This window comes from Alcaligenes faecalis (genome assembly GCF_002443155.1).
GTDB classification, from domain to species: domain Bacteria; phylum Pseudomonadota; class Gammaproteobacteria; order Burkholderiales; family Burkholderiaceae_B; genus Alcaligenes; species Alcaligenes faecalis.
The window spans coordinates 1264554-1379896 of the sequence record NZ_CP023667.1 but is presented as its reverse complement, the minus strand read 5'-3'; the positions used below and the strand labels follow the sequence as shown (position 1 = coordinate 1379896).

At 56.6% G+C, this 115343-nt stretch carries 103 protein-coding genes and 1 tRNA gene (2 of these 104 cut by a window edge); 48 read left to right on the top strand and 56 right to left on the bottom strand.

Going from position 1 to position 115343, the window contains the following annotated elements; all coding sequences use genetic code 11:
* From prfB to lysS, 3 genes are all read left to right on the top strand, one after another.
* Positions 1-448 (top strand): peptide chain release factor 2 gene (gene prfB, locus CPY64_RS06340; protein ID WP_096917380.1); it begins 657 nt to the left of the window's first position. Within the gene, positions 1-448 belong to an annotated coding region that runs on past the window's edge; the region does not span the whole gene.
* A 1-nt stretch (position 449) separates the two neighbouring features.
* A complete protein-coding gene (locus CPY64_RS06335; RefSeq protein WP_042479810.1) occupies positions 450-1187 on the top strand; it encodes an SDR family NAD(P)-dependent oxidoreductase in 738 nt (245 codons plus the stop codon).
* Between the two features lie 11 nt (positions 1188-1198).
* Positions 1199-2722 carry a lysine--tRNA ligase gene (gene lysS / locus CPY64_RS06330; protein ID WP_042479808.1) on the top strand — a complete coding sequence of 508 codons (1524 nt, stop codon included), beginning with the start codon at positions 1199-1201 and terminating at the stop codon, positions 2720-2722.
* 160 nt (positions 2723-2882) lie between these two features.
* On the opposite strand, the gene CPY64_RS06325 is transcribed toward lysS, so the two are convergent.
* The 8 genes from CPY64_RS06325 to uvrB all read right to left on the bottom strand — a co-directional run bounded on the left by CPY64_RS06325 (position 2883) and on the right by uvrB (position 10643).
* A complete protein-coding gene (locus CPY64_RS06325; protein WP_226791339.1) occupies positions 2883-3899 on the bottom strand; it encodes a Bug family tripartite tricarboxylate transporter substrate binding protein in 1017 nt (338 codons plus the stop codon).
* Between the two features lie 282 nt (positions 3900-4181).
* Positions 4182-5060 carry a methylglyoxal synthase gene (locus tag CPY64_RS06320; RefSeq protein ID WP_042479804.1) on the bottom strand — a complete coding sequence of 293 codons (879 nt, stop codon included), beginning with the start codon at positions 5058-5060 and terminating at the stop codon, positions 4182-4184.
* Between the two features lie 6 nt (positions 5061-5066).
* Positions 5067-5390 (bottom strand): HesB/IscA family protein, encoded by a 324-nt coding sequence (locus CPY64_RS06315; RefSeq protein ID WP_003801383.1) that lies wholly within the window; start codon positions 5388-5390, stop codon positions 5067-5069.
* A gap of 53 nt (positions 5391-5443) precedes the next feature.
* The gene (locus tag CPY64_RS06310) at positions 5444-5827 is read right to left on the bottom strand and encodes an iron-sulfur cluster scaffold-like protein (protein ID WP_042479800.1); all 384 of its coding nucleotides are present in this window, start codon (positions 5825-5827) and stop codon (positions 5444-5446) included.
* Positions 5824-7017, bottom strand: a complete 1194-nt coding sequence (locus CPY64_RS06305; protein ID WP_042479797.1) for an IscS subfamily cysteine desulfurase — start codon at positions 7015-7017, stop codon at positions 5824-5826. The genes CPY64_RS06310 and CPY64_RS06305 overlap by 4 nt, the downstream gene beginning before the upstream one ends.
* Positions 7018-7051: 34 nt before the next feature.
* A complete protein-coding gene (gene iscR, locus CPY64_RS06300) occupies positions 7052-7528 on the bottom strand; it encodes a Fe-S cluster assembly transcriptional regulator IscR (protein ID WP_021446710.1) in 477 nt (158 codons plus the stop codon).
* A gap of 141 nt (positions 7529-7669) precedes the next feature.
* The gene (locus CPY64_RS06295; protein ID WP_026482840.1) at positions 7670-8161 is read right to left on the bottom strand and encodes a low molecular weight protein-tyrosine-phosphatase; all 492 of its coding nucleotides are present in this window, start codon (positions 8159-8161) and stop codon (positions 7670-7672) included.
* A 460-nt stretch (positions 8162-8621) separates the two neighbouring features.
* A complete protein-coding gene (gene uvrB / locus CPY64_RS06290; RefSeq protein WP_042479789.1) occupies positions 8622-10643 on the bottom strand; it encodes an excinuclease ABC subunit UvrB in 2022 nt (673 codons plus the stop codon).
* An 84-nt stretch (positions 10644-10727) separates the two neighbouring features.
* On the opposite strand from uvrB, the gene CPY64_RS06285 reads away from it, so the two are divergent.
* From CPY64_RS06285 to lexA, 3 genes are all read left to right on the top strand, one after another.
* Positions 10728-11930: an amino acid aminotransferase gene (locus tag CPY64_RS06285; protein WP_042479787.1), complete on the top strand. Its 1203-nt coding sequence runs from the start codon at positions 10728-10730 to the stop codon at positions 11928-11930.
* Between the two features lie 72 nt (positions 11931-12002).
* Positions 12003-12563, top strand: a complete 561-nt coding sequence (locus tag CPY64_RS06280; RefSeq protein WP_042479785.1) for a GNAT family N-acetyltransferase — start codon at positions 12003-12005, stop codon at positions 12561-12563.
* Between the two features lie 105 nt (positions 12564-12668).
* A complete protein-coding gene (gene lexA / locus CPY64_RS06275; protein WP_042479782.1) occupies positions 12669-13328 on the top strand; it encodes a transcriptional repressor LexA in 660 nt (219 codons plus the stop codon).
* A 398-nt stretch (positions 13329-13726) separates the two neighbouring features.
* Here lexA and lon read toward each other — a convergent pair whose 3' ends face one another.
* The 4 genes from lon to tig all read right to left on the bottom strand — a co-directional run bounded on the left by lon (position 13727) and on the right by tig (position 19833).
* The gene (lon, locus tag CPY64_RS06270; RefSeq protein WP_042479780.1) at positions 13727-16192 is read right to left on the bottom strand and encodes an endopeptidase La; all 2466 of its coding nucleotides are present in this window, start codon (positions 16190-16192) and stop codon (positions 13727-13729) included.
* Positions 16193-16467: 275 nt separating this feature from the next.
* Complete coding sequence (gene clpX, locus CPY64_RS06265) at positions 16468-17769, bottom strand: ATP-dependent Clp protease ATP-binding subunit ClpX (protein ID WP_042482027.1); 1302 nt, start codon at positions 17767-17769, stop codon at positions 16468-16470.
* Between the two features lie 100 nt (positions 17770-17869).
* Positions 17870-18523 (bottom strand): ATP-dependent Clp endopeptidase proteolytic subunit ClpP, encoded by a 654-nt coding sequence (clpP, locus tag CPY64_RS06260; protein ID WP_021446711.1) that lies wholly within the window; start codon positions 18521-18523, stop codon positions 17870-17872.
* On the bottom strand, positions 18523-19833 hold the full coding sequence (gene tig, locus CPY64_RS06255) for a trigger factor (protein WP_042479776.1): 1311 nt from the start codon (positions 19831-19833) through the stop codon (positions 18523-18525). Before tig ends, clpP begins: the two co-directional genes overlap by 1 nt.
* 173 nt (positions 19834-20006) lie before the next feature.
* On the opposite strand from tig, the gene CPY64_RS06250 reads away from it, so the two are divergent.
* A complete protein-coding gene (locus tag CPY64_RS06250) occupies positions 20007-21218 on the top strand; it encodes a CaiB/BaiF CoA transferase family protein (RefSeq protein WP_042482025.1) in 1212 nt (403 codons plus the stop codon).
* Between the two features lie 123 nt (positions 21219-21341).
* Positions 21342-21426, top strand: a tRNA-Leu gene (locus tag CPY64_RS06245).
* A 117-nt stretch (positions 21427-21543) separates the two neighbouring features.
* Here the strand turns inward: CPY64_RS06245 and CPY64_RS06240 are convergent.
* On the bottom strand, positions 21544-22734 hold the full coding sequence (locus tag CPY64_RS06240) for an ISL3 family transposase (protein ID WP_042489565.1): 1191 nt from the start codon (positions 22732-22734) through the stop codon (positions 21544-21546).
* A gap of 643 nt (positions 22735-23377) precedes the next feature.
* Positions 23378-24763: an MFS transporter gene (locus tag CPY64_RS06230; protein ID WP_373862642.1), complete on the bottom strand. Its 1386-nt coding sequence runs from the start codon at positions 24761-24763 to the stop codon at positions 23378-23380.
* Positions 24764-24979: 216 nt separating this feature from the next.
* Between CPY64_RS06230 and soxR the strand changes: the two genes are divergently transcribed.
* Entirely contained in the window at positions 24980-25438 is a 459-nt protein-coding gene (gene soxR, locus CPY64_RS06225) for a redox-sensitive transcriptional activator SoxR (RefSeq protein ID WP_042487785.1), read from the top strand.
* A 121-nt stretch (positions 25439-25559) separates the two neighbouring features.
* Here soxR and CPY64_RS06220 read toward each other — a convergent pair whose 3' ends face one another.
* The 3 genes from CPY64_RS06220 to CPY64_RS06210 form a co-directional block, all read right to left on the bottom strand.
* A complete protein-coding gene (locus tag CPY64_RS06220) occupies positions 25560-26096 on the bottom strand; it encodes an AmiS/UreI family transporter (protein ID WP_042487788.1) in 537 nt (178 codons plus the stop codon).
* Between the two features lie 365 nt (positions 26097-26461).
* Positions 26462-27370: an arsenic resistance protein gene (locus CPY64_RS06215; protein ID WP_042488005.1), complete on the bottom strand. Its 909-nt coding sequence runs from the start codon at positions 27368-27370 to the stop codon at positions 26462-26464.
* Between the two features lie 102 nt (positions 27371-27472).
* The gene (locus CPY64_RS06210; protein WP_042487791.1) at positions 27473-27715 is read right to left on the bottom strand and encodes a hypothetical protein; all 243 of its coding nucleotides are present in this window, start codon (positions 27713-27715) and stop codon (positions 27473-27475) included.
* A 126-nt stretch (positions 27716-27841) separates the two neighbouring features.
* Between CPY64_RS06210 and CPY64_RS06205 the strand changes: the two genes are divergently transcribed.
* Complete coding sequence (locus tag CPY64_RS06205; RefSeq protein WP_042487795.1) at positions 27842-28276, top strand: hypothetical protein; 435 nt, start codon at positions 27842-27844, stop codon at positions 28274-28276.
* Between the two features lie 24 nt (positions 28277-28300).
* Here CPY64_RS06205 and CPY64_RS06200 read toward each other — a convergent pair whose 3' ends face one another.
* Together CPY64_RS06200 and CPY64_RS06195 are read right to left on the bottom strand one after the other, a co-directional pair.
* Complete coding sequence (locus CPY64_RS06200) at positions 28301-29224, bottom strand: DNA/RNA non-specific endonuclease (RefSeq protein ID WP_080723831.1); 924 nt, start codon at positions 29222-29224, stop codon at positions 28301-28303.
* Between the two features lie 186 nt (positions 29225-29410).
* Positions 29411-29809: a DUF1090 domain-containing protein gene (locus CPY64_RS06195; RefSeq protein ID WP_042487802.1), complete on the bottom strand. Its 399-nt coding sequence runs from the start codon at positions 29807-29809 to the stop codon at positions 29411-29413.
* A gap of 350 nt (positions 29810-30159) precedes the next feature.
* On the opposite strand from CPY64_RS06195, the gene CPY64_RS06190 reads away from it, so the two are divergent.
* Positions 30160-30480: a DUF202 domain-containing protein gene (locus CPY64_RS06190; protein ID WP_226791338.1), complete on the top strand. Its 321-nt coding sequence runs from the start codon at positions 30160-30162 to the stop codon at positions 30478-30480.
* A gap of 19 nt (positions 30481-30499) precedes the next feature.
* On the opposite strand, the gene CPY64_RS06185 is transcribed toward CPY64_RS06190, so the two are convergent.
* The 3 genes from CPY64_RS06185 to CPY64_RS06175 all read right to left on the bottom strand — a co-directional run bounded on the left by CPY64_RS06185 (position 30500) and on the right by CPY64_RS06175 (position 33757).
* Entirely contained in the window at positions 30500-30967 is a 468-nt protein-coding gene (locus CPY64_RS06185) for a PaaI family thioesterase (RefSeq protein WP_198501046.1), read from the bottom strand.
* A 42-nt stretch (positions 30968-31009) separates the two neighbouring features.
* The gene (locus CPY64_RS06180) at positions 31010-32878 is read right to left on the bottom strand and encodes an SLC13 family permease (RefSeq protein ID WP_226791337.1); all 1869 of its coding nucleotides are present in this window, start codon (positions 32876-32878) and stop codon (positions 31010-31012) included.
* 72 nt (positions 32879-32950) lie between these two features.
* Positions 32951-33757, bottom strand: a complete 807-nt coding sequence (locus CPY64_RS06175) for a sulfite exporter TauE/SafE family protein (protein ID WP_042487811.1) — start codon at positions 33755-33757, stop codon at positions 32951-32953.
* 106 nt (positions 33758-33863) lie between these two features.
* Here CPY64_RS06175 and CPY64_RS06170 point away from each other — a divergent pair, with 106 nt between their 5' ends.
* Complete coding sequence (locus CPY64_RS06170) at positions 33864-34631, top strand: AraC family transcriptional regulator (protein WP_042487814.1); 768 nt, start codon at positions 33864-33866, stop codon at positions 34629-34631.
* A 197-nt stretch (positions 34632-34828) separates the two neighbouring features.
* Here CPY64_RS06170 and CPY64_RS06165 read toward each other — a convergent pair whose 3' ends face one another.
* On the bottom strand, positions 34829-35734 hold the full coding sequence (locus tag CPY64_RS06165) for a membrane protein (protein WP_042487817.1): 906 nt from the start codon (positions 35732-35734) through the stop codon (positions 34829-34831).
* A gap of 864 nt (positions 35735-36598) precedes the next feature.
* On the opposite strand from CPY64_RS06165, the gene dapD reads away from it, so the two are divergent.
* The 4 genes from dapD to CPY64_RS06145 are packed head-to-tail and all read left to right on the top strand — an operon-like array spanning position 36599 to position 41395.
* A complete protein-coding gene (dapD, locus tag CPY64_RS06160) occupies positions 36599-37417 on the top strand; it encodes a 2,3,4,5-tetrahydropyridine-2,6-dicarboxylate N-succinyltransferase (RefSeq protein ID WP_042487820.1) in 819 nt (272 codons plus the stop codon).
* A 2-nt stretch (positions 37418-37419) separates the two neighbouring features.
* Positions 37420-38556: a succinyl-diaminopimelate desuccinylase gene (dapE, locus tag CPY64_RS06155; protein WP_042487823.1), complete on the top strand. Its 1137-nt coding sequence runs from the start codon at positions 37420-37422 to the stop codon at positions 38554-38556.
* Entirely contained in the window at positions 38550-39473 is a 924-nt protein-coding gene (prmB, locus tag CPY64_RS06150; RefSeq protein WP_042487826.1) for a 50S ribosomal protein L3 N(5)-glutamine methyltransferase, read from the top strand. The genes dapE and prmB overlap by 7 nt, the downstream gene beginning before the upstream one ends.
* Positions 39470-41395: an ABC-F family ATP-binding cassette domain-containing protein gene (locus CPY64_RS06145; RefSeq protein WP_096917379.1), complete on the top strand. Its 1926-nt coding sequence runs from the start codon at positions 39470-39472 to the stop codon at positions 41393-41395. Before prmB ends, CPY64_RS06145 begins: the two co-directional genes overlap by 4 nt.
* Positions 41396-41737: 342 nt before the next feature.
* Here the strand turns inward: CPY64_RS06145 and CPY64_RS06140 are convergent, their stop codons facing one another.
* Positions 41738-42373, bottom strand: a complete 636-nt coding sequence (locus CPY64_RS06140) for a TetR/AcrR family transcriptional regulator (RefSeq protein WP_042487829.1) — start codon at positions 42371-42373, stop codon at positions 41738-41740.
* Between the two features lie 85 nt (positions 42374-42458).
* Here CPY64_RS06140 and CPY64_RS06135 point away from each other — a divergent pair, with 85 nt between their 5' ends.
* Positions 42459-43673: an MFS transporter gene (locus CPY64_RS06135; protein WP_042487832.1), complete on the top strand. Its 1215-nt coding sequence runs from the start codon at positions 42459-42461 to the stop codon at positions 43671-43673.
* A 117-nt stretch (positions 43674-43790) separates the two neighbouring features.
* On the opposite strand, the gene CPY64_RS06130 is transcribed toward CPY64_RS06135, so the two are convergent.
* Genes CPY64_RS06130 through CPY64_RS06120 form a run of 3 tightly spaced genes read right to left on the bottom strand, consistent with a single transcriptional unit; the run spans position 43791 to position 46887 of the window.
* Positions 43791-44174 (bottom strand): DUF4148 domain-containing protein, encoded by a 384-nt coding sequence (locus CPY64_RS06130; RefSeq protein ID WP_052363013.1) that lies wholly within the window; start codon positions 44172-44174, stop codon positions 43791-43793.
* Positions 44175-44215: 41 nt separating this feature from the next.
* Entirely contained in the window at positions 44216-45742 is a 1527-nt protein-coding gene (locus CPY64_RS06125) for an MFS transporter (protein ID WP_042487835.1), read from the bottom strand.
* 2 nt (positions 45743-45744) lie between these two features.
* Positions 45745-46887 (bottom strand): HlyD family secretion protein, encoded by a 1143-nt coding sequence (locus CPY64_RS06120; RefSeq protein ID WP_052363014.1) that lies wholly within the window; start codon positions 46885-46887, stop codon positions 45745-45747.
* 98 nt (positions 46888-46985) lie between these two features.
* Between CPY64_RS06120 and CPY64_RS06115 the strand changes: the two genes are divergently transcribed.
* The 3 genes from CPY64_RS06115 (at position 46986) to CPY64_RS06105 (ending at position 50172) form a co-directional block, all read left to right on the top strand.
* Positions 46986-47633 carry a TetR/AcrR family transcriptional regulator C-terminal domain-containing protein gene (locus CPY64_RS06115; RefSeq protein WP_042487838.1) on the top strand — a complete coding sequence of 216 codons (648 nt, stop codon included), beginning with the start codon at positions 46986-46988 and terminating at the stop codon, positions 47631-47633.
* 23 nt (positions 47634-47656) lie between these two features.
* Positions 47657-48034 (top strand): hypothetical protein, encoded by a 378-nt coding sequence (locus tag CPY64_RS06110; RefSeq protein ID WP_042487840.1) that lies wholly within the window; start codon positions 47657-47659, stop codon positions 48032-48034.
* Between the two features lie 191 nt (positions 48035-48225).
* Entirely contained in the window at positions 48226-50172 is a 1947-nt protein-coding gene (locus tag CPY64_RS06105) for a metallophosphoesterase family protein (RefSeq protein WP_042488021.1), read from the top strand.
* Positions 50173-50209: 37 nt separating this feature from the next.
* Here CPY64_RS06105 and sorU read toward each other — a convergent pair whose 3' ends face one another.
* The 6 genes from sorU to purN all read right to left on the bottom strand — a co-directional run bounded on the left by sorU (position 50210) and on the right by purN (position 57899).
* On the bottom strand, positions 50210-50518 hold the full coding sequence (sorU, locus tag CPY64_RS06100) for a SorU family sulfite dehydrogenase c-type cytochrome subunit (RefSeq protein WP_052159170.1): 309 nt from the start codon (positions 50516-50518) through the stop codon (positions 50210-50212).
* A gap of 53 nt (positions 50519-50571) precedes the next feature.
* A complete protein-coding gene (gene sorT / locus CPY64_RS06095) occupies positions 50572-51792 on the bottom strand; it encodes a SorT family sulfite dehydrogenase catalytic subunit (RefSeq protein ID WP_171902921.1) in 1221 nt (406 codons plus the stop codon).
* A gap of 392 nt (positions 51793-52184) precedes the next feature.
* Positions 52185-54479 (bottom strand): UvrD-helicase domain-containing protein, encoded by a 2295-nt coding sequence (locus tag CPY64_RS06090; protein WP_026482876.1) that lies wholly within the window; start codon positions 54477-54479, stop codon positions 52185-52187.
* A complete protein-coding gene (locus CPY64_RS06085; RefSeq protein WP_021446741.1) occupies positions 54476-55702 on the bottom strand; it encodes a DesA family fatty acid desaturase in 1227 nt (408 codons plus the stop codon). Before CPY64_RS06085 ends, CPY64_RS06090 begins: the two co-directional genes overlap by 4 nt.
* Before the next feature lie 101 nt (positions 55703-55803).
* Entirely contained in the window at positions 55804-57069 is a 1266-nt protein-coding gene (locus CPY64_RS06080) for an RsmB/NOP family class I SAM-dependent RNA methyltransferase (protein ID WP_042488026.1), read from the bottom strand.
* 173 nt (positions 57070-57242) lie between these two features.
* A complete protein-coding gene (gene purN, locus CPY64_RS06075; protein ID WP_042487843.1) occupies positions 57243-57899 on the bottom strand; it encodes a phosphoribosylglycinamide formyltransferase in 657 nt (218 codons plus the stop codon).
* Between the two features lie 49 nt (positions 57900-57948).
* Here purN and CPY64_RS06070 point away from each other — a divergent pair, with 49 nt between their 5' ends.
* From CPY64_RS06070 to rlmF, 6 genes are all read left to right on the top strand, one after another.
* Positions 57949-58914, top strand: a complete 966-nt coding sequence (locus CPY64_RS06070; RefSeq protein ID WP_042487846.1) for a bifunctional riboflavin kinase/FAD synthetase — start codon at positions 57949-57951, stop codon at positions 58912-58914.
* Positions 58904-61744: an isoleucine--tRNA ligase gene (gene ileS, locus CPY64_RS06065; protein ID WP_042487849.1), complete on the top strand. Its 2841-nt coding sequence runs from the start codon at positions 58904-58906 to the stop codon at positions 61742-61744. The genes CPY64_RS06070 and ileS overlap by 11 nt, the downstream gene beginning before the upstream one ends.
* Positions 61737-62270: a signal peptidase II gene (gene lspA / locus CPY64_RS06060; protein WP_042487852.1), complete on the top strand. Its 534-nt coding sequence runs from the start codon at positions 61737-61739 to the stop codon at positions 62268-62270. Before ileS ends, lspA begins: the two co-directional genes overlap by 8 nt.
* Before the next feature lie 20 nt (positions 62271-62290).
* Positions 62291-63475, top strand: a complete 1185-nt coding sequence (gene coaBC / locus CPY64_RS06055) for a bifunctional phosphopantothenoylcysteine decarboxylase/phosphopantothenate--cysteine ligase CoaBC (RefSeq protein ID WP_026482881.1) — start codon at positions 62291-62293, stop codon at positions 63473-63475.
* 74 nt (positions 63476-63549) lie between these two features.
* Positions 63550-64011: a dUTP diphosphatase gene (gene dut / locus CPY64_RS06050; RefSeq protein WP_042487854.1), complete on the top strand. Its 462-nt coding sequence runs from the start codon at positions 63550-63552 to the stop codon at positions 64009-64011.
* Positions 64012-64147: 136 nt separating this feature from the next.
* Positions 64148-65185, top strand: coding sequence for a 23S rRNA (adenine(1618)-N(6))-methyltransferase RlmF (gene rlmF, locus CPY64_RS06045; protein ID WP_042487856.1), 1038 nt, complete (start codon positions 64148-64150; stop codon positions 65183-65185).
* A gap of 600 nt (positions 65186-65785) precedes the next feature.
* On the opposite strand, the gene CPY64_RS06040 is transcribed toward rlmF, so the two are convergent.
* A complete protein-coding gene (locus CPY64_RS06040) occupies positions 65786-66463 on the bottom strand; it encodes a type 1 glutamine amidotransferase domain-containing protein (protein WP_042487858.1) in 678 nt (225 codons plus the stop codon).
* A gap of 413 nt (positions 66464-66876) precedes the next feature.
* On the opposite strand from CPY64_RS06040, the gene CPY64_RS06035 reads away from it, so the two are divergent.
* On the top strand, positions 66877-67566 hold the full coding sequence (locus tag CPY64_RS06035; protein WP_042487860.1) for a VIT1/CCC1 transporter family protein: 690 nt from the start codon (positions 66877-66879) through the stop codon (positions 67564-67566).
* An 839-nt stretch (positions 67567-68405) separates the two neighbouring features.
* Complete coding sequence (locus CPY64_RS06030) at positions 68406-70295, top strand: ATP-dependent nuclease (protein WP_052363015.1); 1890 nt, start codon at positions 68406-68408, stop codon at positions 70293-70295.
* A gap of 155 nt (positions 70296-70450) precedes the next feature.
* Here CPY64_RS06030 and CPY64_RS06025 read toward each other — a convergent pair whose 3' ends face one another.
* The 11 genes from CPY64_RS06025 to clpS all read right to left on the bottom strand — a co-directional run bounded on the left by CPY64_RS06025 (position 70451) and on the right by clpS (position 85661).
* Positions 70451-71188 (bottom strand): ABC transporter ATP-binding protein, encoded by a 738-nt coding sequence (locus CPY64_RS06025; RefSeq protein WP_021446747.1) that lies wholly within the window; start codon positions 71186-71188, stop codon positions 70451-70453.
* Positions 71185-72021 (bottom strand): ABC transporter ATP-binding protein, encoded by an 837-nt coding sequence (locus CPY64_RS06020; protein WP_042487862.1) that lies wholly within the window; start codon positions 72019-72021, stop codon positions 71185-71187. The genes CPY64_RS06025 and CPY64_RS06020 overlap by 4 nt, the downstream gene beginning before the upstream one ends.
* A complete protein-coding gene (locus CPY64_RS06015) occupies positions 72018-73124 on the bottom strand; it encodes an ABC transporter permease subunit (protein WP_021446748.1) in 1107 nt (368 codons plus the stop codon). The genes CPY64_RS06020 and CPY64_RS06015 overlap by 4 nt, the downstream gene beginning before the upstream one ends.
* A complete protein-coding gene (locus tag CPY64_RS06010; protein ID WP_042487864.1) occupies positions 73121-74053 on the bottom strand; it encodes a branched-chain amino acid ABC transporter permease in 933 nt (310 codons plus the stop codon). The genes CPY64_RS06015 and CPY64_RS06010 overlap by 4 nt, the downstream gene beginning before the upstream one ends.
* Positions 74054-74182: 129 nt before the next feature.
* Entirely contained in the window at positions 74183-75340 is a 1158-nt protein-coding gene (locus CPY64_RS06005; RefSeq protein ID WP_042487868.1) for a branched-chain amino acid ABC transporter substrate-binding protein, read from the bottom strand.
* A 129-nt stretch (positions 75341-75469) separates the two neighbouring features.
* Positions 75470-79243 (bottom strand): trifunctional transcriptional regulator/proline dehydrogenase/L-glutamate gamma-semialdehyde dehydrogenase, encoded by a 3774-nt coding sequence (gene putA / locus CPY64_RS06000; protein ID WP_042487871.1) that lies wholly within the window; start codon positions 79241-79243, stop codon positions 75470-75472.
* A gap of 112 nt (positions 79244-79355) precedes the next feature.
* Entirely contained in the window at positions 79356-79970 is a 615-nt protein-coding gene (locus tag CPY64_RS05995) for a PqiC family protein (RefSeq protein ID WP_042487873.1), read from the bottom strand.
* Complete coding sequence (locus tag CPY64_RS05990; RefSeq protein WP_042487877.1) at positions 79967-81619, bottom strand: PqiB family protein; 1653 nt, start codon at positions 81617-81619, stop codon at positions 79967-79969. Before CPY64_RS05990 ends, CPY64_RS05995 begins: the two co-directional genes overlap by 4 nt.
* A 10-nt stretch (positions 81620-81629) precedes the next feature.
* Positions 81630-82919 (bottom strand): paraquat-inducible protein A, encoded by a 1290-nt coding sequence (locus tag CPY64_RS05985; protein WP_042487880.1) that lies wholly within the window; start codon positions 82917-82919, stop codon positions 81630-81632.
* Between the two features lie 3 nt (positions 82920-82922).
* Positions 82923-85244, bottom strand: a complete 2322-nt coding sequence (clpA, locus tag CPY64_RS05980; RefSeq protein WP_042487883.1) for an ATP-dependent Clp protease ATP-binding subunit ClpA — start codon at positions 85242-85244, stop codon at positions 82923-82925.
* A 93-nt stretch (positions 85245-85337) separates the two neighbouring features.
* A complete protein-coding gene (gene clpS, locus CPY64_RS05975) occupies positions 85338-85661 on the bottom strand; it encodes an ATP-dependent Clp protease adapter ClpS (protein ID WP_026482895.1) in 324 nt (107 codons plus the stop codon).
* A 165-nt stretch (positions 85662-85826) separates the two neighbouring features.
* On the opposite strand from clpS, the gene CPY64_RS05970 reads away from it, so the two are divergent.
* On the top strand, positions 85827-86072 hold the full coding sequence (locus CPY64_RS05970) for a cold-shock protein (RefSeq protein ID WP_003801483.1): 246 nt from the start codon (positions 85827-85829) through the stop codon (positions 86070-86072).
* A gap of 46 nt (positions 86073-86118) precedes the next feature.
* A complete protein-coding gene (locus CPY64_RS05965; RefSeq protein WP_052363017.1) occupies positions 86119-86589 on the top strand; it encodes a DUF192 domain-containing protein in 471 nt (156 codons plus the stop codon).
* Here the strand turns inward: CPY64_RS05965 and pcaF are convergent, their stop codons facing one another.
* On the bottom strand, positions 86590-87795 hold the full coding sequence (pcaF, locus tag CPY64_RS05960; RefSeq protein ID WP_042487885.1) for a 3-oxoadipyl-CoA thiolase: 1206 nt from the start codon (positions 87793-87795) through the stop codon (positions 86590-86592).
* Positions 87796-88125: 330 nt separating this feature from the next.
* On the opposite strand from pcaF, the gene bfr reads away from it, so the two are divergent.
* Positions 88126-88590: a bacterioferritin gene (bfr, locus tag CPY64_RS05955; protein WP_042487888.1), complete on the top strand. Its 465-nt coding sequence runs from the start codon at positions 88126-88128 to the stop codon at positions 88588-88590.
* Positions 88591-88727: 137 nt separating this feature from the next.
* On the opposite strand, the gene sodB is transcribed toward bfr, so the two are convergent.
* Entirely contained in the window at positions 88728-89306 is a 579-nt protein-coding gene (sodB, locus tag CPY64_RS05950; protein ID WP_009455685.1) for a superoxide dismutase [Fe], read from the bottom strand.
* A 54-nt stretch (positions 89307-89360) separates the two neighbouring features.
* On the bottom strand, positions 89361-90707 hold the full coding sequence (xseA, locus tag CPY64_RS05945; RefSeq protein WP_042487891.1) for an exodeoxyribonuclease VII large subunit: 1347 nt from the start codon (positions 90705-90707) through the stop codon (positions 89361-89363).
* A gap of 426 nt (positions 90708-91133) precedes the next feature.
* Here xseA and CPY64_RS05940 point away from each other — a divergent pair, with 426 nt between their 5' ends.
* From CPY64_RS05940 to CPY64_RS05895, 10 genes are all read left to right on the top strand, one after another.
* Positions 91134-91739 carry a MotA/TolQ/ExbB proton channel family protein gene (locus CPY64_RS05940; protein WP_042487894.1) on the top strand — a complete coding sequence of 202 codons (606 nt, stop codon included), beginning with the start codon at positions 91134-91136 and terminating at the stop codon, positions 91737-91739.
* The gene (locus CPY64_RS05935) at positions 91739-92143 is read left to right on the top strand and encodes an ExbD/TolR family protein (RefSeq protein ID WP_042487898.1); all 405 of its coding nucleotides are present in this window, start codon (positions 91739-91741) and stop codon (positions 92141-92143) included. Before CPY64_RS05940 ends, CPY64_RS05935 begins: the two co-directional genes overlap by 1 nt.
* On the top strand, positions 92140-93219 hold the full coding sequence (gene lpxK / locus CPY64_RS05930; RefSeq protein ID WP_042487900.1) for a tetraacyldisaccharide 4'-kinase: 1080 nt from the start codon (positions 92140-92142) through the stop codon (positions 93217-93219). Before CPY64_RS05935 ends, lpxK begins: the two co-directional genes overlap by 4 nt.
* Complete coding sequence (locus CPY64_RS05925) at positions 93219-93404, top strand: Trm112 family protein (protein WP_042487903.1); 186 nt, start codon at positions 93219-93221, stop codon at positions 93402-93404. Before lpxK ends, CPY64_RS05925 begins: the two co-directional genes overlap by 1 nt.
* Position 93405: 1 nt before the next feature.
* A complete protein-coding gene (gene kdsB, locus CPY64_RS05920) occupies positions 93406-94170 on the top strand; it encodes a 3-deoxy-manno-octulosonate cytidylyltransferase (RefSeq protein WP_042487906.1) in 765 nt (254 codons plus the stop codon).
* Between the two features lie 102 nt (positions 94171-94272).
* Positions 94273-94929, top strand: coding sequence for an adenylate kinase (gene adk / locus CPY64_RS05915; protein WP_026482905.1), 657 nt, complete (start codon positions 94273-94275; stop codon positions 94927-94929).
* 63 nt (positions 94930-94992) lie between these two features.
* Positions 94993-95757: a 3-hydroxyacyl-CoA dehydrogenase gene (locus tag CPY64_RS05910; protein ID WP_042487909.1), complete on the top strand. Its 765-nt coding sequence runs from the start codon at positions 94993-94995 to the stop codon at positions 95755-95757.
* Positions 95758-95775: 18 nt separating this feature from the next.
* Positions 95776-97329, top strand: a complete 1554-nt coding sequence (murJ, locus tag CPY64_RS05905; protein ID WP_042487912.1) for a murein biosynthesis integral membrane protein MurJ — start codon at positions 95776-95778, stop codon at positions 97327-97329.
* A gap of 56 nt (positions 97330-97385) precedes the next feature.
* Complete coding sequence (gene rpsT, locus CPY64_RS05900) at positions 97386-97649, top strand: 30S ribosomal protein S20 (protein WP_003801510.1); 264 nt, start codon at positions 97386-97388, stop codon at positions 97647-97649.
* A 157-nt stretch (positions 97650-97806) separates the two neighbouring features.
* Positions 97807-98748: a 2-hydroxyacid dehydrogenase gene (locus CPY64_RS05895; RefSeq protein ID WP_042487918.1), complete on the top strand. Its 942-nt coding sequence runs from the start codon at positions 97807-97809 to the stop codon at positions 98746-98748.
* A 56-nt stretch (positions 98749-98804) separates the two neighbouring features.
* On the opposite strand, the gene CPY64_RS05890 is transcribed toward CPY64_RS05895, so the two are convergent.
* The gene (locus CPY64_RS05890; RefSeq protein ID WP_042487921.1) at positions 98805-99119 is read right to left on the bottom strand and encodes a DUF3579 domain-containing protein; all 315 of its coding nucleotides are present in this window, start codon (positions 99117-99119) and stop codon (positions 98805-98807) included.
* Positions 99120-99371: 252 nt separating this feature from the next.
* Here CPY64_RS05890 and argF point away from each other — a divergent pair, with 252 nt between their 5' ends.
* Positions 99372-100313, top strand: a complete 942-nt coding sequence (gene argF, locus CPY64_RS05885) for an ornithine carbamoyltransferase (protein WP_042487924.1) — start codon at positions 99372-99374, stop codon at positions 100311-100313.
* Positions 100314-100463: 150 nt separating this feature from the next.
* Here argF and CPY64_RS05880 read toward each other — a convergent pair whose 3' ends face one another.
* The 6 genes from CPY64_RS05880 to kdpF form a co-directional block, all read right to left on the bottom strand.
* Positions 100464-101171 (bottom strand): response regulator, encoded by a 708-nt coding sequence (locus tag CPY64_RS05880; RefSeq protein ID WP_042487927.1) that lies wholly within the window; start codon positions 101169-101171, stop codon positions 100464-100466.
* On the bottom strand, positions 101168-103837 hold the full coding sequence (locus CPY64_RS05875) for a sensor histidine kinase (RefSeq protein WP_042487930.1): 2670 nt from the start codon (positions 103835-103837) through the stop codon (positions 101168-101170). Before CPY64_RS05875 ends, CPY64_RS05880 begins: the two co-directional genes overlap by 4 nt.
* A gap of 45 nt (positions 103838-103882) precedes the next feature.
* Positions 103883-105967 (bottom strand): potassium-transporting ATPase subunit KdpB, encoded by a 2085-nt coding sequence (gene kdpB / locus CPY64_RS05870; protein ID WP_042487935.1) that lies wholly within the window; start codon positions 105965-105967, stop codon positions 103883-103885.
* Positions 105968-105981: 14 nt separating this feature from the next.
* On the bottom strand, positions 105982-106656 hold the full coding sequence (gene kdpC, locus CPY64_RS05865; RefSeq protein ID WP_042487938.1) for a potassium-transporting ATPase subunit KdpC: 675 nt from the start codon (positions 106654-106656) through the stop codon (positions 105982-105984).
* 12 nt (positions 106657-106668) lie between these two features.
* Positions 106669-108372 carry a potassium-transporting ATPase subunit KdpA gene (gene kdpA / locus CPY64_RS05860; RefSeq protein ID WP_042487941.1) on the bottom strand — a complete coding sequence of 568 codons (1704 nt, stop codon included), beginning with the start codon at positions 108370-108372 and terminating at the stop codon, positions 106669-106671.
* A 137-nt stretch (positions 108373-108509) separates the two neighbouring features.
* Positions 108510-108605 (bottom strand): K(+)-transporting ATPase subunit F, encoded by a 96-nt coding sequence (kdpF, locus tag CPY64_RS18945; RefSeq protein WP_022983188.1) that lies wholly within the window; start codon positions 108603-108605, stop codon positions 108510-108512.
* 242 nt (positions 108606-108847) lie between these two features.
* On the opposite strand from kdpF, the gene CPY64_RS05850 reads away from it, so the two are divergent.
* The 6 genes from CPY64_RS05850 (at position 108848) to CPY64_RS05825 (ending at position 114678) form a co-directional block, all read left to right on the top strand.
* Positions 108848-109915, top strand: coding sequence for a LacI family DNA-binding transcriptional regulator (locus CPY64_RS05850; RefSeq protein ID WP_042487947.1), 1068 nt, complete (start codon positions 108848-108850; stop codon positions 109913-109915).
* Positions 109916-110017: 102 nt separating this feature from the next.
* Positions 110018-111034, top strand: a complete 1017-nt coding sequence (locus tag CPY64_RS05845; protein WP_096917378.1) for an ABC transporter substrate-binding protein — start codon at positions 110018-110020, stop codon at positions 111032-111034.
* Positions 111035-111062: 28 nt separating this feature from the next.
* The gene (locus tag CPY64_RS05840) at positions 111063-111869 is read left to right on the top strand and encodes an ABC transporter permease (RefSeq protein WP_042487951.1); all 807 of its coding nucleotides are present in this window, start codon (positions 111063-111065) and stop codon (positions 111867-111869) included.
* 7 nt (positions 111870-111876) lie between these two features.
* Entirely contained in the window at positions 111877-112689 is an 813-nt protein-coding gene (locus CPY64_RS05835; RefSeq protein ID WP_372405837.1) for an ABC transporter permease, read from the top strand.
* Positions 112679-113758, top strand: coding sequence for an ABC transporter ATP-binding protein (locus CPY64_RS05830; protein WP_042487957.1), 1080 nt, complete (start codon positions 112679-112681; stop codon positions 113756-113758). Before CPY64_RS05835 ends, CPY64_RS05830 begins: the two co-directional genes overlap by 11 nt.
* An 86-nt stretch (positions 113759-113844) precedes the next feature.
* Complete coding sequence (locus CPY64_RS05825) at positions 113845-114678, top strand: phosphodiesterase (RefSeq protein ID WP_042487959.1); 834 nt, start codon at positions 113845-113847, stop codon at positions 114676-114678.
* Positions 114679-114894: 216 nt separating this feature from the next.
* Here CPY64_RS05825 and argG read toward each other — a convergent pair whose 3' ends face one another.
* Positions 114895-115343, bottom strand: partial view of an argininosuccinate synthase gene (gene argG / locus CPY64_RS05820; RefSeq protein ID WP_035268236.1) — the 3' portion only. 886 nt of this gene lie beyond the right edge of the window; 449 of the gene's 1335 nt are visible here — the last part of the coding sequence; its start codon lies beyond the right edge, outside the window; it ends in the stop codon at positions 114895-114897.

The window sequence follows — 115343 nt, the reverse complement described above, 5'->3', positions numbered from 1 at the left end:
TACCAGCGTGTTTGTCTATCCGGAAATTGACGACTCCTTCGAGGTCGAAATCAATCCGGCCGACCTGCGTATCGACACCTACCGCGCCAGTGGTGCCGGTGGTCAGCACATTAACAAAACCGACTCGGCCGTTCGTATCACGCACGAGCCCAGCGGCATTGTGGTGCAGTGTCAGAACGACCGCTCGCAGCACCGTAACCGTGCCGAAGCCATGCAGATGCTGAAATCCCGCCTGTACGAGCTGGAAATGCGCAACCGCATGGCCGAGCAGCAGAAACTGGAAGACTCCAAGAGCGATGTGGGCTGGGGTCACCAGATTCGTTCCTACGTACTGGATCAAAGTCGTATCAAGGATTTGCGTACGAACTACGAAAGCTCCAATACGCAAAAGATTCTGGATGGCGACCTGGATCCCTTTATTCAGGCCAGCCTGAAACAAGGTATTTAATATGCACACTTCCACGCTGACTGTTCTAAGCGGTGCCTCGCGCGGTCTGGGCTTGTCCCTGGCGCGTCAGGCGCTGGCCGCTGGCCATCAGTTGATCACTTTGGCCCGCAGCGAACTGCAACTGGATGCGCCCCAAGGGGCTCATCAACATCTGCAAGTGGATCTGGCCAGCGCGGAAGGCGCACAAGAGGCTGCCAAGGCCCTGCAAGCCTTGATCAGCCAGACACAGGCTCAACGCTACGTCCTCATCAATAATGCGGGCACGGTTGATCCCGTTGGGCAGGCCAGCCACCTGCTCGATGCCCAGGCCATTACACAGGCGCTGCAATTGAATGTCGCCAGTGTCATGAGCCTGACCGCCGCCTTTTTGCAAGGCGCCCCCAAGGATGCCCAGCGCCAGGTGCTCAATATCTCCTCGGGTGCCGGCCGCAAACCCGTCTCGGGCTGGGCTGTGTATGGCTGCAGCAAAGCAGCGCTGGATTTCTATACGCAAACCCTGAAGCTGGAAAATCCCGAGCTGGCCGTTTGCTCTCTGGCCCCCGGCGTGGTCGATACCGATATGCAAGGCCATATCCGTAGCCAGTCCCGCGACCAGTTTCCGAACCTGAGCCGCTTTATCGACCTGCATCAGCAAGGTCAGCTAAGCAGCCCGGACGATACGGCCGAGCGCATTTTTCGCCACCTGAACAGCCCGGCTTTTGGCCAGCACGTCCTGGATGACATCCGCCACTACGAATAAGTACTGACACAATGACTGAACCGCTAGACACTTCCGCACCCGTCGTAGACGAAAACCGACTGATCGCCGAGCGTCGTTCCAAACTGGACCGCCTGCGCGAAAACGGTATCGCCTACCCCAACGATTTCCGCCCAGACGCCCACGCTGCCGAGCTGCACAGCCAGTACGGCGAGCAGGACAAGGATGCCCTGGCCGCCACCAATAAAGTCGTGAAAGTAGCTGGCCGCATGATGCTCAAACGTGTCATGGGCAAAGCCAGTTTTGCCACGCTGCAAGATGCCTCCGGCCGTATCCAGATCTACCTGGACAAAGCCGCACTGGGCGAAGAGAACTACGCGGAATTCAAGGGCTGGGATATCGGCGACATCCTGGCCGTGGAAGGCACAGTCTTCAAAACCAATAAGGGCGAGCTGTCCGTACACGCCTCCAGCGTACGCATACTGGCCAAGTCCCTGCGCCCTCTGCCCGACAAATTCCACGGTCTGGCTGACCAGGAACTGAAGTACCGTCAGCGCTACGTCGACCTGATCATGGGTGAAGACACCCGTCAAACCTTCCTGGCCCGCAGCAAGGTCATGAGCAGCCTGCGCCAGCACATGGCCCAGGCCGATTTCCTGGAAGTGGAAACCCCCATGCTGCACCCCATTCCGGGTGGCGCATCGGCCAAACCCTTTGTGACCCACCACAATGCGCTGGACATGGAAATGTACCTGCGTATTGCTCCCGAGCTGTACCTGAAGCGTTTGATCGTGGGCGGTTTCGAGCGCGTGTTCGAGATCAACCGCAACTTCCGTAACGAAGGCGTCAGCCCTCGTCACAACCCCGAATTCACCATGATGGAGTTCTACGCAGCCTACACGGATTACCAGTGGCTGATGGACTTCACCGAAAACCTGATACGCGAGGCCGCGATCAGCGCCCGTGGTACCGCTACCCTGCAATACCAGGAACGCGAACTGGATCTGAGCCTACCTTTTGATCGCCTGACCATTACCGGCGCCATCATGAAGTACGCTCCTTCCTACCAGATCGAGCAACTGGAAGACATCCAGTTCCTGCGTACCGAACTGGCTCGCCTGAAAGTGGACGTGAACTCGCCCCCACTGCGTGATGCCGGTCTGGGTGCCTTGCAACTGGCTCTGTTTGAAGAAACAGCAGAATCCAAGCTGTGGCACCCCACCTTCATCGTGGACTACCCCGTGGAAGTGTCGCCACTGGCACGCGCGTCGGACACCCAGGAAGGCATTACCGAGCGCTTTGAGCTGTTCATCACTGGTCGCGAGATTGCCAATGGCTTCTCGGAGCTGAACGACCCTGAAGACCAGGCCGCTCGCTTTCAGGCTCAGGTTCAGGCCAAGGATGCTGGCGACGAAGAAGCCATGTTCTACGATGCGGACTACATCCGTGCTCTGGAATACGGCATGCCTCCTACAGGCGGCTGCGGTATCGGTATCGACCGACTGGTCATGTTGCTGACCGATAGCCCTGCTATCCGTGACGTGATCCTGTTCCCGCATCTGCGTCGCGAGGACTAATCAGTCTCAAAACAAAAAAACGCACGGTCTCGACCGTGCGTTTTTTATGCATCCTCGCCCCGCTTACACATACGCAGATACGCAGCTATTCTGCCCAGTCCCGGAACAAACTCCCACTCCAATCCCATCATTAGTCAGCCCTACACCGGTACACCAGACCTCACTCAGGCTTGATACCAGCAACTGCCGCCACTTCACGAAACAGGGCAATATCACGTGCCACGATCTGATCCAGCGACTCAGCCGAACCAGGCGCGATCACAAAGCCCTGCTCCTCCAATGGCTCAGCAAATTCGCGCGAACGCAGTACAGCCGTGATATCGCGATTCAACACCTCAACTACCTCGTCGGGCGTGGCACGTGGCACAAAGATGCCCTGCCAGCTTTCGATCACGAAATCAGAAACACCCAACTCATGAAAAGTGGGAACATCCGGTAAAACCTTCGAGCGCTCCGGCGAGGTCACCGCCAGAGGAATGAGCTCACGCTTCTGAATGTTCTGGATTGTCCCAGAGATATCAATAAGCGCAGCATCTACATGCCCGCCTAATATGTCCAGAACAGCCGGAGCCCCACCCGCGTAAGGGATGTTATTGGTTTGCGTACCCAAACGCTGATTAAGCATCTCAACCGCAAGATGATAGATACTGCCATAGCCAATCGGCAGCGCGGCGGATACTTCGCCAGGTCGCCGCTTGAGCAGCGCCACATATTCATCAAAGTGCCTGCCCCCCAAGCCTGGGCGAACCACCAGCACCTGCGTATTCACAATAGTGCGAGTCACTCCGCGAACATCAGTCTCGCTATAAGGCAGCTTGCGCCCCAGAGCCGCGTTGATCGCAAGCTGATCCCCGCTGGACAGCAGCGTGTGGCCGGTCGGTGCTGCGCGAACGACCCGGTTGACACCAAGACTGGTGTGCGCGCCTGGCACATTGTCCACAATCACTGTTTGTTGCCACAATTCGGCAAGGCTTTGCGCCAGCATTCGCGCAATGCGATCGGCGTTGCCACCCGGATTCACCGGAACAACAATGCGTACGGGCCCCGAAGGGAAGTTCTCCAGCTGCCGCGCACGTGCTGGCGCCGTAACAAATGCAGTACCTAGCGAGGACACAACGCCCCCAAGCCGGGCAAGCATACCCGCGCCAATAGCATTCAAGATCATGCGACGATTCAAGCCTGCCTCCGGTATCTTCACACTGCCCTATTGACTGGACGACATTGTGTTGCGGTGCTTGCAAGGCACCATCGTAGTCTAGAGAAGCCCCACCCACGAATCAAGCAGACCTTTCCCGGGTCATTTGATCAAGACCCTGCCAGGGATGTTCGTACAGTCAGGGAAACTGGCCCAGCCAACAACGTGCTGAAACAAAAAGGACGCTTAAAAGCGTCCTTTTTTACTGCCACCACAAGGTTTTTAAATACACCTTGCAAGGCCTGTACGTCCATCCCTGCGCAATCAATCCACCGGCAAGCGCATCACCGCCTGCGCCCATTTATGGGCCACCTCAGGCGAGGAGAAGCACGAGGCCTTGTCGGCTACCACACGCACCGCGCGTTCCAGCAACTGGATGTCGGCCTCGTGCTGACGTGCGACATGCGGGTCCTCGAAGAAGATCACACGCTGGCAACGGTTTTCAAGCACCAGCTCGGCAATTTGCGCATCGCCGCCCAAAGGTCCGCTTAGATAAGACTGAATCCAGGGGGTTTCCTTGGGCCAGCCTTTGGACCAGGCCAGCTCGTTCAACAAACGGCTGGTCGTACCTGTTCCTACGCGTTGGCCAAAACGGGACAGCAAGTCGAAATGCTTGTCAGCGAACTCAACCATCTTGTCCTTGAGCGCATCGTGCGCAATCAAGGCCAGAGTTTGGTTGGGGAAGTCGAAAATACGTTTGCAGCTGGAGTCGGGCCACAGGCCGCGACTGACACGTTCCACTTCAATCCACTCAATCGCGCCCATCAGGGTCGAGATGAAAGGACGGCCATGCGTGATGCATTGGCGCTTGAGTGCCAGTGCTTCCGGGAAAATGGAGGAAGGGTCTACCGGGTCAATCAGGTAAATGGCACCATCAAAAGGCGGAGTGCCGTCCGGGCTTTGGGTGACCCGGGCCACCAGCTTCATCAAGCCGCCATCACGACCATAAGGATAGCGAACCAGCCCGCCATAGCCTTCCAGCAGGCCCGAACGCTCGATGGCATTACAGGTACGACCCACCGTATAAAGCTCAACTTCCAATTCGCGAATACCGCTGGCTGAGCGCCGCAACCACTGAAACAAAGCCGCATCTGCCGAATCATGGTGCAATTGATTGGCCGCCAAACCGAAACGTAATGACATGAGTTCCTACACGGTAAACGATTCGCCACACCCGCAGGAGGCTTTCTCGTTTGGATTGATGAACTTGAAACCTTCATTGAGGCCATCACGGCCATAATCCAGACGCGTGCCATCAATAAAGGGCAGGCTCTTTGGATCAACAAACAGCTTAACGCCGTGCTCTTCAAACAGTTGATCGCCTTCAACCGGCTCATCAACAAAATCCAGCTTGTAGGCCAGACCCGAGCAACCGGTCAGGCGTACACCCAAACGTAGCCCCAAACCGCCTCCGCGTTTTTTCAAATGACGCTGGATATGTTCTGCGGCGGGCTGAGTAAGAGAAATAGACATAATCTTTTCCTTTCTATAAACCTGAAGAGTAGTCAGCCTTCAGGCTTGGACAACTAAAACGCGCCTTTGTTCTGTACCGAGGCAATGGCAGCCTGAACCGCCTCCTGGGCCAACAAAGCACAATGCACTTTGACCGGCGGCAATTCCAGCGCTTGCTGTACATCCGTGGACGAGAACCGGGCCGCTTGCTCCAGACTGCGATCCTGCAACCATTGCGCCGCATAAGAAGCGGCAGCGATGGTACAGCCACAACCATAAGCCTTGAAACAGCTATCCTGAATCTGGCCCTGCTCCGATACTTTGAGCTGGATCCGAATCAATGCCCCGGTTTCGTGACTTCCTGCTTCCCCCGTGCCTACGTCAGCATCACTGCTGTTCATGACACCCGCATGACGCGGGTGCAGGAAATGCTCCATGACAGCGTCACTATATCTCATTGCGCGAACTGCTCCGAAGCGGGCTCGCTCCATAAAGGAGAGACGGCCCGCAATTGTTCAACCACACGACGGATGGCGGCAATCGTGTCATCAATGTCCTGCTCGGTCGTGAAACGGCCGAGGCTCAAGCGCAAGGAGCTGTGCGCCAACTGATCGCTGCGACCCAAGGCCGTCAATACGTAGGACGGTTCCAGGCTGGCCGAGGTACAGGCCGAGCCGCTGGACACAGCCAGATCCGTCAGGGCCATCATCAGGGCTTCGCCCTCGATGTGATCCACACTGATATTCAGGTTATGCGGCACACGCTGGTCCAGGGTACCGTTCAGAAACAGATCCGGAATTGGCTGCAAACCGGCCCACAGACGATCCCGCAAGGCCGTGATGCGCTGATTGTCCTGGTCCATTTCCTGAGCAGCCAGCTCGAAAGCGCGGCCCATGCCCACGATCTGATGCGTAGCCAGCGTACCGGAACGAAAACCGCGCTCGTGACCACCACCATGAATCTGTGCTTTCAGACGCACCGCCGGTTTACGACGGATATACAAGGCACCAATCCCTTTAGGACCGTAGGTCTTGTGGGCAGACATGGACATCAAATCCACTGGCCATTCCTGCAGATTGATCGCCACCTTGCCGGTAGCCTGGGCGGCGTCCACATGGAACAGCACCTTGTGCTCACGGCAAATTGCCCCCAAAGCCTGCACATCCTGAATCACGCCAATTTCGTTATTCACCAGCATGACCGAGGCCAGGATGGTATCGGGACGAATGGCTTGTTCAAACGCCTGCGGATCAATCAGACCACTGGGCAGGACATCCAGAAAGGTGACTTCAAACCCTTCGTCCTGCAAGGCCAGACAGGTGTCGAGCACGGCCTTGTGTTCCGTACGGACGGTAATAATATGGCGGCCCTTGGACTGATAAAACTGTGCGGCACCCTTCAGGGCCAGATTGATGGCTTCGGTAGCACCGGAAGTCCAGACGATTTCTCGCGGCTCTGCCCCAACCAGGGAGGCAACCTGACGACGCGCCTGATCCACGGCTTCTTCCGCATCCCATCCATAAGGATGGCTGCTGGAGGCGGGATTGCCAAATCGTTCCGTCAACCAGGGAATCATGCTGTCGGCAACACGCGGGTCTACCGGTGTGGTGGCGGCATAATCCATATAAATACGCTGAGCGCGACTCATACAAAACTCCGGAGTCAGTAGCGGCGACTGCCCACTACAAAGTACATTCTTCTGGCTGACCAGCTTCCTGAGCGGCCAACTTGAGCTGACGCAGACGCTGCTGATCAACCAAGTCCTGTAGCGAGACAGAGTCCAGATAATCGACCATTTTACGACTAAGCGTCGCCCAAAGCTCGTGAGTCATGCACTCGCCTTTCTGCCCATTTGTGCCCTGCTTGCAATTACCCTTGCCACCGCATTGGGTGGCATCAACGGGCTCATCGACCGCAAACACAATGTCAGCAACAGTGATATGGCGAGCCAGACGCGCAAGCGTATAGCCACCACCTGGACCACGCACGCTATCGACCAGTTCATGGCGGCGCAACTTGCCAAACAACTGCTCAAGATAGGAGAGCGAGATACCCTGTCGCTGGCTGATGCCTGCGAGCGTCACCGGTCCACTTTGCTGGCGCAGCGCAAGATCGATCATCGCGGTTACGGCGAAACGCCCTTTTGTCGTCAAACGCATGATAGTTTCCTTGCCAAAGGCGAAAGCGGCCGGATTGCCAAGGGCAAATCCGACCAATTTGGTCCAGTATAGCAAATACAGGGGAAACTACCGTGCTTGAGCGTGTGTTTTTACACTTATACTGAAGTGTTATTTAGCCGCTCAGGCAGCACGGTAATTGGGGACGCGCTTGCGAACCAGCTCGAACACGCCCTGACAGGCATCCTCGATATAGTCCATGACCTTATTAAAGCCATCCTGGCCGCCATAATAAGGATCGGGCACGGTAGCCGCTTCATAGTCAGTGGCAAAGCGCATCAGCAGCATGAGCTTGTGGCGGTAAATGGGAGGACACATTTGCTGCAAGGCAGCGTGGTTTTCCCAGTCCATGCTCAAGATAAGGTCGAAGTTGCGAAAGTCCTCGCGCTGGACCTGTCGGGCCTGATAGGTAGAGATGTCATAACCGCGTTTACGAGCGGCTATCTGTGCGCGTGTGTCAGGATGCTCGCCAACATGAAAGCCATGCGTGGCGGCTGAATCCACCAAAATAGCCTCCGACAAACTGGCTTGGTCGACCAGTTGGCGCAAGACACCTTCGGCGCTGGGGGAGCGGCAAATATTCCCTGTACAGACAAACAGAACCTTACTCATAATGCGTCAAAGTCTGCGGGAAAACCCCAAATAAGGCAAGACAGAACCGGGCCGGAACAGGCTCCGAAAACGGCCTCGAAAACTGCAAATCCGTATCGTTTGGGGGCTGCCAATAAGAACAGTACGCAGCTGCTTGAAGTTTGGAATAAACCAAAGGCGCGGCACCCTTTGCTTAGCGGATACACCGCTTTCTCGGGATGAGATAAATCAAGCAATACACCCGAGTGATGAAAGCCGGTAGCGGAACCGTGTTTTTTCTGTACTTTCGTCCAGGCTTAGTTGCAATTATGCAACAAGCATCATCAAAGATGAAATTGCCCCGCTTTTGCTGGAGGGGCTCAAGCGCGAGTGGAACCGAACACGCAATCCGGTTTCAGGCGAAGGTCACCACTTCAGTCCAAGACGGACTCCAACGAAGTCGCCTGCGCCCTTCCCCGACACCAGAAGCACCAAGCCCAAGCCCTCAGGCCATCAACAGCTTGGCCTTGAGCCTTTGCAACTTGTCGCGCGCAGCTGCGGCTTGCTCGAACTCCAGGTTGCGAGCGTGATCCATCATTTCCTTTTCCAGACGCTTGATCTCGCGTGCCGCAGCCTTCTCGTCGCGAATCAGCTCTTCTGGCACATCCTCGCGCAAGCTGGCGGTTGGATCCGAAGCAACAACACCATCAATCAACTCACGGACGGCCTTGTTCACGCCGCGCGGCGTAATGCCGTGCTCTTCGTTAAAGGCGATCTGCTTGGCACGACGGCGCTCGGTTTCTTCGATGGCGCGTTGCATGGAGTCCGTCATTCTGTCGGCATACAGAATGGCTTTACCATTCAGGTTACGTGCGGCCCGACCTATGGTTTGAATCAGGCTGCGTTCGGAACGCAGAAAACCTTCCTTGTCCGCATCCAGAATCGCCACCAGAGACACTTCGGGCAAATCCAGACCCTCGCGCAGCAAGTTAATCCCGACCAGCACATCGAACACGCCCAAACGCAGATCCCGGATAATCTCGGCCCGTTCCACCGTATCAATGTCCGAGTGCAAGTAACGCACGCGGATACTGTTCTCTGACAAGTATTCGGTCAGATCTTCGGACATGCGCTTGGTGAGCGTCGTCACCAATACACGGTCTTCCTGTGCGGTACGCAGCTTGATTTCACCCAGCAAATCATCGACCTGCGTAGTGGCAGGACGAACCTCGATTTCCGGGTCCACCAGGCCAGTAGGTCGCACCACCTGTTCAACCACATTGTCTGCATGCTCTTGCTCGTAGGCAGCCGGCGTGGCCGATACGAACACGGTTTGCGGCATACGGCGCTCGAACTCTTCCAGCTTCAGGGGCCGGTTATCCATGGCCGACGGCAGACGAAAACCGAACTGCACCAGAGTCTCTTTACGCGAGCGGTCACCGCGATACATGGCGCTCAACTGTCCGATGGTGACGTGGCTTTCATCAATAAACATCAGGGAGTTACGCGGCAGGTAGTCAATCAGCGTCGGCGGCGGATCGCCAGGCGCTGCTCCTGACAAGTGGCGGGAGTAGTTCTCGATGCCTTTGCAAAAGCCCAGCTCCTGCAACATCTCCAGATCAAAGCGGGTGCGCTGCTCCAGGCGTTGGGCCTCGACCAAATGCCCTTCCCGAGTCAGAAACTCCAGGCGCTCGCGCAGTTCCAGCTTGATGGTTTCAATCGCCCGCAACACAGTTTCTCGTGGTGTCACATAGTGCGAACTGGGGAACACGGTAAAGCGGTTCAGCTTTTGCACGACCTTGCCTGTCAGCGGATCGAACAACTCCAGCTCTTCAATCTCGTCATCAAACAGGCTGACCCGCAAGGCCAGCTCCGCGTTTTCTGCCGGGAAGATATCAACCACTTCACCACGAGCGCGGAACACACCGCGCTGGAAATCCAGGTCGTTGCGCTCGTACTGCATGGCGACCAGACGCGCCAGCAGCTCCTGGCGGGCGATACGATCCCCCTTGCGCAAGGTCAGCACCATAGCATGGTAATCACCGGGGTTACCAATACCGTAGATGCAGGACACGGTGCCCACAATAATGGTGTCTGGCCGTTCCAGCAGACTTTTGGTGGCCGACAAGCGCATCTGCTCGATGTGTTCATTGATGGACGAGTCCTTTTCAATAAACAGATCACGCGATGGCACATAGGCCTCGGGCTGGTAGTAATCGTAGTAAGACACGAAGTACTCCACGGCGTTGCGTGGAAAAAACTCGCGCATCTCGGCGTACAACTGCGCAGCCAGGGTTTTATTGGGTGCCAGAACAATGGCCGGACGCCCGGTGCGAGCAATAATATTCGCCATCGTATAGGTCTTGCCTGAGCCCGTTACCCCCAAAAGGGTCTGGTACATCAAGCCGTCATCAATCCCCTCAACCAACTGCTCAATTGCCGCGGGCTGGTCGCCGGCGGGCAAATAAGGTTGGAAAAGTTTGAAGGAACTCCCCGGAAATTCTTGAAAGGCAGGCTCAAATTTCATGCTAGACACACTTTAGGGTAAGCCCGTATTATCACATTAATGCTTTGTTTTTCTACCTTTCCGCACTAACGCCCCCATATCATCATGACATCGCTCTTCGAAACCGTCGAACTGGCTCCACGCGACCCCATTTTGGGTTTGAACGAACAATACAATGCCGACGAACGCAGCGGCAAAGTTAATCTGGGGGTCGGTGTTTACTACGACGATCAAGGGCGTATCCCCATTTTGCAGGCTGTTCAAAAGGCTGAAGAAGCCATGATGAGCAAGGCCGCCGCGCGCAGCTACCTGCCTATCGAAGGTATCAATACCTACAATCTGGGTGCTCAAACTCTGTTGCTAGGTGCCGACTCCCCCATCATTGCCGAAGGCCGAGCCTTGACCGTGCAATCCCTGGGCGGCACAGGCGCACTGAAAATCGGTGCCGACTTCCTGCAGCAACTGCTGCCCCAGTCCGAGGTTTACATCAGCGATCCCAGCTGGGAAAACCACCGTGCTCTGTTCGAGCGCGCCGGCTTCAAGGTCAACACCTACGCTTACTACGATGCCGCAACTCATGGCCTGAACTTTGACGGCATGATCGCCTCGCTGCGCACGATGCCTGCCCAGTCCATCGTGATCCTGCACGCTTGCTGCCACAACCCTACCGGCGTGGATCCCAGCATGGAACAATGGACCCAGATCGCTGAGCTGATCAAAGAGCGTCAACTGGTTCCTTTCCTGGACATCGCTTACCAAGGCTTTGGTGCCGGTCTGGAAGAAGACGCCAGCGTGGTGCGCCTGTTTGCCAAGCTGGGCCTGTCCATGTTCATCAGTTCCTCGTTCTCCAAGTCTTTCTCGCTGTACGGCGAGCGCGTTGGCGCCCTGACTCTGGTTACTTCCAGCAAGGACGAAACTTCCCGCGTGCTGAGCCAGGTCAAGCGCGTGATTCGCACCAACTACTCCAACCCGCCCACACACGGTGGCAAGGTTGTGGCCACCGTGCTGAATTCGCCTGAACTGTTTCAAACCTGGGCTACCGAACTGGCCGGCATGCGTGATCGTATCCGCGAAATGCGCGCCCAACTGGTTGCCAAGCTGAAAGAGCACGGTGCTACTCAGAACTTTGACTTCGTGCTGGAACAGCGCGGCATGTTCTCCTACTCCGGTCTGACAGCCGAACAAGTAGAACGCCTGCGCCAGGAACACGGTATTTACGCTGTCAGCAGCGGCCGTATCTGCGTGGCTGCGCTGAACAGCCAGAACATTGACGTCGTGGCCAAGGCCATCGCTCAAGTCCTGAAATAAGCAGGCTGTCCTTACCGCCCCCAACGCCCTTCTTCGGAAGGGCGTTGTCGTTCCAGCCCTTGGAGTACTACCATGACAGACGCCATTTCCCTGAACACCGAACGCCTGCTCCTGCGCCCCTGGAAAGCGACGGACCTGGAACCCTTCTTCCGCTTGAATAGCGATCCCCACGCGCTGCGCTTTTATCCAGCCACCCTGGACCGCACACAAAGTGATGCCATCGCTCACCGTAGCCAAAGCTTGATCGAAGAACATGGCTGGGGCCCGTGGGCAGTAGAACTGAAGGAAAGCGGGGCCTTCATCGGCATGGTGGGTCTGAACCGCCCGACCGCCGATCTGTACTTTCAGCCTTGCGTGGAAGTGCTTTGGCGTCTGCTGCCTGAATACTGGGGCAAAGGCTACGCCACCGAAGCAGCTCGCGCCTGCATGGACTTTGGCTTTGACGAGCTGGGCCTGGCGCAAATTGTGGCGTATACCGCCCGGTTGAACCTGCCTTCGCAAACCGTCATGCAACGCCTGGGCATGACAGAGCAAGCTGGCACCTTTGATCACCCCGGTGTAGCGGCAGGCCACAAGCTGGTACCTCATGTGCTGTACACCATGGACCGCAAGGATTGGCCCCAATCCGCCTGAGCAGCCGAAAGGGTCAAAAATTAAGCCTTTAAGGTCCTCACCGCTTGCAAAAACGCCAACTGTAACGCACAATCTTTACTGTATATATATTCAGCAGACAATACTATGACCGCCAAGCTCACTGCACGCCAACAACAAGTGCTGGACATCATCCGTTCTGAAATCGAACGGACGGGTTTCCCTCCTACTCGAGCTGAGATTGCTCAGGTGTTGGGTTTCAAATCCGCCAATGCGGCAGAGGATCATTTGAAAGCTCTGGCCCGCAAAGGCGCTATCGAATTGACTGCCGGTGCCTCGCGCGGCATACGCCTGCTCGGCACGGATACCCGCGAAAACGCAGCGCCCAGCAGCAGCGCCCTGGCCAATCTGGCTGATGCCCTCTTGCTGCCCATTATTGGTCGCGTGGCTGCCGGTAGCCCTATTCTGGCTACCGAGCATATCGAACGCGAGATTGGCGTCGCCCCTACCCTGTTCACCCAAACGCCGGATTACCTGCTGCGCGTGCGTGGCCTGAGCATGAAAGACGCCGGCATTTTTGATGGCGACCTGCTGGCCGTCAAGAAAGCCAGCGAAGCACGTAATGGGCAGATCGTGGTGGTCCGTATTGGCGACGATGTCACCGTCAAGCGCCTGTCGCGCTCCAGCAATCAGGTAGTCCTCTTGCCCGAGAATCCGGACTTTGAGCCTATCGTCGTCACCGATCCGGATTCCCTGTCTTTGGAAGGCATTGCTGTTGGTCTGATTCGTACCAGCCCACTGCATTAAGCCCTGCCTCTCTTGGTCACCCAGCCTGTTTTATAGGCTGGGTGGACCTGATAAGGAAAAACCCCATATACCGTTTGGTGCATGGGGTTTTTTATTAGTCAGGATACATGCCGCTCTGCAGATTGAAGTAGACGCAGAGCAGCGGCAGCGACGATTATAGTTACCGCTATATCTACGGCGAAGATCACTGCTGCAGTGTGTATGGGCAGTGGCCTATGCTTCTGGAACGAGTTGAACAGGCTTGCCCCCGCACAATACTGTGAGCACCACCAACAAGATCTGACTCTCTGCTTGTAATCAATATGACTGACTGCAAACACACGATCAGTCCAGCTAAAAAGCAAACAGGCCACCTTGAAATCAAGGTGGCCTGTTTTGCGTCTTACTGAAGCTAAAGCTTAGTGCTTGAAGGACTCAGAGCCAGCGCCAGCGGCACGCGTTGCTGCCAAGGCCTCAGCGGCCAGGCGAGCAACTTCTTCGTCACTCAGAGGCGTTACAGCGTCTTGCAGAGCCACTTCCAGTACGCGATCAATCCAACGCACGGGAATGATCTCCAGCGTGTTTTTCACGTTATCTGGAATATCGGCCAGGTCTTTGACGTTTTCCTCCGGAATCATCACGGTTTTGATACCGCCGCGTTGCGCTGCCAACAGCTTCTCTTTCAAGCCACCGATAGGCAGAACTTCGCCGCGCAAGGTGATTTCACCCGTCATGGCCACGTCGGCACGAACCGGAATACCCGTCAGGCTGGACACGATAGCAGTCGTGATGGCGATACCGGCCGATGGACCATCCTTGGGCGTGGCGCCTTCAGGAAAGTGCACGTGCAGGTCACGCTTTTCAAACACGCTATTGGCAATGCCCCACTTCTGGGCACGCGAACGTACGACTGTGCGAGCCGCTTCAACCGACTCTTTCATCACGTCGCCAATCGAGCCGGTGCGCAGCACATTGCCTTTACCGGGCATATCGGCCACTTCGATGGTCAGCAACTCACCGCCCACCTCAGTCCAGGCCAGACCGGTAACCAGGCCAACCTTGTTCTCTTTTTCGGCCAGGCCGAAGGAGAAACGACGTACGCCCAGATAATCGTTCAGATTCGCCGCATTCACGACCAAGGTTTCCTGAGTCAGTGTCTTGTTGCGAGCCGCACGCGTACCGGCTTGTGGATTAGCCACCAGCAGCTTGCGAACCACCTTGCGGCAGATCTTGCTGATTTCACGTTCCAGCGAACGCACACCCGCTTCACGTGTGTAGTAACGCACGATGTCGCGTACCGCGTCTTCTGTCACTTCCAGTTCACCCTCGCGCACGCCGTTGTTCTTCATCAGCTTGGGCAAGAGGTAATCGAACGCAATGCGTACCTTCTCGTCTTCGGTATAGCCGGACAGACGAATCACTTCCATACGGTCCAGCAGGGCCGGTGGAATGTTCAAGGTATTGCTGGTTGCCACGAACATCACATCGGACAAGTCGTAGTCCACTTCCAGGTAGTGATCCTGGAAGGTGTGGTTTTGTTCGGGGTCCAGAACCTCCAGCAATGCCGAGGATGGATCGCCACGGAAATCCGCGCCCATCTTGTCGATCTCGTCCAGCAGGAACAGCGGGTTACGTACACCCACCTTGCTCATGTTCTGAACAACCTTGCCGGGCATGGAGCCGATGTAGGTACGACGGTGACCGCGAATCTCGGCCTCGTCACGCACGCCACCCAAAGCCATGCGAATGAACTTGCGGTTCGTTGCCTTGGCGATGGACTGACCCAGCGAGGTTTTACCCACGCCTGGAGGGCCAACCAGACACAGAATCGGAGCCTTCAGCTTGTCGACGCGTTGCTGCACAGCCAGGTACTCGACAATGCGCTCTTTGACCTTTTCCAGACCAAAGTGATCCGCATCCAATACTTCCTCGGCGTTGCTCAAGGAGTTGTTGATACGGCTCTTTTTGCGCCAAGGCAGGCCTACCAGCGTTTCGATGTAGTTGCGCACGACCGTGGCTTCGGCTGACATCGGCGACATCAGCTTGAGCTTTTTCATTTCGGATTCGGCTTTCTTGAGCGCTTCTTTGCTCAGTTGAGCCTGTTCGATGCGTTTTTCCAGCTCTTCGACATCCGCACCGTCCTCGCCTTCGCCCAGCTCTTTCTGAATCGCCTTGACCTGCTCGTTCAGGTAGTAGTCGCGCTGGCTCTTTTCCATCTGCTTTTTCACACGGCCGCGAATACGCTTCTCGACCTGCAAGATGTCAATTTCGCCTTCCAGTTGCGACAGCAGGCCTTCCAGACGCTCCAAGGCCTTGGGCGTTTCCAGCATGCCCTGCTTTTGTTCCAGCTTCAGCGGCAAATGCGCAGCGATGGTGTCAGCCAGGCGGCCGGCATCATCAATCCCGGTCAGGGAAGTCAGAATTTCCTGAGGGATTTTTTTATTCAGTTTGACGTACTGTTCGAACTGGCCCAGCACCGCACGGCGCAAGGCTTCGGTTTCAGCCGCATCCCCAGCGTCGCCGGGCACTTCGACCACCGAGGCCATGAAGTGGGTTTCGGCATCCTGTACCTGGGTGATTCGAGCACGCTGCAAGCCTTCCACCAGCACTTTTACGGTGCCGTCGGGCAGCTTGAGCATTTGCAAAATACTGGCCGCACACGCAATTTCGTAGAGATCCTCGGGAGCGGGATCATCCTTGCCTGCGGACTTTTGCGCCACCAACATAATGTTGTTGCCGGACTCCATTGCCAGCTCAAGAGCTTTAATCGAGCGAGGCCGACCAACAAAAAGCGGAATCACCATGTGAGGGAACACCACTACATCGCGCAAGGGAAGCAGCGGCAGCTCAATAGGTTCCGTAGAAAGAATCTGGCTCGCAGACATAGTCATTTCCTATAAATGTCCTTAGACGCAAAAGGGAAGCCTGGGCTTCCCTTTCACGGTTTAACCTGTTGTAGCTCAGATTGTGGCGAATTTGGATATTTCAAGTAGTCCGAATGAACATTAGAACAGAACTTTACAGAGTTAAAGAAAGACGTATTGTTACGTGTGGTGGTCATCATGGATACCCACTCCTTTCTCTTTGCCTTCGCCTGCCGCCCTGTCTTGCCTGTGCCCTTCTGGCCAAAGCCAGACAGAGCACAAACAAGGAGATATCTCTAAGCTACTGCGTTTTTCAAGGGCGACTCAGAGTCACTGGCTTCACTATCGGACAAAGGGCGACCCAAAATCAATTCGGGTTTACTCTTTCCAACAACCGCATCCTCGGTCAGCACCACTTTGCTGACGTCCTTGCGCGAGGGCAGTTCGTACATGGTGTCCAGCAAGGCTTGCTCGACAATGCTGCGCAGACCACGGGCGCCGGTACGACGCTTGATGGCACGTTGGGCCACGGCACGCAGGGCTTCGGGCTGAACTTCCAGCTCTACGCCTTCCATGCTCAGCAGCTTCTGGAACTGCTTGACCAAGGCATTGCGCGGCTCGGTCAAAATGCGGATCAGTGCGTCTTCGTGCAGCTCTTCCAGAGTGGCAACCACAGGCAAACGACCTACCAGCTCGGGGATCAGGCCGAACTTGATCAGATCCTCGGGCTCGGCCTCAGAGAACAGCTCGCCTACACCACGCTCGGACTTGGCTTTCACCGAGGCAGAAAAACCGATACCGGATTTTTCTGTACGGTCACGAATCACCTTTTCCAGGCCATCAAAGGCACCACCGACGATGAACAGAATGCTGGTGGTATCAACCTGCACAAAGTCCTGGTTGGGGTGCTTGCGGCCGCCTTGTGGGGGCACCGAAGCTACTGTTCCTTCGATCAGCTTGAGCAGTGCCTGTTGCACGCCCTCGCCCGACACGTCGCGGGTGATCGAAGGGTTATCCGATTTGCGGGAAATCTTGTCGATTTCGTCGATGTAGATAATGGCGCGTTGCGCTTTTTCCACATCGTAATCGCAATTTTGCAGCAGTTTTTGAACGATGTTCTCGACGTCCTCACCCACGTAACCAGCTTCGGTCAGCGTGGTAGCGTCAGCCATCACAAAAGGCACATCCAGCATGCGGGCCAGTGTTTGGGCCAGCAGCGTTTTGCCCGAACCCGTAGGGCCGATCAGCAAGATATTACTTTTGGACAGTTCCACATCGTCACGGCCTGGCTTGCCGTTACGAATTCGCTTGTAGTGGTTGTACACCGCTACGGCCAAGGTGCGCTTGGGCATTTCCTGGCCAATAACATACCCATCCAGAAACTCTTTGATTTCCTGGGGGGTGGGCAATTCCTTACGTTCACCATCAGGAGTGGCGCCCGCAGCTTCGTCACGAATGATATCGGTACACAGATCAATACATTCGTCGCAGATGAACACGGACGAAGGTCCAGCGATCAGTTTCTTGACCTCATGCTGGCTTTTATTGCAAAACGAGCAATGCAGAACTTTCTCGTCGGCCGATTTCTTTTCGGACATAAATTTAAATTTCACTTCAGGATGGTAAAAGGACGGGAACAAGTCCCGCCCCCGAACAGCCATAGTACTGCTTCAGATCGATCCCCGTGGGGACAGATGATTACTCGTCACGAGTGTTCATCACCTTGTCGATCAGGCCGTAGGCCACAGCGTCTTCAGCTGCCATGAAGTTGTCACGCTCGGTATCCAGCTCGATACGCTCGACAGGCTGACCGCAGTTTTCGGCCAGGATCTTGTTCAAGCGTTCACGCAGGCTCAGGATTTCCTTGGCCTGAATCTGGATGTCGGAAGCCTGGCCTCGCGCACCGCCCGAAGGCTGGTGAATCATGATGCGCGAGTTAGGCAAGGCGAGACGCTTGCCCTTGACGCCCGAAGACAGCAAGAAAGCGCCCATGCTGGCAGCCATGCCGGTACACAATGTCGAGACTTCCGGCTTGACGAACTGCATCGTGTCGTAGATGGCCAGGCCTGCATAGACCGAACCACCGGGCGAGTTGATGTAGAGCGAAATATCCTTCTCAGGATTTTCCGACTCCAGAAACAGCAGCTGGGCCACAATCAGGTTGGCCGAGTTGTCGTGAACCGGGCCCACCAGAAAGATGATGCGCTCGCGCAGCAGGCGGGAGTAGATGTCGTAAGACCGCTCTCCACGACCGGACTGCTCGATCACGATAGGCACGTAGCCCAAACCCGTAGGGGCAACGGATTGCCCCCCATGCATTGAGGCGTAGAAGTCGACAAAGGTTGACGACATTAGTTGGTTCCCATGATTTGGTCGAACGCCACCTCCTCGTCGGACACCTTGGCCTGGGACAGTACGTGCTCGACGACGTTGTCTTCGAGTACCACTGCCTCAATCTCGGCGCGACGCTGGCGATCGGACAAGTAGTAGGCCACCACTTGGGCGGGCTGTTCGTAGTTCTGGGCAAATTCTTCGATGCGGGCACGAACCTGCTCGGGCTTGGCTTGCAGTTCAGCAGCCTTGACCAACTCGGAGACCAGCAGACCCAGACGCACGCGGCGGGTGGATTCTTCCTGGAACGCCTCGGCAGGGATAGGCATCTTGTCTGCGTCTGGCACGCCACGGTCTTTCAGTTCAGCGCGAGCCGAAGCGATGCGACCTTGCACGTCGTTGTCCACCAGAGCCTTGGGCACGTCAAATTCGCTGGCAGACAGCAAAGCGTCCATCACGGCGGATTTGTTGCGAGCGTGCACACGAGCCTTGATTTCGCGTTCGATGTTGGCACGGATGTCGGCCAGCAAAGCGTCCACATCACCTTCAGCCTGACCCAGGGACTTGGCAAACTCAGCATCCATTTCGGGCAGAACAGGCTGGGCCACGTCTGTCACGGTGATCTTGAATTCGGCCGTTTTGCCAGCCACTTCCTTGCCGGTGTAGTCGGCAGGAAATTCCAGGGGGAATGTTTTGGTTTCGCCTGCTTTCATGCCGGCAACGGCAGTTTCAAACTCGGGCAGCATGCGGCCACGACCTTGCAGGTACTGGAAACCCTCAGCGCTACCGCCTTCAAAGGCGACGCCGTCGATGGTGCCCACAAAGTCCAGAGTGATGCGGTCATCTTCCTGGGCTTCGCGATCAGCGCTGGATTCGTAGTTGGCGCGTTGCTTGCGCAGCACGTCTACGGTGCGCTGGATGTCTTCGTCAGTCACTGGCGTGGTAGCACGCTTGATTTCCAGTTTGGACAGATCAGGCAGAGCCACTTCTGGGTAAACTTCGAAAGTTGCGGTAAAGGCCATGGTGCCTTCAGCAGGCTCGCCTTCTTTGGCTTCCAGATTAGGAGTGCCGGCAACGCGCAATTTGGAGTCCTGGATCACTTTGTCCAGGGCTTTGCCGATCTCTTCGTTGATGGCGTCGTAACGGATACCAGGGCCGTGGCTGCGCTCGACAACGGACAAAGGCGCTTTACCGGGACGGAAGCCCTGTACCTTGGCCGTACGAGCCACACGCTTGAGCTGGGCCTGGACTTGTTTTTCTACGTCGGCCACCGAAACGACCACATCGACTCGGCGCTCCAAGCCGGACAGAATTTCAACCTCGGGCTGCATTGAAGACCTATATTAAATTGAGTAATTGATAAGAGTAATCCGGCATTTTACCGGAAACTGGCACGGTAAATCCAAACAAACGTATTTTGAATCATAATTTCCTGTCAAGACAATACAGCCGTGCCGGACTATGATCCCTTACTTTACCTTCCCTACGCAAGACTGACATGCACATGAATACCCCTTTAGGCGGCATCCGGGTCCTGGAACTGGGCCAACTGATCGCCGGCCCCTTTGCCGCCAAGATCCTGGGCGAGTTTGGCGCGGACGTCATCAAGATCGAATCCCCTAAAGGCGGCGACCCCTTGCGTAAATGGCGTTTGCTGCATGACGGTAACTCGGTCTGGTGGGAGGTGCAATCCCGTAACAAAAAGTCTCTGGCTTTGGACCTGCGACAAGCGGAATGCCAGGAGGTGGTCCGGGCACTGGTAAAAGAGTGTGACATCCTGATCGAGAACTTCCGTCCCGGCGCCCTGGAAGAATGGGGGTTGGGCTGGGAAGAGCTGAAAGCCATCAACCCGGGCCTGATCATGCTGCGCGTGTCGGGCTATGGGCAGACAGGCCCCTACAAGGACAAACCCGGTTTTGGTGTGATTGGCGAAGCCATGGGTGGTTTGCGACATCTCAGTGGTGAAGCAGGACGGCCACCCGTGCGCGTTGGCGTCTCCATCGGCGATTCCCTCGCCGCCCTGCACGGCGTCATCGGCATCATGATGGCCTTGCGTCAACGCGAGCAGAATAAAGGCGAAGGTCAATATATTGACGTGGCCTTATATGAATCTGTCTTCAACATGATGGAAAGCCTGCTGCCGGAGTACTCCGCTTTTGGAGCCATACGCGAACCGGCAGGCAGCAGCTTGCCCGGCATCACCCCCAGCAATGCCTATGTCTGCAAAGATGGTAAATATGCCCTGATTGCGGGAAATGGCGACAGCATTTTCAAGCGTTTGATGAGCGCCATTGGCCGCGCCGATATGGCAGAAAATCCCGACTATGCTCACAACGATGGTCGCGCACGGAATGCAGGTGTCATCGATGCCGCTATCGGTCACTGGGCCAGCGCCCTGGAGCTGGACAAGGTACTGGAGATTCTTGACCAGGCTGGCGTTCCGGCAGGCCGTGTTTACGACATCGCCGATATTGCAGCCGACCCCCATTACCAGGCCCGCGACATGCTGCTTGACAGCAATTTGCCGGATGGCACGCCGCTTAAAGTCCCCGGCATTGTTCCCAAGCTGAGCAGCACCCCTGGTGGCATCTACCGCCCGGCTCCCCATTTGGGCCAGGACACAGAGGACATTCTGAATACGCTGGGCATCAGCGCCGACCAACAGGCCGACTGGCAGGCACGCGGCTTGATCGTCAAAAACCCAAAACGCCAATAAAACAAAACTGTAAAAAAGCGCATGGGGGCCACATTAGAATGGCCCCTAATCTATTTGCTTTCCCCTAGGGCTGACTACTTGCCTAGGGTGAAAATCCACGCTAGAATCTACTTCTTTCGTGTTGCGAACGTGGCGGAATTGGTAGACGCACCAGATTTAGGTTCTGGCGCCGAGAGGTGTGAGAGTTCGAGTCTCTCCGTTCGCACCATCAAACGAAAACCGTTGATTCAAAAAAATCACTTTTAAGCAAAATCAACGGTTCAGTTTTTCTACTCCCCAACTGGCTTTTACAGGCTCTACCCCATAAGCGGGGGATGCGCATTCACTAGACACGGTTGATCACACCGCTCCACCCGCACTGAGCCAAGACTCTCATGCGGTAATTCTCAAAGTTCCTGAACCCATACGCACGGCGTGAGAGCATTTCCATCTTGGTGTGGAAGCCTTCAGTAATGCCGTTGGACTTGGTGAATCGCCACATCCTGACGATGGGTTCGAGCCATGATTTTAATGTGGCGGCCAGCGCCCTGGCCGGGCTCTGCTCAAACTGCTCAATCAACGCCAGGAATTGGGGCATCATCTTTTGAGCCCTCTTTCTTTTCAAGCTCTTCATCACCAAGAATCCATTTAACTGCTGCTTGGCGAAGTACAGCGCCCGCAGCACCGGCTCCTGAGCCAAGTACTGATGCAGATTCTCCTTCTGCATGGCGGTCAGCTTCCAATGGTGACGGCGCATCAGGCTGAGCAACCCCCGGTTCTTGCGACCCTGGGGGTCATACTGCTGCCACAGCTTCAGGAAGTGCTGGTTCACCAGGCGCACGACATGGAAACGGTCAGCCACGATGATGGCATTGGGGAAGTACTGCTGAGCGATCCGGCGATACGTCTCGGACAGATCCATCACGATCACCCGCACATTCTCCTTACCCGGCAAGCGTTTCAAATAGCTGCGCAAACTCGCCTCTGAGCGGCCCAACACGACATCGAATACTTTGTGATTCTTCAGGTCGACCAGCGTGGTGGCGTAACCGCGTTTGCGAGTGAAGAAGTGTTCATCAATCCCAAGCACCTGCGGGCAGCTGCGCCCAGAGAGCTCCGACACGCGTCGCTTGATGAACGACTGATACCAGCGCTCCACCGTCGCACTACCGACGCGGTGCGTATGGGTCAGCTTGCGCTGACTCACGCCACCCTCGTGGGCCTCAAAGACCTCCAACCGATACGTCTCGGTCGAACGTAGCCGGGGCAGAATCCCGGCGAAACGGTGGCGAAAATACCGGTTGCAGTCGGTGCAGTGGTACTTGGGAACGCGCAGGTGCAGCACGACCAGCTTATTGCCCTGTCGCGTGTGCTTGAGCGTGCGTTGATGAGTCGCCTTGATGCGCACTTGGTTGCCTGCGCAATGCAAGCAGGCGGGCCGCTTACGCGGCCGCGCCCATACATGAATATCCTTTGTTCGTTTGACAGCCTGGACCACCAGCCCAGGGATCCCTAGGATAGAATCGATTGGGGACATCGGCATTGCTTCCGTTAGACAGGTTCTTCGCAAAAACAAGTCTAGCGAATGTCGATCGTCCCCCTTTTATGATGTAGAGCCAGTTTTTCTACTCCCCAACTGGCTTTTACCGCTTGTTTCCAGGTACTGGCGATCAGTAGTACCCACTCATGAAACAGCACCTTACTTCAGGCGCTTTTTTGTTGCTCCTGAAGACATCGCGCTGCACGGCTTGATTCTCTTTTTGCTGTGCATACACTCGCCATGCCTTGCGCCAAAACAACTGCAAAGCAGGGCATAACGCTGACTGGAACACGATTTTCCGGACATAAAAAAGCCGCCTGAGTGGAGCGGCTTTATTCATCAAGCTAGTTAATCCTGCCTGTCATGCTTGCCCGGGAAGTCACTAGGCCAACGCATGGGCTTAGGTTCCGGATTGGGCCTGGGAGCTGGATGGGGAGAAAGGATACCATTCACGTCCAAACCTCCTTCACGTAACAATCAAAAGTATGCAAGCCACGCGTTAATTGCACTAAATACTATAGCAATGGTGGAAAATCACCAGCCTTCCAGTATTAACCCCACTGCAATAGGGCACCACGTCATCAGATCAAGCGTTCTCCGGAAACGTAGTACGGACACGAAAACAGGCTTGCACTTCCTTTTAATCAGACTGTTTTTTAGCCCTGCAGTTCCCTGCAACTACAATCCCAAACAGCGGCGCGACGGCAAACACGCTAAATAGATAATAAGCAGCCTGACGCGTCCCCTCCACTCCACCCGGATGAATAAGTCCACCTGCATTGGCAACCATCCCCGCCAAAGCCGCCCCGCTGGCCGTTGCAAAGAGCTGAATGGTGGTGATGGATGCCCCGGCCAGTTCTTGCTCCTGAGCGGAAGCGGCTTTTAACACCCGTATCAGCAAGTGGGGCCAGGCCAGCCCTACCCCCAAGCCGATCAGCGCCAGTGCCAAACAAATCGGTACCAGATCCAGAAACAGTCCCGTGCTGGTCTCCGGCACCAGAAAGGCGAGCCCGACCATGCCCAGCAAGCCGCAAAGCGGCCCGGCCAGAATCGCCCGCTCAATCGCCCGTCCACTCAGCCCCGAGCTGATGACCGCCCCCACCGTCCAACCCGCTCCCATCAAGGCGGCCAGGTAGCCCGCCACCAAAGGAGACTGCTGATGCAAAACTTGCAGGAAAAGCGGTGCAAAGACCTCTCCGCTAGTGACAGTCAACACCAACAAGGACATCAAGGCATACCAACCGGCAATCTCGGAACGCAACCGAAATGTCCCCGACGGCAACAAGCTGCTTGGCGAACGTTTTCCGACAGCAATCAAGGCGGCACCCAGCACGAACGCCAGCGCCAGGCCCAGGACATTGTGCGCCAGCTCTGCCGACGTACTCCCCGCAGAAATAGCCAGCACAGCCAGCGTCAATAAAATCAGCTGAATCAACGGGATAGATGCCTTGACCCCAGTGCCGGATTGGGGCTCCCGTTTGGGCAAGACGCCAGAAGCCACTACAGCAAAAAGAACTGCGATCAGGGCAACGGCTCCAAAAGCAGCCCGCCACATGCCCCACTCCGCAAACACGCCGCCGATAGCCGGGCCTGCAAGGGTGGCTACACCCCACATGCCCGATACCAAAGCCATCGCACGGGGCCATAACTGCTCGGCAAAAACCACGCGAATCATGGCGTAGGCCAAGGCAAAGAGAAAACCCCCACCTATGCCCTGAACAAAGCGACCGAACAGCAAAATGGACATGCTGGGTGCCGCCGCACAAATCACCGCCCCCACCGCAAAGATCACGGCGGCCAAGCCATAGCTTCCTTTAGGCCCTGTCATGGCCAGCAACTTGGGGGACAAGGCCGAACCCAGGATGGATGCCACCACAAACAAGGTCGTGTTCCAGGCATATAAATCCAGTCCGCCGATATCCTGCACCACCGTAGGCAAAATGGTGGTCGCAATATAGACATTGACAGCATGCAGCACCACACCGCCCGCCAGCACCAGCGCACGCATGGCATTGGCGCCAGACAATAACTCCCCCAGGCTGACTGGCTGGACGCCCCCTGCCCTCCCTTCGCGGCCAACTGGCCTGGTGCCGCTGACACCTCGCCCGCAGGGGCTTGCTGATTCTTCATAAGATCTCGACTCGTTCACAATAAGACGCCCAGTTGCTCAAAGAGCTTGCAGGGGCAAGAGTCGTCTTTTATAAAACCTCATGTATAGATGAGGTCAAGAGAATCCGTCACCATGAAAATCGACATTACTGTCCCGCTATCGGTAGGCGAAGTTGCACGCCGCAGCGGAGTGACTATTGCCACCGTGCATCACTATGAGACCAAAGGCTTGATTCAAGGCTGGCGCAGCGATGGCAATCAGCGCCGCTATCACCGCGAGGTTTTGCGAAAGATCGCGGTAATCAAAATTGCTCAAAGAGCGGGTATTCCGCTGGCAACAATCAAGGAGGCCTTGGATGAACTGCCATCCGGCAAGCCCCTCCAGGCCAAGGACTGGGCACTGCTCTCGACCCGCTGGCGCGACATGCTCAATGATCGGATCCGCAGCCTGACCCAACTGCGTGATGAGCTGGATGGATGCATAGGCTGTGGATGCTTGTCCATGACGAATTGCCCGTTACGAAATCCGGGGGACCAATTGTCATTGGTGGGAGATGGGGCTGTGTTACTGAGTCAGAAGAACGCCATTTAATGCGCTTAGCAGCAGGATCTGATCCGTTGAGCAAAGAGCGTTCAATGCCGCCCTTGAGGGCCCGGCCGGGACGCCGGGCCCGTTCTTATGGGGATGTTTATCAAGCGAGTACTAAACCGCTTTAAATCACGCCCCAGAAATACAGCAAGGCAGGCAGCAAAGCCGTCAGCACGCCCTGCACGGCGGACACCATGCCCGTCAATCGAGCAATGGGCTTGTTCAGAACCAGCAGCAAGAAGAACATGAACCACAGCACGGCCCAGGACAGCCAGCTCAGCACTTGCCAGTAATCGAAAATCCGCTCGGCAAGACTCAGATTGGTAATCGCGGCAGGAACGGCGATACAAGCCACCACCAAGGAATACCAGCCCAGCGCCCGGCCGTCACTGCCAGTAAAGGCGTTCACCCCCACCCAGAAATAGGTCAGGGCAAACAGGCCCAGGTAAATGGCGGACAAGGGCGAGTACACGGTGCTGTTGGCCGGATTCAGGATGTGGGCCATGCAGATGAATCCCAGCACGGCAGTGAACAAATTGACGATGGCAGCATCTTTAGCATCCACCAGCCTGCTCGCGTGATGGCCTTCAGAGTAATAGAGACGAACACCATTAACGAACAGGCACAGGCCTGCAAACGCCAGAAAAGCGGCAACTAGCATTTTGAAGTTTTCCTAAGTAATAGAAAGCGGACACAGAACATGCCCGCAACATGATGTTGCACTCAGAGCCGAGGCGGAGCAGATCATAGAGCTTGGCGGTCCAATCGCCATGTATGTTTTTTTATAAGCTCTATAAGAAAAAACCGCGCATTTTTACGGCGGTTTTCTGGTGAAAATCCATGCTGAAAAACAGAAATTTTTCGCGGACAGAATGAGAGCCGCCGTTACAGGCTGCGTCTGAGCATCAAACCATGCTAAAAGCAGAAAAAACCCGTCAGATCAATGACTTGAATAACATCGCATTCAGAACAGTTACGCGGTCAGTAAGCTCCGCAAGCCAACAAAGCGCTCCTTCCTGACCGTGTTCAAGCCCGCTGGTTTTGTCCCCAACGAGCCAATACGCGCACATAGACCAGTTGCGCCAGCAACTCCACCAAGGTCTGGGTCAAAATAATGGCGGGCAACAAGGGCAAGGCACCTGGAATAGCAAGGGCCAAAGGCAGCACAACCAGGGAATTACGAGTCGCACTGCTAAAGGCCACGGCCCGTCGCAAGGGAACAGCCAGGCGCGCTTGTCGCGCCAGCACCCAGCCGATGACGGGAGCCAGGACAGCAAACAGGACGTACACCGGCACTACGCGCCACAAGACATCCAGCGCAGGCTCCAATTGCCGCAAAACGGCGGCTACCACGATAAACAGCACCAGGGCGGTAGCCGGAACCGGCGCCACGCCCAAGCCCGTCTGGATCTGCGCCCAGACACGACTTTTATCAGCAAGATATTGAGTCGCCGCCGCCAAGAGCAGTGGAATCAGAATCAGAAAAAAGAAAGCGTCCAAAAAAGGCCCGGCCTTGATATACAGACCAAACTGCTCCCCCAAGGCCAACTTCAAAAACAAGGGTAAAAGCAGCATTTGCACCACAAGCAGCACCGGCGTGGCCGCCAGCAAGCTTCGCGCATCGGCCCGGCCCAGTTGGGCAAACGTGACAACGTAGTCGATGCAAGGAGTCAGCAAGACCAGCAGCACCCCCAGACGCAGCATGGTGTGATCCGGCAGCAAGGGCAGCAAGGCAAAGACAAAGAGAGGGATCAGGCAAAAGTTGGCCACCAGCAGCACGGCCAAAAAGCGCAGTTGAGTCAGCGCTTTACCCAGTTGAGAAACGGGCACCTGCAGGAAGGTGACATACAGCATGAAAGCCAGCGTCGGGTTGATCCAGTCGACCAGACTGGCTGGCATCACCCAGACACTGGCCATCAAACCGGCCAATAGCATCGCCACAAAATAAATGGCAATTTGCCGGCTTTCTAACACATCGCGAATCACGGTCAATACCTCGTCTGGCAGCAAACCCCCGGTACTGCCGTGAAAAAAATCTTACAGACCGCTACGACGCAAACGTGCGGCAGATTGACGATTCAAGTCTCGAGCTTCGCGCTCGGCATACTCGCTTTCACCGGCCTCATAACGGCCTTCGTGCATGCAGGACTCACGATCCCAGGTACATTGATTGAAGAGTTTCGAGACGGGGCCACCGCCGGGTTTAGTCGAGGAGCACGCTGCCATCAAGGTAGCCAAGCCTAGCACCGCAGCGCTTTGAATCAGTCGTCGAACCATCATTGCGTTTTCCCTACAAAAAATCTTTGCTTACCGCGAATCGAAACGAGAGCCAATCGCGGACAATAGGAACACTGTACCCCGAGGCTCTCAAGCACGTCGATTCCCTTTCCTGATAATTTGCAATTTATGACTCAAGAACAATTCCTGCTATTGGCCCAAATTTTGCACTTGTCTCCCAGCCCGGAGCTGGAACAGGAAGCACGGCATCCGAACGGTCCACTTAGCCCGCAGGCCCAGGAGATCCTGGCTTTGCATCGGCGACTCAAAGAGGCTTATGTCATTCATCGACCCACAGCGTTTCGGGTCGTGGTCAGCCATGACGATCTGGATCGCTTTCCGGGTGCACTGGATCTGAAACAGGGTATGCGCGTACAGCTCGTCTCCTACACCAGCGAGCGCTATATCAGCGTTCGCATCACCCAGGTTCCCGCAAGTCCCAAGGCCTATTTCCGAGGGGTGGTCTCGGAGCAAAACATCGGCTACAGCGTCTTTGAAGTTGGAGACAGTGTGTATTTTTCCGAAGATCAGGTGCACGCTGTTCTCAAACAGTCGAGCAACTGACTTTCCTGATCCCGGACCTCTCCGCTACCCCGAAGTTTTCAGGCTGAAATCGGGCAATAAATGCAGTCCGGTCCGACGGACAAACTCTTCATAACTGATGGGCGGGCCAACACGGGTGGACGCTTGATTCGCCTGCCAATGCACCCAGGCACGTCGAGTGGTGGCGTCGTATACCAGCTTGAATAAATGACTGGGCACCGCCACCTGACTGGAGCCGATCGTTGCCGCGTTGCGCTCATATACTGGTCCGGTAAAGACATAGACATTGCCCGCAGCACGGGCGACGTATTTACGGGTATCCGCTTCAATCTTGTTCCAGGGACCGGCATTATGGATCTGATTCTGCGGCACCATATTGGCCAAGGAAAAACTCTGGGCCATGCTCTGCTCCGAAGCCATATCCCCTGCGGGGGCCATATGTCCACGCGAGAATCCGGAACCTCGGTAGTCATTCAGCTCGGCTCGCTCTGATTGGGGCAAGCGGCCTTCGGCATAAAAACGATCGGTACGTTTCAAGCCCTTGGCCGACTGAATCTGTTGCCGATTCAGACGTTGCACAACAAACACCGGAGTTTTGGTTTGCCCGCTATGCAAGATCGCAAACGAGCTGAAGCACAACTCCCGTTGCGTGTAAGCCATGGGCACAACAGGCCGTGAACCGGGGAAAAACTGAGGACACTGCGCAAAGGAAGTCTGGACATACCCATCTATGGCAGCCGGTACAGGTGCACTGTCTTGCTGAACCGCCGTGGGCCAGCCCAAAGACGCCAGAAGCGGCTCAAGACTTTGCCAGTTCAGCCCCTGAGGATGAAGCCAGGCCGTCGCAATCCCGAAACTGGTCAGGGCCGCTGCAATGACTGATTTCAAAAATCGGGACGGACTTGTCTGCCCTGCCTTCTTTCTACTACTGGTTTTTTTAACGCTACGACCTGTGCTTTTTCTGCTCATACCACTCTTGTTTTATGCTTGGTCGGCCTACATCATTGCGCCGACTGCACCTGTGATTATAAGCAGTCCTTTCTATATAAAAGGAACGTGCCCCCACCGGGAGCACGTATTTCCTTCTGACTCCAGCCTTTTTCAGTCCATTGGATGAGCCTGGCAGAAGCGGATTCAAAAGCTGGAGTGCGCTGCTTACTTTGCGCTCAAGGCCTGCAGCTCTTTCAATTCATCTTGCAACTGCTCCAGCTTGGTGCGATCGCGCTCCAGCTTTTTCTCCAGCTTCTGAACCTTGTCTTGCCGCCCCTCAGAACGCTTTTCGGCGATCTCATCAAGGCGGTCCTGTATTTCCTCTTCTTGCTCGCGGATATCTTCCTGCACGTCGCGCAGCAAGTCCGCATCCCGGCAATGCATTTGCACATTGACCAATGCGCGCTGCAGACCACGCTCGCGGTGCTCGTTACCATGCTGGCGGGCATAGTCAATCTGGTTCTGGATCTCGGCTGCCCGATACTGACAAGCCGGGTTATCGGCCCAGGCCGGCAAAGCCATCACACTTAGAACGGCGCTCAAGCACCATACAGAGCTTTTCATCTTCTCGACTCCTGTTGTGTTCATCCGGACAAGCATCATACAAGCGTATTTCTATTTACCTGCAATGGACTCTTAAAACAGACTTCGTCGATTTGTCACGAAAACGTGATTAAATTCGAATATTCCATCGTTTATGTCATATTCAAGTAACAGAATTGTCGCAAATTGTGCCGAGAAACTTACACAACTTGTCTTTAAGCATAAAACAGTTCAGTTACACTCGAAATCCTCATAAAGCAAACTTTTACTTTTTAATCGTGTTCAACATCACCATCAGGAAATTGATCTTTTTCCTGTGCGCTGCTTTGATTATTTTGTGGCTCTTTCCCTTTGCGCACGTCAACGAAAGTTTGCTCAATTCCTCCCAGGCTTATTCGGCCTGGCACACCAGTGTGCTCAACTCCCTGATGCCTTTGTCGATCCTGGCCGTTGCCAGCCTGATCTGGGCAGACAGAGCGGTATCCGCCTGCCTGGCCATGGCCGTCAACACGGTCTTGTTCTTGCTGGCAATCAAGAATATCTGCGATACCGCGGACCGTTTCTCGCGGGTATGCGGGATTGATATTTCGGTTTCCTACGGAGCCATGTTGTATGGGCTGTGCATGGCAAGCCTGTGGGTATTGCTGCTGAGCTATCGCTGGAAAAGTCCTAAAGAACAGTCTGGCTCCTGAGGCAGCCTGGGCTCTGCCATCAGGATGTCTCCGCCCGCCCCTGCATCACCATAATCGTTTGCTGCATCAGCGCACATAAAGTCTGCTTGCCCTCGTCCAGGGCAAATACCTCGGCCTGTGTCACGATCAAACTACGGCCGTGGCGAACCACTGAACCTCGGGCCAGCAAGGACTGCCCCTTGGCGGGGGCCAGAAAGTTAAGCTTGTATTCCACACTGAGCACGCTGGAACCCAAAGGCGTACACGTCATGGCGGCGTAGCCTCCGGCCGAATCGGCAATCATGCCCACAACGCCACCATGCACAAAGCCATGCTGCTGCTGAATCCCCTCCCAATGTGGCAAATGAATCTCGACCAGGCCAGTCTCTACAAGCGGCATGGTGGCACGAATCAGGCTCATCGCCTGTTGGCGGGAAAAACTGTCTTGCACCGCCTGGAACACTTCTGGATCCAATGCGGGAGCAGCAGAAGCAACAACTGAATTCATGACTGGAGTCTCCTTTGTTTTTATATCCTGGTCACCACGTTTTCAGACCGGATTGAAAGGCCAGAAAACCGGAATCAACAACACGCCCAGGACCCAGAAAATCAGGTTCAAGGGCAAACCAACTTTCAAAAAATCAATAAACCGATAGCCACCCGCGCCATAGACCATGGTGTTGGTTTGATAGCCCACAGGCGTAGCAAAACTGGTGGAGGCGGCAAAAGTGACCGCAATCAGAAAAGGGGTGGGGTCGACACCCATCATCTTGGCCGTAGACATCCCTATTGGCGTCAGCAGCACCGCGGCGGCGGCATTGCTCATGAACTCTGTCAGGATCAAGGCCATCAGATAAACCACAGCCAGCACCGTCAAAGGCCCGAAGGATTTCACCAGACCGACCGTGTTCTCCACCAGAAACTGGGCGGCCCCCGTCTCGCTCATGGCCAGACCCAAGGGCAGCAAGCCCGCCATCAGGATAATGATGCGCCAGTCAATGGCGTCATAGACATCGTCCGCCTTCAGACAACCGGCCAGTGTCATGGCTACAGCACCGACCAATGAAGTGATGCTGATAGGCACCCAGCCCAGGGCGGGCACCAAAATCACCAGAGCCATGGTCACCAGGGAAAAAGGGGCGCGCCAGCCCATTTCTTTTTCAGCCTCACGCTCGGACAGCACAATGATATTGCCATCCGCCCGCAGATCCGCCGCCTCGGAGGCCGGGGTCAGCATCAACAAGATATCGCCAACCCGCAAGCGCACGGCACGCAGCTGTTCACGCAGCACCTGACCACGGCGATGGATCCCGAGCACGGTGGCATTCTTGTGCCAGCCCGCCCCCAAGCTACCCAAGGTACGGCCGCTAATACGCGAACGCGGCGCAATCATGACCTCGGTCAGAACTTGATCGACCTGCTCAAAAGACTGTTGCTCCAATTTGAACTGCGGGTCAACCTCCAGACCGGCTTCTTTGCGCAGCTCGTCCAGCTTGGTCCAATCCCCGCGAGCCAACAGCACATCGTCCTGCTCAATCTTCTGCTCGCGCGGGCCCCACACTTTGGTGTCACCTCGCAGCAACTCCAGCACAAACACACCGTACTGCTCCCCCAGCTTGGCATCGCCAACAGACTGGCCGATCAGGGAGGAGTCCGGCATTACGCGCAGCTCGGTAATGTACTTGCCCAACTCATACTGTTCGACCAGCTCGCCACCGCGCGCATCAGGCAATAACCAGCGCCCTACCGTCAGCAAATACAAACAACCAACCGCCATGCAAATAACACCCAGCGTGGTGAATTCGAACATGGTGAAGCCGGGGTGCCCCATATCACGGGCAATGGCATTGACCAGCAGGTTGGTCGAGGTCCCAACCAGAGTACAGACACCGGCCATTTGCGAGACATAAGACAAGGGAATCAGCGCCTTGGAGGCCGACATGCCTATCCGTGCGCTGGCGGCCAGCACGATAGGAATGAACACCGCCACCACGGCCGTGTTATTGACGAAAGGAGCAATCACCGCCAGGACCAGGAACAGGAGCAGCAGAAACTGGACCGGGGAGCGGGCCTTGCCCAGCAAATCCCCAATTCCTGACAGGGCGCCACTATTTTGCAAGCCGGCTGCCAGTACAAACATGGCGGCAACGGTGACCGTCGCCGGATTGCTGAAGCCTCCCACAGCCTGCTCGGGAGTCACCAAACCCAGAATGGTCAGGGTGCTGAGCACCAGCAAGGCAATAGCATCTATTCGGAGTTTTTCTGTGGCAAACAAGACAATCGCTACTAAAGCCAGACCCAAGACCACTGCAATCTCTGTTGTCATGCTGCCCCACTCCTGTTTGTTCTGTGCTGCCAAGTATAGGTAAAAATGCGGCGCACCAAGCGCTGCATTTCGCTGTACTAAACAAAAAAACACAAGTTTTTCAAAACAGGCAAAACGAACTCCACGGCGCGGGCAGGTGCGGATACGGCATCCGCCCTGCAAGACCTAGACCAGCAGCATCACCAACAACACCAATCCCAACAAGGCGATATAGGCTTTGGCATGAAGGCTGTCGGGGATCTTGCCAATCCAGCGCGAGGTAAAGCGAATCCCCAGCCAGGAACCAAGCACCAGCCCCAGGCAGGCTCGCAGGTCTATGTAACCCACATGCCAAGGCCCCAATGAATCCGCATTCCAGGCCAGCATGGCATAGGTCAGGCTCCCCACCACCGCCATGGGCAGGGACAAGGGGTTTGCGGCTGCGGTGGCAGCCGTCATGCTGGCACCGCGTCGGCGCATCAAGGGAACGGTAATCACGCTCCCCCCCACGCCCAAAAAGGCGGCGATGGCACCAATAAGGACTCCGGCCCCCGCGCTGCTGGCCTTGCTTAAAGGACGCATGACATTGCTTGTTTCCTGGGTAAAACCGGATCGAAACAGACTATCGAGAATCGTCAGGCCTAAATACACCACGAAAACCCAGCGCACCCAGGAGCCGTTCAAGGCCATGGCTGCTACCGCGCCAGGAATTGCCCCCACTGCAATAAACAGGAGCAAAGGACGCACCTGTCCCCAAGGTACGGTGCCCGCCTTGTGATGACGCCAGGTGGACAGGCCAGCCCCAAAAATCATAACGCAGGTGGACGTGGCCACCGCAATATGCATGGCCGCCTGCCCCATCTGACTGTCCACGCCATACATGCCGATCAGTACCGAATACAGCACAGGGACCACTACAAAACCGCCACCGAAGCCAAACAGCACGGTGGTTACCCCGGCCAGCAAACCAAAAAACAGCAATAGAAAATACATAGCCGCCCATCAACAGAGATGACAAAGCCCAAGAATAGGTCGCGCCGCATTGGCTGGCATGCTAAAACCGGTCAACAATACGTTCGTTTCGGCCAGAGGCTTGCTTATGCACAATGTACGACTGGACAGCGTGGATGCCACCCCCCGCCCCTTGCTGGCGATTGGCACAGACTACGCCCCGGGCACCCTGCTGGACTTTCATGTGCACCGGCGGGCGCAAATGCTCTATGCCATGACAGGTCTGATGGAAGTAGAAACTGACGATGGCGCCTGGGTTATCCCGCCCTATAGCGGTGTGTGGATTCCGGCCGGCAAGCGCCATCGCGTGCGCATGCACAGCGCCAGTACGCGCAGTCTATATATAGAGCCAGAGGCCGCCCCCCGCCACAGCACCCATTGCGAGGTGCTGGTGATTACGCCCTTGCTGCATCATTTGCTGCTGGCCTCCCTGGCCTTGCCCGCCTTGTACGAGGAAAATGGCCGCGACGGCGCCTTGGCTCAACTGCTCTTGCATGAAGTTGGTCTGGCAGACACCATGCCGCTCTTTGCCCCTATCCCTCAAGACCCATCCTTGGCCACGCTCTGCAAAGCGTTCCTGATTCAGCCCAATATCCAGAGCACGCCAGAACACTGGGCCGAGCAATTGAACAAAAGTTTGCGCAGCTTCACGCGCCTGTTCCGGCAGCAAACCGGCATGAGCTTTAGCGAATGGCGGCAACAAGCCTGCTTGCTGTCCGCTTTGACCAAGCTGTCTGCCGGTCAGTCAGTCACACAGATTGCGATGGACCTGGGCTATGACAGCTCCAGTGCCTTTTCCACCATGTTCCGTCGCCGTTTAGGACAGGCTCCCAGCAGCTTTATTCGTATTCCCTGAAGCATCGGGCAAGACTGCAGATTGATTGAAGCGGATACAATAAACCCCCACGCTACGCCTTCGGCTTGCTGCCCCCCGAGGGGGAGCTTTTTGTCTTGGGGCGGCCCGGCGACAAAAAAAGCCCCCGGAGCTCTGACATCCGGGGGCCTGGCACTGCCCGCCTCAACTTATAAGTGACTGGGCGTCACAAATGGGGCTTAACGCGTGATACGCGCCCGTCCGCCAATCGTGGCCGCCAGGCTGGCTACAAAAGCACCGACCAGCAAGGATGCAAATGCCCACAGCGCGAAAGCAGCGGCTGCCTTGCGAGCGGTGTCTGCCGCTTCACGTGCTTGTTGTTCCAGCTTCTCGGCTGTTTCCTTGGCTTGCTTCTGTACGGAGTCCAGACGATCCTTGGCCTGCTCCGGAGTCAGACCGGTACGGTTGGCCACCAGGCGCAGCAAGTAATCCTGATCCTGCTGGGACACCTCGCCTTCTTTCAGGCTGCGCGCCAGAATGCGGCTGACTTCACGCTCAGGGTTGCCAGCCTGTGCAGGTGCGTTGGCTGGATCGGCCGGACGCAGCAAGGTATCGGTGAAGTAGCCCAAACCTGGACCCTGGGCTTGATCTTTGCCAGCCTGCCCCACAACCGCCGACGCGGCGCCAACGCCTGCCCCAGCCAGATTCGCCCCGGCCTGTGCCGTACCCGACACCAGGGAGGCGACACCCGAGCCCAGCAAGAACACACTGACAACCGCACTGACAGCCCACACCAGAAAACCATGTGCCGTATCGCGGAAATGAACTTCGTCGCCATGCACACCGGTCCAGTTTGTACGCAGACGCCCAGTGACATAACCTGCAATGCCGTAAGCGATGATCTGTGTGACAAACAGCCAGACAATCGTGCCGATAGCCATGGTGGTACCCGAGGCCCCTTCATTGCCCCAGGGAGAGATCGCCATGAAACCCAGGCCTGTCCCGCCTACCAGCAAGGTCACCGTCAAGGCAGCGGCAATAACCGCGCCCCCGATGACTGCGCCCCAAGACACAGCGGAATGCGACGATTCCGCGACGGCCTGCGTACCCAAACCTGCATCCGAACCAAATTGCGTCGTAGCCATGATGATTCCTTATTCAAGATTGTGATCGCAAATACCTTAGTGCCAAAACAAGGCCAGCAAAATAATGATAGGAATAGGGACACCCAAGAGCCATAAAAGAATCGATCTCATAACCCCTCCGTTTGAATGAAGAAACAAGAGCCAAATATGGTTAATAAGCAAAACCTTGTAATCATTCTAGGCAGATAAAAATCAGATGAATTTTATAAAATGTAAAAAGCGCAACCGAATCATTACTCACGGCCTCAGACGAGACCCTGCTCCGGACAAACCCGGAAATAACCCTATATGGAAAACGGTTAAAAGTCTTTTTTCACGAGCCCTACAGAGTAAGAACAGAACCAAGCAAGCTGAAACATCAGGCGGCACTAGCCCTTCCAGCAACTAAAACCAAGAACTCTTCACGCAATCCGCATGGCGATCCACGATTATTTTTTATTATTTTGAAATACTTGTTTACGCAGGCGATTTAGTTAAACAAGCTCAACAATAAATAAACAAAATAGCTGCGATAAGAAAAACAAGCAGAAGCAAAAATTAATTATCAAAAAACAAGAATCCAGAAAAACAGTATTAGAAATAAAGCCAATAAGGCCAACACAGGCTCCCGGTCACCAAATTCCTGCAAGCTCCCTCGGCGGGCTCAGCCCAAAACGACAATCCGGCCCCTGCTACCCGCACCTATACGTATTCATCTGCCCTCAAAAGCGACAAAGAAAGCCATAAAACCGTGCATGGATAGGGCAGACTCGGTTATCCTGTTGCCTCCATTCAAGCTCGGCCGCTGCGGTGGTAAACCGCGCATCATGCGCCTTCTGTATCCCGGTACTGCCAATGACGGCCTGCATTCACAGAGCCTAGCCTATGAGCGACCTCCAAAGTCTGATCGAATCGGCGTGGGAACAACGAGCTTCCCTCTCCCCCCAAAAACACAGCATTGAACTGCGCACGGCCATCCATACCGTGATCGAAAAGCTGGATTACGGTTCCCTGCGCGTGGCGGAAAAGATCGACGGACAGTGGCAGGTCAATGACTGGGTCAAGAAAGCGATTCTCCTGTCTTTCAGGATCAACGAGAACCGTGTCATGGCCAGCGAACCCGCTCCCTTCTATGACAAGGTGCCGCTGAAATTCGAGCAGCACGACCAGGCCGCCTTTGCCCAGGCAGGCTTTCGTGCCGTTCCCGGTGCCGTGGTGCGCCAAGGCGCTTATGTGGCTCCCGATGTCGTGCTGATGCCCTCGTTTGTGAACATTGGCGCGTATGTCGGTGAAGGCACCATGGTCGATACCTGGGCCACCGTCGGTTCCTGCGCCCAAATCGGCAAGCATGTTCACCTGTCAGGCGGCGTCGGTATTGGCGGGGTATTGGAACCTCTGCAAGCCAACCCCACTATCATTGAGGACAACTGTTTTATCGGTGCCCGTTCCGAAGTGGTGGAAGGGGTCATCGTGGAAGAGAACTCGGTGCTGGCCATGGGCGTATTCCTGTCGCAAAGCACCAAGATTTACGAGCGCGAAACGGGCAAGATTTACCAAGGCCGTGTCCCTGCCGGTTCGGTAGTGGTCCCTGGTTCCCTGCCTTCGGCCGATGGGCTGTACAGCCTGGCCTGCGCCATCATCGTCAAGCGTGTGGATGCCCGTACCCGCGCCAAGACCAGTATTAATGATTTACTTCGCGCCTGAACATGAGCACTGACAATTCTGTACTAGACACCCTAAAAGCCCTGATTGCCCGCCCCTCGGTTACCCCCGAGGATGCCCACTGCCAGCAATGGCTGGGCGCAAGGCTGGAGCAAGCGGGCTTTAGCCTGGAACATCTGCCCAGCGGCCCGGTGTCCAACCTGTGGGCCCGCCGTGGCACCGAAGCGCCCTTGTTTGTTTTTGCCGGACACACGGATGTGGTGCCTACCGGGCCGGAAGCAGCTTGGGACTCGCCCCCGTTTGAACCTACCGTGCGCGACGGGCAACTGTATGGCCGTGGCGCTGCGGATATGAAGGCCTCGATTGCGGCCTTCATTCACGCGGTTGAGGAATTTACCCAGGCCCATCCTGAGCACAAAGGCTCGATTGCCCTGCTGCTGACTTCGGATGAGGAAGGCCCCGCAACCGACGGCACCGTGCATGTGTGCCGTGTCCTGAAAGAGCGTGGCGAACAACTGGACTATTGCATCGTGGGCGAGCCCACCTGCTCGCGCCAATTGGGTGACACCATTAAAAATGGCCGTCGCGGCTCCTTGTCCGGTCACCTGATCGTGAAGGGTCGCCAAGGCCACGTGGCGTACCCGCAATTAGCCATCAACCCGCTGCATGTGTTCGCCCCTGTACTGCACGAACTGACAGACCGCATGTGGGACGCCGGCAATATCGACTTCCCACCCACCAGCTTTCAGATCTCCAATATCCATGCCGGTACCGGCGCGGGTAATGTGATCCCCGGTCAGCTGGATGTGCATTTCAACTTCCGTTTCTCCACCGAGCAAACACCGGCCGGTCTGCAAGCCGAAGTGGAATCCATTCTGCGCCGCCATGGCGTGGACTTCCAACTGGAATGGACGGTAGGTGGCGAGCCCTTTCTGACCGAGGCCGGCCCGCTGAGCCAGGCTCTTGCCAAGGCCATTGAAACCGAAACCGGCGTGGAAACCGATCTGTCCACGACAGGCGGCACCTCGGATGGTCGCTTTATCGCTAAAATCTGCCCTCAAGTGGTCGAATTTGGCCCGCTCAACGCCAGCATCCATCAAATCAACGAACACGTTTCCGTTGCTGATCTTGAGCCCCTTAAAAACATTTATCGCCGTACATTGGAATCCCTGCTTTGTTAAGCCCTTGCATCGATAGTTCCTCCCTGCTGGAAGCCCAGCAGGAACTGCGCACCGTGCGCGACTTGTTGCGCTGGTCCGTCAGCCAGTTCAACCGCTGTCAGCTGGCCTTTGGCCACGGCAGTGACAATGCCTGGGACGAGGCCGCGTATCTGCTGCTGCACACCCTGCATCTGCCCCTGGACACACTGGACCCGTATCTGGACGCCACCGTGCTGGAGTCCGAGCGCGCCGCCTATCTGGCCCTGGTCGCACGCCGCTGCAACGAACGCGTGCCCGCCGCCTACCTGACCGGTGAAGCCTGGCTGCAAGGCCATCGCTTCCGCGTCACCGCCGATACCATCGTGCCGCGCTCTCCCATTGCGGAGCTGTTGGCTGAACAGCTGCAACCCTGGATTGCCGACCCGGACGCCATCTACAACGCCCTGGATTTGTGCACCGGCTCGGGCTGCCTGGCTATCTTGACGGCCCTGGCCTTCCCGCAAGCGCAAGTCGATGCCGTGGATCTGTCCGACGCCGCGCTGGAAGTGGCGCAGTCAAATATCGATGCCTTTGAGCTGAACGATCGCATGAGTCTGTACAAGAGCGATCTGCTGGATCAATTGCCGCCCACCGCCTACGACCTGATCATTTGCAACCCACCGTATGTGAATGAGCAGTCCATGCAGAACCTGCCCAAGGAATACCAGCACGAGCCACAACTGGCCCTGGCTGGCGGTGACGACGGCATGGACCTGGTGCGTCGCATTCTGGAAGCAGCCCCCAACTTCCTGTCGCCCGAAGGCGTGCTGGTGTTGGAAATCGGCAATGAGTACGACAATTTCGTCGCTGCTTTCCCAGAGCTGGAGCCTATCTGGCTAAGTACGGAAACTGCTGAAGACCAGATTCTCTTGCTAAGCCGGGAGCAACTGGCTCTGTGATACGCGCAACTGGAATTACGCTGCGTCGCGGCGTCAAAGTCCTGCTGGACAATACGGATTTCATCGTCAATCCGGGCGAGCGCCTGGGCATTGTGGGCAAGAACGGCGCCGGTAAATCCTCGCTGTTTGCCTTGCTGCAAGGCGAGCTGGATCTGGACGGGGGTGACCTGAGCATCCCCGAAGTCTGGGAAGTAGCCAGTGTGCGCCAAACCATTCCGGACCGTGACCGCCCTGCCCGCGAATTTGTTATCGACGGCGACGAGCGTTTGCGTGCCTTGCAGGAAAAACGCGCCAACACGCCCGATAGCGATGGCCAGACCATTGCCGAGCTGGAAAATGCCCTGATCGAAGCCGATGCCTGGTCCGCCCCCTCGCGTGCCGAGCAATTGCTGGCCGGTCTGGGTTTCCGCCCCGATCAGTGGATGCTGCCCGTGCGCGAATTCTCCGGTGGCTGGCAAATGCGCCTGTCCCTGGCCCGTGCCCTGATGGCTCCTTCTGACCTGCTCTTGCTGGACGAGCCCACCAACCACCTGGACTTGGACGCCATGCTCTGGCTGGAGCGCTGGCTGACGTCCTACCCCGGCACCGTGTTGCTGATTTCGCACGACACCGAGTTTCTGGATGCGGTGGCCCGTTCGATCCTGCACGTGGATCAAGGCAAACTGGTTCGCTACAAAGGCGGCTACAACGACTTTCTGGTGCAGCGTGCCGAGCGCGTGCAACAAAGCCAGATCGCCTACGAGCGTCAAACCCGTGAAGCCGCGCGTCTGCAAAGCTTTATTGACCGCTTCAAGGCCCAGGCCACCAAGGCCAAGCAGGCACAAAGCCGCGTCAAGGCTTTGGCCCGCATGCAGACCGTAACGCTCTTGCGCGACGACTCAAGCGTTTCCATTCGCCTGCCCTCGCCTGAATACACACCCGATCCCTTGCTGACATTGGATCAGGCCGATCTGGGTTACCCCGATCAGGACAAGGCGATTTTGAGCCAAGTACGCCTGATGGTACGCGGCGGTGCCCGTGTGGGTATTTTGGGGATGAACGGTGCGGGTAAATCCACACTGGTCAAAACCCTGGCTGGCAAGCTGGAACCTATCCGGGGCGAGCGCCTGGAATCCAAAGGTCTGGTGATCGGCTACTTTGCCCAGCACCAGCTGGACTCCATTGACCCGGACTCCACCCCCCTGCAACATCTGGCACGTCTGGCTCCGGATGTGCGCGAGCAGGAACTGCGCAATTACCTGGGCTCTTTCGGTTTTAGCGGTGATATGGTCACCAGCCTGACCGCCCCCTTCTCCGGGGGTGAAAAGGCGCGTCTGGCCCTGTCCCTGATTGTCTGGCAAAAGCCCAATCTACTTCTGCTGGACGAACCAACCAACCACTTGGACGTGGATACCCGCGAAGCCCTGGCAGCGGCCCTGGCTGATTACGGTGGCAGCGTACTGCTGGTATCGCACGATCGCCATTTGCTGCGTTCTACCGTTGATTCTTTCTGGATCGTGGCCGATGGCCAGGTTCAGGAGTTTGATGGCGATCTGGAAGACTACCGCGACTGGCTGCTGGCCCGCAGCGCGCAATCGCGCTCGGAAGCTCGCCAGGAAGCCCGTGCCGATACAGGTGGCGAAGGCACAGACCGCAAGACGCAACGCCGTCAGGAAGCCGAGCTGCGCCAACGTCAGGCCCAGCAACGCAAGCCCCTGGAAAGCCGCTTGAAGAAAGTGGAGTCGGCCATGGAGAAAGCTCAGCTGCGTTTGCAGGAGCTGGATACCTTGATGCAGGACCCCGACTTTTACTCGGACAGCTACAAGGATCAACGGCCCGCCTTGATGACTGAGCATGGTGAACTCACCAAAACGCATCAAACGCTGGAAGAAGAATGGCTGGAAATTCAGGAAGCGATGGAAGAGATTGGGCGGCAGGTCTAAGCCCATCAACTCCGTTCTGTTCGTGAACTCCTGAAAAAGAAGGCGCCATATCTACAAAGATTGGCGCCTTTTTGTTGGAAGCTCTTGATGGTCTGTAAAACGCACATCGAAGCCTTACGAGTTTGCTGACTCCTGGGTTTCTGAGCCAAGACTATGAGCAGAGGATCTATACACTCGTAAACTTGGCTATGCCATCTCGTTCTTCGTTTTGCTGTATGCCATTCAGCGCATACGTTTAGCCAAGGTGAGTCCGGCCAGCAAACAACAACAACAACAACAACAACAACAACAACAAACTCATGTGAGCCAAAACTCACTCGAAAACCGGCTCGCCAACTCCGCTCACTTCCCCGCTTTCCCAGGACTCGCACAGCCCAAATACCCACACAGCAAATCCACAATGGCTTCTTCCACCTGCTCCGGCGGATACGGCACACCGGGCGGGATGATCGCGCCATGAATCAGGGACTCCAGACTTTGCATCACCACCCAGGTGGCTAAATCCAGATCCTGCGGGGCGACCTCGCTGCGGTGCTCTTCCAGCAGCTGACGAATGCGGTCACGAATACTTTGATCAGCCTGACTCTCGCTGGCGGGTGCATCAAAGAAAGGAAAATCCTTTTCCAGTACCCGATGCAACTCCGGGTCCACCCGATGCGCGGCCAACCAGGCTTTGACCAGATCACTCAAACGCCCCCGCAACCCCAAGGACTGCGTATCGGCCAGACTGCTTTCCATAGCCTGGTTCATTTGCATGGCATGGCGCTCGTGCAAGGCGGCGATCAGGGAGTCCTTGTTCGGGAAGTATTGATACACCGAGCCCACGCTGACTCCGGCCACTTCCGCGACCACATTGGTATTGGTACCGGCATAGCCACGCTCGGACAAAACGCGAGCCGTTGCCTCCAAAATCGCCTCCACCAAAGCACGGGAACGGCTTTGACGCGGGATACGACGGGCTTGAGGGAGCGTTTGCATAGGGACTCCGAATGTGAGTTTTCGATGTGAGCAATTATTCATATTATCTCAAATATCGAGCAATTACTCATGTTTGGAGTGTTTCATGTCTGTACCCAATTCGGCACAAGCCACCTCGAAGGCGCAGTCACCACCTGCTGCCCATGTTTTTCTAACGCTGCTACCTATTACGCTGGCTGTGTTCGTCAGTTTTCTGAGCATTGGTCTGCCTCTACCCGTGCTGCCTTTGCACGTACACGATGTGCTGGAGATGAGCACGCTGGTCGTAGGTCTGGTTATCGGTGTTCAATTTGCAGCCGCTTTGCTATCACGCGCCTGGGCCGGGAATCTGGCCGATACGCAAGGCTCCAAGCACGCCGTCATGTTGGGGCTGATGGTGATGTGCTTGTCCGGCCTGGCCTATCTGGCCTCTTTGAGCTTTGTCAGCACGCCTACCCTATCCGTCTGGGTGCTGGTGATTGGCCGAATCTTGCTGGGCTGCGGTGAAAGCCTGATTGTGACGGGTGCCTTGAGCTGGGGCATTGGACTGGTCGGCCCTCAAAACGCGGGCAAGGTCATGGCCTGGGTCGGTATAGCCATGTATGGTGCCTATGCCGTTGGGGCCCCTTTAGGTGTCGCGGTCAACCAGGACTACGGCTTTCACGGTATCTCGGTCGCTGTCACGCTGTTGCCGTTGATTTCCCTGGTGATGTTGCTCAAGGTTCGCGCCACCGCCCCCACTGCGCTGCGTCGCACCCCGTTCTACAAAGTCCTGGGGCTGGTCTGGGGCGCAGGCATGGGCTTGCTGCTGTGCAGTGTCGGTTTTGGTAGTCTGACTGCTTTTATTGCCCTGCTCTTTGCCGATCGCAACTGGGGCAATGCTTCACTGGCCTTCACCGCCTTTGGGGTCGCCTTCATTGCGGCACGCCTGTTCTTTGGTCATCTTCCCGACAAACTGGGCGGGGCACGCGTCGCTTTGCTATGCGTGCTGGTGGAGGCTGCTGGCCTCTTGCTGATCTGGGGTGCCCACAGCCCTGCCCTTGCCTACCTGGGGGCCGCTTTGACCGGATGGGGCTATTCCCTGGCCTTCCCGGGTTTTGGTGTGGAAGCCGTGCGCCGCGCCCCACCCGAGAGCCGAGGTGTCGCCATGGGTGCCTATGTTGCCTTTCTGGACATCTCTTTAGGTATCACCGGGCCCGCCTTAGGCGCAGTCGCAGGAACCTGGGGGATGGAAGCGATTTATCTGGTCAGTGCCGTGGTAGTCAGCTTGTCGGTACTGGTGGCCTTGCGTTTGATGCGTCGTCCGCTGACCCAGGCTTGAAGCCCGCCCCCCCCCGAAGCAATTTCCTCATAACAAGAGGGACTGAGGCTGCGTAAAGGCAGGCTCAGTCCCTTTTTACAAGCTAGACACCGAACTCAACGGCAGCTAGGTACAGCCTTACGGGGCTACATACAAAAGACGGCCCTGCTTTCTGGCTTGTTCCAGCTCCTGCACAACTTGCTGGCGCGTCTTATGAGTACCATCGGCAGGCAAGACGGGATATTCATCGTCTGCGAAGTCCAGCAAACCAGCTTGTTGCGCTTCCTGCAACTCCTGAACCACCTGAGCACGAGTTTTAACAGGGCCTCGCGGCACGTTGGGATAGCCATGCGCCGCTACGCTGATCAGCCCTTGCTCGCGTGCCTGCTCCAATTCCTGCACAACCTGGGCGCGACTCTTGCTGTAGGCCTGCTCCTGTACAGAGGCAGAACCGTCAACAGCCCAAGCCGATGTCGAGGCCAGCAAAGCCGTGCAAGCCAATGTCCATAAACCTAATTTCATGATGAATCTCCTTGATTAAAAAAACGCCTCTCTGCCTGGACCTACACAGACTGGGTAAAGGGAGGCGCGATGGGATTGGGTGGCGAAGAACGCAGCAGCACAGCCAGACACAAGGCCAGCAAACTGCACCAAAACACCAGGTTGTAGGCGCTGATCTGTGCTGCCACCTGTGATTCACGAGCCAGAATGCGAGCCAGACCGGCCAAACCTGCGGAGGCTCGCTCCATGACCAAAGGGTCACCCTCTACAAGATGACTGCTGAGGCTGCTACGGCTGATATCGCCGGCCATGCGCAGCCAAGTGGAAACCAGCGTGGCTGCGGCGACAGGCGTAAAGACACGCGCGATGGGGACATACACGCCCAATGCCACTCCATGTTGGGGATTCAGATTGGTCACAAAGGCAGCAATCAAACCAATCAACATGGTGCTCTCGCCCACAGACTGCAAAATCAGCATCGAGACAAACTGTTCTACCCGCCAGTCGTGGCTGATATGAGTTCCCAACCAGGCCGTGAACGCGATAATGCTTAAACCGATAATCATCATCAGGCGTGGCTCAAGACGGCGACCCAGATAGATTGCCAAGGGGGTCGAGGCCAGATAAGCCCAAAACGCTATCCAGGTGGCGGCGCCTGCTTGCAGCGGCTTCAAGTCGCCCATCTGCGTCAGAAAGCTGGGAATCAGCAAGGACGTTGGCGTCATCAGTACACCGAACAGGCAAGCAATCATCAGACAGATACGAATATTGCGATTGCCCAGGGCCATCAGACTGGCAAAGGAGTTTTGCCTGCGCATGCCACGCCCTATTGCAGCCACGACAAGAAGCGCGCCCCCAGTCAAGGCTGAAACAACCAGACCAGAATCGCTCCAGCCCAGGCGTTCAGCCGACTCTATCCCCACAAAAGCCAGGACCAGGCCGGTGCAAAACAGGGCCATACCCCCCCAGTCCGCGTTTTGCAGTTGCGGCCGGTCTACTGGAGCCAATGGCATGGCCTTCCAGGCCAGCAACGCAATCAATGGCCCCACAAAAGCAGTGGGCCAGTAAACCCAATGCCAACTGATTTCTTCCAGCAGAAAACCGGATGTGCCATACCCTGCATCCATGCCGGTTGACACACGCAAGCTGTACGCCGCCATGACAGCAAGCCATAACCGAGGATGGACGCTGCGCAAAGCCAGGGACATCGTCAAAGGCAGATAGATTCCCAGACACAGCCCAGCCAAGGCATGCAGACTTAGCAGAACGGGATAATGATGGGCAAAGAAAGGAATCAACAAGGCGACCAAGCCCAACAGCAGACTTGGGGCCAGCAAAACCCGAGTCGGCCCGATGACGGTCGCCAGCCATGGCGCAATCGGCATGGAAATCAATTGCGCCGCATTCAAGGCGGTCCCCAACCAAGCAGCTTCCAGCACATCCAAGCCAAACTGGCCACGTAAATCCGGTAAGGCTGCAGAAAAAAGCCGCCCTTGCACGGTGGTCAGGACCGCACCCAGAAAAATCGCAAGCACCGTCAAGGCAGGACGTGCTGTGTGCGTATTGGCCATCAGTCGGGAGAAGCGCATGATCAGCCCTCCTGCGCCCGCACGACAGCCAACTGGCGAGTCTGTTTCAAGCCGGGCATGTCATAGGCCGCAACAGGGGAACCCGCCGTGTCGATTCTGGCCTGGGCCGACATGCCGGGACGCAGGCGCTCCAACTGTGCCTGACCCGGCTCCAGCTCGATACGCACCGGTATGCGCTGCACCACTTTGGTGAAATTCCCGGAGGCATTATCGGCCGGCAATAAGGAGGATTCGGCCCCGCTCATGGGTGCAATCTCGACCACACGCCCCCGCCAGTTCCCCCCAGGCAAGCCATCCACGGACAGCTCCACCGGCTGCCCCGGCTGCACGCGGGCAAGCTGCGTTTCCTTGTAGTTCGCAATGACGTAGGCCTGCTCCAAGGGGACGATGGAAACAATCTGCGTGCCCTGGTTCAACAAGCTGCCTACTTGCACATGACGCTTGTTCACGACCCCGTCAAAAGGAGCCACAATCCGCGTATAGCCCAAATCGCGACGAGCAGACTCCAAGGCAGCTTCAGCCGATTTCAAATCCGCGGTACGAATCGCACGCTGCCCCTGCAGCACCTTCAGGGAATTTTTCGCCAGATCCACTTGCGCGGTAGCGGCCTCCCCTTGGCTGATTGCCTCATCCAGATCGGCCTGGGCATTTTCATAGCCCTGACGTGACAAGGCACCTTCCTTGACCAGCCTTGCCTGGCGCGAAGGGTTATTACGGTATTGCCGCACGCGCACCTGCACGGAGCGCAGCTTGGCTTGCGCCTCTTTAATACGCGCCTGTTGCTGTGCAATTTCACCGTCCAGATTTTCCAGATGGGCCTGCGCCTTGGACTGTTCCGCCTGCGCTGCCGCCACGGCCAGCTCGTAATCGGCCGGATCAATCTGCGCAATCAGATCCCCCGCCTTGACCTGCTCATAATCTCCCAAGGGCAAGGCTTTCACGTAGCCCGAAACCTTGGCACTGAGCACCGCAAAGTCGGATTTCACGTAAGCATTCTGAGTGCTCTGTATGCGGCGGCTACTGGTCCACTCGTTCCACTGCGTGGTCGCCAGAATCAGCAGCCCAATCATGGCCAGGCAGCCCAGCCAGGGAGCCAGCCGCAGGCCCAGTGCTTTGCGTTCCGTCGAAGTTGTTGAGGTGCTCATAACCGTATCCCTGCTCAATCAAAAATCATAACCTAACACTGTTAGTCTATGGGCGAATGATACACTAACAGCGTTAGGTTGCAAATATCGGAGAGAACATGGCAACGAAAGCGCCCCGTATTCAACGCGAACACATCATCCAGACAGCGCTGGACTTGCTGGACCAGGAAGGTTTGGAAGGACTGACATTGCGCAAGCTGGCCCAGGCCCTGAACATCCAGGCCCCCTCGCTGTACTGGCACTTCAATGCCAAGCAAGCCTTGATTGATGGCATGGCCGACGCTCTGGTAGAAAACGTGGCGCGCCATTGCCCAAGCGATCAGACCTGGGATGAACAAGTCCGTCACCTGGCTCTGGAATTTCGGCAGGCCCTCTTGCAACGGCGCGACGGAGCCCGTGTTTTTGCGGGCACCTATGTAGTCACAGACAATGTGCTGCGCACCAGCGAAGCCTTCTTGTCCGCTTTCATGCAGGCAGGCGCAGACAGCCAATTTGCTGCCGAGGCCAGCTTTAGCCTGATCTACTACATTCTGGGTTTTGTCATGGAAGAACAGGCGCTTGGGCCGGGCAGCACATTGGACCTGTCTTTACGCAAACAGGCTTTTTTAGAATTGGCTCAAGAAAAATACCCCTGCAACTGGCAGGCACGTGAGGCGATTTTTTCCGATGACTTTACGGGCCGTTTTATCACTGGCCTGAACCTGTTGATTGATGGTACAAAGCAGCGCATTCAAAACAAACCATAAACAGACCTTTTCAGGACCCGTCCATGCACGTTGCCACACAGGAATTCCCCCGTATCTGGATCTCGAACAGCGCCCCTTCCAACTGGAAAGAGGAGCTGGAAACCTTGCTGGATCAAGGGCAGCGCTTTGTCTTGCTGACCCGAGAGCTGCCCGGCGCAGAGGATAGTTCGGACAAGGAGGAGTTCTCGCAATGGATCAAGGACAACCGCAGCCGCTTGAGCACCTCCTGTGCCGCCAGCCTGGTTGTCGTGAGCAATGCCTTGATGGCCTTTTCCCTGAATGCCTTTGTCGCCCCTTTAAGCGAGAAATTCGGCTTTCCGGTACGCGTCGTTCATGAGGGCGATCTGGACGCACAAGTGGCGGCATTTCTGGAAACCAAGCCTGAAATGGAAAACCACTAAGCAGCGCGGCTACATCGTAAAACGCGGACCCGCCGGACAAGACAGGGCCACTGATGACAGATGGCCCTGCTTGTTCTTATTCCATCTATCCAACATTCCGCTACACAGATTGCTCCACTAACAAAGCTGGAACTGCAACTTTCTGCGCTCTACGCTGTCCATTGTCTTTTCTGATTCTGGCTGTTACCCGTTTGAGTCTCTCCCAACCTTCTTCCAACTTGCCCCCGGTACTTGCGGGCCCTATTCTGCGTCGCCTGGATTCCCAGCGTTTAGTCCTCTGGCTGGTCGGCAGTTCCAGCTTGTCCCTGGATTTAATTCTGGAGCCGGAAGGCTGCCCTCCTCAACGTATCCCTCTGGATACCGATCAATGCCGGATTGTGCAGCTGGGCAAGCACGCCTTTATTCATTTCATTGATGTAGCACTTAGCGGCCCGCTTCCCCAGGACACGTTGGTGCACTACGATCTGATCCACTCAACAGCCAGCGGAACGGAACAAGGGATCGCAGACTGGTCCCCCCATTTATTGCATCAGGGACAGACCCGGCCCAACTTTGTGTTGGCCAGCCGCGCCGATAATCTGATGTTTGGTTCCTGCCGCAAACCTCATCACGCCTCCCGTGATGGCTTGGCACAGGCTGACACGGTACTGAGCGAGCGCATCCCTCAGGCCCAGGCCCGACCAGCCCTGCTCATGCTGTCCGGGGATCAGGTCTATGCCGACGATGTGGCAGGCCCCATGCTGGCGGCCATTCACTCCCTGATCAAGCGACTAGGCTTGTATGGAGAATATCTGGAAGGCGCGGTTGTCTCGGATAGCGAATCTCTTTATCGACATCCCGCCAGTTATTACCGGCGCGCAGATTTGCTGCCGGCCTTCAAATCCAACGAAGATCTGCGTGAGCGTTTTTTTGGTGGCGTAGAAAAGCCGATTTTCACCACCGCCAATGCCCACAATCATTTGGTGACGCTGGCTGAAGTCTTTGCCATGTACTTGCTGGTCTGGTCCCCCATTCCCTGGCAAATCATTGCCGAGCCCACTCCCCCAGCTCTGGAACCCAAACATCAGCAACGCTGGGAACGTGAAGCGGCCGCTCTGCAAGGCTTCCGTCAGGATTTGCCCCAGGCAGCCCGTTTGTTGGCGCACGTGCAAACCCTGATGATTTTTGACGACCATGACATCACCGATGACTGGAATCTGTCTGCCAAATGGGAAAGCGTCGCCTACGGCCATCCTTTTTCACGACAGATCGTGGGCAATGCCCTGGTAGCGTATACGTTGTGTCAGGCCTGGGGCAACCGCCCCGAGGTCTTTGAGTCCATACTGGACACGGTCACCGCCTGGACCCAATCGCCCGATAAGCATCAACGTCTTGAACACCACACACAGGACACGCTCATCAAGGAGTTGCTGGAGTTTCGTCAGTGGGACTATGTGCTGCGCACCCAGCCCACGCTGATTGTGCTTGATACACGCACGCGCCGATGGCATAACCGCCGCATGCCAAGCCGCCCTTCCGGCTTGATGGATTGGGAGTCCTTGACCGAGCTGCAGCACGAGTTGCTGGACGAACGTGCCGCCGTGATTGTGTCACCCACGCCCATGTTCGGCGTCAAGCTGATCGAGGTCATTCAACGAATCTGTACCTACGCAGGCTTTGCTCTGACGGTGGATGCCGAGAACTGGATGGCTCACCGGGGGGCCGCCAATACCATGCTGAATATCTTCAGGCATTCGCGCACTCCCGGTAACTACGTGATTTTGTCCGGAGATGTGCACTACTCCTTCGTCTACGATGTGCAGGTACGCCACAGCAAACATATCCCGCATATCTGGCAAGTGACCAGCAGCGGCATCAAGAACGAATTTCCGGAGGGGCTGCTGAACTGGCTGGATCGGCTTAACCGCTGGCTCTATTCCCCCCGCTCTCCCCTTAACTGGTTTACGCAACGCCGTGACCTGAGCATCAGCCCACGTCTGCCAGATCAGCGCAAGCATGGAGAGCGCGTCTGGAATGGTTCCGGCATTGGCCAGATCTGGCTGGATGAAGAGGGCCGCCCTGCCCGCGTCCTGCATCACAATGCCAACAAAAAGCCGCCTACCGAATTTCTGCACCCTGACCAGGAGCAAGATCGGTAAGGCGGCCAATGCCTGACTACAAGGGCAACAACAGGGTTTATTGACCCGCTACAGAGCTGACATAGGTGGCGACAGCATCACGCTCTTCGTCACTCATGGTTTGAGCAAAAGAAGGCATGGCACCCATGCCTTCTTTCATGACCTTCAGGATCTGCTCCTTGCCCGGCTTGAGTTCATCCAGATCCGGACCGATGGCCCCGGCTGAACCCGCATCAGCCAGGGTATGACAGACCGCACAGGCAATGGGCTTGGCGCCTGTCAGAAACAGTTCCTTGCCTTGCTCCTGAGCGTAAGCCTGGGTACTGAAAACAAATACAGATACTGCAGCAACGAGATATTTCTTCATGATTCCCTTCCATAACCGCCCCGAGCTGACGGGGCGGGTACAACATTCAAGACTTAAACTACCGTGACAGCCAGCATGTGGTCGCGCCAGCTATTGTTCAAATAGCCACGGTTATTGGCTACACGCTCTTCAGGCTGTGCCGTGCCTGCTTCGCTGGTCGCACGACTGGCAATCTCGTACTTGCCCGGTTTCAGATCCACGCCCACAACGAACTGACGCCACGCATATTTGCCCAGATCAGGGCCCACAAACGTCGCTTTCACCCAGTTTTTGCCGCCATCCACGGACACTTCCACCTCTTTGGCTGCCGTCATGCCCCCAAAGGCCAAGCCCTGGATCTGTACCTTGCCGGCCTTGAGCTCCTCACCCGGCTCACCGCTGGGGCTGGTCACCCAGGATTTGACGGGCATTTCCCAAACCGATTCCTGATTCGGGTTGGACTTTTCACCCACTGGCGCCAGGCGGTAGCTGTTTTGCTGAATGTTGGCGGCAGACTGCTCCTTGGTAAACGCCAGCTGCTTGATGTACTTGACGTTATTGACCCCGGTGTAACCCGGCACGACCAAGCGCAAGGGGCCGCCGTGGGCCAGAGGGATAGGCTGACCATTGATTTCCCAAGCCAGAATCGCGTCATCAATGGCTTCCAGCGGAATCGAACGCTCCACCATGATGGTGTTCGGGTCCAATCCCTGAGGAATCTCCTCGCCGCCTTGACCGGTCATGTACTTGGCACCCTCTTCCATGCCACCGACAGCCTCCAGCACAGCCTTGATCGGCACGCCAGTAAAGACCACACAGCCTGCTGCGCCTACGGTCCACTGTGTACCGCTGGGTTTCTCGGGGAAAAAAGCACGACCGTTACCAGAGCACTGCAGCACCATGGGTACGGCGACCAGACCCAGGCGTTTCAGCTCGGCCACGGTCATGTCTTTAGGATTCTTTACGCCCTTGATCGCCAATACCCATGCGTCTGGATCGGCGACGATCTGCTCGGACGGAGGAGCGACGTTATTGCGCACGAACAAGCGGTCCAGCGGTGTGATCAGACCCGAACCAAACGCGCTGCGCTTGGTTTCAATGGTGTTGGCACTGTGCACGATCAAGCTATCGGCATGTTTCCAGGATGCATAGGCTGGCAAGGCTTTAGCCTGCGTTTTCGCCTTTTCCTGGGCCAGTGCAGCTGACAAGGGTGTCAGGCTTGCCGTTCCCGCCAAGGCCATGACTCCGCCCGTGGACAAAAGCATGCGCCGGCGCGAGAGATTGCTAGGTTCCATGATCGCCTCCATGTGTGTTTGTTATCTGTAATTAATTTAGGCTTCGATTTTATGGGGGCACTATCTTTATAACCAGAAACTATAACCCTTATATATAACGCTCATATAGCAGCTAAAAGAAGAACACTAAAAACAGGAAACCCGCATACAGCATGGGTTTCCGAACACACCTTCCCCCAGTCAAAAACAGGAAATAAAACATGAGTTTTTTCTTGGGAGGCTAGGAAACCAAGAATGAGGAGCAGGAGAATTGAACTGCTTAATGCAAAAACCAGGCAAAAAAACGCGTCTGTTTGAAAACTCCCATGGCTTTGTGCGGCCATAAAAAAAGCCCCCGGAGTATCCGGGGGCCTTCAAACTGCAATCGACTGACTCAGTACCTATTTCGCTTATCAGCTCACAGGATCCAGCTTGGCAATGGCCAGGGCCAGAGTCTTGCTGCCGACTTCACGGAACTGAATCAAGGCCTGGGCATCATCGCCCTGACCGGTCAAATTAATAATGGTGCCTTCACCAAAGCGGTTGTGATGCACCCCCTGCCCCACACGGAAGGTCTGGCCATTCACTTCCAGCACGCTGGTGTGACTGCGACCGCCGTAAGGCTGGGCCGAATAGCTCTTGTCCTTGGACTCCCAGCTCTGACCACGACGGAATGCACCCGAACTGGCCTCTGACTGCATGGGCGAACTGGTATAGCGAGCCGACAACCATTTGATGTGTTGCTCCGGCAGCTCTTCCAGAAAGCGTGAACGCATGGCGTAACGCGTCTGGCCGTGCAGCATGCGGCTTTGTGCCAGGGTAATGTACAAGCGCTGACGTGCCCGCGTAATCGCCACGTACATCAAGCGACGCTCTTCCTCGATCCCACCGGGGTCGAACAAGCTGTTCTCATGCGGGAACAAACCCTCTTCCAGGCCGGTAATGAAGACCGCATCAAACTCCAGACCTTTGGCGGCATGGATCGTCATCAGCTGAATGGCGTCCTGGCCTGCCTGGGCCTGATTGTCCCCGGCCTCCAGAGAAGCATGGGTCAGGAAGGAGCCCAAAGGCGACATGGGAGCCAGCACGGAGGCAGTCGCTTGGTCCGGGTTCTGCATGGCCTGCTCGGACTCGCCCGCCACAGCTTCTGGGACTCGACCGGCTGGCAGCTCGGCAAAGCCTTCTTCACCCACAAACACCGTGGCTGCGTTGACCAATTCCTGCAAGTTTTCCAGTCGCTCGGCACCTTCGCGGTCGGCCTGGTAATGGGCCAGCAAGGTGCTATCGTGGACAACGTGCTCAATCAGCTCGGGCAAAGACAGGATCTGCGCCTGGCTGGCCATATCCTGAATCAGGTTCGAGAAACGCATCAAGCTGGCAGCCGCACGCCCTTGCAAATAGGGAATTGCACGCAACAGGCTGGTACCGCGTTCGCGCGCCAGATCAGCCAGTTGCTCGACAGAGCGGGCACCGATACCACGAGTCGGAAAGTTCACGACGCGCAGGAAAGCGGTGTCATCATCTGCGTTGTCCATCAGGCGCAAGTAAGCCAGTACGTGCTTGATTTCCTGACGCTCGAAGAAGCGGTGGCCGCCATACACTTTGTAGGGCAAGCCTTGGGAAAACAGCCTGTGCTCGATCACCCGCGACTGGGCGTTACTGCGATACAGAATGGCAATTTCACGACGTGGCTTGCCTTCAGCAATCAGGGCGCGGACTTCATCCACAATCCACTGAGCTTCCAAAGCATCCGAGGCCAGTTCGCTGATGCGTACCAGCTCGCCTTCGCCGCTATCGGTCCACAGATTCTTGCCCAGGCGACCACTATTGTTCTCGATCAGCGCGTTGGCTGAATCCAGAATATGGCCGCAGGACCGATAGTTCTGCTCCAGGCGTATTACATTGCCACGGGCATAATCGCGCTCGAAGTCGGCCATATTGCCCACGTTCGCGCCACGGAAAGCATAGATGGACTGATCATCATCGCCCACGGCAAACATGCAGGCCTGATCACCGGCCAAAAGACGCAACCAGCGATACTGCAGCACGTTGGTGTCCTGGAACTCGTCAACCAGAATGTGTTTGAAACGGCGCTGATAATGCTCACGAATGGGGGCATTGCGGGACAACAGCTCGTAGGCACGCAGCAATAGCTCGCCAAAGTCCACCACACCCTCACGTTCGCACTGCTCTTGATAAAGCTGATAGAGCTCGATCAGGCGGCGGCGGTGGGGGTCGTGAGCTTCCAGGTCGCCAGGACGTTGGCCATCTTCTTTACAGGCGTTGATGAACTTCTGAATTTCCTTGGGCGGAAATTTTTCGTCGTCCACATTGTTGGCCTTGACCATGCGCTTGATGGAGGCCAACTGATCTGCCGTATCCAGGATCTGGAAAGTCTGTACCAGACCGGCATCACGGTAATGCATGCGCAGCAAGCGATTGCACAGGCCGTGAAAGGTCCCGACCCACATTCCGCGGGTATCGATAGGCAATAAAGAAGTAAGCCGCGTCAGCATTTCGCGCGCGGCTTTATTGGTGAAGGTAACAGCAGCAAGGCCATGTGGGCTGACCTGCCCGGTCTGGATTAACCAGGCCATTCGAGAGGTCAGTACACTGGTTTTTCCGCTACCGGCTCCGGCCAGCACCAGGGCATGGCCAGAGGGTAAAGTAACGGCGGCTCGCTGTTCCGGGTTTAAGCGATCCATCATGCCGCGTAGCGGCGCAGACGCAAGGCGAACTGCTCAAGACTTTCAATACCACTTTGCTGAGCGCGCTGGCACCATGCGCGCAGGTCGGACAGCAACTGCTCGCTGGAGGCGCTGGAGCTTTCCCAGATACCGGCCAGTTCACGCTGCATGCGAACCAGGATGGACAGGCGGGAATCGCCAGCCGCTACCGTTTCCAGTTCAGCGCGCTGCTCGGGAGCCAGCACATCGTCGCCACGACCAATCCAGTCATTGCAGCTTTCCAGCAGGGACCAGGAGCAATTCGGATTGTCCTTGTTCACCTGTGGTTTCAGACGGGCAATCTCTTCCGAGGCCGTGGTTTTGATGATGTCCGCATAGCGGGCCAGAATTTCGTAGCGGTGAGTAATCACGCCCTGCAAGGTGGCCAGGCTGATGCCTTCCAGCGGAGCATTCGAAGGCACGCTAGGCTCCAGACGCAGCTTGGGAGCGACCTTCTTGACCTTGGCCAGACCCAGTGCCTTGAACACCGAGATGTAGCACCAGCCCAAGTCAAATTCGTACCATTTGCTGGAGAACTTGGCGGACGTACCGTAAGCGTGGTGGTTGTTGTGCAGCTCTTCACCACCAATGATGATGCCCCAAGGGAACACGTTGGTGCTGGTATCAGGGCTGGCAAAGTTGCGGTAACCGATAGCGTGACCCAGACCGTTCACCACACCGGCAGCCCAGAAAGGAATCCAGGCCATCTGGATAGCCCAGACAGTCAGACCCAGCAGACCGAACAGGAACAGATCAATACCCAACATGATGGTAATACCCAACATGCTGTATTTGCTGTACAGGTTGCGTTCGAGCCAGTCATCGGGGGTGCCGTGACCGAAACGCTTCAAGGTTTCAGGGTTGGTGGCTTCCTGACGGTACAGTTCTGCACCACGGAAGAACACCTGGCCCAGACCAAAGACCACAGGGGAATGGGGATCGCCTTCACGTTCGCATTTGGCGTGGTGCTTGCGGTGAATCGCAACCCATTCTTTTGTGACCATACCGGTGGTCATCCAGAGCCAGAAACGGAAGAAATGCATCAGCGCTGGGTGCAGGTCCAGCCCGCGGTGCGCCTGACTGCGGTGGAGAAATACGGTAACTGACACAATAGTGACATGAGTCACCGCCAGAATGACGAGAGTAAGCTGCCACCAAGACAGTTGCAGCCATCCGTCAGCAAGAAAAGAAAGAAACGATTGCATAGACCCTTTTAGACCTGATCTTTGTGTTAAGGGAAACCGGAAAAGTGTAGCCCACCTAACCAGTTAACAATAACACTATTTAAGGACGAACTTGCTTTAAATCAAGCACTTTCCGTGATTCGTTCAAGTGCCGCACCAAAGAAACAGTCGGTTTGGTGACGGTCCGTGCGCAGATTCAAATAAGGCCCCTCTAGCGCGAGGGCCGGACATTTGTCCTTCAAGATTTCCCGGGCATCCAGCAGCTTGAACTCGGGATGTTTGTCCAAGAACGCCTGCACTTGCTGCTCGTTTTCTTCAGGCAAGAAACTACATGTTGCATAAACCAAACGACCTCCTGGTGCGACGCAAGCCGCAGCTTGCTCCAGAATGTCGGCCTGCATCTGAGTGTACTGCTCCAGAGCTTGGGGGTGTTGACGCCACTTAAGATCAGGATTTCGACGTAAAGTTCCCAAGCCGCTGCAAGGGGCGTCGACCAATACGCGCTGTGCCTTGCCATGCAGGCGGCGAACACGCTGGTCGCCCGCTTCCTGAATCACGACAGGCACCACATTGGACAGACCAGCACGAGCAAAGCGCGGTTTGGCCTTGTTCAAACGGGTTGCGGACACGTCAAAGGCGTACAAACGGCCTGTGGAGCGCATCAGGGCGCCCAGCAGCAGGGATTTGCCACCAGCACCGGCGCAGTAGTCAATAACCATCTCGCCACGGCGAGGCTCCAGCAAGGCGGTCAGCAACTGGCTGCCCTCTTCCTGAATTTCCAGCTCGCCTTTCTCATACTGTGGCCATACTGCGACAGATGGGCGGCCTTCAATACGGATACCCCAAGGCGAAAACGGCATGGCAACGGGTTTGAAGCGCGCCATGGGGCCGTTTTGCAGCTGACGCAATACGGCGTCACGCTCGGCTTTCATGGGATTGACGCGCAGATCCAGCAAGGCCTGCTCGTTCATGGCGGCCATCAGCTTGTAGGAATCCGGGATCTCTTTCAGACGCTCTTCCAGCCACTCGGGCAGGCTCAGGCGCACGCCAACCGGCAGACCGTCCACATTCAGGGCACGGATATGGCCCAGCCACTGGCGCTCTTCTTCCGTCAGACCCAAAGACAGGGATTCCTGACCGATGGCGGTAGACAGGCCCAGAATGGCCAGACGACGGGTGGATGGGCCTACGCCGCTTTCCGCCCAGTTACGGTACTGACGCAGGTGGCGCAGCACATCAAACACGGCCTCGCGAATCTCGGCACGGTCACGCGAGCCCATTTTGGGGCGTGTACGCGCCCAGCGTGTCAAGGCCAGGTCGGCGGGGTGCTTCCACTGCAAAACTTCACCCAGGGCGCTGGAGACCTGCTCCAGACGGCGCTGTGCCATCGCTCCCGGCTCGGGTGGACCCGAGGGTTTGTCGCGGCGTGCTGCATAAGGGCGACCACGCGCCCCGGACTCGTTACGTTGGGCAGACGAGGACGGGCGCTTGCGGTCCGAGCGGCCGCGGGATTGTTGGTGATCAGACATGAATATTCAAAAATTCCAAATAGCCCGCTCAATCAGGCGGGGAAATAAAAGCCGCGATGCGCAAGTCCGGCAACCTCGACACGGCCATCAGCCTGCAAACGCACCCGTCCCTCGATCAGCCAGCGTACGGCCTCGGTATAGACGTGGTGTTCAGTTGCCAGAACGCGCTCTGCCAGGGTTTGGGCATCATCGTCGTGCAGGACGGGCACGATAGTTTGAGCAATGATGGGACCATCATCGAGCACAGGGGTCACAAAGTGCACCGAGCAGCCGTGAAACTGCACGCCCGCGTCAAGTGCCTGTTGATGGGTATTCAAACCGGGAAAGCTAGGAAGCAAGGATGGGTGTATATTGATGAGCTTGCCTGCATAGTGCTGAACAAAACCTGTGCTCAGGATGCGCATGAATCCCGCAAGTAGAACATAATCTGGCTGGTAGCGGTCGATCACGCGTGCCAAAGCCTGGTCAAAGGCTTCACGTGTTGCAAATTCGCGATGCGAAACCGTCTCGGTAGGCAGCCCTTGACGCTGCGCCCATTCCAGTCCGGGCGCATCGCCCTTGTTAGAGATGACCGCCTCGATACGGCCATTTAAGCCCGCTGTCTTGATCAGTTCGCCTATGGCCTGCAAGTTGGAGCCCCGGCCTGAAATAAGCACAACAAGGCGACAAGGTAGGGTGGAATCGGTCAAAATCCTGTTTCCCGAGAAATAACGAATCCAAAATTGTAAACTCTCGCTTGTGAAATCTGATCTAAAACTCTATCGCTCTCTGCCGCGGCGCAACAGCACGGCCCGCAGCGCTGTCACCATTGGCAATTTTGACGGGGTCCACCTGGGCCATCAGGCCATCTTGCATCGCGTCAATGAAGTGGCGCGCCAGCAGGACCTGAGCTCCTGTGTAATGACCTTCACGCCCCACCCGCGCGCCTTTTTTGCGCAGCGCGGCCAACGGCCCGAACTGATCCCCACACAGATCAGCGGCCTGCGCGACAAGGTCGAAGCCCTGCATCAATGCGGCATTGAACAAATTTATCTGGCTCGCTTCAATCAGGCCATGGCCGATATGTCGGCCGCTACCTTTATTGACGAGATTCTGGTCCAGGGTCTGAACACCGGCTGGTTGCTGGTGGGCGAGGATTTCCGCTACGGCCACAAACGGGCCGGTGACATTGAAATGTTGCGCGAAGCGGGCAAGCGCCATGGCTTCAGCGTCGAGACCCTGCACGATGTGGCCGATGCCGATGGCCGCCGCATCTCCAGCTCGGAAGTGCGCACCGCCCTGGCCGTGGGCCAGCTGGACCGCGCCCGTGCCCTGCTGGGCAAACCCTTTCATATTAGTGGTCATGTCATTCATGGCCAGAAGCTGGGCCGGGACATTGGCTACCCGACCTTGAACGTGCGTGTTCCCGAACACTGTGCCGCCCGCTCAGGCGTGTACGTGGTCCGGGTTCACGGACTGACCGGACAGGCTCTGCCCGGCATTGCCTCCTTGGGGGTACGCCCAACCGTCATAGACCAGGGACGGCTGCTGTTAGAGGTGCATTTACTGGACCAACGCCTGGATGCTTACGGTAAACTTGCCCGTATAGAATTTCTGGAATTTGTCAGGGACGAGGAAAAATTCCCGGACCTCATCACAATGATCGCCGCCATCGACAACGATGCACAACGCGCTCGCGACTACTTTGCTTCAAATGGACTATAAAAACTCTCTCAATTTGCCCGACACCCCCTTTCCCATGCGTGGCGACCTCGCCAAACGTGAGCCGGGCTGGATTAGCCAGTGGGAAGAAAACAAAGTCTATGCAGCAATTCGGCAAGCCAGTGCCGGTCGTCCCAAATTTATTTTGCACGACGGCCCTCCCTATGCGAACGGCGACATTCACATTGGCCACGCGGTCAACAAGGTTCTGAAAGACATCATCGTCAAAAGCCGCAATATGGCCGGCTTTGACGCGCAATACGTGCCCGGCTGGGACTGCCACGGCATGCCCATTGAAGTCCAGATCGAAAAGAAATACGGCAAGAACCTGCCTGTGGCGGAAGTTCAGGCCAAGGCGCGCGCCTACGCTCTGGAACAGATCGACAGCCAGCGCAAGGACTTCAAGCGTCTGGGCGTGCTGGCCGACTGGGACCTGCCTTACCTGACCATGAACTTCAGTAACGAAGCCGACGAGCTGCGCGTGCTGTCCAAGATCATGCAAAAAGGTTTCGTGTTCCGTGGCCTGAAACCCGTGAACTGGTGTTTTGACTGTGGTTCCGCCCTGGCAGAAGCCGAGGTTGAATACGCGGATCGCACCGACCCGTCCGTGCACGTAGCCTTCCCCTTCGCGCAAAAAGACAAGCTGGCTGCCGCCTTTGGCGTGGACAGCGTGGACGATGGCGCCATCGTCATCTGGACCACCACTCCCTGGACCATCCCTGCCAACCAGGCGCTGAACGTACACCCTGAAATCAGCTACGCCCTGGTGAAACTGGACAGCCCACGCGCTACCGGCTCCATGCTGATCGTGGCCGAAGAGCTGGTGAAATCCTGCCTGGAACAATGGGGCCTGAGTGGCCAGGTTGTAGCCACCGCCACCGGCGAAGCCCTGAACCTGATCGAATTCAATCACCCTCTGGCCCACGTGGACGCAGGCTACCAACGCCGCTCCCCTGTGTACCTGGGCGACTACGTCACCCTGGACAGCGGTACGGGCGTGGTGCACTCGGCTCCTGCCTACGGTATTGAAGACTTTATCTCCTGCAAAGCCCACGGCATGAAGGACGACGACATGCTCACGCCCGTGATGGGCAATGGGCATTACGCCGAGAATCTGCCCCTGTTTGGCGGCCAGATGATCTGGAAGGCCAATCCGCAAATCGTGGAAGCCTTGCAGAACGCCGGTACTTTGCTGAAAACCGAACAGCACCCGCACAGCTACATGCACTGCTGGCGTCACAAGACGCCCATCATCTACCGTGCCACCAGCCAATGGTTTGCCGGTATGGACAAGGAAAACAGCAGCGGCCGTACCTTGCGTGAAATGGCTCTGGAAGCCATTGATAACACCGAGTTCTACCCCTCCTGGGGTCGTGCCCGCCTGCACGCCATGATCGCTAACCGCCCCGACTGGACCTTGTCGCGTCAGCGCCAATGGGGTGTGCCCATGGCTTTCTTTGTGCACAAGGAAACGGGTGAACTGCATCCCCGCACGCCCGAGCTGATGGAGCAAGTGGCCGAGCGCATCGAAAAGAGTGGTATCGAGGCCTGGCAAAACCTGGACCCACGCGACCTGCTGGGTGACGAGGCCGATCTGTACGAGAAAAACCGCGACACGCTGGACGTATGGTTTGACTCGGGCACCACGCACGCCACCGTGCTGGGTGGCAAGGATCACACCACCCACGGCTCGCACGCTGACAAGCTGCAATGGCCTGCCGACCTGTACCTGGAAGGCTCGGACCAGCACCGCGGCTGGTTCCACTCGTCCTTGCTGACCGGCTGCATGCTGTATGGCCGCGCACCCTACAAAGCCCTGCTGACCCACGGTTTCGTGGTGGACGGCAATGGTCGCAAGATGAGCAAATCGCTGGGCAATATCATCAAGCCGCAAGAAATTGCCGACAAGATGGGTGCCGAGATCATGCGCCTGTGGGCCGCCTCTACTGATTACTCGGGCGAGCTGTCCATCTCCGACGAAATTCTGAAGCGTGTTGTGGAAGGCTACCGCCGTATCCGCAATACCTTGAAGTTCCTGCTGGGCAACCTGGCCGACTTCGACGTCACCCAACATGCTGTGCCTGTTGATCAACTGACCGAAATCGACCGCTACGCCCTGCAAATGACCGCCGACATGCAGGCCGAGTTGCTGGAGCACTACAAGCGTTACGAGTTCCACCCCATCGTGGCTCGCTTGCAGACCTTCTGCTCCGAAGACCTGGGCGCGTTCTATCTGGATATTCTGAAAGACCGTCTGTACACCACCGCCAAAGATGGCCAGCCACGTCGTTCGGCTCAAACGGCGCTGTACCACCTGACACAAACCCTGCTCAAGCTGATGGCCCCTATCCTGTCCTTCACGGCAGAAGAAGCCTGGCGTGACATGCACGGTGGTACGGTTCCTAGCGGCACCATCTTCACCGAACTGTTCCATGTCCTGCCCGAGCAAGGCGAACAATCGGCACTGAGCAGCAAGTGGCAACGCCTGCGCGCCATCCGTGCCGACGTGATGCGCCGCATTGAAGATGTACGTAGCACCGGCGCCATCGGTTCCTCCCTGGCTGCCGAAATCGACATCTACGCCAACGGTCAGGATCTGGAATTCCTGCAATCTCTGGGCGAAGATCTGCGCTTCATGCTGATCGTCTCGCGCGCCGATGTACATGCAGGCGAAGGCGATTTGCGCATCGACGTTACCCCTACCGAACAGGCCAAATGCGAGCGTTGCTGGCACCACCGCCCAGACGTAGGCCAGAGCGCCGAGCACCCCACCCTGTGTGGTCGTTGCGAGGACAATCTGTTTGGCGAAGGCGAAGTACGTCACCATGCCTGATAAGGACATGGCCCCTTCTCCCGGCCAGGCCCGGCTGCCCTCGCGGCAGTTCTGGGCCTGGATTGGTCTGGCCGCCTTTATTGTCGGCCTGGACCAATGGACCAAACAGTATTTCGACACCAACCTGTTCTATCAGGAACGTTGGAATATCCTGCCCTTTTTTGATTTCACCCTGCTCTACAACCCCGGCGCGGCATTCAGTTTTCTGGCCGGTGGTCAGGGCTGGCAGCGCTGGTTCTTTGTAGGCATTGCCGCTGTCGCCACGGTCTTTATCGTGACCATGCTGCGCCGCTCGGCCAAGCAGCCCTTGTTTTGCCTGTCGCTAAGCCTGATTCTGGGTGGTGCTATCGGCAACGTGGTGGATCGCCTGATGCACGGACACGTGGTAGATTTTCTGCTGTTCTACTGGAATCAATCCTACTTTCCGGCCTTCAATATTGCCGACGTCGCTATCAGCTGCGGCGCTGCCCTGTTGGTGCTGGACGAGTTCATGCGCATGCGCCGCAACAAACGACAGCGCTCCTGAGTCTGTAAGGATCATGTCCTATGCTTAGCAATAAAAAACTGGTGTTTGGCATCACCGGCGGCATCGCTGCTTATAAAACCGCCGAACTCTTGCGTCGCAGCCAGGACCTGGGTGCCCGGATTGATGTGGTCATGACCGAATCGGCCACACGCTTCATCAGCCCGGTCACCTTTCAGGCCCTGTCGGGTCGTACCGTCTACACCGACTTGTGGGATGCGCGTGTTCCCAACAATATGGCTCACATCCAGCTTAGCCGGGATGCTGATGCCATCCTGATCGCCCCCGCCAGCACCAACTTCATGGCCAAGCTGGCCAACGGTCTGGCCGACGACTTGCTCAGCACCTTATGCGTGGCCCGTGGACACTGCCCCCTGCTGATCGCCCCAGCCATGAATCGGGAAATGTGGCTGCACCCGGCCACTCAGCGCAATGTCGAACAACTGCGCCGCGACGGCGTGCATATTCTGGGCCCCGGCAGCGGCGATCAGGCCTGTGGTGAAACCGGCGACGGTCGCATGCTGGAACCGGCCCAACTGCTGGCTGAACTGACGGCCTTCTTCCAGCCCAAGCTGCTGGCTGGTAAACGAGTCCTGATCACCGCTGGCCCGACCAGCGAGCCTATCGACCCAATCCGCGTCATCAGCAACCGCTCCTCCGGCAAGATGGGCTACGCCATTGCCCGTGCGGCTCAGGAAGCTGGTGCACAAGTCACGCTGGTATCCGGCCCGGTAGCATTGGAAGCGCCCTACCAGGTACGCCGCATCAATGTGGAAACGGCCCGTCAAATGCATGCCACCGTCATGTCCCAAGTGGATGATGCCGATATCTTCATCAGCGTTGCAGCGGTAGCAGACTGGTACGTCAGCAATGCCAGCGACATCAAAATCAAAAAGACCTCCGAACAAGCCACGCCAGACCTGCAATTCAGCCCCAACCCCGACATTCTGGCCGAGGTTGCTGCGTTGAAGAACGGTCCTTTCTGCGTAGGCTTTGCCGCTGAAACCGACAACCTGATCGAGCACGCCCAGGCCAAGCGCCAGCGTAAAAATGTGCCTTTATTGGTTGCCAACCTGGCCCAGCGCGCCATGAACGCCGACGACACCGAGCTGGTGCTGTTTGACGAGCAAGGCCATATGCACTGGCCTGCCCAGGATAAACTGCTGGCGGCGCGCCAACTGGTTCAAGATATCGCCCAGCGGCTTTAAACCCTTTTCTCTTTTATGATGACGGGCAGCGCTAAAGCAGGTGCGCTGCCTCTTTTTTTTTCAGGATACCGTCTATGCACCGCCGTATTGAAGCCCGCATCGTCAATGACTTGTTGGGCACAACGATTGAAGCCCCCAGCTACGCCACGGACGGCTCGGCCGCCATGGACCTGCGCGCCTGCCTGAGCGAAGCCGTTACCCTGCCTGCAGGCGGCCGTACGCTGGTTAAAACCGGCCTGGCCATCAATATGATGGACCCTGGCCTGGTAGCCATCGTCGCCTCACGTTCGGGCCTGTCCCTGAAACACGGCGTGCGTGTTGCCCAAGGCATTGGTGTGATTGATGCCGACTACCACGGCGAGATTGGCGTGATTCTGGCCAACGACAGCGATCAGGACTACGTGATCCAGCCCGGCGAGCGTATCGCCCAATTGATGTTCCAGCCTGTGGTGCAAGTGGCACTGCAATTTGTGAATGAGTTCTCTACCGAGACCGAGCGTGGTACAGGTGGTTTTGGTAGCACGGGCAAGAACTAAGCATTAAAACTGGGAAAGGATGCGATGCAAAATGCCTTGGCGCAGCAAGCACCGCCCCTTCCTTAGTCCTGACACTTTGCTTTAAAAACGTACTAGCGCCACGATTCAGACTTACCCAGGCCAATTTCGGATTTCAATGCCCTCTCCCAAAAAAGGTAATTCCAACGCTGAATTACCCACTTCAAACAAAACGGCGGCTCAACTCCATCCGCGTAACCGCCATCAGGGCCGTTACGACTTTGATGCTCTCATCGAAGAAACGCCCGAACTGGCTGCTTTCGTTTTCTTGAATCCGTACGGTGATCAGAGTATCAACTTCGCTGATCCGAGTGCCGTCAAAACCCTGAATCGTGCTCTTCTGAAGAGCTTTTACGGCATAGCGCATTGGGATATTCCGGCCAATTACCTCTGCCCTCCTATTCCGGGGCGTGCCGATTACGTGCACTATCTGGCCGATCTGCTGGCCAACAGCAATAAGGGAGCCATTCCCCGTGGTGAGGCAGTACGTGTCCTTGATATTGGCGTGGGCGCAAATGCTATCTACCCATTGATTGGTAATACCGAATATGGGTGGCAATTTTTAGGATCGGATATCGATGCAGATGCGCTGACTTCTGCACGAAGCATTATTCACGGGAATCCTGGTTTATCGGCTGCAATCAAGTTACGCCAGCAGAAGTCGCCCAGACATATTTTCAAGGGCTTGCTGGGCGCAAACGATTACTTTGACCTGACACTGTGCAACCCTCCCTTCCATTCATCGCAGGAAGAGGCAGCAAGCGTTAGTCAACGTAAATGGCGTGGTTTGGGTAAGGCCGCGCCCAAGCAGAGTGCTCCCGTGCTGAACTTTGGTGGGCAGAAGACGGAGTTGTGGTGTGAAGGAGGCGAGGCGCTTTTCATCCGCCACATGATAGAAGAAAGCGTGACCGTAGGCGGGCAAGTGCTTTGGTTCAGTACCTTGGTGTCCAAAGCCTCGAACGTACCCGGTGTGTTGAATGCCTTAAAAAAGGCTAAAGCGGTTAAGGTCAAAACCGTAGAAATGACGCAAGGACAAAAGCAAAGCCGCTTCGTGGCCTGGACGTTTCTTGATGCTGGAGAACAAGAGGCTTGGCGCAGTGAGCGTTGGCGGTACGCTTATGTCAAACGTTTAGCGAAACACAAGGCTCATAAATAGCTCTTTCCGCGCTGAAGGTGATAAGCAAAAACAGGTTTGACGGGTGTAAAGCGCTGAAGATGTCGACTCACGGCCAAGAGTGAGCGATCAAATCATCGGTCAAGAGCCGTCATCCAAGGTAGATGTGAGCGGACTGCGCGGCATTTCGCGCAGATCCGATCGACTATCGGGATAGTAGGAAAAATCAACTAGAGCCCCTTATTATTTATTTTTTGGGGGATTGCTAGATTTGCTAGGCTTCAGTGATGGAGTGTTCCCTGGTGTGGTCTTGTTATCACGACGGCGCTGATCTGGTTTACCTGTTGATTTTGCTATCGGCTTTGGTCCTGGTTTAAGTGCCATGAATACTCTCCTTAATGATTTAAAAATGACCGTGTACGAGTCCCTTCTAACTTGGTTTCTGGACAACAGCGTTGCTGTCTATCGGCCCTCATGAGCGTTGGCTGAAGTCACGTTGTTTCACTTTACCCATAAACAGCGATACGAACGAGCGGGTTTTCATCTATAGACGATGATTCTGAGCGTCTGCTGTCGGCTAACCAAGCCCGAAGTCCGCCTGCACCAACGATGCTGCGCACAGCATCGTTGGTGCAGGCGGGTTCAGCCCAAGAGCTTCAGCAAGGCCTCAGCGGCGAGTTTGGATGACGCCGGATTCTGACCAGAGATCAGCAGGCCGTCGCTGACCACATGGGGTTGCCAGTTATTGCCTTTGCTGTAATTGCCACCATTGCCTTTCAACATGTCTTCCACCAGGAATGGCACGATGTCGGTCAGACCGACAGCCTCCTCCTCGCTGTTGGCAAAACCAGTAACCGACTTGCCTCGAACCAGCGGGGTGCCGTCAGCCGATTTCACATGGCGCAACACGCCTGGGGCGTGGCAGACGGCAGCGACCGGCTTGCCCGCGGCCAGCATGGTTTCGATCAGTGCGATCGATGTGGGATCTTCGGCTAGATCCCATAAAGGCCCATGCCCGCCCGGATAGAACACGGCATCAAAGTCGGTGGCCACAACGTCCGTGAGCTGTTGCGTCTCGGCCAATACGGACTGAGCCGTCGGATCATCCTTGAAACGACGGGTATCATCGGTTTGCGCCGCTGGATCGTCGCTCTTTGGGTCCAGTGGCACTTGTCCACCCTGCGGCGAAGCGACCGTGATCTGCGCGCCCGCGTCCTTAAAGACGTAGTAAGGCGCGGCGAACTCCTCCAGCCAGAAACCCGTTTTTTGGCCAGTGTTGCCCAGTTGATCGTGCGAAGTAAGAACCATCAAAATCTTCATGGAGCACCTTCTTTGAATGGAGGATAGGAAAGCAAACAGCCATGCCAATCATCAGCTTACCAAAACGGCTGCTGGTGAGTATGCCGATCAAAACCTGCGACGACTGCCGAGATCGCCGTCCGTTTCAGGCTTGCCTGAGCCCGACCTTGACTCAAACAGACAGACGGCGGATTTAACATTGCCAGTCTGGCTAACATCAGTCAGGCACAAAGGAAGAATTTTGTCTATGGATTCACCGCCGTTTTCTGCTGAAAACAGCGTACTGAAGAGACTGTTTGCATCAACATCGAATTACTATTGCTCCTGATACTTTCTAATTACATGCCGAGACTGAAAGCGCGTGCTTAGCGTAAGAAGGTCATTAATCAAACCGCCGGTTCAGTAGGCCATCACACATCAACCTGAGGCTACCCATGAGACATACAGAAAGACACAAGACGCACCGGACAGGATGGCTTCGTGCTGCGGTTCTTCGTGCGAATGACGGGATTGTCTCTACAGCAAGCTTGGTCTTGGGGGTGGCGGCTACAGGGGCAAGCACAAAGAGCATTCTTGTGGCGGGCGTTGCCAGCCTGGTCGCTGGGGCCATGTCTATGGCTGCGGGTGAGTATGTGTCGGTCAGCTCCCAAGCCGATACAGAGAATGCGGATCTGGCCCGCGAGAAAGCAGAGTTGACTAAGGCCTCCGAACAAGAGCATGCAGAGCTCACTGCTATTTATGTCAATCGGGGCTTGGATGAAAACCTGGCTTCAAATGTAGCGACCCAACTTATGGCTCACGACGCACTCGGGGCCCATGCGCGAGACGAGCTTGGCATATCAGAGACCTTGGCGGCTAAACCGGCACAGGCTGCACTAGCCTCCGCTTCGACGTTTGCAGCAGGCGCCCTGCTTCCTTTGCTGGTAGTTCTTTTGCTCCCGACCTCTGCACTCATGTGGTACGTCGCAGGCAGCTCGCTGCTTTTTCTGGCACTGTTAGGCTTGATCGCTGCCAAGGCAGGAGGCGCTCTTCTGTTTGTCTCAACCGCCCGCGTGACCTTCTGGGGGGCGTTGGCGATGGGACTAACGGCTGGCGTCGGTGCGTTGTTTAGTGTGGCCGCTTAATTGCAGAACCTTCTTTGAAAATGCCATACGGATATTTGGCTGATAAGCTGAGTTATTCCGTTACTGTGAAGGGCGTAGGGATGTCTATCTTCGGCTGGTTTTACTCAAAAAAACAACCACAATCCCACGCAGCTTGCGAGAGTCCAGCCCCCATCGAGGTGCTAGCAAATCCGACCCCAGCTCAACCGACAGAGGCACACAAAGCCAAGGAACGTGTGGCGGCCTTAACCAAAATCTGGGAGTGTGGTGGCAATCAACATTTCACAATGTCGCAAGGCACAATCCTCTGGCACGGCGGTACGATATCCACAAACGTTGAAATGGACGACTCGCGCGCGCTCTGGTGCACACGCAATGAGAACAGCGCGGCCCATTATGACAATTCAGCACGCGAACACAGCATGATCAATGGACGGCCCCCATACAGGCTAACGTTGACCACAGCACACCCCTTGAAGCTAGCCAACTTCAATGGTGTCTCTTTATTGCAATTCACTAGTGAGCACTGTGATTATGAGCATGATCGCATGAAAACCGCACTACGAAATTGGTGTTTGGCACACCGCTTTGATGGGGTGCTAAATATCAACCGAGGTCCAGATGAAGTCGTACTTTGCAGACCTGCTCATGACGCTGTTATCCTGCACGCTGCTCCGTTATAGGCAACCGGTCTAATATATTCATAAAGTTGACGATTTAACGCCAGCCCCCGGTTGACACTGCCAGCAATTCCTCCATGTTCTTGCCACAAAATCGACCTTGGAATTGTGATCTAGGTAGACACTTCAATTAGGCGGCTACAATAACTCTCATAACATGATCTTCGGGAGAAAACTATAATGCCACGAATTACTCGCTTTAAAATAAAAAACTTCAAAGGTGCTGAGAACGTGGCAATCGATCTCGAAACCCGAACCTCCAGCCCTGTTCTTACTCTTATCGGCCTAAATGAAAGCGGTAAAAGCACTTTACTGGAAGCCATTTCCCATTTCGTCAGCGGTGATAAATCAATCGCAAGTCTTTTCGAGGGTTCTTTTGCCAAGGCGTCTGCTCTCAATTTAATTCCTCTCCACCGCAAAGCGGCTTTTACTGGAAAGATAGAAATCGAAGGCACCATCCAACTTGATTCAGAAGACATCGAGGCACTTGTCAAACTGGCGAAAGCACAAAAATTATCCTTGGACTCTGATGCCTTAACTGCACCATTCGCTGTCGTCCGTACGTTCACTTTCCAGGACAGCACTCTAGGTCAGACCAATTCGTACTGGCATATCCCGATTCGTGTAAAAAAAGGAAGAGCGACCACATTTAAGCCCTATGAGCGCCCTGAACAAGACTCTGGAGAGCCTGATCTTTGGCTCCAATGCGTGAGTAAAATTGAATCAAATTTAGAGCAGATTGCTTATTTCCCCACCTTTCTGGTAGATATGCCTGCACGTATCTACTTGCGGGAGCATGAGGGTGAAAAGCCCACTAACCGACATTATCGATATGTTTTACAGGATATTCTTGATAACTTGGGAGAGGGCCTAGATCTTGAAAAACATGTTTGCAAGCGGATCGAGGACTTTAAAGAAAGTGAAGGAAATCCATTTTGGCTTTCTATGCTGTTCGGCAGCCCAAGCAAAACACCAATTGACTCTGTATTTCAAAAACTCTCAAATGCAATTACTCGTGAAGTTTTGGGAAGCTGGCAAAAAATATTTCAACGCGCGATATCCGCAAAGAGTATCACGGTTGAATGGAATGTTGATGCAGAGAAGAATAATTTGCCCTACGCGTCATTTTTTGTCTCTGATGGCGAGTCTCGTTACGCCATAAATGAAAGGTCTCTAGGATTTAGATGGTTTTTTTCTTTTCTTCTTTTTACAGGATTTAAGCAGAAAAAAAGTCGGAAAACTGTATTTATCTTTGACGAACCTGCGGCAAATCTACATGCTAAAGCACAGGCAGAGCTTCTAACTAGTTTTTCTCGAATTGCATCCAATGGTAATAGAATAATTTATTCTACGCACAGCCATCACATGATTAATCCTCAGTGGCTTGGCTCAGCGTATATAGTCGAAAACGCTGCACTCGACTATGATAAATCAGAGAATTTTGGTCTGGATACTACACCAACATGTATCACCGCGACATCCTATCGCCAGTTCGTTGCACAGTATCCGACCCGTTCTAGCTACTTTCAACCAGTAATAGAAAAACTGGAGTATGTGGCTCCCGAAGTCATCGGCTCGGGACCATATTTAATTGTAGAAGGAATTTCGGATTATTACGCACTTAGAATCGCTAAAACCTTATCCGGAGATCGCCATCGCTTTAATCTCGTACCTGGAACGGGTTCTGGAGCGTCAGGGCCGATTGTGAGCCAGATGCTTGGTCAAGGAATGTCGTTCGCCATCTTGTTAGATGACGACAAAGAGGGGCGCAAAGCACGCGAGAATTATCTCGCGACTTGGTTTCTGAATAAAAGCTCAATCCTTACCCTGGGGCAAGTGCTTCCGCAATACACTGGCATGGCATTAGAGAAGCTCCTCGGTGAGGAAACATTGACTTTGGCCGCGGAAAAGATGGAGCTGGGAAAACCTCCTACCAAAAAGCAGTTGGGTTGGTATTTAGCAGAGGAATGTGCCTCGGGTAGCGGTGAGGCGTTGCCACAATCAGCCATAGATAGAATGGTTTTAGTCCTTGATTTTTTTGACGCCCAATTTGATGCACAGCGAGAGTAACGGACACTTAGTTAAGAGAAATTTGATGTTGCTATCTTTATGCCGTGATGTTGAGTAGCGGCCATGCAACTAGGCTATTCATAAGACCCAGCACAAAAATCAAAAAGCCAATCAGCTCTGAGCTAATTGGCTTTTTCTTCAACCCTAAATCCTACTTACGCCGCAAAATCCTCTTCCCCCAGATACGCCGCCCTAACTTTCGGATCATGCAGCAACTGCGCAGCCGGGCCTTCCAGTATAATCCGCCCCGACTCCATTACATATCCCCGATCTCCCAGTTCTAAAGCCAGTCGCGCATTCTGCTCGATCAGCAGAATCGTCACGCCTTCCTTAGCAATCGTCTGGATCAGTTCAAAAATCCGCTCGACCATAATCGGTGCCAGACCCATGGAAGGCTCATCCAGCAGCAGCAATGAAGGCCGGGAAATCATCGCCCGTCCCATTGCCACCATCTGCTGTTCCCCACCCGACAAAGTCCCTGCTGATTGTTTTTTACGCTCAGCCAAACGCGGGAACAAGGTATAGATACGCTCGATATCCTGGCGCACTTCGTGGTGGTCCTTGCGGGTATACGCCCCCATGGCCAGGTTTTCTTCGATCGTCAGTTGCGGAAAAATCCCCCGACCTTCCGGCACCATGACCACACCACGACGTACCAGTTGGTGCGATGGAAGGCCGACGATGCTTTCACCTTGATGTTCGATCTGTCCTGCAGCAGCAGGCACCAGGCCTGTGATGGCTCGCAGCGTCGTGCTTTTACCGGCGCCGTTCGCACCGATCAGGCAAACCAGTTCACCCTTGCCCACTCGCAGATCCAAGCCACGTACCGCCCGGATGCCGCCATAAGCCACATCCAGACCCCGAATATCCAGCATCAACGGTTCTGTACTCATGCCTGCTCCTCTTCAACGGTAATACCCAGATCTTTAGCTGCACCTGCGCCCAGATAGGCTTCGATCACGCGCGGGTTATGTTGGACTTCAGCGGGTTTGCCTTCGGCCAGCACTTTGCCGTATTCCAGTACTAAAACTCGGTCGCACAGGCCCATGACCAGCTTCATATCGTGTTCGATCAACAGAACGGTAATACCGTCACCACGGATTTTTTCTATTAGCTGGCGCAGGACTACTGTCTCTGACGGGTTCATGCCGGCAGCGGGTTCATCCAGTGCCAGCAGCATAGGATCAGTTGCCAATGCACGGGCAATTTCCAGGCGGCGTTGGTCGCCGTAGGACAAGGACCGGGCAATCTCGTTGGCGTGCTGGGCAATGCCTACGTAATCCAGCAGCTCGTAGGCGCGGGCCTCGATCTGTTCTTCTTCCTGACGGGTAGCTCGGTTACGCAGCACCGCTCCCAACACGCCTGCATGAGTGCGGACGTGGCGGCCGATCATGACGTTTTCCAGGGCAGACAGGCTGCCGAACAAGCGGATGTTCTGGAAGGTACGTGCAAAACCGGATTCAGCGATTTGATGGGGTTTGCAATCGGTCAGGTTGCGGCCTGCAAAGGTGCAGCGGCCCGACTCGGGGATGTACAAGCCTGTCATCACGTTGAACAGCGTGGTTTTACCCGCGCCGTTCGGGCCGATCAGACCGTAGATATCGCCCTTGCGAATGCTGAAGCTGACTTCGGACAAGGCCTGCAAACCGCCGAAGCGTTTGGACAAGCCTTCTGCCTGCAACAGCACCTCGCCGTCTTTTACTTGTTGGTTCATGCTCAAACTCATGCTTGCACCTGCTTCATTTTGCGTTCACGACGGCGCACTGCCGAGGGCCACAGGCCTTCAGGGCGATAGATCATGACCAGTACCAAAGCAAAGCCGAACAAGAGCATACGGATGCCGTCCGGATCCAGAATCACGTCGCCAAACACGCTTTGCTGCAGCGGTACCACGACAGAGCGCAGCAGTTCGGGGAATACGGAGAGCAGCAAAGCACCCACAATCACGCCAGGAATATGGCCCATACCACCCAGCACCACCATGCACAGCACGGAAATGGATTCTGTCAGGCTGAAACTCTCTGGGCTGACGAAGCCTTGCATGGAAGCAAACAAGCCCCCTGCCACACCACCAAAAGTTGCACCCATGGCAAAGGCCAGCAGTTTGACGTTACGGGTATTGATCCCCATGGCCTTGGCTGCGATTTCATCCTCACGAATGGCTTCCCAGGCACGGCCGATACGGGAGTGCTGCAAGCGCACGCAGATGAATACGATCAGCAGCGTGATCAGCAGAAGCAGGTAATAGTATTTCTCTGGCCCGGTAATCCGTATACCAAACAGGGTTTCCGCCTTGCCGAAGATGAAGTCGCCAATCTTGAAGGTATCGACCCGGTTGATCCCTTGCGGGCCGTTGGTAATATTGACCGGCGCATCCAGGTTATTCATGAAGATGCGGATAATTTCACCGAAACCCAGAGTCACAATCGCCAGATAGTCGCCTCGCAAGCGCAGGACTGGAAAGCCCAGTAGCACACCGAATACAGCAGCCAGAGCGATACCGGCTGGCAACACCATCCAGAACGGCAGGTGCAGACCAAAATGCGGCGATGCCAGCATGGCCCAGACATAGGCCCCCACGGCATAGAAAGCGATATAGCCCAGATCCAGCAGACCGGCAAAACCCACCACAATGTTCAGGCCCAGGGCCAGCATCACATACAACAAGGCAAAGTTCAGGGTGCGAATCCAGCTTTGACCGGCCATGCCCAGCACGAAAGGCAAAATGGCCAGCACTACACCAATCAATAACGCACCGACCCAGACTTTAGCGGGCGTTGCGGGGCGCTGTTTGGAGCCAGCGCCACTTAGGGTTTGATTCAGACTCATGCGCGATCTCCCACACGTTCACCCAACAGGCCCGAGGGACGGAAAATCAGCACCAAGATCAGCACGATAAAAGAGAACACATCCTGATAGTTACTGCCAAAGACCCCATTGGTCAGGTCACCGATGTAGCCTGCGCCCAGAGCTTCGATCAAGCCCAGCAGCAAGCCACCCAGCATGGCACCACCCAAATTACCAATGCCACCCAGAACGGCGGCGGTAAAGGCTTTCAGGCCCAGCATGAAGCCCATGGTGTATTGGGCGACACCGTAGTAGGTCACAATCATGACGCCCGCGACGGCAGCCAAGGCCGAGCCAATGACAAAAGCGGCGGAAATCACGGTATTGATGTTCACCCCCATCAAGCCGGCCACTTCGCGGTTCTGGGCGGTTGCACGCATGGCGGTGCCCAGACGGGTGCGGTGCACCAGCACCATCAAGCCGGACATGATCACAGCGGCACCACCAATAATCAGAATCTGCAGCAAGCTGATACGCGCGTCGCCCAGCTGGAACACCATGGGTTCAATAATGTGCGGGAAGCTCAGGTAATTGCGCCCCCAGATCATCATGGCCAGGTTCTGCACAATAAAGGACACACCAATGGCAGTGATCAGTGCAGCCAGACGTGGTGCCCGGCGCAAGGGTCGATAGGCATAACGCTCGGCAGTCCAGCCTATGCCCATGCAGACGGGAATAGCGGCTAAAAGGGCAAGCCCCACCATCAGCCAGGCGGACAGCCCTGCCGGGTCCGCGCCGACCAGCGATAACACTACTGTCGTGGCCAGCATCGCCCCAACCATGACTACATCACCATGCGCAAAATTAATCAGGCCAATAATTCCATACACCATGGTGTAGCCCAGCGCCACCAGGGCGTAGACACTGCCCACGGTCAGGCCATTTATTAGTTGTTGTATCAGGATTTCCATAGATTGGGACTCGTGGTCATTGCTCCCTGCCCCAGCGCAGGGCGATAGAACAGGGAGCGTGGGCCTGCCAAACACAGGCCACGGTAAAGATGAGCCCCGAAGGGCTCAAACTGCAGGATCAAACGTACTTTAGTTAGCCTGGCTGACCATGGTTTTCACCATCGTCCACTTGCCATCTTTAACTTCGTAGATGGTGACGGCGATTTCTTTCAGGTCGCCGTTCTGGTCGTAGGCAATGTTGCTGCTGGTGGCGCCGTTGCGCTTCAAGGCGGCCAGCTTGGGCAGGTAGTCTTCCGCTTTGGAAGAACCGGCTTCTTTCATGGCGGTGATCATGTTCCAGGCGCCATCGTAGGCGTACGGAGCGTAAACACCGGGCTCAGCCTTGAAGCGGGCCTGGTAGTCTTTGGCGAATTTTTCACCCGCAGCCATGGTGGACAGCGGTACACCAGCCAGGGACGCGTAAGTGCCGTTGGCAGCATTGCCAGCCAAACGCAGGAAGGTGTCGCTGCGTGTCATTTCACCCGAAACTAACGGTGCCTTGATGTCCAGCGTCTGCATCTGACGCTTCATGGGGCCGGATTGCGCATCCAGACCACCAAAGAAGATGGCATCGGGTGCCTTGGACTTGATGTTGGTCAGAATGGAGGTGAAGTCGTTGGCTTTGTCCGTGGTGTATTCACGGGCCACGATCTGGCCACCTGCTTTTTCTACCGCACGGGCAACCTGGTCAGTCAGACCCTGGCCGTAAGCGGTACGGTCGTCGATCAGGGCCACTTTCTTGGCCGCCAGATCCTTGACGATGAACTGGCCCACAGCCGCACCTTGCTGGGTGTCGCTGGTCATCATGCGGAAGGTGTTGTCGTAACCTTGCTGAGTGTACTCAGGGGAAGTTGCCATGGCGATCTGGGGGATGCCCGCGTCGTTGTACACACGCGAAGCCGGAATGGTGGTGCCCGAGTTGAAGTGGCCCAATACGCCATCAACACCGTCGTCCACAATTTGCTGAGCCACCTGAACCGCCGTACGCGGGTCAGCCTGGTCATCCTTGGCCACCAGTTCAAAACGGGCGGTCGCGCCATCAATTTCAATTTTCTGGGCGTTGGCTTCTTCCAGCGCCAGCACCAGACCATTGCGCATGTCTTCACCGTAGTGAGCCTGCGGGCCGGTCAAGGGGGCCGAAAAACCCAGCTTGATCACCTTGTCAGCAGCAAAAGCAGGGCTAGCTGCCAATGCACCGAAAACTACTGTCGAAACCAAGGCCAATTTAAAGCTCGTGATGGACTGCATATTGTTCTCCTTCGTTTTTTAATATAGCCGCGCTACTTGTCGGCCCGTGCCGTGAGAATGAACGCAGGGCCGCCGCTCCAGGTGAAATGTGCGACCAAACGTGTGCATAAAAATGGGTGCCCGCTGAGATCAACCGACCATCATCAGACTGGCATTGCCCCCAGCTGCCGCTGTATTGGTACTGACCGAGACTTCGCGCAGCAAACGCTCGACCACGTATGCCGCGCCCCCCTCCAATTCCTGTGTCAACAAGCCCTGAACCCCAACAATGGGGCCACGGCGTTCCGCCACTTGGCCCAGCACTTGCCGGAGTTCGTCGCTGTCGCCTTCAAACAAAACAGCATCATAATCTGCCTCACCCAAATCGGACATGGTGATTTGCTCGGCAGGGGCATCCTGCCAGCCGCCCAGACCCAAACGATCCAGCAAGATGGCCTGATTGCCACTGCGTGCGCAGGCCTCGCGCTGAGCTTGCCAGCCGTGCACGCTGACGGGCATGCACAGGACTCGCCCCCGTGGATGCAGCTGATACATATTGGCTTCGCCTGTCGGGCCGGGCAAGACTACGCCCTGCTCCTGCCAGCTTTGCAAAGGCAGGTTCTGCGGGCAACGGCTAAGCAGTCGGCGCAGGTACAAGGGGCCGCCTGCTTTGGGGCCAGTACCCGACAGACCTTCACCACCGAAAGGCTGTACGCCCACTACCGCACCCACCATATTGCGGTTTACATAAACATTACCAGCGTGAATGCGCGAAACGACACGCTCTACGGTTTCATCCAGACGGGTGTGCACGCCAAAAGTCAGACCGTAACCGCGTTCATTGATCTGATTGATCAGGCTGTCCAGCTCGCTGCGCTTGAAACGCATTACGTGCAGAACGGGGCCGAAAATTTCGCGCTCCAGATCCTTGACCTGCTCGATCTCGATAATGGTCGGCAAAACAAACGTCCCTGTCAGGCTGCGGCTTTGTTCACTTTGGGTGATGCGAAAACCTGCCTCACGCATGGCACTGATGTGCTCTTCAATACCGGAGCGGGCTTCTTCATCAATCACCGGGCCTACATCGGTACTGAGCAGATCGGGATTGCCCACGCTCAGTTCCTGCATGGCACCATTGAGCATGTTCAGCACACGCTCGGCCACATCTTCCTGAATGCACAGCAGGCGCAAGGCGGAACAACGCTGGCCGGCCGAGTCAAAGGCCGAGTTCAGGACATCAAACACCACCTGCTCAGGCAAGGCCGAGCTGTCGACCACCATGGCGTTCAAGCCACCCGTTTCGGCAATCAGCGGGACGGCCTGGCCGTCTGCCGTCAGACGCTTGGCCAATTGACGGTTCAAGCCCATGGCGACAGCGGTTGAGCCGGTAAACATGACGGCATTCACCTGCTCACTGGCAGCCAACGGCGCGCCCACAGAGGGGCCATCGCCGGGCAGAAGCTGCAAGGCACCGGGAGCAATCCCTGCCTTGTGCAGCAGCTCGACAGCGGCCGCCGCAATCAAGCAGGTTTGTTCAGCTGGCTTGGCCAGGACGACGTTGCCTGCAGCCAGAGCCGCCGAGACCTGACCCAGGAAAATAGCCAAGGGGAAGTTCCAGGGGCTGATGCACAGCACCACACCCACAGGGCGGTACTCATCATTATCAAAGTCGCGCAGAACTTGCCCGGCGTAATAGCGCAGGAAGTCCGCGGCTTCACGCACTTCTGCAATCGCATTCGCATAGGACTTGCCAGCTTCACGCACCAGCAGGCCCATCAAGTCCTGCATATTGTCTTCCAACAGTTGGGCGGCTTGCTGCAGGGCGGCGGCACGCTCTTCTACCGGCGTGGCCTGCCAAATGGGCGCATAGTGGCTGGCGGCTTCCAGAGCCTGCTCCACATCCTGCGCGGTGGCGTACATGACCTGCCCCACTACATCCTGATGATTGGCCGGATTGCGCACAATCGTTGCCTTGGACTCATCCCAGACCGGATTGCCCTGACCCAGGATAGGCTGAGCCTGACGTGGCAAGGCAGCGGTTTGCATCAAGGTGGCGGCCAAAGAGCCCAGGCGATGCTCATTGCTTAAATCCAGGCCAGCCGAGTTCAAGCGCTGCTCGGCATCCCAGTACAACTGGCGCGGCAGCGGAATCTTGTCGTGTGGACGACCCAAAGGTTGCAGGCTCAAAGCCTGAGCCACGGGGTCGGCAATCAGTTGCTCCATGTTCACATCGGCATCGCCAATCTGATTCACGAAGGAGGTATTGGCACCGTTTTCCAGCAGACGGCGCACCAGATAAGCCAGCAAGGTTTCGTGAGAACCGACGGGTGCGTAGATACGACAAGGACGGTTCAGCTTGCCATCCTTGATCGGGCCGACGACTTCATCGTACAGATCCTCGCCCATGCCGTGCAGGCACTGGAACTCATATTGACCAGTGTAATAATTCTGACCCGCCATCACGTAAATGGCGGCCAGGGTTTGTGCATTGTGTGTCGCAAACTGCGGGTAGACGGCTTCCGGAGCCTGCAAGAGCTTGCGAGCGCAAGCCAGGTAAGACACATCCGTGTGCACCTTGCGGGTGTAGACGGGGTAGTCTTCCAGACCATCCACCTGGGCACGTTTGATTTCCGAATCCCAGTATGCACCTTTCACCAGGCGCAGCATCAAGCGGTGACCGCTGCGACGGGCCAGATCAATCAGATAATCAATGACAAAAGGCGCGCGCTTTTGATAGGCCTGCACCACAAAACCAATGCCGTTCCAACCTGCCAAAGACGGGTCGAAACACAGCTTGTCCAGCAAGTCCAAGGACACTTCCAGACGGTCCGCTTCTTCTGCGTCAATGTTCAGCCCCACATCGTAGTGGTGAGCCAGTTGCGCCAGGGACAACAAGCGCGGGAACAGTTCACGCATGACGCGATCACGCTGGGAGCGGCTGTAGCGCGGGTGCAATGCAGACAGCTTGATGGAAATGCCAGGACCTTCGTAAATCCCGCGGCCCTGACTGGCACGACCAATCGCATGGATCGCTTGCTCGTATGCCTGGTAGTAACGCTGCGCGTCTTCCGCTGTCGTCGCGGCCTCGCCCAGCATGTCGTAGGAATAACGGAAGCCCTGCTCTTCAAATTTGCGGCTATTGGCCAGCGCCGAGGCAATGGTTTGCCCGGTCACGAACTGCTCGCCCATCATGCGCATGGCGACATCCACGCCTTTGCGGATCAGGGGCTCACCGCCCTTGCCGATCATGCGGGTCAAGGCGGAGGACAAATTCTTTTCGCTATTCACGCTGACCAAACGACCTGTCAGCATCAGACCCCAGGTAGCGGCATTCACGAATAGCGAGGGGGACTCGCCCATGTGCGCCCGCCAGTCACCGTGGCTGATCTTGTCGCGAATCAAGGCATCACGTGTGGCGCGGTCAGGGATACGCAGCAAGGCTTCGGCCAGGCACATCAAGGCCACGCCTTCCTGGCTGGACAGGGAAAATTCCTGGATCAGCCCTTCTACACCACCGCCACGACGCTTGGCGCGCAGGGCTTTGACCAGACGAGCGGCCAGCTCCTGGGCACGAGCACTTTGAGAGGAACGCGCTGCACTCAGCAGCAAAGGCATGCAATCGGTTTCTGGACGGCGGTAGGCGGCGGTAATGGCAGCGCGCAACACGCTTTGCGGTTGCACATCTTGAGCAAAGCCATAAAACGGGATAGATGGCATCAGCACACCATCTTCGACAGCCTCTGAGTCGCCCCCACTTAGCAGCGCTAATTCGCTAGGCAGCACACCTCGTTCTATGCCTTCGATATAGGACAACAAAGCCTGCTTGTGCAGCCAGTGCGGGGTGCACTGCAACTGATCAGCCGCACGTCGCAGACGCTCGCGCAGTTCTATATCGACTTTAATCCCTAAGGTTGTGCTCGCCATGCTTCTTATCCCGGTTACGCTTTTGTTGACTGCGATATGCCGAAATAATACTGACGGTTAACCCAAATTCGTATCCAGGTTAACCCGCATAAGAAAAAGTTAACTTGAAAGGTTAACTGACGCAGAGCATGGCCTTGTTCAGGTTAACCGGGACAGGTTTACCTTGCATTTGAGCAGCCAGTGCATCCGCCCAGCGCTGCTGCAATTGGCGATGCGCCTGCACCAGCTCGGGTACCGAGGATGCAGGCTCGGTATCCAACCAGCGGCATTGCTGAGTCTTGCCCTCAAAACCGAGCGGCGTCAGGGTCCAGCTCAACTCCAGCGTAGCGCGCTCCCCATAGACAGACTCAAAGCGCTGCACCAGCACATCAATCTGCCAGAGCGGTGTTTTCGCAGCAGCGCTGGCCAGCTGCGGAACGCCCAGCCGATCCTGTAAACCGGACGCCAAGGCCAGAGACATTTCATCGGGCAAGGGCGATGCCCACTGGCTATCGTTGAGCAGGTTAACCTGCCCGCCCGCCGTCTGCGTCAGCACAAAGGATCGACGGTCCAATTGGGCAGGCACATCCATGCGTCGCAGCTGAAAGCCCTTCCACACTTGCGTGGAAGGAGCCGCAGCCGCCGGAGCGGCATTGGAGGCTTGCAAGGTGTAGTAAGTGGGTGTGGTCGAGGCGCAAGCCGTCAGCAAACCGGCGAACGCCACGGGAATCAGAAAACGAGACTTCATGGCGCAGGCTCCGGCAGCACGTCAGGGGAACGGCCTCGCAAGACCGCCGAGGGCTGGCTTTGCAAGGTATCGCTTAAATCACGCAGGGATCGCAAGGAGCGCTTCAGCTCGCTCAAGGTTTGATCCACAGAAGTATTGAAGGAAGAGTCCGAGTCCAGCATGGCGCCCAGCTTCTGAACCGCCGCGTCCATGGATTTGAGCGCACCATTCAGTTGCGGCACTGTCGTCTTGTCCAGCTGCTTGAGCACCTGACCCAGCTCCGTCAGCCCGCTTTGCAGGTTCTTGCCAATCTGATCGAAGGGGACAGCGGCAATCTTGGTCACGATATCGCTGACCTGCTCCTGCAAACGGTCGAAGTCGCCAGCGATGACGGGCACCACCAATGGCTTGGCGTTTTCATCAAAGTCCGCTTCGGGCGCTTTGTCGAAGAACTCCAGGGCAATGTACTGCTGGCCAGTAATCAAGCTGGCAGGACGCAACTGACCACGCAGGCCACGTTCCACCATTGGCTTGAACAAGGCTGTCATCGGATCTTTTTCATCCGGACGGGTTTCCACAACACGCTCGTACAAGCGACCAAAGCGCTGCGGATAGATACGCGCTTTGACCAGGGCAAAGAAACGTTTGCGCTCAAAGTCGAACTCCAGATCCACGTCGTAGACCTGACCCAGCTCCAGGCCACGGAACTCAACCTTGGAGCCCGGCACCAGACCTCGCACGGACTGATGAAAGTGGAAACGCAGCTCGACGGCCGGACCATCCGGTTCGGCCATGGCGCGATTCTGGGTGGAGAACAGCTCGTACTGCGTATCAGCAGCGGCGACATCGGTAGGCTCGCCTTCCATCTGATCAAAGGCCAAGCCACCTGCCAAGGCAGAAACCAAAGAATGCGTGCGCACATTAAAGCCAGTGGAATCCAGGGACATGTTCACACCACTGACGTTCCAGAAGCGCGAGCCTTGTGTCACGAATTTATCATTGGGCGCATCCACAAACACCTGCACACGCACCCCATCGCCTTCTTCGTTCAGCTCGTAGCTGCTGACCTGCCCCACCTGTATGCCCTTGTAGTACACGGGCGAGCCCAGATCCAGCGAGCCAAGCTCAGGCGCTGTCAGTACATAGCGTTTGCCGGCACGGCCACTGGTCACTTCAGGCGGACTTTCCAAGCCTACAAATTCCAGTTGCTCGCCCTTTTTGTCTGTTTCAAAAGGCGCGTCTACGCCAATATACACACCCGATAACAAGGTACCCAGGCCCGAGACACCACTCAAACCCAAGCGTGGACGCACAACCCAAAAACGCGTGTCTTTTTGTGTAATGAACTCCGAGCCATCCCGCTCCAGTTGCGCCGTCACAATCACCCCTTTGCGATCGGGGGCCACCTGAATATCGGAGATTGTGCCCACATCCACCTCGCGATACCGCAGCTTGGTCTGGTCTACCGCCAAGCCTTCGGCTGAGTCGAAGCTGATGGTGATGCGAGGCCCGGTCAACATCCAGTTTCGCAGTACCAAAGACGCCCCCACCAGGGCAGCCGCAATAGGCAAAATCCAGATCCAGGAGAATCGGGATCGCTGGGAGGGGATCAGTTTGGGCTGTGCGGGCTCGGTCTGACCGTCAGGCGGGTTAGTTGTTGGATCGTGCACCTTATTTCCTTCAGGAAGTCGCCTGTGATGCAGGCGGAGACGGCTTTTGTTGCGGTTCTATACTTTGTTCTTCGTGGGTATCCTGGTCCCAGCCTTGCCGAGGGTCGTAGCTGAGCGCAGCCAGCATGGTCAAGACCACCACCATGCCAAAGCTCAAGGCCCCTGCCCCAGGAATAATCTGCGACAGGCCGGGGAAGTTGGCCAAGGCAGCCATCAGGACCACCACGAATACGTCCAGCATGGACCATTGACCAATCAGCTCGACCATATCGTAAAGGCGATTGCGTTGACGCTGCACCGCATTGCCCCGCCAGCGACGTCCCGACAACAGAATCATCAACGCCAGGAGCTTGGTAATGGGGACGACAATACTGGCGATAAACACGATCAGCGCCAGGTCCCAGGAACCCAGCTGCCAGAGCTCAATGACGCCCCCCAGAATCGTATGGGCGCTACTGCCCAAAATGCTGCGCAGTTCCATGACAGGCAGGATATTGGCAGGAATATAGAATACGCAGGCCGTCAGCACCAGGGCGGCAACCCGTGTACGGCTATTGGGCTTGCGTTTATGAACGGTTGCACCACAACGGTCACAATCCTGTTTTTGGCTGGACTGCACAAAGCCACAGTGGGTACAGGCGCTCCAGGACGGATGCTCTTTCAAGACCTGCCGGGTCGAAACGGGCACCAGATCACGATCCTCTGCCCAGCGCCACAGACGCCCTGCCGTAATGCGGCTCAAGCCGGTCAGCAGGAAAGTCAGCGCGAAAAAGGCATACAGGCCCGGCGCAATCATCAAATGCCCAATTCCGGCAAACTTCACCATGGCCACAATCAGGCCCAGGAACAACACGGCCGTCATGGACCAATGTTCCAGATGGCTCAAGGCCCGCAGGCCAATACCAAAATCGCCCGGCAAGGGCTTTTCTCGGGCAATCAATCCCAAGGCCCAGAACTGGAAGATCAGTTGAAACAGCGGTAGCCAGAAGCCCACCAGCCCCGCCATCACGGACAGGCCCCAGTATCCCTGCTGCCAGATCAGCAACAAGGCTTTGGGAAAGGTGGGAGAAACCGTTTTGCCCGCCATGCTCAGATGGACGACGGGAAACAGGTTGGCAATCAGAAAAAGAATGAAAACCGCCAGAACCAGCGCTTGCCATTCGCGAGGCGAAAAGCGGCTGTGGCGGTAAAGTTCGGTATCGCAACGCACACAACGAGCGAGCCCCGCTTCTTGAACGGGGACTCGCTCGTGTACGGTGTCACAATGCGTACAGACGATCAAGGGGCGCGATGCCCTCACGGCTTAGTCGACTAGTTCCGGCTCGGGACGCGAAGAAGCCTTGCTGCCGGGCTCATCAGGTCCTGAAGAAGGATATTCCAGTACCACCTCGCCGTTCTCGTCCAGATCGACCTCGACCTGGCCACCATCGACCAGACGACCAAACAGCAGCTCGTCGGCCAGAGCACGGCGAATAGTGTCCTGAATAAGCCTGTGCATTGGGCGGGCACCCATGGCGGGATCGAAGCCCTTGGCCGCCAGATGCTCGCGCAAGGCGTCCGAGAAGGACACTTCGACGCGCTTCTCGTGCAACTGGTTTTCCAGCTGCATCAGGAACTTGTCCACCACACGCAGGATGATGTCGCGCGACAAAGGCTTGAAGCCAATAATCGCGTCCAGACGGTTGCGGAACTCTGGCGAGAAGTGACGCTTGATGTCCTGCATTTCGTCACCCGATCGCTGGGGCTGGGTAAAGCCAATGCTGGTCTTGTTCAGCGCTTCGGCACCAGCGTTGGTGGTCATGATCAGGATGACGTTGCGGAAATCTGCCTTGCGGCCGTTGTTATCCGTCAGCGTGCCGTGATCCATCACCTGCAGCAGGATGTTATAGACGTCCGGATGCGCTTTCTCGATCTCGTCCAGCAGCAACACGCAGTGCGGCTGTTTGGTCACGGCTTCGGTCAGCAAACCGCCCTGGTCAAAGCCCACATAGCCCGGAGGCGCACCGATCAGGCGCGATACGGTGTGACGTTCCATGTACTCGGACATATCAAAGCGCAGCAGCTCTACACCCAGCACAAAGGCCAGTTGACGCGCCACTTCGGTTTTACCCACGCCGGTCGGGCCGGAGAACAGGAAGGAGCCGATAGGCTTGTCGGGCAGACCCAGACCGGAGCGCGCCATCTTGATGGCCGCTGCCAGGGCGTCAATTGCCACATCCTGGCCAAACACCACCGATTTCAGATCGCGTGCCAAGGTTGCCAACTTATTGCGATCGTCGCTGGAGACTGTCTGGGGCGGAATGCGCGCAATACGCGACACCGTTGCCTGAATGTCGGCCTTGCCGATAACCTTTTTCTGCTTGGAGCGTGGCAGCAAGCGCTGCGCTGCACCAGCCTCGTCGATGACGTCGATGGCCTTGTCAGGCAGGAAGCGGTCATTGATATAACGGGCAGACAACTCCGCCGCCGCCGTCAGGGCAGCTGCCGAGTAACGCACGCCGTGGTGCTCTTCAAAATTGGACTTCAACCCACGCAGAATCTGGATGGTCTGCTCCACCGTAGGCTCGGCTACATCAATTTTCTGGAAACGACGCGACAGGGCGTGGTCTTTTTCGAAAATTCCGCGGTATTCCGAGTAAGTGGTCGCACCCAGACACTTGAGCTGACCGGAGGACAGCGCAGGCTTGAGCAAGTTGGACGCATCCAGCGTGCCGCCCGACGCCGAACCGGCGCCGATCAGCGTGTGGATTTCGTCGATAAACAAAATGGACTGGGCAGTTTCCTTGAGCTGCTTGAGCACCGCTTTCAGGCGTTGCTCGAAGTCGCCCCGATACTTGGTACCGGCCAGCAAGGCCCCCATATCCAGTGCGTAGACGCGCGCTTCGCCAAGAATGTCCGGCACGTCGCCACGCTGGATGCGCAGGGCCAGGCCTTCGGCAATCGCAGTTTTACCCACGCCTGCCTCGCCCACCAGCAAGGGGTTGTTCTTGCGGCGACGGCACAGAACCTGGATGACGCGCTCCACTTCCTTTTCACGGCCAATCAAGGGGTCAATGCGACCCAGGCTGGCTTCGGTATTCAGGTCGGTAGCGTATAGATCCAGCGGAGATTTCTGGGCGTCCGAGCGGGTATCCGTTTCCGCCGCTGCGGCAGCCTTGGGAGGCTCAGGAGCAGCGGGTTCCGGATTGGCCTTGGTGATACCGTGCGAGAGGAAATTGACCACATCCAGGCGCGAGACGCCTTGTTGCTGCAGGTAATACACTGCATGCGAGTCTTTTTCCCCGTACATCGCCACCAGCACGTTGGCGCCGGAAACCACATTTTTACCGGAGTTGCTGGACGATACGTGCATGATGGCACGTTGTATCACACGCTGAAAACCTAAGGTGGGCTGGGTATCGACCTCGCCTTCGCCAGGGAATGTGGGCGTATTTTCGTTAATGAATTTACGCAGATTCTGGCGCAGTGCATCAATATCGGCAGCACATGCTTTCAACACCTCCAGGGTGGAGGCGTTATCGAGCAGGGACAACAGCAGATGCTCTACCGTGATGAATTCATGGCGCGCGGCACGAGCCTCGACAAAGGCCATGTGTAGACTGACTTCAAGTTCTTCGGAGATCATGCTTCCTCCTACACGGCAAGAGTAAAACTAGGGGTTAAGGCTATTCTATGACTAATTTGCCTGATCTGAACAATACGGTAAACCATTAAATGGTCAAGCATCAGGCACCGGCTCCATCACGCACTGTAAAGGGTGCTGTCGCGACTGCGCCAGTTGTCGCACAATTTCCACCTTGGTGGCCGCGATGTCGCGGGGATACACACCACAGACAGCCCGACCCTCGTAATGTACTTTAAGCATAAGCTGTTCGGCCTGCTCAGGCGTTTTGGCAAACACCCGCTCCAGTATATTCACCACAAATTCCATGGGTGTGTAGTCATCGTTGAGCAAGATGACCTGATACATGGGTGGTGGGGCAAGCCGCGCGGATTGGCGCTCTACCGTTGTGGCGCCTTGCTTATCGATCTCAATGGCCATAATACAGAACTAGGTGCTTTCCATAGGTTGACTGGGGGGAACAAAATTCAGCATCATCCGACTGATCGTGTCAACTTCACAATAAAAAGTGGGGTGCCGCGATCACAGGCCCAGGGAGGGGCCGAAAAAAGTATCAACCATACACTAAGTTGAGAGGCAGCAAGCATGTCGGAAACTACCACCACCGCAGGCACTGGAGACAATCAAAAACTATCCGGGACCGTTAAGTGGTTCAATGACGCCAAAGGCTTTGGGTTTATTACACCCGATAACGGCGGCGAAGATCTCTTCGCTCATTTTTCATCCATTCAGATGAACGGGTTCAAGACTTTGAAAGAAGGCCAGAAAGTTCTGTATGAAGTCGCCCAAGGCCCTAAAGGCAAGCAGGCACTTAATATTACTTCGCCTTAAGATCTCTTGCGCTCTCGATTCTAACAAAAGCAGGTTCGCAACACACATGCAGTATCGCACTACGACTACGGGGCCTGCGCGCCCTGTTTTTTTTGCCTGTCTTCTGGCAGCGCTTTGTATTAGCGCCCCGGCCCAGGCGGATGAGACTCTTCCCACCCTGACACTGACCCTGGGTTCCAAAAAAATCCAGGCTGAAGTGGCCGATCGCGACGAGACTCGTGCTCAAGGCTTGATGCATCGAGAAAGCCTGGCCCCCGATCACGGCATGTTATTCGTATTCGAGCAAACCGGAATGCCTTGCTTCTGGATGAAGAATACGCCCTTGCCGCTGGATATCGCCTTTATTACCGATGAAGGCACAATTACCAATATCGAGGCCATGCAGCCCTTTGATCTTCAATCCCACTGCCCGGTGCGACCTGTGCGCTATGCCCTGGAGATGGAACAAGGCTGGTTCAAGCAAGCAGACAAAAAGGCCGGCGAGAAAATCACCGGCCTGCCTGCCCTGCAACCTTAGTTAGACGCGCTCGAGAATCAAGGCCACGCCCTGGCCGACACCAATACACATGGTGCACAGGGCGTAGCGTCCGCCTGTGCGATGCAATTGGTTGATAGCCGCAATCGCCAGACGCGCACCGCTGGCACCCAGAGGGTGACCCAGAGCAATCGCGCCCCCGTTCGGGTTCACGCGCGGATCATTGTCAGCCAGACCCAACATACGAGTCACCGCCAGACCTTGGGCGGCGAAGGCTTCGTTCAGCTCGATCACATCCATTTGATCCAGCGTCAGACCGGCCAAAGCCAGGACTTTCTGGCTGGCAGGTGCCGGGCCAATACCCATGATGCGCGGTTCCACACCAGCAAAGGCCATGGCCACCACACGAGCGCGTGGAGTCAGACCCTGAGCTTCTACGGTTGCCTTGTTGGCGACCAACAGCGCGCAAGCACCGTCGTTCACGCCAGAAGCATTACCGGCCGTCACAGTGCCATCGGCACGCACGACAGGTTTCAGACGAGTCAGGGATTCCAGGGTCGTGGCACGTGGATGCTCGTCCTTGTCCACCACAATGGGATCGCCCTTGCGCTGGGGAATGATCACGGGGGTGATTTCTTCAGCCAGAATGCCGGCTTCCTGGGCGGCAGCAGCACGCAGCTGGCTATTCAGGGCAAACACGTCCTGGTCTTCGCGGGACACATTGAACTGCTGAGCTACGTTTTCAGCTGTTTCGGGCATGGAGTCCACACCGTACTGCTCTTTCATGGCCTTGTTGATGAAGCGCCAGCCAATCGTGGTGTCGTAAATGCCTGCGCTGCGCGAGAAAGCCGTTTCAGCCTTGCCCATGACAAAGGGAGCGCGGCTCATGCTTTCCACACCACCGGCCAGGATGAAGGAGGCATCGCCGGCGCGAATCGCGCGAGCGGCCGAACCAATCGCGTCCAGACCCGAACCGCACAGACGGTTCAAGGTTACGCCGGGCACATCCACGGGCAAGCCGGCCAGCAGCGCAGACATACGTGCCACGTTACGGTTGTCTTCACCCGCCTGGTTGGCGCAGCCGTACATCACATCATCCAGCTTGCTCCAATCGATTTGGGGATTGCGCTTCATCAGCGCGGCAATAGGCACCGCACCCAGGTCATCCGCCCTCACAGCGGACAGCGAACCACCATAACGTCCGAATGGCGTACGAATTGCGTCACAAATAAAGGCGTCCTGACTCATGAAATTCACCCTGATAACTTGAATAAAATCGCGCGAGAGCACTATGAAGAGCGCTCGAAATCTACTGTTTTGATAGTAGCGCTTGAGCACAGAAGCTCATTTACCCACACCAAGGGCTGTCCGCTACGCGGTCGCTTTCATGTTTCATGTCCAAAGCCATCTATTGCTCATTAAATGCAGATATCAAGAGCGAATAAAGAAAAACAAACCACAGCTAATAGTAAAGCCTCACACCCGCCTGCATCCACCCTGGCTTATCGGGGGCAAGCCCCACGCCAAGCGCCCCCATGGCATACTGCCAACGTTGACATCCCTTACAGGCTCATCATCATGCAAGGCAATCCCGAAGTCCTCGACTATCTGAATCAGTTGCTGCGTGGCGAACTCGCAGCGCGCGACCAGTACTTTATCCATTCCCGCTTTTACGAGCATCTGGGTTTCACGCAGCTTTACGAGCGCATGAACCACGAAATGGAAGAAGAAACCCAACACGCTGACGCCCTGATACGTCGTATCCTGATGCTCGATGGCATTCCTGATATGCGCCCCAATGCGTTTGAGCCCGGCAAGGACGTGGTCGGCATGTTGCGCAAGGATCTGGAGCTGGAATATGAAGTTCGCGCTGCCTTGCAAAAAGGCATAGAACTGGCCGAATCCGCCAGCGATTTTGTCACCCGTGACATTATTCTGGCCCAGTTGCGCGACACGGAAGAAGACCACACCTACTGGCTGGAAAAACAATTAGGCCTGATCGAGAAAGTGGGCCTGGAAAACTACCAGCAATCCCAAATGTAAGGCCTTCAGGCAGAACGCATTGCAGCGCAAGTCCGACAGGCTACCGCGCTGCAAACACAAAAAAACCGCCAGCATATGCATGGCGGTTTTTTACTGCCGGGTAGCCCTCCAATGAGCGCTACCCACAACCTGGGCGATTAACCCAGGTTCTTGGCGGCAAAGTCCCAGTTCACCAGGTTCCAGAAAATTTCCAGGTACTTGGGACGGGCGTTGCGGTAGTCGATGTAGTAGGCGTGTTCCCACACATCACAGGTGATCAGGGCGACGTCATCAGAAGTCAGCGTCGTGCCAGCGTTGCTGGTGTTGACGATATCCAGGGAACCGTCGGCCTTTTTGACCAACCAGGTCCAGCCCGAACCGAAGTTGCCAACGGCAGACTTGGTGAAGGCTTCTTTGAACGCATCGAAACTGCCCCATTTGGCGTTGATGGCATCAGCCACTTTGCCGGTAGGAGCGCCGCCGCCGTTAGGGGACAGGCTGTTCCAGTAGAAAGTGTGGTTCCAAACCTGAGCAGCGTTGTTGAACACGCCACCGGAGGATTTCTTGACCACGTCTTCCAGGGAAGCATTTTCAAATTCGGTGCCAGCAACCAGGTTGTTCAGGTTGGTGACGTAAGCCTGGTGGTGTTTACCGTAGTGAAACTCCAAAGTTTCTTTGGAGATGTGTGGCTCAAGGGCGTTGAGTTCGTATGGAAGAGCTGGAAGAGTGAATGCCATTTCAATTCCTTCTAAAAAAAAACCGTGTTTGGTATCCAACAAGGACGACGCAGCCTAGAGTAGATCGTGCGTGCGCACCACATCCACCGACACATGACCGCGACTCAACTCGACATCGAGTCGTTCACCAATCTTTAAGTCTAACGCATTTTTTACAACTTTCCCCTCGCTATCCCTGACTATGGCATATCCACGATTAATGATAAGGCGCGGGGACAGGGCTTGCAGCGTTTGCTGGGCCGCAGCCAGGCGTTGGCGGCGCAAAACCAGCGCGTGATCCAGACCTTTTTCCAGCCGCTGGAAAAGCATATTCAGATTTTGCTGTCTTGACGCCAGCTGCGGAATGCTGCGCTCCAAACGAGCCCTTAACGTAGTCAGGCGCAAAGCGGCGGTATCGGGGACGCTGCGGGCCACACGCTGCAATCTTTGCGTCAGATGATCCAGGCGTTGCTGCTGCTGGGCCAGTCGTTGATGCGGAGAAACCAGCTTGGCCACCGCCCGATCCAGGCGCAAGGATGCGCGGTCCAGATGGCGCTGCACGCCGTGGCTCAAGGCCCCCATGCGCGCAAACACCTGCTCCAGTAACTGATCGCGCCCAAGACAGGCCAGTTCGGCCGCGGCGGTTGGCGTGGGTGCACGCAAGTCGGCCACGAAATCGGCAATGGTGAAATCGGTCTCGTGCCCCACCCCACTAATAATAGGGATAGGACTGGAGGCAATCAGGCGTGCCAGACCCTCATCGTTGAAAGCCCAGAGATCCTCCAGACTGCCGCCCCCGCGTACCAGCAAGAGCGTATCGACCTCGGCCCGCTCAATCGCGGTTTCCAATGCTTGTCGCAATCGCGGTGGCGCTTCGACACCTTGAACTGGAGCGGGATAAATAATAATGCGCACATGCGGAGCGCGACGCTCCATCGCAGTCAGCACATCTCGCAAAGCAGCGGCCGCCAAGGAAGTGATGATGCCTACACTGCGCGGCAAGCTTGCGATTGGGCGCTTGCGTTCCGGCTCGAACAAACCTTCGCTTTGCAGTTGCCCCTTTAATCGCAGAAACGCTTCATGCAAATCCCCCAACCCGGCGCGACGCATGCCCTCGACCTGAACCTGAAAGTCCCCGCGTGCTTCGTACAAGGTCACCGAACAGCGAAACTCGAAGCGCTCGCCCGCCCGCGGCACGAAGCCCACGGCCTGGGCACGCCCCCGGAACATCACGGCACGAACGGCCGCCTTGTCGTCCTTGATGGAGAAGTACCAATGCCCGGAAGCAGCCTGGGTAAAGTTGGATACTTCGCCACTAACCCAAACCACCGGCATGTGCTCGTCCAGCAATTGACTGACACGGCGGTTCAACTGTGCCACGGTCCATACCGCAGGTGCTCTAGATTCTTGATAATGCATCATATTCTTTGTTTTTGACTCGCCACGAGCTAGTTTTCCACCGCTCCGTATCCACAACTGTCATGCTTTTGTCAAATAGACGCCAAGACAATGGCTTCCGTGGAACACCTGATGCAATACTTTATCGAAAACAGGTAAGCCATTGAAATTAAACACTATTTATAAAAACACAAAGATGGTCGAAAATTAGCCAGAGAACCTCTAAACCACCACCCGAGCCACTATGGGATGTTTTATACACAGAATTATCCACAGTTTTTGTGGATAGTTTTAGCACTACACTTATTACTTCAAATACATCAGGGGTTTGGCGTCACTCTGCGTGTAAAAGACCCTGAAGTGTACCGCGCCCGCGCCGGAACATTCCCGCAATGCAGGCAGGGGCTCTACAATAAGCGCTGATTTATTTCGTGACCGGATAATAGACTCGTGCTTACTTTGATCCATGCCGCTGGCTGGCCTGTCTGGTTCCTGCTGGCCTGCTCCATTCTTGCCCTGGGTTTAATCCTGGAGCGCCTTCTGGCCCTGCGCAGCAAACGAATTCTACCGGCTGGACTGGCACGCCAGATCAGCGAGCTGACAGCCCAGAACCGTATCCAGGACGACTCCCTGCCCCGCCTGTACGACAACTCCCCCCTGGGTCGAGTATTAGCCACCGTACTGAAAAATCGTCATCTGGCTTCCGCCTTGCGTGAGTCCGCGGTCGAGGCGGAAGGCAAGGACATCAGCTACCAATTGAACAAGTACATTCCGGCACTGGGCACCATTGCCGTGATCGCCCCTTTGCTGGGCCTTTTTGGTACGGTTATTGGCATGATCGACATTTTTGCCGCCTACGACCCTGCTGGTGGTGACCCCAGCCTGATTGCCCGTGGCATTTCCGTTGCCCTGTACAACACCGCCCTGGGGATTCTGATTGCCGTCCCGGCCATGATCTTTCACCGCTACTTTCGCAGCCGTGCCGACTACCTGCTGCACTGCCTGGAAACAGAAGCCGGTGCCCTGGATCGCCTGTTGGCACAGAGGGCTGCCTGATGCGCTTTCGCCGAGCCCAAGACCAGGACACGCTGGAACTGAATCTGGTGCCCTTGATTGACGTCTTGCTGGTGGTGCTGATTTTTCTGGCTGCCAGCAGCACCTTTGTGCGCTATCGCCAGCTGGATGTTTCCTTGCCCCAGGCTCAGGCCCAGGCCGCCCAGACCACTGAACTGCTACTGGCTATCAGCCAGGACGGGCGCTATGCCCTGAACGGCATGTGGCTGGATGCCAGCAGTGGTTCTCCCCTTAGCCAAGCTCTGTCGACGGAAAAAACCGACGAGAACAGCAGCCTGCTGATTCTGGCTGATGCCCAGGCGCCCCACTTTGCAGTGGTCCAGGCTATGGAAGCCGCCCGTCAGGTTGGCATCCATCGCATTCACTTTGCGACCCAGGCCCCATGAGTGTGCGCGTCCGCCTGACTGATTGGCTGCACCAGCAGTGGCAGAAAAAAGGCTGGTTCAGTCTTGTGATGCGCCCTCTTTCTGCGCTGGCGGTAATCTTCGTACAACGCAAGCAGCATCGCTACGAGCAAGACCCCAGCGCGTCCTACCGCAGCCCGGTGCCAGTGATTGTGGTGGGCAATATCATCGTCGGTGGCGCAGGCAAAACGCCCGTCGTCCTGGCACTGACCGAGCAATTGCGCGCTTTGGGATGGGCCCCCGGTATTGTCAGCCGTGGTTATGGTGTGGAGATCGGCCCCAACCCGCGTGTGGGTCAGGGCCAATTAGCCGCCGAACAGTTTGGCGATGAACCCGCTCTGATTGCCGCCCAAACCCAGGCCCCCATCGCCGTCCACCCTCGTCGTGCCCTGGCTGCCCAGGCTTTGCTCAAGGATTTCCCGGCCGTCGACCTGATTATTTCAGATGATGGCCTTCAACACCTGGCCTTGCAGCGTGATATGGAAGTCGTGGTGCAGGATGCACGTGGCGTAGGAAACGGCCTGCTGCTACCAGCCGGCCCACTGCGTGAAGGCCCCGAACGCCTGCGTACGGTGGACTGGCTGATCAGTCAGGTCGTGGCCGGCCAGGCACCTCCTTCCACCCCTCAACCCGCTGAACCCGGCCGCGCCCTGACCATGAGCCTACGCCCGTATCGGCTGGAGCACCTGAGCTCGGGCCGCCGCCTGAGCTGGTTGGACTGGCAGCAGGAATACGGTCAACAGGAACTGCAAGCCTTGGCCGCCATTGGCCAGCCTGCCCGTTTTTTCACGATGCTGCGCGCTTGTGGTCTGCATCTGAGTCAGACTTTCCCCCTGCCCGACCATGCCGCCTTGCAAGCCCAGGACTTTCAGGCCCTGCATGACGGGCTGGTACTCATTACCCGTAAAGACGCCGTAAAATGCCAGCACCTGAACGACTCACGACTGTGGGTTGTCGATGTCCAACCCGAGTTCTCACGCCCGGACTGGATTGCTGAACTGGACAGCCTGTTGCGCAAGCGGCGCTTAACCCCACCCTCTTTATCCGGAGTTCAATAATGGAAACTCGCCTACTCGAAGTGCTGGTCTGCCCTTTGTGCAAAGGCCCTCTGCGCCACGACCGCGAACAGCAGGAACTGGTTTGCAAAGCTGACAAGCTGGCCTTCCCTGTTGTGGACGGCATCCCCACCATGCTGATCAACGAAGCGCGTCAACTGGATGCGCAGGAACCCGCCAGCAACTGATATGACTTTTTCCGTCATCATCCCTGCGCGCCTGGGTTCCACCCGTCTGCCCAACAAACCGCTGGCTGACATTGCTGGCCAACCCATGATCGTGCGCTGTGCCCAGCAAGCGGCACGGAGTGGAGCGCGTCAGGTTTGGGTGGCGACGGACTCGCCTCAAGTGCTAGAAGCCGTCCAGGCAAGCGGCTTCAACGCCCTGCTGACCGACGCCGAGCACCCGACCGGCACGGATCGCCTGGCCCAGGCTGCCCGCCTGCTGGAGCTGTCCGAGGACGAGATCGTGGTCAATGTGCAAGGGGACGAACCTCTGATCCAGCCCGAGCATATCAATGCCGCCGCCGAACTGCTGGCTCGTAGCGAACAGGCGGATATTGCCACGCTGGCCGCGCCCATCAGGAACGCCGAGACGCTGTTCAACCCCAATGCCGTGAAAGTGGTGTGCGACCTGCAAGGCCGCGCCCTGTACTTTTCCCGCGCCCCCATGCCCTGGGCCCGCGACGCGCTGGCCGGTGGCGACCGGGTACTGGCCGACGGGCTTCCCGCATTGCACCATATTGGCCTTTATGCCTACCGAAATCGCTTCCTGCAGCAGTACGCCCAGCTACCGCGCGGGCCGCTGGAGCACTTCGAATCTCTGGAGCAGCTGCGAGCCATGGAAAACGGCTTCCAGATTATGGTTCACCGCCTTCAGGAGATTCCTGCAGCCGGGGTAGACACCGAACAAGACCTGGAAAGAGTACGCGCTCACTTCGCAAATCGGTTATAAAAGATCTTTTTTCTGCTCTATCCGAATAAAAAATGCGCTAAATATGCTGCAACGCATCATACTGAAGCGAGAATCGGATCGACGCATTTCCTGGAGGAATTCATGCGACTCATACTGCTCGGGCCCCCTGGTGCCGGCAAAGGCACTCAAGCTGCTTTCATTACCGAGAAATTTGGTATTCCACAAATTTCCACGGGCGATATGTTGCGTGCCGCTGTCAAAGCCCAATCCCCGCTGGGTGTAGAAGCCAAAAAAATCATGGACGCCGGTGGCCTGGTCTCCGATGACATCATCATCGGCCTGGTTCGCGACCGTCTGAAAGAAGCAGACTGTGAGCCCGGCTACCTGTTCGACGGTTTCCCACGCACGATTCCCCAGGCCGATGCCTTGAAGGATGCCCAGGTCAAACTGGACTTCGTGATCGAAATCGACGTACCGGAAGAGAGCATCATCGAACGCATGAGCGGCCGCCGTATCCACGCAGCCAGCGGTCGTAGCTACCACGTCACCTTCAATCCACCCAAAACCCCCGGTGTGGACGACGTAACAGGCGAACCCTTGCTCCAGCGCGACGATGACCGCGAGGAAACCGTCCGCCACCGCTTGTCTGTCTATCGCGAGCAGACCCGCCCTCTGGTCGATTACTACTCGCAATGGTCAGCCACCGGCGACCCGCAAGCTCCGGCCTATCGCAAGATTTCCGGCGTGGGCAGCGTCGATGAGATCCGCCAGCGCATTGTGGACGCCCTGGCAAGCTAAGTAAGTCAAGATTCAGCCGGCCCCAAAAGGGCCGGTTGTTTATTATTCAAGGGAGACAAGCTCATGCAAATCAATAACAAGACTTTTATTGTCACGGGCGGCGCATCGGGTCTGGGCGCAGGCACCGTACGTATGCTGGTTGAAAATGGCGCCCGCGTGGTGATCGCCGACATTCAGGACGAGGCCGGCGAGGCTCTGGCCAAGGAGCTGGGCCAACACTATCAGCGCTGTGATGTGACTTCCGAGCAAGATGCCCAGGCCGTGGTGGATCTGGCTTGCCAGGACAGCGCCCGCCCCTTGTTCGGACTGATCAACTGTGCCGGCGTGGCCCCTGCCTCGCGCACCGTAGGACGCAATGGTCCCCACACACTGGACCTGTTCCAGAAAACCGTCATGATCAACCTGGTCGGCACCTTCAACATGTGTCGTCTGGCCGCCGCTGCCATGAGCAGCAATACCCCCGAAGCTTCGGGCGAGCGTGGCGTGCTGATCAATACGGCTTCGGTCGCTGCCTACGACGGCCAGATTGGCCAAGCGGCATACGGTGCGTCCAAAGCCGGTGTGGTGGGTTTGACCCTGCCTCTGGCCCGCGATCTGGCGCAGACCGGCATCCGTGTCATGACGATTGCCCCCGGCATCTTCGGCACCCCCATGATGTTTGCCATGCCTCAGGAAGTTCAGGACTCCCTGGCGGCCAGCATCCCTTTCCCATCGCGCCTGGGTCGCCCTGAAGATTTCTCCCAACTGGTGCAAAGCATCATCAATAATGAAATGCTCAATGGCGAAACCATCCGTCTGGATGGCGCCATCCGTATGGCACCAAAATAACTTTCTGTATCGGCTCCAATGGGTTTGTTTCGCTCGGCGGCCACCATTAGTGGCCTGACGCTGCTGTCTCGTATCACCGGACTGGCACGCGATATTCTGATTGCCCGCGCCTTTGGGGCGGGCCCGCTCACCGACGCTTTCTGGGTGGCCTTTCGCATTCCCAACCTGCTGCGACGCCTGTTTGCAGAGGGTGCGTTTTCACAAGCCTTTGTACCCATCCTGGGGCAGGTGCGCAAGGAACACGAGCAGGACAAGGTTCAGCAATTGCTGGACCGCGTTGCCCTGCTGCTGACCTTTGCCGTCATGCTGGTCACTGCCATTGGCATTGTTGCGGCCCCCTGGGTCGTCAGTGCCATGGCCAGTGGCCTGACTGCACCGGAGCGACAAACCGAATTTGGTGCCGCCATCACCATGACGCGCATGATGTTCCCCTACATCATCTGCATGTCGCTGGTGGCTTTTGCCTCTGCGGTACTCAACACCTGGAGCCGCTTTGCGGTTCCGGCCTTCACGCCCATCCTGCTGAATCTGTCCATGATTGGCGCCAGCCTGTTTCTGGCCCAGCACATGGAAACGCCCATTTATGCCCTGGCCGTTGGGGTGATGGTGGGGGGGCTGGCCCAGTTGTTGGTGCAATGGGTTGCACTGGCCCGCCTGGGCCTGTTGCCACGATTCTCATTACGGCTGGGGGAAGCGCGTCGCGACCCCACCGTGCAACGCATTCTCAAACAGATGCTGCCCGCCATTCTGGGCGTTTCTGTTGCGCAGATTTCCCTGCTGATTAATACCAATATCGCCACTTGGCTGCAGTCCGGCAGCGTGACCTGGCTGTCCTTTGCCGACCGCCTGATGGAATTCCCCACCGCCCTGCTGGGTGTAGCGCTGGGCACGGTCTTGTTGCCCAAGCTATCTGCTGCCCATGCAGGCAAGGACGACAAGAACTACAGCGGTTTGCTGGACTGGGGCCTGCGTCTGGTCTTGTTACTGGGCCTGCCTGCTGCCCTGGGCATGGCCTTGCTGTCGGACGGTCTGGTCGCCACCCTGTTTCACTACGGTGCGTTTGCCGCCGCTGACGTTGCCCAGACCAAGCTGGCAGTGGGGGCCTATTCGGTTGGTCTGGTTGGCCTGCTGGCCATCAAGATTCTGGCCCCCGGCTTTTACGCCCGCCAGGATATCCGCACTCCCGTACGCATCGCCATTGCCGTCCTGGTCATTACCCAGCTCTTCAATCTGGTGCTGGTGCCCACCTTTGCCCACGCCGGACTGGCCTTGTCGATTGGCCTGGGTGCCACCGTCAATGCGCTGACCTTGCTGGTCATGCTGCGCAAGCGCGGGATTTACCAGCCCAATCATGACTGGTTACGTTTTTTCCTGAAGATTATTCCCGCCCTGGTCGCTCTGGCCGCCGTCCTCTTGCTGGCTGACCGTTATATCGACTGGATCAGCCTGGGAGCCACGCCCCTGCTGCGTGTGCTGTATCTGGGCGGCGTGTTGCTTGCCAGCGGCATTTCCTATTTCGGCATGTTGTTTATCGTAGGCATTCGCCCCTCTTACTTTACAAAGCGGGCTTAGTATCCTAGAATAATTGTCTTTGCCGATTAAACTTTAAAACTTAGGCTTTATTAAAAATGGCTAATACCGCACAAGCACGCAAGCGCGCCCGCCAAGCAGTGGCTCGCAACAAACACAACGCCAGCATCCGTTCCATGCTGCGTACCGCTATCAAGCGCGTTCGCCAGGCTATCGAAGCCGGTGACAAAACTGCTGCTAACGAAGTTTTCCGCAAAGCGACCAGCATCATTGATCGCGTTGCCGACAAGAACATCATTCACAAGAACAAGGCTGCCCGCCACAAGAGCCGCCTGTCTGCTGCTATCAAGGCCCTGGCCTGATTGCTGAAGATTTTTAATGGTTTAATCGGCTCTGGCCTAAAAACCAGTTAGAAAAGGGGTGCCTAGCACCCCTTTTTTATTAGCCACAAAACCATTGCCTGAACACGCAGGCCAATCATGCTAAGTTATGGATTTGCTATTTCATCAGCGAGTCCCCATGACACGTCCCATCGTGCTGCAACTGGTATCTTTGGCCCAGCACCCTTCTTTTGACGAAATCGACCGTCACTTCGAGCGCATTGAATTTCAGAACCTGAACCAGCTCTCTGCCGACCAGATCGAGCGCGTACAGGTATTACTGACCAGCGCTGTCACCGCTACCCCCTCCTCCTTGATGGACCGCCTGCCCGCTTTAAAAGCGATTTGCAGCGTCGGGGTCGGCTACGACTCCATCGACGTACAGGCCGCCAAGCAGCGCGGCATCCAGGTCAGTACCACCCCTGATGTCCTGAACGACTGCGTGGCCGATATGGCCTGGGCCCTGATGCTGGACGCTGCCCGCCGCGTCACTGAATCCGACCGTTATGTACGCGCCGGTTTATGGGATCGACCCAACGGTTTCGGTCTGGGTACCCGCGTCAGCGGCAAGAAGCTGGGAATTGTGGGCCTGGGCCGCATTGGCCAGACCATTGCCCGCCGAGCCAGCGGCTTTGATATGGATCTGCGCTATCACAACCGCCGCCCACGTCACGATGTGCCCTGGCATTACGAACCTTCCCTGATCGAGCTGGCCCATTGGGCAGACATCATGGTGATTGCAGCCGTTGGTGGCGACGAAACGCGCGGGCTGATCAATATCGACGTGCTGAACGCCCTGGGCACCAAAGGAATTCTGATCAATATTGCCCGCGGCAGTGTGGTCGATGAAAGCGCACTGATTGCCGCCTTGCAGGAAGGACGACTGGGTGCTGCCGGGCTGGATGTATTCGAGAATGAACCCCAGGTCCCCCAGGCCTTGCGCGACCTGGACCAGGTGGTTCTGGCACCGCACACCGCCAGCGCAACACATGAGACACGCGAAGCCATGCTCTCTCTGGCGTTGGAAAATGTAGTGCAGTATCAGAAAACCGGCAAAGTGCTGACGCCACTGGCCGTATAAAAAAACAAGTCGCCTACCGTTTCAACGGTGGCGACTTCCTGGAGGCGCTGTCTGAATCAGGAATCGACAGGGTCCATATTGTCGGGATCAATGCCGCTAATCTTCAAATTATTATCATCGGCAAAGCCACAGACGAATTTCCAGGCCAAAGGTTCAAGCTCTCGCAGGCGCGCATCCACCACCACACAACGCACGCCGTCAATCAATCGCGGCACCACATAGGGCGAATAAGTCAGATGACCACCCATCGCCCCTGCCGGACGAAACTGGGACATTACACCGGCCAAGCGTTCTGCCCAGTCACTGGGACGAAAGCGCTGATCCTGCCGGGTCACACCATGGATTACAAGTTGCTTCACTGGCTCTGTCATAACAATTAATCGCTAATCGTGCAGTTCAGGTATGCTGCACCTTTTCCTTTCTCGCCACGCATTGTATCCGATCGCGGCCACCCAAAGCCCGGGAATCAATAAATTAGCCGCTTGACAATTTATTGCTGATCATTACATTGCCCCCTCGTTTTATTCCGAAACCAAACGGTTTTCCCTTGTCTGTCTCTGGCCGGCTTTGCTCTAAATAGCCAGACAGGTTAAGATGGCTTTCTTTATCCGCAGGATTTTTTTATGGATGCCATCGTGCAAGCAGGGCCGCTTCGGCACTTTCTGCAATTTCGCGACTTTTCTCACGACGAAATTTTATATGTGCTGGAACGCGCACGCCTGATCAAAGACAAGTTCAAACGCTATCAGCCGCACCACACATTGCACGACCGCACCCTGGCGATGGTTTTTGAAAAAGCCAGCACCCGTACCCGTGTTTCGTTTGAAGCCGGTATGTATCAGTTGGGCGGCTCGGTCATTCACCTGACCACCACCGACTCGCAGCTGGGTCGCTCCGAACCTATTGAGGATACCGCCCGCGTGGTTTCGCGCATGGTCGATATCGTCATGATTCGTACCTTCGAGCAAACCCGTCTGGAGCGTTTTGCCTCCCACTCGCGTGTGCCGGTCATCAATGGCCTGACCAACGAATTTCACCCTTGCCAAATTCTGGCCGACATCTTTACCTTTATCGAACACCGTGGCGATATCAAGGGCAAGACCGTGGCCTGGATTGGTGACGCCAACAATATGGCCTACACCTGGCTGCAAGCGGCAGAAATCCTGGGCTTCACCCTGCATGTGTCGGCTCCTAACGGTTACCACCTGGAGTCGGATCGCACCGGCAACCCGGATTCCAGCATTCTGCGCGAATTCGACGACCCATTGGAAGCCTGCAAGGGCGCGCACCTGGTCACCACTGACGTGTGGACCAGCATGGGTTACGAAGACGAGAACGAAGAACGTCGCAAAGCCTTTGCCGACTGGTGTGTGGATCAGGAAATGATGGATGTGGCCGCTCCTGACGCCATCTTCATGCACTGCCTGCCCGCTCACCGTGGCGAGGAAGTGACTGGCGAAGTCATCGACGGTCCACAAAGCGTGGTCTGGGACGAAGCCGAGAACCGCTTGCACGTACAGAAAGCTTTGATGGAGTTCCTGATTCTGGGTCGCTTGGAAGCCTAAGCGCTTTTACCCAGGGGCAGACTGCCCATTAATGAAAAAGGGATGCTTGGCATCCCTTTTTTAATACAGCAGCGGCATAGGCAAGCCACTGAGCAGTCAGCCAATAAGTGCTTGAAGACCACCTGAATACAGGAAGACTGGACTTCCCACCTATTCTTCAACCTCCAAGCCCGCCAAGCGATAGCCAACCTGCAACTCCGTCAGCAGGTACTTGGGTTGTGCCGCATCTTCTTCCAGCTTTTGACGCAGCTGCATCATGTACACCCGCAGGTAATGAGGCCGGTCGGAATACGCTGCGCCCCAGGTTTCATGCAGCAAGTGTTGATGGGTCAGCACCTTGCCATGCCCCCGAATCAAGGCCGTCAGCAAACGAAACTCGATAGGCGTCAAATGCACGGCCTCCCCGTCCCGCGTGACCTCATGGGAGGCCAGATCCACCTGCACACCCCCAAAGCGAACCCTCGAAGAAGCCGCCTGAACATTCGGGACCAGTTGGGAGCGTCGTAACAAGGCTCGTATGCGGGCCAGCAGTTCCGGCACGCCAAAGGGCTTGACCAGATAATCGTCCGCCCCGGCATTTAAGGCCGCTACTTTTTCTTCCTCTCGTTCACGCGCCGACAGCACCAGAATGGGCGAATACACCCAGCTACGCAAATCGCGGATCAAGTCCTTGCCATCCCCGTCCGGCAAGCCCAAGTCCACAATCATCAAATCAGGACGGCGGGTCGCCGCATCCATGCGCGCCTGCTCCAAGGTGCTGGCCTCGATCACGGACATGCCTTCCTGCTCCAAGGCAATTCGCACGAAACGACGAATATTGGATTCGTCCTCCACGATCAGTATCTGGGCTTTGTTCATGTCAGTAGCTCGTCACCATCCATACGGGGAGCCGGTTTCCAGGGCAGGCGAATCTCAAAGATCACCCCATGAGGCAAACGCGGCTTGGCGCTGATCGTACCACCATGCGCGGCAATAATCGTGCGGCATAGTCCCAGGCCCAAGCCCACGCCCGCAACCGAGGACTCTTTCTGCCCCCGCGTAAAAGTATCAAACAAGCGCTCGGGATCGCCGGGCGGCAAACCGGGGCCATCATCACTGATCAATAAATACATGGACTGGCCGGAACACAGACCGCGCAAGGAAATCGTGCTGGTGGCAGGCGTGTATTTGGTGGCATTATCCAGCAGGTTCGTCACCACCCGTTCCAGCATGACACCATCCACCTCGACCAAAGGCAGGTCCGCTGCAAACTCGGTCACCACCTTGCGGGGCTGCAAAGCGGCAGCACAGCGGGCAACAGCAATCCCCACAATCTCGCCCAGAGCATGCCACTCCTTATGCAGCTTCACGCCTTCATTCTGCATCCGCGCCAGGTCCAGCAGGTTGGAGACCTGGCGGCGCAGCTCGTCCGACTCAATACGGATGGAACGGGCAATATCCGTGCGCTCGGTTTCGCTCAAACCTTTGGGCTGCTCCAGCGTTTCAGCCAGACCCCGAATCACGGTCAGAGGTGTACGTAAATCGTGCGAAACGGCCGACAGCAGCGTATTGCGCATCTTCTCCCCTTCCATGCGCAGCACCGTATCCTGGGCGATTTCCACATAATGAATCCGCTCCAATGCCTGGGCCAAGGTAAAGCAACAAGCATCCAGCAAACGCCGTCCATCCGGAGTCCTCAACGACGCGGCTCCGCCTGACTGCACCACCAGAACTCCACGCGGGGCCATGGGACCTTTCAAGGGCAGATACAAGGCACTGGCACCACTCAGAGTCTCGGTGCCGTTACCGGCAGCTTCCATATGATCAAACACCCATTGCGCCACCGATAGCTCTACAAAGCCGGTATGGCGGGTCGCCACCAACTGGTTTTGTTGATCCGGCACCACCAGCACCACCTGCATCTCGAACAAGGGTTCCAGCGTATCGCGGCAGACCGCCAAGACTTGTTCCAGGGCCAAGGCGCCTGCCAAGTCCCGACTGACTCGGGTCAGCGCCGCCGCGCGTCGTTCACCATCTCGTGCAGCCCTGGCTTCGGCCTGCAATTTGGCAGCCAACTGACCAATAATCAGCGCCACCCCCAGCATGACGCCGAAGGTAAATACATATTGGGTATCCGTCACCGAAAAAGAATAGCGGGGCTCGACAAAGAAGAAATCGAAAAAGGCCACGGACAGCAAAGACGCCCACACCCCGGCCAGCCGTCCCAAGCGCAGAGCAATAAAAACCACGGTAATCAGGAACAGCATGATCACGTTGGAGAGCTCGAAAAAAGGCAAGAGCTTCTCGGCCAGCAAGGTGGTCACAACGCAAATAATGAACGCAATTGATAAGGCCTTGCCCTGCGCCATGGGCTGTTCCAGTTCCAAAGGCCGTATAGGCCGCTGCACCGTATCCATGCGCACCAGCAGCAAGCCGATTTCAGGATTGCTGCGTGCCAGGCGCTCGGACAAGCTGGTACGCCAGGGCCAGATAGATCGCGCTGAGGAGTTACCCAAAATCAGCTTGGTGGCATTGCGCTGACGGGCGTAGGCCAGAATCGTATGCGCCACATCCTGCCCCGCAATATTGGCAAACTCGGCCCCGGCATGTTGGGCACTGGCTGCCAAGCGCACCAGTGCCTCCTGCGCCTTGATCTGCCCGCTTTCCTGCGGTGTATCCACATGCAGCACAATCCAGGGCGTCTGCAATTGCTGGGCCAAACGCGCGCCCTCCCGAATCAGGGCTTCCTGGGCACTATCCGCACTGACGCACACCATCAGCAGCTCGCGTGTCGGCCAAACTGTGCGTATCGCATGGGAGATACGGTACACATGCACATCCGCATTAACCCGATCCGCCACCCGGCGCAAAGCCAGCTCACGCAAGGCGATCAGATTGCCGCGACGAAAGAAGTTCTGACGGGCATGGGCCACCGAGTCCGCCAGATACACCTTGCCCGCATTCAGCCGAGATAACAAATCATCGGGAGGTAGATCCACCAGCAAGACATCTGCCGCACGATCAAAAATCCGATCTGGTACGGTCTCCCGAACCCGTACCCCGACAATGCCACCCACCACCTCATTCAGACTGTCCAGATGCTGCACGTTCAGCGCGGTATACACATCAATACCCGCATCCAGCAGCTCCTCCACATCCTGCCAGCGCTTGGCGTGGCGACTGCCCTCGATATTGGAGTGCGCCAGCTCGTCCACCAGCAACAGTTGATAGCCCGAGGCCAGAGCAGCATCCAGATCAAACTCCGTCACCACCCGTCCCTGCCGCTGGTACTCCTTGCGTGCCAGCACGGGCAAACCGTCAATCAAGGCCTGGGTTTCCTCGCGGCCGTGGGTTTCCACAACCCCGATCGCTACGGACACGCCCTCGCACTGACGCTGATGCGCCTCCTTGAGCATGGCGTAGGTTTTCCCTACGCCCGCACAAGCGCCGAAGAAAATCTTGAGCTGCCCGCGGCGAGGCTGATGCGGGTCGTCACCGATCACCTGCAACAGCTCGTCGGGGTCCGGCCTATCCTCAAGTGACATGGATCTGTGCACTCCATCCAGAAAACTGCTATTGATCTTACGCTCTTATCCAAACAAGGGCGTCAGCAGTAAATCAATCAGTTTGATACCTATAAAAGGCGCGATCAGCCCGCCCAAACCGTAGATCAGCAAATTGCGTTTCAGCAGGCGGCTGGCCGGTTCAGCCCGATACTTCACCCCCCGCAGGGCCAGGGGAATCAGAGCGATGATGATCAGTGCATTGAAAATGACCGCAGACAGGATCGCGGTAGCCGGACTATGCAACTGCATCACATTCAAGGCCCCCAGAGCGGGATAGGTGACCACAAAAGCCGCCGGAATAATCGCAAAGTACTTGGCCAGATCATTCGCGATGCTGAAGGTGGTCAGGGCACCGCGCGTCATGATCATCTGCTTGCCCACTTCCACCACGCGCAAGAGCTTGGTGGGGTTGCTGTCCAGATCCACCATATTGCCGGCCTCTTTGGCCGCCTGGGTACCGCTGTTCATGGCCACGGCCACATCGGCCTGCGCCAGAGCAGGCGCGTCGTTCGTACCGTCCCCGGTCATGGCAACCAGGCGGCCTTCGTCCTGATAGCGCCGAATCAACTGCAGCTTGTCCTCAGGTGTGGCTTCGGCCAGATAGTCATCCACCCCGGCTTCCGCTGCAATGGCAGCGGCGGTCAGCTTGTTGTCCCCGGTAATCATGACCGTCTTGATGCCCATGGCTCGCAACTCAGCAAAGCGCTCCTTGATACCGCCTTTGACAATATCCTTGAGCTCCACCACGCCCAGCACCTTATTGCCTTCGGTGACGACCAACGGTGTGCTGCCCCGCCGGGCAACCTCCTTGACCAAGGCATCCAATTCGCGGGGAAACACGCCGCCCTGGGACTCAATATGCGAGCGCATGGTGTTCGCCGCCCCTTTTCGGATCTGACGACCCTCAATATCAATCCCGCTCATGCGCGTATGGGCGCTAAAGGCGATGGTCTGCGCACCTTGCAACTCACGGCCACGCAAATTGAAGAGTTGCTTGGCCAGCACCACTATGGAGCGCCCTTCGGGGGTCTCGTCCGCCAACGAAGCCAATTGAGCTGCGTCTGCCAGGGCTTGCTCCGACACCTGTGGCGCGGGCAAGAAGGCCGAGGCCTCTCGATTACCCAAGGTAATGGTGCCGGTCTTGTCCAGCAGCAAGACATCCACGTCCCCGGCCGCCTCAATCGCACGGCCAGAGCTGGCCAGCACATTGGCCTTCATCATGCGGCTCATTCCGGCCACACCGACAGCCGATAACAAAGCACCGATAGTGGTTGGAATCAGGCACACCAACAAGGCAATCAGGGCAGTAATCGTGACGGGCGAGCCTTGGCCGGTCAGCACAGTGGCAAAACTGGAGAAAGGCAACAAGGTGACGCAGACCAGCAGGAAGATCAGCGTCAGGGCGACCAGCAAGATATTCAAGGCAATCTCGTTAGGCGTCTTGCCGCGCTTGGCGCCCTCCACCATTGCAATCATGCGGTCCAGAAAAGCTTCACCCGGCTTGGCGGTGACCTGCATCACAATCCAGTCCGACAGAACGCACGTCCCGCCCGTAACCGAACAAAAGTCACCTCCCGACTCCCGAATCACAGGTGCCGATTCACCCGTAATGGCGGACTCGTCTACCGACGCCGCCCCCTGCAGCACTTCGCCGTCAGCCGGAATAATCTCGCCCGCTTCAACCAGCACATAGGCACCGGGCACCAGTTCATCGCTGGGCACTGGCCAGGAGCGGCTGTCACGGACCGGGTCTTTCAGAACTTTGGCCATGACCCGCTTGCGGGTGGAGCGCAGCGCATCGGCCTGCGCCTTGCCGCGCCCTTCTGCTACGGCTTCGGCCGCATTGGCAAACAGGACCGTAAACCACAGCCAGGCGGCAATGGACCAGATAAAGCCGGTGGGGGCCTCGCCTTGCCCCATCAAGGCCTGCACACCCAGCAAGCTGGTGACGATACTGCCCAGATACACCACACACATCACCGGGTTTTTAAATTGCACCCGTGGAGACAACTTCTTGAAGGCTTCCTTGCACACCGTGCCCCAGGGCACGGCCTGAAATGCCGTCGAACGCTCGGCCTCTTGCGGGGCTTTCAGATCAGTAATAGACATAATGACACCTGCTCCTAATGCACTGCAGGCTGGGCAGGCTTGGCCATGTCCAGCGCAAGATTAAGCTCCAGGACCTGCACGCGTGGCTCACCCAGCACGCCTAATTGACGAGCAAGGGTATAGCGATCGATCAGGACCTGAACCTGAGCCAGCGACATGCCACGTACCTTGGCAATACGCGCGGCCTGCAAACGGGCATTGGCTACCGAGATGTGGGGGTCCAGTCCCGATGCCGACGCCGTCACGGCATCCACCGGCACGGGTGAATCCTTGGCCAAACCGTTCATCAGGCGATAGGCCCTGCTGCGTTCGGCCACAGCCTCCAGCAGACTCTTGCTTAATACCCCCTGATTGCTCGCCCCGCTGGCAGCGGCGTTATAAGGCTGCGCAATAGTGTTGGAAGGATCAGCCGGGTCCGCGCCCAAGGTTGCACTGGGGCGCCCATGAAAATACTCGGGCTGACTGAAGTACTGACCAATCTGGCGGGAACCCACGAGCTGGCCGTCACGCTGAATCAGGCCGCCCTTTGCCTGTTCCGGGAACAGGGCGGTGCCAATCAAGGTCGTAGCCAATGGGTAGGCAATGCCCGTCAAAAGCATGAAAAACACGGCAGACAGCAGCACGGGACGCAAGAAGCTTCTCATCGTCGGTGCAGCCGCTGTCGAAACCATATATTGATGGGTAGACATGACAGTCAATCCTCAAAAAGTAATGCCATCGAGCATCAACAGGTGCTCCACAATCGGGCCCAGCGCCAGAGCAGGCAGGAAAGTCAGCCCACCCACCACCAGAACCACGAAGATCAACAAACCGGTAAACAAGGGAGTGGCCGTCGACAAGGTGCCAGGACCAGCAGGAACCGCTTTCTTGGCTGCCAGCACACCGGCCAGAGCCAGCAAGGGCAACAAGGTCAGGTAACGCCCGACCAGCATGGCCAGCCCTATCGTGGTATTGAAGAATGGCGTGTTCGCATTGAAGCCGGCAAAGGCCGACCCGTTATTGGCCGTACCCGAGGTGTAGGCGTACAGGACTTCGCTGAAGCCATGCGGCCCCATATTGGACAGGCTGTTCATGGTGGATGGCAGCACGCTGGCCAAGGCCGTAAAGCCCAGAATGCTGAAGGCATGCGCCAGCATGGCGAGCATCACGTACTTCATCTCCCGCGCCTCAATCTTCTTGCCCAGAAACTCCGGGCTGCGCCCTATCATCATGCCCACCAGAAACACCGTCAGAATGGCGTAGCTAACCAGGCTGATAAAGCCCACGCCTATCCCACCAAAGACGTTGTTCAGCATCATTTGGGCAATCGGCACCAGGCCACCCAAAGGGGTCAGCGAAGAGTGCATGGCATCGACCGAGCCGGTGGTCGCAGCCGTGGTCACGGTGGCAAACAAGCTGCTTTGCGCCACACCGAAGCGCAGTTCCTTGCCTTCCAGATTGCCACCGCCCATCGTGCTGCTTTGGGCCTGGTCCACACCCAGGGACGTCAGCAAAGGATTGCCTGCCTGCTCGGCGCTATAAATCAGAGACAGAAAGCCGATGAACATCACCAAGAAGGCTGTAAAGAAGGCCCAGCCCTGGCGACGACGAGCCAGCATCGAGCCAAAGGCATAGGTCAAGGCCGAGGGCACCAGCAACATGCTGAGCATATGCACGGTATTAGTCAGCGGCGTGGGATTTTCAAAAGGATGGGCCGCATTCATGCCAAAGAAACCGCCCCCATTGGTTCCCACATGCTTGATGCTTTCAAGGCTGGCCACTGGCCCCAGAATAATCTGCTGCTTAAGCCCTTCCAGCGTGTTGACCACGACATCAGAAGTCAGCGTCTGCGGCATACCCTGCCAGATATACAGCAAAGCCAGCAAAAAACTGCACGGCAAGAGCAGGCGATATAAAGAGCGGGTGAAGTCCACCCAGTAATTACCAATATCAGCCGAACTTTTACGGCTTAAACCACGGATGAAGCCACCAGCCGCAGCCAAACTCGTGGTGGCACGGATCATCATCAAAAAAGTGATGGCCGCCATTTGAGAGAAGTTGGACAGACTGGATTCGCCCGAATATGCCTGCCAATTAGTATTGGTCGTAAAGGACACGGCCGTATTGAAGGCCAGGTCGGGCGTTTGCGCGGCACGCTGCAAGCTGTCTCCGGGAATCCAGGCCTGCACCCGCAAAAGAACATATCCCAGAAGCAACATGGCGGCGTTGCTGAACAAGAGCGCCAGACCATATCGCTTCCAGGACATTTTCTCCTCAGGATTCACACCCAGTAGCCGATACGTACCACGCTCGATCAGGCTGTGATTGGGGCTACTGAAAAAATGGGCAATCCATTTGCCCACCACCACCAGCAAGACCGTGGAGAGGGCCAGAATAATTAGAAACTGCATCAGATCGTCCAGCATGACTGCCCCTCTTACAGTTTCTCAAGACCAAGAACAAATCCGGCCGCCATCGCAAAGAATGCGAACAGAATCGCTAAAAATAGAAAATCACTCATATGCACACCTGTTCCAAACAATGAACACTTGCCGGCCTGAACTTAGAATTTTTCGGCCTTGAGCAAGGCATAGAACAAATAGATAAACAGCCCCAGAGAAATCCCTCCTGCCAGAACTGTGAAAAAGGACGCACTCATCCCGAACTCCCTATCAATGCTGACTTGCAGCAGACAGACAAAGTCTAGGAGTGGCCGCATAAATTCAGAGCAGTGTTTCGTGGCCTGGATATAAAGACGGCATATGGATTGGGGGCACAGGGCCACGGACCTGCCTTTGAGACAGATCGAGGCAGCAGCAGCAAGCTCATGGACGTACCGTCATCTGCCTGACATATGCCTTTGCTCAAATGTAATCGTTTTCATTTTGACGGCTGAGCGTCATGGCCAATGTTGGAATTCTGGATGTCGCCAAAGCAGCGCAGGTATCGGTTGCCACGGTATCGCGCGTTATCAATGAACCTGAAAAGGTGGGCGACAAGACCCTGCAGCGTGTGCAAGCCGCCATCCAGGCACTGGGTTACGAGCCCAATGCCTCGGCCCGCAGCCTGCGCAGCCAGCGCAGCCGTGTGATTGGTGTGGTCCTGCCTACCTTGCTCAATCCCGTCTTTGCCGAGTGCCTGAAAGGAATTGCCGATACCGCTACCCGCGGCGGCTACGCCATCCTGCCCTTCTTTACGGAATACCACCTTGAGCGTGAATCCCAGGCCGTGGCCCTGCTGTTGGCCAGCAACGTGGAGGGCATTGTTCTGGTGGTCTCAAATCCAGCTCGCTCCCCCGCGTTGGAGCGCTTGAGCAAAACATCCTGCCCTTATGTGCTGGCCTACAACCAGCATCCCGAACACCCCTGCGTCACCGTCAATGGTGAACAAGCCATGATTGAGCTGATTGGCCATCTGGCAACACAGGGCCATCGCCGCATTGCCATGGTGAGCGGGCACTTGCATGTTTCCGACCGTGCCCAACAACGCAGTCGTGGTTACCTCAAAGGGATGGACCGTGCCGGCTTGGCCCCCATGCCCCTGCTGGAAGTGCCGTTTATGGATCAAACGCCTGACGACCAGCCAGCCTCTGCCCACAAGAAGAGTGGCCTTCATCTGGCCAGCGTCGCCCGGCTTTTGCGCCAGACAGATCGGCCTACCGCCGTCATCGGCTCCAATGACTTGATTGCCATTCGTTGCTTGCGAACCGCGCAACAGATCGGCCTGCGCGTCCCCCAGGACATCAGCATTATTGGCTTTGACGGCATTGGCCTGGGCGCGGAGCTGTTTCCCCGCCCCGCCACCATCGTCCAGCCCAATGAGAAAATTGGCCGCCAGTGCATCGGCTTGCTGCTAGGTGCTATCGCCCGGCAGCAGCCTGTTCCGGCTCAAGAGTCGATATTGCTGCCCTACACCTTTGATCCGGGTGAATCCTGCGCCCCCTCTCCGTTCCAACTACAGGCGCCCTGACGATGCTGTGTCCTCCTTCCCGGGAAACTTTCCCGTAACGCCCCCTGCCTGCAAGCCATGCCGGCTTTATTTAGCCCCACTTACTGACTGGAGTGAACAACCATGAAACATATTTTGAGCACCTTGGCATGCCGTGTCGCATTGCCATTGGCCATGCTGACATTCGGCAATGCGGCCGCCGCACAGACGGCAATCTGCTACAACTGTCCACCTGAATGGGCTGACTGGGCCAGCCAGATCGAGGCCATCAAACAGCACACCGGCATTACCGTGCCCCCAGACAACAAGAACTCGGGCCAGTCGCTGGCTCAACTGGTTGCCGAATCGGCCAACCCGGTGGCCGACGTGACCTACCTGGGCATTACCTTTGCCATTCAGGCCCAAAAAGAAGGGGTGACTCAGGCCTACAAGCCCAAGGGCTGGGAGCAGATTCCGGAAGGTCTGAAGGATCCGCAAGGCCATTGGTTTGCCATTCACTCCGGCACCATGGGCATCATGGTCAACAAATCGGCCTTGGGTGATGTACCCGTACCTGCCTCCTGGAACGATTTGCTCAAACCGGAATACAAAGGCTTGGTTGGCTACCTGGACCCGTCATCCGCCTTCGTGGGCTATGTGGGCGCCGTGGCGATCAATGAAGCCCTGGGCGGCACCATGGATAACTTTGATCCGGCCATCAACTGGTTCAAGGCCTTGCAAAAAAACAATCCCATCGTCCCCAAGCAAACCGCCTATGCCCGCCTGATTTCCGGCGAGATCCCCATCTTGCTGGACTACGACTTCAGCGCCTATCGCGCTCAATACAAGGACGGCGAGGATGTGGCCTTCGTGATTCCGCAAGAAGGCACGATTGTCGTTCCTTACGTGATGTCCCTGGTCAACAAGGCACCGCACACCGAAGAGGGACGCAAAGTGCTGGATTTCGTGCTGTCCGAGCAAGGGCAGTCGATCTGGGCCAATGCCTTCCTGCGTCCGGTTCGCAGCAGCGCCATCAGCGAACAGGCACAGTCGCGCTTTTTGCCTGACAGCGAATACGCCCGTGCCAAGGCGATTGACTATGACCGCATGGGACAAGGCCAGAAACCCTTTGCCGAACGTTATCTGGCCGAGGTCCGCTAAGCGGCCCTCTGAGATGTGGAGTTAGCGTATGCAAGGCAAATACCTGTTACCCCTGTGCTCGGCACCTGCTGTGGCCTTTTTTGCTGCCTTCTGGCTCTTGCCTGCGGCACAGCTTCTGGCACTGCCCGCACAAGAAGGCATCCACACCTACTGGGTCGTCCTGACATCGGGGCGTTACTTGCAGGCCCTGCTGCAAACGCTGCTCCTGTCCGCCATCGTGACGCTGGCGACCCTGGTACTGGGCGCCATGGTGGGTATCGTGATGGCTCGCCATCGCGTACCTGCCAAGCGTCTGCTGCTTTCCTTGATGACCTTGCCCCTGTCTTTTCCGGGCGTGATCGTCGGTTTTTTCATTATTTTGCTGGGTGGCCGGCAGGGGCTTCTGGCTCAGATCACGCAGGACCTGGGTTTGGGACGTGTGACCTTTGCCTATGGCTTGCTGGGTCTGTTTCTGGCCTATCTGTACTTTTCCCTGCCCCGCGCCATTGCCACCTATACCGCGGCGGCCGAATCCATCGACCGCAATCTGGAAGAGGCAGCACGCGCCTGCGGTGCCTCGCGCTGGGCCGTCGCCAGAGACGTCTGGATACCGGAACTGGCACCGACCTCCTTGTCCTGTGGCGCCATTGTGTTTGCCACCTCCATGGGCGCGTTCGGCACGGCCTTCACCTTGTCCAGCCGCTACGAAGTACTGCCCATCACCATCTATAACGAATTTACCAATTATGCGAATTTCACCCTGGCCGCCAGCCTGTCCATTTCCTTGGGGCTGCTGACATGGTTTACCTTGTGGATGGCCCGGCGTCTTGTGCGCGACCCATCCGTCATCGCGTGAGGGCTCCATGAAGCAGACTTCTTCTAGCGGCATGAATCGCCCTGCTCCTGTGCTCCTGGCTGTGACCGGCCTGACTGTTCTGTTTCTGCTTGGACCCATCCTGATTTCAGTTATGGCGGGCCTGGTCAACAATTACCGTCTGGGCCTGAAAAGCGGCCTGACCCTGAAATGGCTAGAACAGGTCTGGGTGAACTACGGTGCTACGGTCTGGCTATCGCTGCAACTGGCTCTGCTGTGCGTGCTGGCTGTCATCGTGCTTGGCGTGCCCTGCGCCTACGCATTGGCTCGCAGTCGCTCGCGCCTGGCCCGGACCTTCGAGGAACTGCTGACCCTGCCAGTAGCCGTTCCCGGTATGGCCTCCGCGCTGGCTCTGCTGTTGGCCTACGGCTCCTTGCAAGGTTTTCGCCAAAGCTTCTGGTTCATTTTGGTAGGCCACATTGTGTTCACTTTGCCCTTTATGGTGCGCACCACAAGCGCGGCCTTGCAAAAACGCAGCCTGGTGGATCTGGAAGAGGCCGCCCGATCCTTGGGCGCCAACTTCAGCCAGATCTTTTTCGGCATCTTGCTGCCTGCCATCCTGCCCGCGATTGTGGCGGGCAGTCTGATGGTTTTCACCTTGTCCCTGGGCGAGTTCAACCTGACCTGGATGCTGCATACACCGCTGACACGTACCCTGCCCGTGGGACTGGCGGACAGCTACGCCTCTATGCGCATTGAGGTGGGCTCAGCCTATACGCTGATTTTCATGCTCGTCATCTTGCCCGTGCTCTGGGGGCTGCAAACACTGGCGCGCTTGCTGGAGAAACACGATGGAAACTAAACACGTCCCGGTGCGCATCGAACAATGCGCCAAAACTTATGCGGATGGCACGCGGGGGTTGCACCCTAGCACGCTGGACATCGCCCCCGGCGAAGTCATGGCCTTGCTCGGGCCTTCAGGTTGCGGCAAGACCACCTTGCTGCGATTGATCGCCGGCCTGGAGATGCCGGATGCCGGCAGCCGCATTCTGTTCGATGGGCAAGACGTCACCCATTTGCCGATCGAGAAACGTGAGGTGGGCATGGTGTTTCAACACTACGCCCTGTTCCCCAATATGACGGTAGAAGCCAATATCGGGTATGGCCCCAAAATCAAGGGCATGGCACAACCCTTGCGTCAGGAACGGGTCGGCGAGCTGGTCGATCTGATGCGTCTGAATGGCCTGGAAAAACGCCTGCCCTCTGCCCTGTCCGGTGGACAGCGACAACGCGTTGCCATCGCACGTGCCATTGCCAATCAACCCCGTGTTCTGCTGCTGGACGAACCCTTAGCCGCACTGGATGCCAAACTGAAAATCTCTTTACGCGATGAGCTGGCTGAATTGCTGCGACGACTGCGCATCACCGCCATTCACGTCACCCACGACCAGCAGGAGGCCTTTGCGATTGCCGACCGGCTGGCCGTCATGCACGAGGGCCGCATTATTCAGACTGGCGATGGAGAAAGTCTGTATCGCAACCCCACCCATCCCTTTGTGGCAAGCTTTCTGGGCCGAGTAAATGTGTTGCGACGCACGCAGCAAAGCTGCTCAAGCAATGAAATTCGGCTGGCTGATCTATGCCTGCCCTGCCCCGACTCGTTGCGCGATGCCACTGAGCTATTTGTCAGACCGGAAGACATTACTGTTTCCTTGGACAGAAAAACGGGCTGGGCACAGGCACGAGTCCATCAACGTAGCTTTATGGGCGGACGGGTGCAACTGACACTAGGCGTGGAAGGCCAGGCAGACATGATTGCTGAAGTTGACCGTGACCACGGGGCAGTCGCCGGCAGTATCGTGGGCATTCAGATCAATCCGCTCAAGCTCATGCCGGGCACCCCGCCACGCCCCCAGGATCTCCCCGGTTAACCATGTTTCTGAACAAGCCATTCACCTCTCTCTCACAGAACCTCTGACACAGGCAGCCCCCCCCACCTGGGACGGCTCGGAAAAAGATGCTGAAAACATTATTGATTCAAATGACAGACCCGCATATCAGAGAAGAAGGCAGGCTGGCATACGGACGTCTGAATACTGCGCCCTATCTGAAACAGGCTATTGGGCATGCTCTGGCCCTGCCCCAAAAACCGGATGCCATCGTTCTGACGGGCGATCTGACTGATTTTGGGCGAGTTCAAGAATATGCACACCTGCGCAACTTGCTCGCCCCCTTGGGAGCTATTCCTGTGTACCTGTTGCCAGGCAATCATGACGACCGACAACAGCTACGCGCAAGCTTTCCCGAGCATACGTACTTGGGCAAGACTGGCCCCGTCTGCTACGGCGTGGATATTGGTGAGTTAAGACTATTGGCCCTGGATAGCGCCGTAGCGGGTGCCAGTGCGGGCAGCCTGGACCAGGAGCAACTGGACTGGCTGGCAGCCGAACTGACCCAACAGCCCAAGCGACCCACCGTCATTGCCCTGCACCATCCCCCCTTCAACACCCTGATCGGCCATATGGACAAGATTGGCCTGCTCAATGGAGCGGAACACCTGGAGGCGATTGTGCGTCAGCACGGCAATGTGGAACGGGTGATCAGCGGACATTTGCATCGCAATATACAGATCCGCTTTGGCGGAACCATTGCCAGCACGGCTCCCTCTGTGGCCCACCAAGTCTGTCTGGATCTGGCTGAGAATGCCGCCTCGGCCTGGACGCTGGAACCACCTGGCTATGCCGTTCATGCTCTGGACAGCGTGGGCCAGATCGTCACCCATACTGCCACTGTCGGTCAGTTCGACGGCCCCTTCGCCTTCCATGAGCCAAGCGGGAAACTGATCGATTGATTCGATACACGGCACAGCCTGACAACAGCGTGGCCTTGATGATCACGTCAAACCAAGTCGCGAAAACGGTCACCATTGACCAGAACCGCTCAAGAACGCTGGGCCAGTTCCATACAAAAACCCCAATGCCTGACTCAACAGGAATTGGGGTTTTTTGACACTGCTGCTGCAGACCAGGGGGGCTGCTCAGAGACGCCCCAATCTGCATGCCATGTCTTACTTCTTGCTGTCTTTCAGCTGAGGCACAGCCGAACCAGCGGCAGGAGCCAACAGGCCAGCCTGGGTGTAGGTGAACAGCTTGTCGCGTGTGTCCACGATGTCCAGATTGCGCATGGTCAGCTGACCGATACGGTCGCGTGGCGAGAACATGCTGTCCACTTTTTCCATGCTCAAGCGCTCGGCCTTGTAGGTCAGGTTAGGCGAGACTGTATCCAGGATGGAGTAGTCATTACCGCGACGCAGTTCCAGCGTCACTTCGCCAGTAACAGCACGAGCCACCCAACGCTGGGCGGTTTCACGCAGCATGATGGCTTGTGGGTCGAACCAGCGGCCTTGGTACAGCAGACGACCCAAGCGCAGACCGTTGATGCGGTACTGTTCAATCGTGTCTTCGTTGTGGATGCCGGTAACCAGGCGCTCGTAAGCAATGTGCAGCAAGGCCATGC

Coding starts and splice junctions, on each gene's coding strand:
- CPY64_RS06335 (WP_042479810.1), top strand. CDS start 450: ATGCACACTTCCACGCTGACTGTTCTAAGCGGTGCCTCGCGCGGTCTG.
- lysS (WP_042479808.1), top strand. CDS start 1,199: ATGACTGAACCGCTAGACACTTCCGCACCCGTCGTAGACGAAAACCGA.
- CPY64_RS06320 (WP_042479804.1), bottom strand. CDS start 5,060: ATGTCATTACGTTTCGGTTTGGCGGCCAATCAATTGCACCATGATTCG.
- CPY64_RS06315 (WP_003801383.1), bottom strand. CDS start 5,390: ATGTCTATTTCTCTTACTCAGCCCGCCGCAGAACATATCCAGCGTCAT.
- CPY64_RS06310 (WP_042479800.1), bottom strand. CDS start 5,827: ATGAGATATAGTGACGCTGTCATGGAGCATTTCCTGCACCCGCGTCAT.
- CPY64_RS06305 (WP_042479797.1), bottom strand. CDS start 7,017: ATGAGTCGCGCTCAGCGTATTTATATGGATTATGCCGCCACCACACCG.
- iscR (WP_021446710.1), bottom strand. CDS start 7,528: ATGCGTTTGACGACAAAAGGGCGTTTCGCCGTAACCGCGATGATCGAT.
- uvrB (WP_042479789.1), bottom strand. CDS start 10,643: ATGAAATTTGAGCCTGCCTTTCAAGAATTTCCGGGGAGTTCCTTCAAA.
- CPY64_RS06285 (WP_042479787.1), top strand. CDS start 10,728: ATGACATCGCTCTTCGAAACCGTCGAACTGGCTCCACGCGACCCCATT.
- CPY64_RS06280 (WP_042479785.1), top strand. CDS start 12,003: ATGACAGACGCCATTTCCCTGAACACCGAACGCCTGCTCCTGCGCCCC.
- lexA (WP_042479782.1), top strand. CDS start 12,669: ATGACCGCCAAGCTCACTGCACGCCAACAACAAGTGCTGGACATCATC.
- lon (WP_042479780.1), bottom strand. CDS start 16,192: ATGTCTGCGAGCCAGATTCTTTCTACGGAACCTATTGAGCTGCCGCTG.
- clpX (WP_042482027.1), bottom strand. CDS start 17,769: ATGTCCGAAAAGAAATCGGCCGACGAGAAAGTTCTGCATTGCTCGTTT.
- clpP (WP_021446711.1), bottom strand. CDS start 18,523: ATGTCGTCAACCTTTGTCGACTTCTACGCCTCAATGCATGGGGGGCAA.
- tig (WP_042479776.1), bottom strand. CDS start 19,833: ATGCAGCCCGAGGTTGAAATTCTGTCCGGCTTGGAGCGCCGAGTCGAT.
- CPY64_RS06250 (WP_042482025.1), top strand. CDS start 20,007: ATGAATACCCCTTTAGGCGGCATCCGGGTCCTGGAACTGGGCCAACTG.
- CPY64_RS06240 (WP_042489565.1), bottom strand. CDS start 22,734: ATGTCCCCAATCGATTCTATCCTAGGGATCCCTGGGCTGGTGGTCCAG.
- soxR (WP_042487785.1), top strand. CDS start 24,980: ATGAAAATCGACATTACTGTCCCGCTATCGGTAGGCGAAGTTGCACGC.
- CPY64_RS06220 (WP_042487788.1), bottom strand. CDS start 26,096: ATGCTAGTTGCCGCTTTTCTGGCGTTTGCAGGCCTGTGCCTGTTCGTT.
- CPY64_RS06215 (WP_042488005.1), bottom strand. CDS start 27,370: ATGCTATTGGCCGGTTTGATGGCCAGTGTCTGGGTGATGCCAGCCAGT.
- CPY64_RS06210 (WP_042487791.1), bottom strand. CDS start 27,715: ATGATGGTTCGACGACTGATTCAAAGCGCTGCGGTGCTAGGCTTGGCT.
- CPY64_RS06205 (WP_042487795.1), top strand. CDS start 27,842: ATGACTCAAGAACAATTCCTGCTATTGGCCCAAATTTTGCACTTGTCT.
- CPY64_RS06200 (WP_080723831.1), bottom strand. CDS start 29,224: ATGAGCAGAAAAAGCACAGGTCGTAGCGTTAAAAAAACCAGTAGTAGA.
- CPY64_RS06195 (WP_042487802.1), bottom strand. CDS start 29,809: ATGAAAAGCTCTGTATGGTGCTTGAGCGCCGTTCTAAGTGTGATGGCT.
- CPY64_RS06185 (WP_198501046.1), bottom strand. CDS start 30,967: ATGAATTCAGTTGTTGCTTCTGCTGCTCCCGCATTGGATCCAGAAGTG.
- CPY64_RS06175 (WP_042487811.1), bottom strand. CDS start 33,757: ATGTATTTTCTATTGCTGTTTTTTGGTTTGCTGGCCGGGGTAACCACC.
- CPY64_RS06170 (WP_042487814.1), top strand. CDS start 33,864: ATGCACAATGTACGACTGGACAGCGTGGATGCCACCCCCCGCCCCTTG.
- CPY64_RS06165 (WP_042487817.1), bottom strand. CDS start 35,734: ATGGCTACGACGCAATTTGGTTCGGATGCAGGTTTGGGTACGCAGGCC.
- dapD (WP_042487820.1), top strand. CDS start 36,599: ATGAGCGACCTCCAAAGTCTGATCGAATCGGCGTGGGAACAACGAGCT.
- dapE (WP_042487823.1), top strand. CDS start 37,420: ATGAGCACTGACAATTCTGTACTAGACACCCTAAAAGCCCTGATTGCC.
- CPY64_RS06140 (WP_042487829.1), bottom strand. CDS start 42,373: ATGCAAACGCTCCCTCAAGCCCGTCGTATCCCGCGTCAAAGCCGTTCC.
- CPY64_RS06135 (WP_042487832.1), top strand. CDS start 42,459: ATGTCTGTACCCAATTCGGCACAAGCCACCTCGAAGGCGCAGTCACCA.
- CPY64_RS06130 (WP_052363013.1), bottom strand. CDS start 44,174: ATGAAATTAGGTTTATGGACATTGGCTTGCACGGCTTTGCTGGCCTCG.
- CPY64_RS06125 (WP_042487835.1), bottom strand. CDS start 45,742: ATGCGCTTCTCCCGACTGATGGCCAATACGCACACAGCACGTCCTGCC.
- CPY64_RS06120 (WP_052363014.1), bottom strand. CDS start 46,887: ATGAGCACCTCAACAACTTCGACGGAACGCAAAGCACTGGGCCTGCGG.
- CPY64_RS06115 (WP_042487838.1), top strand. CDS start 46,986: ATGGCAACGAAAGCGCCCCGTATTCAACGCGAACACATCATCCAGACA.
- CPY64_RS06110 (WP_042487840.1), top strand. CDS start 47,657: ATGCACGTTGCCACACAGGAATTCCCCCGTATCTGGATCTCGAACAGC.
- sorU (WP_052159170.1), bottom strand. CDS start 50,518: ATGAAGAAATATCTCGTTGCTGCAGTATCTGTATTTGTTTTCAGTACC.
- sorT (WP_171902921.1), bottom strand. CDS start 51,792: ATGGAACCTAGCAATCTCTCGCGCCGGCGCATGCTTTTGTCCACGGGC.
- CPY64_RS06090 (WP_026482876.1), bottom strand. CDS start 54,479: ATGATGGATCGCTTAAACCCGGAACAGCGAGCCGCCGTTACTTTACCC.
- CPY64_RS06085 (WP_021446741.1), bottom strand. CDS start 55,702: ATGCAATCGTTTCTTTCTTTTCTTGCTGACGGATGGCTGCAACTGTCT.
- CPY64_RS06080 (WP_042488026.1), bottom strand. CDS start 57,069: ATGGCACAGCGCCGTCTGGAGCAGGTCTCCAGCGCCCTGGGTGAAGTT.
- ileS (WP_042487849.1), top strand. CDS start 58,904: ATGGACTATAAAAACTCTCTCAATTTGCCCGACACCCCCTTTCCCATG.
- lspA (WP_042487852.1), top strand. CDS start 61,737: ATGCCTGATAAGGACATGGCCCCTTCTCCCGGCCAGGCCCGGCTGCCC.
- coaBC (WP_026482881.1), top strand. CDS start 62,291: ATGCTTAGCAATAAAAAACTGGTGTTTGGCATCACCGGCGGCATCGCT.
- dut (WP_042487854.1), top strand. CDS start 63,550: ATGCACCGCCGTATTGAAGCCCGCATCGTCAATGACTTGTTGGGCACA.
- rlmF (WP_042487856.1), top strand. CDS start 64,148: ATGCCCTCTCCCAAAAAAGGTAATTCCAACGCTGAATTACCCACTTCA.
- CPY64_RS06040 (WP_042487858.1), bottom strand. CDS start 66,463: ATGAAGATTTTGATGGTTCTTACTTCGCACGATCAACTGGGCAACACT.
- CPY64_RS06035 (WP_042487860.1), top strand. CDS start 66,877: ATGAGACATACAGAAAGACACAAGACGCACCGGACAGGATGGCTTCGT.
- CPY64_RS06030 (WP_052363015.1), top strand. CDS start 68,406: ATGCCACGAATTACTCGCTTTAAAATAAAAAACTTCAAAGGTGCTGAG.
- CPY64_RS06025 (WP_021446747.1), bottom strand. CDS start 71,188: ATGAGTACAGAACCGTTGATGCTGGATATTCGGGGTCTGGATGTGGCT.
- CPY64_RS06020 (WP_042487862.1), bottom strand. CDS start 72,021: ATGAGTTTGAGCATGAACCAACAAGTAAAAGACGGCGAGGTGCTGTTG.
- CPY64_RS06015 (WP_021446748.1), bottom strand. CDS start 73,124: ATGAGTCTGAATCAAACCCTAAGTGGCGCTGGCTCCAAACAGCGCCCC.
- CPY64_RS06010 (WP_042487864.1), bottom strand. CDS start 74,053: ATGGAAATCCTGATACAACAACTAATAAATGGCCTGACCGTGGGCAGT.
- CPY64_RS06005 (WP_042487868.1), bottom strand. CDS start 75,340: ATGCAGTCCATCACGAGCTTTAAATTGGCCTTGGTTTCGACAGTAGTT.
- putA (WP_042487871.1), bottom strand. CDS start 79,243: ATGGCGAGCACAACCTTAGGGATTAAAGTCGATATAGAACTGCGCGAG.
- CPY64_RS05995 (WP_042487873.1), bottom strand. CDS start 79,970: ATGAAGTCTCGTTTTCTGATTCCCGTGGCGTTCGCCGGTTTGCTGACG.
- clpA (WP_042487883.1), bottom strand. CDS start 85,244: ATGATCTCCGAAGAACTTGAAGTCAGTCTACACATGGCCTTTGTCGAG.
- clpS (WP_026482895.1), bottom strand. CDS start 85,661: ATGGCCATTGAGATCGATAAGCAAGGCGCCACAACGGTAGAGCGCCAA.
- CPY64_RS05970 (WP_003801483.1), top strand. CDS start 85,827: ATGTCGGAAACTACCACCACCGCAGGCACTGGAGACAATCAAAAACTA.
- CPY64_RS05965 (WP_052363017.1), top strand. CDS start 86,119: ATGCAGTATCGCACTACGACTACGGGGCCTGCGCGCCCTGTTTTTTTT.
- pcaF (WP_042487885.1), bottom strand. CDS start 87,795: ATGAGTCAGGACGCCTTTATTTGTGACGCAATTCGTACGCCATTCGGA.
- bfr (WP_042487888.1), top strand. CDS start 88,126: ATGCAAGGCAATCCCGAAGTCCTCGACTATCTGAATCAGTTGCTGCGT.
- sodB (WP_009455685.1), bottom strand. CDS start 89,306: ATGGCATTCACTCTTCCAGCTCTTCCATACGAACTCAACGCCCTTGAG.
- xseA (WP_042487891.1), bottom strand. CDS start 90,707: ATGATGCATTATCAAGAATCTAGAGCACCTGCGGTATGGACCGTGGCA.
- CPY64_RS05935 (WP_042487898.1), top strand. CDS start 91,739: ATGCGCTTTCGCCGAGCCCAAGACCAGGACACGCTGGAACTGAATCTG.
- lpxK (WP_042487900.1), top strand. CDS start 92,140: ATGAGTGTGCGCGTCCGCCTGACTGATTGGCTGCACCAGCAGTGGCAG.
- CPY64_RS05925 (WP_042487903.1), top strand. CDS start 93,219: ATGGAAACTCGCCTACTCGAAGTGCTGGTCTGCCCTTTGTGCAAAGGC.
- kdsB (WP_042487906.1), top strand. CDS start 93,406: ATGACTTTTTCCGTCATCATCCCTGCGCGCCTGGGTTCCACCCGTCTG.
- adk (WP_026482905.1), top strand. CDS start 94,273: ATGCGACTCATACTGCTCGGGCCCCCTGGTGCCGGCAAAGGCACTCAA.
- CPY64_RS05910 (WP_042487909.1), top strand. CDS start 94,993: ATGCAAATCAATAACAAGACTTTTATTGTCACGGGCGGCGCATCGGGT.
- murJ (WP_042487912.1), top strand. CDS start 95,776: ATGGGTTTGTTTCGCTCGGCGGCCACCATTAGTGGCCTGACGCTGCTG.
- rpsT (WP_003801510.1), top strand. CDS start 97,386: ATGGCTAATACCGCACAAGCACGCAAGCGCGCCCGCCAAGCAGTGGCT.
- CPY64_RS05895 (WP_042487918.1), top strand. CDS start 97,807: ATGACACGTCCCATCGTGCTGCAACTGGTATCTTTGGCCCAGCACCCT.
- CPY64_RS05890 (WP_042487921.1), bottom strand. CDS start 99,119: ATGACAGAGCCAGTGAAGCAACTTGTAATCCATGGTGTGACCCGGCAG.
- argF (WP_042487924.1), top strand. CDS start 99,372: ATGGATGCCATCGTGCAAGCAGGGCCGCTTCGGCACTTTCTGCAATTT.
- CPY64_RS05880 (WP_042487927.1), bottom strand. CDS start 101,171: ATGAACAAAGCCCAGATACTGATCGTGGAGGACGAATCCAATATTCGT.
- CPY64_RS05875 (WP_042487930.1), bottom strand. CDS start 103,837: ATGTCACTTGAGGATAGGCCGGACCCCGACGAGCTGTTGCAGGTGATC.
- kdpB (WP_042487935.1), bottom strand. CDS start 105,967: ATGTCTATTACTGATCTGAAAGCCCCGCAAGAGGCCGAGCGTTCGACG.
- kdpC (WP_042487938.1), bottom strand. CDS start 106,656: ATGTCTACCCATCAATATATGGTTTCGACAGCGGCTGCACCGACGATG.
- kdpA (WP_042487941.1), bottom strand. CDS start 108,372: ATGCTGGACGATCTGATGCAGTTTCTAATTATTCTGGCCCTCTCCACG.
- kdpF (WP_022983188.1), bottom strand. CDS start 108,605: ATGAGTGCGTCCTTTTTCACAGTTCTGGCAGGAGGGATTTCTCTGGGG.
- CPY64_RS05850 (WP_042487947.1), top strand. CDS start 108,848: ATGGCCAATGTTGGAATTCTGGATGTCGCCAAAGCAGCGCAGGTATCG.
- CPY64_RS05845 (WP_096917378.1), top strand. CDS start 110,018: ATGAAACATATTTTGAGCACCTTGGCATGCCGTGTCGCATTGCCATTG.
- CPY64_RS05840 (WP_042487951.1), top strand. CDS start 111,063: ATGCAAGGCAAATACCTGTTACCCCTGTGCTCGGCACCTGCTGTGGCC.
- CPY64_RS05835 (WP_372405837.1), top strand. CDS start 111,877: ATGAAGCAGACTTCTTCTAGCGGCATGAATCGCCCTGCTCCTGTGCTC.
- CPY64_RS05830 (WP_042487957.1), top strand. CDS start 112,679: ATGGAAACTAAACACGTCCCGGTGCGCATCGAACAATGCGCCAAAACT.
- CPY64_RS05825 (WP_042487959.1), top strand. CDS start 113,845: ATGCTGAAAACATTATTGATTCAAATGACAGACCCGCATATCAGAGAA.